The 112,322-nt window shown below is 66.4% G+C and carries 103 protein-coding genes, 4 tRNA genes and 1 pseudogene (2 of these 108 only partly in view); 38 read left to right on the top strand and 70 right to left on the bottom strand.

Annotation, left to right across the window (positions count from 1 at the left end):
- Positions 1 to 344 carry the start of an acyltransferase gene (locus V6Z91_RS21125; RefSeq protein ID WP_338760746.1) on the bottom strand. Its footprint begins 784 nt before the window's first position, so only the first 344 of its 1,128 coding nucleotides appear in the window; the start codon lies at positions 342 to 344; its stop codon lies beyond the left edge, outside the window.
- 152 nt (positions 345 to 496) lie between these two features.
- On the opposite strand from V6Z91_RS21125, the gene V6Z91_RS21120 reads away from it, so the two are divergent.
- Positions 497 to 1,450 (top strand): succinylglutamate desuccinylase/aspartoacylase family protein, encoded by a 954-nt coding sequence (locus tag V6Z91_RS21120; RefSeq protein ID WP_338760743.1) that lies wholly within the window; start codon positions 497 to 499, stop codon positions 1,448 to 1,450.
- A gap of 313 nt (positions 1,451 to 1,763) precedes the next feature.
- Here V6Z91_RS21120 and sugE read toward each other — a convergent pair whose 3' ends face one another.
- On the bottom strand, positions 1,764 to 2,084 hold the full coding sequence (gene sugE, locus V6Z91_RS21115; RefSeq protein WP_338760740.1) for a quaternary ammonium compound efflux SMR transporter SugE: 321 nt from the start codon (positions 2,082 to 2,084) through the stop codon (positions 1,764 to 1,766).
- Positions 2,085 to 2,337: 253 nt separating this feature from the next.
- Here sugE and V6Z91_RS21110 point away from each other — a divergent pair, with 253 nt between their 5' ends.
- Together V6Z91_RS21110 and V6Z91_RS21105 are read left to right on the top strand one after the other, a co-directional pair.
- On the top strand, positions 2,338 to 2,643 hold the full coding sequence (locus V6Z91_RS21110) for a helix-turn-helix transcriptional regulator (protein ID WP_338760737.1): 306 nt from the start codon (positions 2,338 to 2,340) through the stop codon (positions 2,641 to 2,643).
- Positions 2,644 to 2,673: 30 nt separating this feature from the next.
- Positions 2,674 to 3,729 carry an alkene reductase gene (locus V6Z91_RS21105; RefSeq protein ID WP_338760734.1) on the top strand — a complete coding sequence of 352 codons (1,056 nt, stop codon included), beginning with the start codon at positions 2,674 to 2,676 and terminating at the stop codon, positions 3,727 to 3,729.
- Between the two features lie 73 nt (positions 3,730 to 3,802).
- On the opposite strand, the gene V6Z91_RS21100 is transcribed toward V6Z91_RS21105, so the two are convergent.
- The 7 genes and pseudogenes from V6Z91_RS21100 to V6Z91_RS21070 form a co-directional block, all read right to left on the bottom strand.
- Positions 3,803 to 4,750, bottom strand: coding sequence for an MBL fold metallo-hydrolase (locus tag V6Z91_RS21100; RefSeq protein WP_338760731.1), 948 nt, complete (start codon positions 4,748 to 4,750; stop codon positions 3,803 to 3,805).
- Positions 4,751 to 4,871: 121 nt separating this feature from the next.
- Complete coding sequence (locus V6Z91_RS21095) at positions 4,872 to 6,488, bottom strand: hypothetical protein (RefSeq protein ID WP_338760728.1); 1,617 nt, start codon at positions 6,486 to 6,488, stop codon at positions 4,872 to 4,874.
- Positions 6,489 to 6,520: 32 nt separating this feature from the next.
- Positions 6,521 to 6,982, bottom strand: a complete 462-nt coding sequence (locus V6Z91_RS21090) for a hypothetical protein (protein ID WP_338760725.1) — start codon at positions 6,980 to 6,982, stop codon at positions 6,521 to 6,523.
- A 13-nt stretch (positions 6,983 to 6,995) separates the two neighbouring features.
- Positions 6,996 to 7,676 carry a C39 family peptidase gene (locus tag V6Z91_RS21085; RefSeq protein ID WP_338771979.1) on the bottom strand — a complete coding sequence of 227 codons (681 nt, stop codon included), beginning with the start codon at positions 7,674 to 7,676 and terminating at the stop codon, positions 6,996 to 6,998.
- 191 nt (positions 7,677 to 7,867) lie between these two features.
- Positions 7,868 to 8,083: pseudogene (locus tag V6Z91_RS21080) on the bottom strand (hypothetical protein); the annotation flags it as partial.
- Positions 8,084 to 8,455: 372 nt separating this feature from the next.
- Positions 8,456 to 10,411 carry a hypothetical protein gene (locus V6Z91_RS21075; protein WP_338760722.1) on the bottom strand — a complete coding sequence of 652 codons (1,956 nt, stop codon included), beginning with the start codon at positions 10,409 to 10,411 and terminating at the stop codon, positions 8,456 to 8,458.
- Between the two features lie 495 nt (positions 10,412 to 10,906).
- Complete coding sequence (locus tag V6Z91_RS21070; RefSeq protein WP_338760719.1) at positions 10,907 to 12,241, bottom strand: sigma-54 dependent transcriptional regulator; 1,335 nt, start codon at positions 12,239 to 12,241, stop codon at positions 10,907 to 10,909.
- A 308-nt stretch (positions 12,242 to 12,549) separates the two neighbouring features.
- On the opposite strand from V6Z91_RS21070, the gene V6Z91_RS21065 reads away from it, so the two are divergent.
- A complete protein-coding gene (locus V6Z91_RS21065) occupies positions 12,550 to 13,182 on the top strand; it encodes a 1-acyl-sn-glycerol-3-phosphate acyltransferase (protein WP_338760716.1) in 633 nt (210 codons plus the stop codon).
- A gap of 129 nt (positions 13,183 to 13,311) precedes the next feature.
- Here V6Z91_RS21065 and V6Z91_RS21060 read toward each other — a convergent pair whose 3' ends face one another.
- From V6Z91_RS21060 to sulP, 12 genes are all read right to left on the bottom strand, one after another.
- Positions 13,312 to 13,878 carry a HupE/UreJ family protein gene (locus V6Z91_RS21060; protein ID WP_338760713.1) on the bottom strand — a complete coding sequence of 189 codons (567 nt, stop codon included), beginning with the start codon at positions 13,876 to 13,878 and terminating at the stop codon, positions 13,312 to 13,314.
- 14 nt (positions 13,879 to 13,892) lie between these two features.
- Positions 13,893 to 14,528 carry an urease accessory protein UreG gene (gene ureG, locus V6Z91_RS21055; RefSeq protein WP_338760710.1) on the bottom strand — a complete coding sequence of 212 codons (636 nt, stop codon included), beginning with the start codon at positions 14,526 to 14,528 and terminating at the stop codon, positions 13,893 to 13,895.
- A 31-nt stretch (positions 14,529 to 14,559) separates the two neighbouring features.
- The gene (locus V6Z91_RS21050) at positions 14,560 to 15,240 is read right to left on the bottom strand and encodes an urease accessory protein UreF (protein ID WP_338771976.1); all 681 of its coding nucleotides are present in this window, start codon (positions 15,238 to 15,240) and stop codon (positions 14,560 to 14,562) included.
- A complete protein-coding gene (gene ureE / locus V6Z91_RS21045) occupies positions 15,240 to 15,770 on the bottom strand; it encodes an urease accessory protein UreE (RefSeq protein WP_338760707.1) in 531 nt (176 codons plus the stop codon). Before ureE ends, V6Z91_RS21050 begins: the two co-directional genes overlap by 1 nt.
- A gap of 15 nt (positions 15,771 to 15,785) precedes the next feature.
- Positions 15,786 to 17,486: an urease subunit alpha gene (gene ureC, locus V6Z91_RS21040; protein ID WP_338760704.1), complete on the bottom strand. Its 1,701-nt coding sequence runs from the start codon at positions 17,484 to 17,486 to the stop codon at positions 15,786 to 15,788.
- A 23-nt stretch (positions 17,487 to 17,509) separates the two neighbouring features.
- Positions 17,510 to 17,839: an urease subunit beta gene (locus V6Z91_RS21035; RefSeq protein WP_338760701.1), complete on the bottom strand. Its 330-nt coding sequence runs from the start codon at positions 17,837 to 17,839 to the stop codon at positions 17,510 to 17,512.
- An 8-nt stretch (positions 17,840 to 17,847) separates the two neighbouring features.
- Positions 17,848 to 18,150: an urease subunit gamma gene (locus V6Z91_RS21030; protein WP_338760698.1), complete on the bottom strand. Its 303-nt coding sequence runs from the start codon at positions 18,148 to 18,150 to the stop codon at positions 17,848 to 17,850.
- A 12-nt stretch (positions 18,151 to 18,162) separates the two neighbouring features.
- Positions 18,163 to 19,026: an urease accessory protein UreD gene (locus V6Z91_RS21025; protein ID WP_338760696.1), complete on the bottom strand. Its 864-nt coding sequence runs from the start codon at positions 19,024 to 19,026 to the stop codon at positions 18,163 to 18,165.
- Between the two features lie 129 nt (positions 19,027 to 19,155).
- Entirely contained in the window at positions 19,156 to 19,386 is a 231-nt protein-coding gene (locus tag V6Z91_RS21020) for a hypothetical protein (protein ID WP_338760694.1), read from the bottom strand.
- Positions 19,387 to 19,572: 186 nt separating this feature from the next.
- Positions 19,573 to 20,631: a hypothetical protein gene (locus V6Z91_RS21015; RefSeq protein ID WP_338760692.1), complete on the bottom strand. Its 1,059-nt coding sequence runs from the start codon at positions 20,629 to 20,631 to the stop codon at positions 19,573 to 19,575.
- Positions 20,632 to 20,707: 76 nt separating this feature from the next.
- Positions 20,708 to 22,456, bottom strand: coding sequence for a DUF885 family protein (locus V6Z91_RS21010; RefSeq protein ID WP_338760690.1), 1,749 nt, complete (start codon positions 22,454 to 22,456; stop codon positions 20,708 to 20,710).
- Positions 22,453 to 24,096: a sulfate permease gene (sulP, locus tag V6Z91_RS21005; RefSeq protein ID WP_338760687.1), complete on the bottom strand. Its 1,644-nt coding sequence runs from the start codon at positions 24,094 to 24,096 to the stop codon at positions 22,453 to 22,455. Before sulP ends, V6Z91_RS21010 begins: the two co-directional genes overlap by 4 nt.
- A gap of 242 nt (positions 24,097 to 24,338) precedes the next feature.
- Between sulP and V6Z91_RS21000 the strand changes: the two genes are divergently transcribed.
- From V6Z91_RS21000 to V6Z91_RS20985, 4 genes are all read left to right on the top strand, one after another.
- Positions 24,339 to 25,331: an SDR family oxidoreductase gene (locus V6Z91_RS21000; protein ID WP_338760684.1), complete on the top strand. Its 993-nt coding sequence runs from the start codon at positions 24,339 to 24,341 to the stop codon at positions 25,329 to 25,331.
- Between the two features lie 10 nt (positions 25,332 to 25,341).
- On the top strand, positions 25,342 to 26,424 hold the full coding sequence (locus V6Z91_RS20995) for a Ku protein (RefSeq protein WP_338760681.1): 1,083 nt from the start codon (positions 25,342 to 25,344) through the stop codon (positions 26,422 to 26,424).
- A 239-nt stretch (positions 26,425 to 26,663) separates the two neighbouring features.
- Entirely contained in the window at positions 26,664 to 27,125 is a 462-nt protein-coding gene (locus V6Z91_RS20990; RefSeq protein ID WP_338760678.1) for a carboxymuconolactone decarboxylase family protein, read from the top strand.
- A 72-nt stretch (positions 27,126 to 27,197) separates the two neighbouring features.
- Complete coding sequence (locus V6Z91_RS20985) at positions 27,198 to 28,604, top strand: HD domain-containing phosphohydrolase (protein ID WP_338760675.1); 1,407 nt, start codon at positions 27,198 to 27,200, stop codon at positions 28,602 to 28,604.
- A gap of 67 nt (positions 28,605 to 28,671) precedes the next feature.
- On the opposite strand, the gene V6Z91_RS20980 is transcribed toward V6Z91_RS20985, so the two are convergent.
- Positions 28,672 to 29,490, bottom strand: coding sequence for an aminoglycoside adenylyltransferase family protein (locus V6Z91_RS20980; RefSeq protein ID WP_338760672.1), 819 nt, complete (start codon positions 29,488 to 29,490; stop codon positions 28,672 to 28,674).
- Complete coding sequence (ligD, locus tag V6Z91_RS20975) at positions 29,490 to 32,186, bottom strand: DNA ligase D (protein ID WP_338760669.1); 2,697 nt, start codon at positions 32,184 to 32,186, stop codon at positions 29,490 to 29,492. The genes V6Z91_RS20980 and ligD overlap by 1 nt, the downstream gene beginning before the upstream one ends.
- Before the next feature lie 175 nt (positions 32,187 to 32,361).
- Between ligD and V6Z91_RS20970 the strand changes: the two genes are divergently transcribed.
- A complete protein-coding gene (locus V6Z91_RS20970) occupies positions 32,362 to 32,718 on the top strand; it encodes a hypothetical protein (RefSeq protein WP_338760666.1) in 357 nt (118 codons plus the stop codon).
- Between the two features lie 209 nt (positions 32,719 to 32,927).
- Positions 32,928 to 34,196: an MFS family transporter gene (locus tag V6Z91_RS20965; protein ID WP_338760663.1), complete on the top strand. Its 1,269-nt coding sequence runs from the start codon at positions 32,928 to 32,930 to the stop codon at positions 34,194 to 34,196.
- A 224-nt stretch (positions 34,197 to 34,420) separates the two neighbouring features.
- Here the strand turns inward: V6Z91_RS20965 and bla (V6Z91_RS20960) are convergent, their stop codons facing one another.
- The 7 genes from bla (V6Z91_RS20960) to V6Z91_RS20930 form a co-directional block, all read right to left on the bottom strand.
- Positions 34,421 to 35,278 carry a subclass B3 metallo-beta-lactamase gene (gene bla, locus V6Z91_RS20960; RefSeq protein WP_338760660.1) on the bottom strand — a complete coding sequence of 286 codons (858 nt, stop codon included), beginning with the start codon at positions 35,276 to 35,278 and terminating at the stop codon, positions 34,421 to 34,423.
- A gap of 83 nt (positions 35,279 to 35,361) precedes the next feature.
- Positions 35,362 to 36,018, bottom strand: coding sequence for a polyphenol oxidase family protein (locus tag V6Z91_RS20955; protein WP_338760657.1), 657 nt, complete (start codon positions 36,016 to 36,018; stop codon positions 35,362 to 35,364).
- A 291-nt stretch (positions 36,019 to 36,309) separates the two neighbouring features.
- Positions 36,310 to 37,791 (bottom strand): efflux transporter outer membrane subunit, encoded by a 1,482-nt coding sequence (locus V6Z91_RS20950; protein WP_338760654.1) that lies wholly within the window; start codon positions 37,789 to 37,791, stop codon positions 36,310 to 36,312.
- The gene (locus V6Z91_RS20945) at positions 37,788 to 40,976 is read right to left on the bottom strand and encodes an efflux RND transporter permease subunit (protein ID WP_338760651.1); all 3,189 of its coding nucleotides are present in this window, start codon (positions 40,974 to 40,976) and stop codon (positions 37,788 to 37,790) included. Before V6Z91_RS20945 ends, V6Z91_RS20950 begins: the two co-directional genes overlap by 4 nt.
- A gap of 30 nt (positions 40,977 to 41,006) precedes the next feature.
- Positions 41,007 to 42,233, bottom strand: coding sequence for an efflux RND transporter periplasmic adaptor subunit (locus tag V6Z91_RS20940; protein ID WP_338760648.1), 1,227 nt, complete (start codon positions 42,231 to 42,233; stop codon positions 41,007 to 41,009).
- Between the two features lie 195 nt (positions 42,234 to 42,428).
- Positions 42,429 to 43,301, bottom strand: a complete 873-nt coding sequence (locus tag V6Z91_RS20935; protein WP_338760645.1) for an alpha/beta hydrolase — start codon at positions 43,299 to 43,301, stop codon at positions 42,429 to 42,431.
- A complete protein-coding gene (locus tag V6Z91_RS20930; protein WP_338760642.1) occupies positions 43,298 to 43,471 on the bottom strand; it encodes a hypothetical protein in 174 nt (57 codons plus the stop codon). The genes V6Z91_RS20935 and V6Z91_RS20930 overlap by 4 nt, the downstream gene beginning before the upstream one ends.
- 205 nt (positions 43,472 to 43,676) lie before the next feature.
- On the opposite strand from V6Z91_RS20930, the gene V6Z91_RS20925 reads away from it, so the two are divergent.
- The 3 genes from V6Z91_RS20925 (at position 43,677) to bla (V6Z91_RS20915) (ending at position 46,526) form a co-directional block, all read left to right on the top strand.
- Complete coding sequence (locus tag V6Z91_RS20925) at positions 43,677 to 44,618, top strand: LysR family transcriptional regulator (RefSeq protein WP_338760639.1); 942 nt, start codon at positions 43,677 to 43,679, stop codon at positions 44,616 to 44,618.
- Complete coding sequence (locus tag V6Z91_RS20920; RefSeq protein WP_338760636.1) at positions 44,615 to 45,562, top strand: D-2-hydroxyacid dehydrogenase; 948 nt, start codon at positions 44,615 to 44,617, stop codon at positions 45,560 to 45,562. Before V6Z91_RS20925 ends, V6Z91_RS20920 begins: the two co-directional genes overlap by 4 nt.
- A gap of 112 nt (positions 45,563 to 45,674) precedes the next feature.
- Positions 45,675 to 46,526: a class A beta-lactamase gene (bla, locus tag V6Z91_RS20915; protein WP_338760633.1), complete on the top strand. Its 852-nt coding sequence runs from the start codon at positions 45,675 to 45,677 to the stop codon at positions 46,524 to 46,526.
- A gap of 101 nt (positions 46,527 to 46,627) precedes the next feature.
- On the opposite strand, the gene V6Z91_RS20910 is transcribed toward bla (V6Z91_RS20915), so the two are convergent.
- From V6Z91_RS20910 to V6Z91_RS20895, 4 genes are all read right to left on the bottom strand, one after another.
- Positions 46,628 to 46,704: transfer RNA gene (locus V6Z91_RS20910), tRNA-Arg, on the bottom strand.
- A 71-nt stretch (positions 46,705 to 46,775) separates the two neighbouring features.
- Positions 46,776 to 46,852: transfer RNA gene (locus V6Z91_RS20905), tRNA-Arg, on the bottom strand.
- 72 nt (positions 46,853 to 46,924) lie between these two features.
- A tRNA-Arg gene (locus V6Z91_RS20900) sits at positions 46,925 to 47,001 on the bottom strand.
- 103 nt (positions 47,002 to 47,104) lie between these two features.
- A tRNA-Arg gene (locus V6Z91_RS20895) sits at positions 47,105 to 47,181 on the bottom strand.
- Between the two features lie 243 nt (positions 47,182 to 47,424).
- Between V6Z91_RS20895 and V6Z91_RS20890 the strand changes: the two genes are divergently transcribed.
- From V6Z91_RS20890 to V6Z91_RS20880, 3 genes are all read left to right on the top strand, one after another.
- On the top strand, positions 47,425 to 48,237 hold the full coding sequence (locus V6Z91_RS20890) for a response regulator (protein ID WP_338760630.1): 813 nt from the start codon (positions 47,425 to 47,427) through the stop codon (positions 48,235 to 48,237).
- Positions 48,238 to 48,366: 129 nt separating this feature from the next.
- Positions 48,367 to 51,360: an ATP-binding protein gene (locus V6Z91_RS20885; protein WP_338760627.1), complete on the top strand. Its 2,994-nt coding sequence runs from the start codon at positions 48,367 to 48,369 to the stop codon at positions 51,358 to 51,360.
- 287 nt (positions 51,361 to 51,647) lie between these two features.
- Positions 51,648 to 52,646: a diguanylate cyclase gene (locus tag V6Z91_RS20880; RefSeq protein ID WP_338760624.1), complete on the top strand. Its 999-nt coding sequence runs from the start codon at positions 51,648 to 51,650 to the stop codon at positions 52,644 to 52,646.
- Positions 52,647 to 52,814: 168 nt separating this feature from the next.
- Here V6Z91_RS20880 and V6Z91_RS20875 read toward each other — a convergent pair whose 3' ends face one another.
- A complete protein-coding gene (locus V6Z91_RS20875; protein ID WP_338760621.1) occupies positions 52,815 to 53,234 on the bottom strand; it encodes a hypothetical protein in 420 nt (139 codons plus the stop codon).
- A gap of 205 nt (positions 53,235 to 53,439) precedes the next feature.
- On the opposite strand from V6Z91_RS20875, the gene V6Z91_RS20870 reads away from it, so the two are divergent.
- On the top strand, positions 53,440 to 55,086 hold the full coding sequence (locus V6Z91_RS20870) for a response regulator (RefSeq protein WP_338760618.1): 1,647 nt from the start codon (positions 53,440 to 53,442) through the stop codon (positions 55,084 to 55,086).
- Between the two features lie 16 nt (positions 55,087 to 55,102).
- On the opposite strand, the gene V6Z91_RS20865 is transcribed toward V6Z91_RS20870, so the two are convergent.
- Positions 55,103 to 55,615, bottom strand: coding sequence for a hemerythrin domain-containing protein (locus V6Z91_RS20865; protein WP_338760615.1), 513 nt, complete (start codon positions 55,613 to 55,615; stop codon positions 55,103 to 55,105).
- Between the two features lie 178 nt (positions 55,616 to 55,793).
- Here V6Z91_RS20865 and V6Z91_RS20860 point away from each other — a divergent pair, with 178 nt between their 5' ends.
- A complete protein-coding gene (locus tag V6Z91_RS20860; RefSeq protein WP_338760612.1) occupies positions 55,794 to 56,513 on the top strand; it encodes a histidine kinase in 720 nt (239 codons plus the stop codon).
- A 170-nt stretch (positions 56,514 to 56,683) separates the two neighbouring features.
- On the opposite strand, the gene V6Z91_RS20855 is transcribed toward V6Z91_RS20860, so the two are convergent.
- The 10 genes from V6Z91_RS20855 to V6Z91_RS20810 form a co-directional block, all read right to left on the bottom strand.
- Positions 56,684 to 57,973 (bottom strand): NAD(P)/FAD-dependent oxidoreductase, encoded by a 1,290-nt coding sequence (locus V6Z91_RS20855; protein WP_338760609.1) that lies wholly within the window; start codon positions 57,971 to 57,973, stop codon positions 56,684 to 56,686.
- 42 nt (positions 57,974 to 58,015) lie between these two features.
- Entirely contained in the window at positions 58,016 to 58,486 is a 471-nt protein-coding gene (locus V6Z91_RS20850; RefSeq protein WP_338760606.1) for a hypothetical protein, read from the bottom strand.
- Between the two features lie 1,006 nt (positions 58,487 to 59,492).
- Complete coding sequence (locus V6Z91_RS20845) at positions 59,493 to 60,557, bottom strand: tetratricopeptide repeat protein (RefSeq protein ID WP_338760603.1); 1,065 nt, start codon at positions 60,555 to 60,557, stop codon at positions 59,493 to 59,495.
- Positions 60,554 to 61,033, bottom strand: coding sequence for a hypothetical protein (locus V6Z91_RS20840; protein ID WP_338760600.1), 480 nt, complete (start codon positions 61,031 to 61,033; stop codon positions 60,554 to 60,556). Before V6Z91_RS20840 ends, V6Z91_RS20845 begins: the two co-directional genes overlap by 4 nt.
- Entirely contained in the window at positions 61,026 to 61,901 is an 876-nt protein-coding gene (locus V6Z91_RS20835) for an AAA family ATPase (RefSeq protein ID WP_338771973.1), read from the bottom strand. Before V6Z91_RS20835 ends, V6Z91_RS20840 begins: the two co-directional genes overlap by 8 nt.
- Positions 61,901 to 62,221, bottom strand: coding sequence for a hypothetical protein (locus V6Z91_RS20830; protein ID WP_338760597.1), 321 nt, complete (start codon positions 62,219 to 62,221; stop codon positions 61,901 to 61,903). The genes V6Z91_RS20835 and V6Z91_RS20830 overlap by 1 nt, the downstream gene beginning before the upstream one ends.
- Positions 62,218 to 63,045, bottom strand: coding sequence for a hypothetical protein (locus V6Z91_RS20825; RefSeq protein ID WP_338760594.1), 828 nt, complete (start codon positions 63,043 to 63,045; stop codon positions 62,218 to 62,220). Before V6Z91_RS20825 ends, V6Z91_RS20830 begins: the two co-directional genes overlap by 4 nt.
- Before the next feature lie 209 nt (positions 63,046 to 63,254).
- Positions 63,255 to 64,832, bottom strand: a complete 1,578-nt coding sequence (locus V6Z91_RS20820; RefSeq protein ID WP_338760592.1) for a hypothetical protein — start codon at positions 64,830 to 64,832, stop codon at positions 63,255 to 63,257.
- A 139-nt stretch (positions 64,833 to 64,971) separates the two neighbouring features.
- The gene (locus V6Z91_RS20815) at positions 64,972 to 66,534 is read right to left on the bottom strand and encodes a DUF4214 domain-containing protein (RefSeq protein WP_338760590.1); all 1,563 of its coding nucleotides are present in this window, start codon (positions 66,532 to 66,534) and stop codon (positions 64,972 to 64,974) included.
- A gap of 87 nt (positions 66,535 to 66,621) precedes the next feature.
- Positions 66,622 to 67,113 (bottom strand): Lrp/AsnC ligand binding domain-containing protein, encoded by a 492-nt coding sequence (locus V6Z91_RS20810; protein WP_338760587.1) that lies wholly within the window; start codon positions 67,111 to 67,113, stop codon positions 66,622 to 66,624.
- A gap of 113 nt (positions 67,114 to 67,226) precedes the next feature.
- Here V6Z91_RS20810 and V6Z91_RS20805 point away from each other — a divergent pair, with 113 nt between their 5' ends.
- Both V6Z91_RS20805 and V6Z91_RS20800 read left to right on the top strand, forming a co-directional pair.
- On the top strand, positions 67,227 to 68,510 hold the full coding sequence (locus tag V6Z91_RS20805) for a D-amino acid dehydrogenase (RefSeq protein ID WP_338760584.1): 1,284 nt from the start codon (positions 67,227 to 67,229) through the stop codon (positions 68,508 to 68,510).
- Between the two features lie 61 nt (positions 68,511 to 68,571).
- Complete coding sequence (locus V6Z91_RS20800) at positions 68,572 to 69,405, top strand: HDOD domain-containing protein (protein WP_338760581.1); 834 nt, start codon at positions 68,572 to 68,574, stop codon at positions 69,403 to 69,405.
- 15 nt (positions 69,406 to 69,420) lie between these two features.
- Here V6Z91_RS20800 and hmpA read toward each other — a convergent pair whose 3' ends face one another.
- The 5 genes from hmpA to V6Z91_RS20775 all read right to left on the bottom strand — a co-directional run bounded on the left by hmpA (position 69,421) and on the right by V6Z91_RS20775 (position 75,042).
- Entirely contained in the window at positions 69,421 to 70,608 is a 1,188-nt protein-coding gene (gene hmpA, locus V6Z91_RS20795; RefSeq protein ID WP_338760578.1) for an NO-inducible flavohemoprotein, read from the bottom strand.
- Positions 70,609 to 70,765: 157 nt separating this feature from the next.
- Positions 70,766 to 71,224: an Rrf2 family transcriptional regulator gene (locus tag V6Z91_RS20790; protein ID WP_338760576.1), complete on the bottom strand. Its 459-nt coding sequence runs from the start codon at positions 71,222 to 71,224 to the stop codon at positions 70,766 to 70,768.
- Between the two features lie 61 nt (positions 71,225 to 71,285).
- Positions 71,286 to 71,510 carry a hypothetical protein gene (locus tag V6Z91_RS20785; RefSeq protein ID WP_338760573.1) on the bottom strand — a complete coding sequence of 75 codons (225 nt, stop codon included), beginning with the start codon at positions 71,508 to 71,510 and terminating at the stop codon, positions 71,286 to 71,288.
- A gap of 110 nt (positions 71,511 to 71,620) precedes the next feature.
- Positions 71,621 to 73,840, bottom strand: a complete 2,220-nt coding sequence (locus V6Z91_RS20780; RefSeq protein ID WP_338760571.1) for an ATP-binding protein — start codon at positions 73,838 to 73,840, stop codon at positions 71,621 to 71,623.
- 11 nt (positions 73,841 to 73,851) lie between these two features.
- Positions 73,852 to 75,042, bottom strand: coding sequence for an aminotransferase class I/II-fold pyridoxal phosphate-dependent enzyme (locus tag V6Z91_RS20775; protein ID WP_338760569.1), 1,191 nt, complete (start codon positions 75,040 to 75,042; stop codon positions 73,852 to 73,854).
- 212 nt (positions 75,043 to 75,254) lie between these two features.
- Here V6Z91_RS20775 and V6Z91_RS20770 point away from each other — a divergent pair, with 212 nt between their 5' ends.
- Complete coding sequence (locus tag V6Z91_RS20770) at positions 75,255 to 75,734, top strand: hypothetical protein (RefSeq protein WP_338760567.1); 480 nt, start codon at positions 75,255 to 75,257, stop codon at positions 75,732 to 75,734.
- A gap of 19 nt (positions 75,735 to 75,753) precedes the next feature.
- Here the strand turns inward: V6Z91_RS20770 and V6Z91_RS20765 are convergent, their stop codons facing one another.
- Genes V6Z91_RS20765 through V6Z91_RS20755 form a run of 3 tightly spaced genes read right to left on the bottom strand, consistent with a single transcriptional unit; the run spans position 75,754 to position 80,097 of the window.
- Positions 75,754 to 78,420 (bottom strand): EAL domain-containing protein, encoded by a 2,667-nt coding sequence (locus tag V6Z91_RS20765; RefSeq protein WP_338760565.1) that lies wholly within the window; start codon positions 78,418 to 78,420, stop codon positions 75,754 to 75,756.
- A complete protein-coding gene (locus V6Z91_RS20760; protein WP_338760563.1) occupies positions 78,417 to 78,857 on the bottom strand; it encodes a phosphate ABC transporter substrate-binding protein in 441 nt (146 codons plus the stop codon). Before V6Z91_RS20760 ends, V6Z91_RS20765 begins: the two co-directional genes overlap by 4 nt.
- Before the next feature lie 10 nt (positions 78,858 to 78,867).
- Positions 78,868 to 80,097 carry a hypothetical protein gene (locus V6Z91_RS20755; RefSeq protein ID WP_338760560.1) on the bottom strand — a complete coding sequence of 410 codons (1,230 nt, stop codon included), beginning with the start codon at positions 80,095 to 80,097 and terminating at the stop codon, positions 78,868 to 78,870.
- A 294-nt stretch (positions 80,098 to 80,391) separates the two neighbouring features.
- Between V6Z91_RS20755 and V6Z91_RS20750 the strand changes: the two genes are divergently transcribed.
- The gene (locus V6Z91_RS20750; protein ID WP_338760557.1) at positions 80,392 to 80,808 is read left to right on the top strand and encodes an NUDIX hydrolase; all 417 of its coding nucleotides are present in this window, start codon (positions 80,392 to 80,394) and stop codon (positions 80,806 to 80,808) included.
- Between the two features lie 40 nt (positions 80,809 to 80,848).
- Here the strand turns inward: V6Z91_RS20750 and V6Z91_RS20745 are convergent, their stop codons facing one another.
- From V6Z91_RS20745 to V6Z91_RS20720, 6 genes are all read right to left on the bottom strand, one after another.
- A complete protein-coding gene (locus tag V6Z91_RS20745) occupies positions 80,849 to 82,369 on the bottom strand; it encodes an FAD-dependent oxidoreductase (protein ID WP_338760554.1) in 1,521 nt (506 codons plus the stop codon).
- A gap of 10 nt (positions 82,370 to 82,379) precedes the next feature.
- The gene (locus V6Z91_RS20740; RefSeq protein WP_338760551.1) at positions 82,380 to 82,922 is read right to left on the bottom strand and encodes a hypothetical protein; all 543 of its coding nucleotides are present in this window, start codon (positions 82,920 to 82,922) and stop codon (positions 82,380 to 82,382) included.
- Between the two features lie 10 nt (positions 82,923 to 82,932).
- The gene (locus V6Z91_RS20735; RefSeq protein ID WP_338760548.1) at positions 82,933 to 84,117 is read right to left on the bottom strand and encodes a zinc-dependent alcohol dehydrogenase; all 1,185 of its coding nucleotides are present in this window, start codon (positions 84,115 to 84,117) and stop codon (positions 82,933 to 82,935) included.
- A gap of 127 nt (positions 84,118 to 84,244) precedes the next feature.
- A complete protein-coding gene (locus tag V6Z91_RS20730; RefSeq protein ID WP_338760545.1) occupies positions 84,245 to 84,976 on the bottom strand; it encodes a hypothetical protein in 732 nt (243 codons plus the stop codon).
- Positions 84,977 to 85,125: 149 nt separating this feature from the next.
- The gene (locus V6Z91_RS20725; RefSeq protein WP_338760542.1) at positions 85,126 to 85,326 is read right to left on the bottom strand and encodes a DUF2905 domain-containing protein; all 201 of its coding nucleotides are present in this window, start codon (positions 85,324 to 85,326) and stop codon (positions 85,126 to 85,128) included.
- Positions 85,327 to 85,387: 61 nt separating this feature from the next.
- Positions 85,388 to 86,170, bottom strand: coding sequence for an IclR family transcriptional regulator C-terminal domain-containing protein (locus V6Z91_RS20720; RefSeq protein ID WP_338760540.1), 783 nt, complete (start codon positions 86,168 to 86,170; stop codon positions 85,388 to 85,390).
- Between the two features lie 131 nt (positions 86,171 to 86,301).
- Here V6Z91_RS20720 and V6Z91_RS20715 point away from each other — a divergent pair, with 131 nt between their 5' ends.
- From V6Z91_RS20715 to V6Z91_RS20685, 7 genes are all read left to right on the top strand, one after another.
- Positions 86,302 to 87,165, top strand: a complete 864-nt coding sequence (locus tag V6Z91_RS20715; protein ID WP_338760537.1) for a 4-hydroxyphenylpyruvate dioxygenase — start codon at positions 86,302 to 86,304, stop codon at positions 87,163 to 87,165.
- Positions 87,162 to 88,007, top strand: a complete 846-nt coding sequence (locus V6Z91_RS20710) for a shikimate dehydrogenase (RefSeq protein WP_338760534.1) — start codon at positions 87,162 to 87,164, stop codon at positions 88,005 to 88,007. Before V6Z91_RS20715 ends, V6Z91_RS20710 begins: the two co-directional genes overlap by 4 nt.
- Entirely contained in the window at positions 88,004 to 88,891 is an 888-nt protein-coding gene (locus V6Z91_RS20705) for a sugar phosphate isomerase/epimerase (RefSeq protein WP_338760531.1), read from the top strand. The genes V6Z91_RS20710 and V6Z91_RS20705 overlap by 4 nt, the downstream gene beginning before the upstream one ends.
- A 9-nt stretch (positions 88,892 to 88,900) precedes the next feature.
- The gene (gene aroQ / locus V6Z91_RS20700) at positions 88,901 to 89,353 is read left to right on the top strand and encodes a type II 3-dehydroquinate dehydratase (RefSeq protein WP_338760528.1); all 453 of its coding nucleotides are present in this window, start codon (positions 88,901 to 88,903) and stop codon (positions 89,351 to 89,353) included.
- A 2-nt stretch (positions 89,354 to 89,355) separates the two neighbouring features.
- A complete protein-coding gene (locus tag V6Z91_RS20695) occupies positions 89,356 to 90,546 on the top strand; it encodes an MFS transporter (RefSeq protein ID WP_338760525.1) in 1,191 nt (396 codons plus the stop codon).
- Positions 90,547 to 90,574: 28 nt separating this feature from the next.
- Positions 90,575 to 91,705, top strand: a complete 1,131-nt coding sequence (locus V6Z91_RS20690; RefSeq protein ID WP_338760523.1) for a porin — start codon at positions 90,575 to 90,577, stop codon at positions 91,703 to 91,705.
- Between the two features lie 121 nt (positions 91,706 to 91,826).
- Positions 91,827 to 93,218, top strand: a complete 1,392-nt coding sequence (locus V6Z91_RS20685) for an MFS transporter (protein ID WP_338760520.1) — start codon at positions 91,827 to 91,829, stop codon at positions 93,216 to 93,218.
- Positions 93,219 to 93,325: 107 nt separating this feature from the next.
- Here the strand turns inward: V6Z91_RS20685 and V6Z91_RS20680 are convergent, their stop codons facing one another.
- Both V6Z91_RS20680 and V6Z91_RS20675 read right to left on the bottom strand, forming a co-directional pair.
- Positions 93,326 to 93,673: a metalloregulator ArsR/SmtB family transcription factor gene (locus V6Z91_RS20680; protein ID WP_338760518.1), complete on the bottom strand. Its 348-nt coding sequence runs from the start codon at positions 93,671 to 93,673 to the stop codon at positions 93,326 to 93,328.
- 9 nt (positions 93,674 to 93,682) lie between these two features.
- Positions 93,683 to 93,868 carry an SRPBCC domain-containing protein gene (locus V6Z91_RS20675; protein ID WP_338760515.1) on the bottom strand — a complete coding sequence of 62 codons (186 nt, stop codon included), beginning with the start codon at positions 93,866 to 93,868 and terminating at the stop codon, positions 93,683 to 93,685.
- 641 nt (positions 93,869 to 94,509) lie between these two features.
- Here V6Z91_RS20675 and V6Z91_RS20670 point away from each other — a divergent pair.
- Positions 94,510 to 94,944: a GFA family protein gene (locus tag V6Z91_RS20670; RefSeq protein ID WP_338760512.1), complete on the top strand. Its 435-nt coding sequence runs from the start codon at positions 94,510 to 94,512 to the stop codon at positions 94,942 to 94,944.
- Positions 94,945 to 94,987: 43 nt separating this feature from the next.
- On the opposite strand, the gene V6Z91_RS20665 is transcribed toward V6Z91_RS20670, so the two are convergent.
- Positions 94,988 to 96,154, bottom strand: a complete 1,167-nt coding sequence (locus tag V6Z91_RS20665; protein ID WP_338760509.1) for a 4-hydroxybenzoate 3-monooxygenase — start codon at positions 96,152 to 96,154, stop codon at positions 94,988 to 94,990.
- Between the two features lie 138 nt (positions 96,155 to 96,292).
- On the opposite strand from V6Z91_RS20665, the gene V6Z91_RS20660 reads away from it, so the two are divergent.
- A complete protein-coding gene (locus V6Z91_RS20660) occupies positions 96,293 to 97,195 on the top strand; it encodes a helix-turn-helix domain-containing protein (protein WP_338760506.1) in 903 nt (300 codons plus the stop codon).
- Between the two features lie 46 nt (positions 97,196 to 97,241).
- Here V6Z91_RS20660 and V6Z91_RS20655 read toward each other — a convergent pair whose 3' ends face one another.
- Both V6Z91_RS20655 and V6Z91_RS20650 read right to left on the bottom strand, forming a co-directional pair.
- A complete protein-coding gene (locus tag V6Z91_RS20655; protein WP_338760503.1) occupies positions 97,242 to 98,885 on the bottom strand; it encodes a hypothetical protein in 1,644 nt (547 codons plus the stop codon).
- A gap of 47 nt (positions 98,886 to 98,932) precedes the next feature.
- Positions 98,933 to 99,508: a hypothetical protein gene (locus V6Z91_RS20650; protein ID WP_338760500.1), complete on the bottom strand. Its 576-nt coding sequence runs from the start codon at positions 99,506 to 99,508 to the stop codon at positions 98,933 to 98,935.
- A gap of 894 nt (positions 99,509 to 100,402) precedes the next feature.
- Between V6Z91_RS20650 and V6Z91_RS20645 the strand changes: the two genes are divergently transcribed.
- A complete protein-coding gene (locus tag V6Z91_RS20645; RefSeq protein WP_338760497.1) occupies positions 100,403 to 101,344 on the top strand; it encodes a carbohydrate kinase family protein in 942 nt (313 codons plus the stop codon).
- A gap of 162 nt (positions 101,345 to 101,506) precedes the next feature.
- On the opposite strand, the gene V6Z91_RS20640 is transcribed toward V6Z91_RS20645, so the two are convergent.
- Complete coding sequence (locus V6Z91_RS20640) at positions 101,507 to 102,295, bottom strand: IclR family transcriptional regulator C-terminal domain-containing protein (RefSeq protein ID WP_338760494.1); 789 nt, start codon at positions 102,293 to 102,295, stop codon at positions 101,507 to 101,509.
- Between the two features lie 146 nt (positions 102,296 to 102,441).
- Here V6Z91_RS20640 and pcaH point away from each other — a divergent pair, with 146 nt between their 5' ends.
- The 4 genes from pcaH to V6Z91_RS20620 are packed head-to-tail and all read left to right on the top strand — an operon-like array spanning position 102,442 to position 106,300.
- The gene (gene pcaH / locus V6Z91_RS20635; RefSeq protein WP_338760491.1) at positions 102,442 to 103,137 is read left to right on the top strand and encodes a protocatechuate 3,4-dioxygenase subunit beta; all 696 of its coding nucleotides are present in this window, start codon (positions 102,442 to 102,444) and stop codon (positions 103,135 to 103,137) included.
- 10 nt (positions 103,138 to 103,147) lie between these two features.
- A complete protein-coding gene (locus tag V6Z91_RS20630) occupies positions 103,148 to 103,654 on the top strand; it encodes a protocatechuate 3,4-dioxygenase (RefSeq protein WP_338760488.1) in 507 nt (168 codons plus the stop codon).
- Between the two features lie 19 nt (positions 103,655 to 103,673).
- Positions 103,674 to 105,056, top strand: coding sequence for a 3-carboxy-cis,cis-muconate cycloisomerase (gene pcaB / locus V6Z91_RS20625; protein ID WP_338760485.1), 1,383 nt, complete (start codon positions 103,674 to 103,676; stop codon positions 105,054 to 105,056).
- A 2-nt stretch (positions 105,057 to 105,058) separates the two neighbouring features.
- Positions 105,059 to 106,300: an alpha/beta fold hydrolase gene (locus tag V6Z91_RS20620; protein WP_338760483.1), complete on the top strand. Its 1,242-nt coding sequence runs from the start codon at positions 105,059 to 105,061 to the stop codon at positions 106,298 to 106,300.
- 76 nt (positions 106,301 to 106,376) lie between these two features.
- On the opposite strand, the gene V6Z91_RS20615 is transcribed toward V6Z91_RS20620, so the two are convergent.
- The 3 genes from V6Z91_RS20615 to V6Z91_RS20605 are packed head-to-tail and all read right to left on the bottom strand — an operon-like array spanning position 106,377 to position 109,583.
- The gene (locus tag V6Z91_RS20615; RefSeq protein ID WP_338760480.1) at positions 106,377 to 107,549 is read right to left on the bottom strand and encodes an ABC transporter substrate-binding protein; all 1,173 of its coding nucleotides are present in this window, start codon (positions 107,547 to 107,549) and stop codon (positions 106,377 to 106,379) included.
- A 28-nt stretch (positions 107,550 to 107,577) separates the two neighbouring features.
- Positions 107,578 to 108,543 carry a PDR/VanB family oxidoreductase gene (locus tag V6Z91_RS20610; RefSeq protein WP_338760477.1) on the bottom strand — a complete coding sequence of 322 codons (966 nt, stop codon included), beginning with the start codon at positions 108,541 to 108,543 and terminating at the stop codon, positions 107,578 to 107,580.
- Positions 108,540 to 109,583 (bottom strand): aromatic ring-hydroxylating dioxygenase subunit alpha, encoded by a 1,044-nt coding sequence (locus V6Z91_RS20605; RefSeq protein ID WP_338760474.1) that lies wholly within the window; start codon positions 109,581 to 109,583, stop codon positions 108,540 to 108,542. Before V6Z91_RS20605 ends, V6Z91_RS20610 begins: the two co-directional genes overlap by 4 nt.
- A 108-nt stretch (positions 109,584 to 109,691) precedes the next feature.
- On the opposite strand from V6Z91_RS20605, the gene V6Z91_RS20600 reads away from it, so the two are divergent.
- Together V6Z91_RS20600 and V6Z91_RS20595 are read left to right on the top strand one after the other, a co-directional pair.
- Positions 109,692 to 110,228 carry a MarR family transcriptional regulator gene (locus V6Z91_RS20600; RefSeq protein WP_338760471.1) on the top strand — a complete coding sequence of 179 codons (537 nt, stop codon included), beginning with the start codon at positions 109,692 to 109,694 and terminating at the stop codon, positions 110,226 to 110,228.
- Between the two features lie 180 nt (positions 110,229 to 110,408).
- Positions 110,409 to 111,434, top strand: coding sequence for an IS110 family transposase (locus tag V6Z91_RS20595; RefSeq protein ID WP_338760468.1), 1,026 nt, complete (start codon positions 110,409 to 110,411; stop codon positions 111,432 to 111,434).
- A gap of 412 nt (positions 111,435 to 111,846) precedes the next feature.
- Here the strand turns inward: V6Z91_RS20595 and V6Z91_RS20590 are convergent, their stop codons facing one another.
- Positions 111,847 to 112,322, bottom strand: partial view of an ABC transporter ATP-binding protein gene (locus tag V6Z91_RS20590; protein ID WP_338760465.1) — the 3' portion only. 226 nt of this gene lie beyond the right edge of the window; 476 of the gene's 702 nt are visible here — the last part of the coding sequence; the start codon falls outside the window, past its right edge; the stop codon is at positions 111,847 to 111,849.

Below are 112,322 nucleotides of genomic sequence, written 5' to 3'. Positions count from 1 at the left end.
GTGAGGTATTGCCACCAGGGGGCATGGCGCGTGCCATCGATGAACGGCGGCCAGAACGCATACAGGGCCAGCACCACATAATAGTTGGGCAGCGTGCGCAGGAGCCGCCGTGCCGCAAACTTTCCTGGCGAGAACGCGCCGGCGCGCAGGGCTGCCAGGATCTGATTGCCGATCAGGTAGCCGGACAGCGTGAAGAACAGGTCGACGCCCGTCCAGCCGACCTTGCTGACGAAGCCGAACGTGTCCTCGTGCGTGACGAAGCTCATGTAATGGTTGGCGAACACCAGCACGATCGCGAGGGCGCGCAGCGTGTCCAGGCCGTCCAGGCGGGGGGAGGATGACATGGCCGGCATTGTACCGCCCGCGCGCCGCCGGGCAGGGCCAGGCGCGGGGAACGTCCCCTTCGATCATTGTGCTGTTGAGACCCTGAAGCAACGCCTGCCCTGCGCGAACTTTCGCCGGCTACAATGGCGGCATCTCTCGACCGAGGACCCGCATGAGCCGCGCACCGCACTTTCGTTCCATCCAGTACACGGGCCAGGGCCCCGGGCCCCGCGTCGTGATCATGGGCGCCGTGCACGGCAATGAAACGGCCGGCACGCAGGCCATCGGCCGCGTAATGGCCCAGCTCGACAGCGGCGAACTCGCCATCGTGAACGGCAGCGTCACCTTCGTGCCCGTCGCTAACCCGCTGGCTTACGCGAAGGGCGAGCGGGCTGGCGAACGCAACCTGAACCGCAGCCTGTTTCCGAAACCCCATCCCCAGGATTTCGAGGACCGCGTCGCCAATTGGCTATGCCCTCTGCTGGCAGCCCATGACGTGCTGCTGGACCTGCATTCGTTCAACTCGCCCGGCGAACCATTCGTGATGGTGGGCCCGCGCGACAACGACGGCCCGCTGGAACCTTTCCGCCATGAACGGGAAGAACGGGCGCTGGCCCGCGTGCTGGGCGTGCGCCGGTTCGTCGATGGCTGGCTGCGTACCTATGGTGCCGGCGTGCAGCGCCGCCTGCGCGACGATGCGCAACTGGACACGGTGCTGCGCTACGGCGTCGGCACGACCGAATTCATGCGCACGACGGGCGGCTATGCGTTGACGCTGGAATGCGGCCAGCACGACGACCCGCGGGCGCCCGACGTGGCGTGGCGCGCCATCATGAACACGCTGGCGCACCTGGGCTGCATCGATGCGCCGCGTCCGGAACCGATCGCGCGCGACCGCATGGAAATTCTGTCGATGTGCGAGGTGCACGACAAGGCCGACGATGCGGATGCCTTCAGCCGGCCCTGGTCCAGTTTCGACCGCGTGCGGCAAGGCGAGGAAATCGGCCGCCGGGCCGACGGCACCCCCGTGCTGGCCGAGACGGACGGGGTGATCCTGTTCCCGGACAGCGGGGCGAAGGCCAACCACGAGTGGTATTACCTGGCGCGGGTGAACTCGGAATTCTAGTGTGGTGAGTCAGAAATTCGTTGATTATAAATTTGACGAAATCGTCTCAAGAGCCGAGGCACTGCGTCGGCGCTGGAAATGCACGGTAAGGCCGGGGCCTTTCCGTGCATTTTCAACGCAGTATTGGGGCGATTTTCGTCGGATTTATTCATCGAATTTTTGACTCGCCACACTAGGCAGGCTTCCGGGCAACGCGTCCCTGCCGCAGCGCGCGCCGGTCGCCATGCCCGACCGCGCGGCCCGCTGCGCCACCTGCGGCGACATCGCGGGCGGTGCACCGCCAGGCCACGGTGACGTGCGGCGGGCCCGTCGCTTATTGCGGCGACAGCAGCTTCAGGCCGAGAATGCCCGACACGATGAGGGCGATGCACACGAGCCGTGCAGCCTCGGAGGGCTCGCCCAGCACCGCGATGCCGTAGATGGCCGTGCCCACGGTGCCGATGCCGGTCCATACGGCATACGCCGTGCCCAGCGGCAGGTCACGCAGGGCCAGGCCCAGCAGCCCCACGCTGCCGGCCATCGCGGCCAGCGTCAGCACGCTCGGTACGAGCTTGGTAAATCCGGCGGTGTACTTGAGGCCGACGGCCCAGCCGACCTCGAGCAGGCCAGCCACGAACAGGACGATCCAGGACATGCATTCTCCAGAGCTTGGTAAGGGAGGGTCGTCCCACCGATGAAGAAACCCGCCACCGCCGGCAGTGCATGAACGGGGGTGGAAAGGGGTCGTCCCCTCAGGCAGGCCTGGAGTATATCATTTCGTTTTTTATATTGCAGTCGGGCATCCCGCCCTCCCCGTTTTGCACGCTTCCTGCAAGGGTTGAACTTATATCGTAAAATCCCGATATGCGTATCGGATTCAAACGATATATGCATCGAGAAATACAGATATGACGGACATCGACATCGACGCCATCCACAAGGCACTGGCCAATCCGGTTCGCCGCGACATCCTCGCGTGGCTGAAGGAACCGGAAGCGCACTTTGCCGACCAGCTCCACCCGCTCAGCCTGGGCGTGTGCGCGAGCATGATCGACACGCGCTGCGGCCTGTCGCAATCGACGGTGTCGGGCCACCTGGCGATCCTGCAAAAGGCGGGACTCGTCACGGTGACGCGGCTGGGACAATGGAATATGTTCAAGCGCAACGAAGAAGTCATCGCTGCTTTCCTCGATCACATCAACACCGGCCTGTGATTGCCAGGCCCTTACATGACAGGAAACGATATGACCACTCTGTTCGACCCCATCACGATCGGCGACCTGACGCTGAAAAACCGCGTCGTCATGGCGCCACTGACCCGTGCCCGTGCCGTGGGCGAAGGCCGCGTTCCCAATGCCTTGATGGCCGAGTACTATGCGCAGCGCGCCAGCGCCGGCCTGATCCTGTCGGAAGCGACGTCGGTCACGCCGCAGGGAGTGGGTTATGAAAACACGCCGGGCATCTGGTCCGACGAGCAGGTGGCGGGCTGGAAGCTCGTCACCGAGGCCGTGCACGCGAAAGGCGGCAAGATCTTCCTGCAACTGTGGCACGTGGGCCGCATCTCGGACCCGAGCCTCCTGAACGGCGAGGCACCAGTGGCACCGAGCGCCATCGCGCCGGCCGGCCATGTCAGCCTGCTGCGTCCGATGCGCCCCTACGTGGTACCGCGCGCGCTCGAGACGGACGAAATCCTGGGCGTGATCGCCGCGTATCGCCTGGGTGCGGAAAACGCGAAGAAAGCAGGCTTCGATGGCGTGGAGATTCATGGCGCCAACGGTTACCTGCTCGACCAGTTCCTGCAGGACAGCACGAACCAGCGTACCGATGCCTACGGCGGCCCGGTCGAGAACCGCGCCCGCCTGCTGCTGGAAGCGACCGATGCCGCGATCGACGTCTGGGGGGCCGACCGCGTGGGCGTGCACCTGGCGCCGCGCCGCGACAGCCACGACATGGGCGACTCGAATCCGGCCGGCACGTTCGGTTACGTGGCGCGCGAACTGGGCAAGCGCAAGATCGCATTCATCTGCGCGCGCGAAGCGGTCGGGGAAGACAGCCTGGGGCCGCTGCTGAAGAAGGAATTCGGCGGGGTGTACATCGCCAACGAGAAATTCAGTCTGGAAGCCGCCCAGGAAGTGCTGAACAACGGCACGGCCGACGCGATCGCCTGGGGCAAGGACTTCATCGCCAACCCCGACCTGCCGGAACGCCTGCGCACGGGCGCCCCGCTGAACCCGCAGCGCCCGGAGCTGTTCTACGCGCCGGGCCCGGAGGGTTACATCGACTACCCGGCGCTCGCCTGAGCGCACCAGGGAAGACGCGCGTGACCGACAGCACTTCCGATCGAAAGGCTGCCGGCCAAGGGCTCTTCCCGGCTCAGCGCGGCACGGTGTAGTTCACCGGCACGAATTCATAGCCCTTGCCGGCGCTGCGCAAATGCCCCATGCCCGGGAAAGGCAAGTGGGCGGCGCCGATCAGGTATCCGCCCTTCGCGGCGTCGGCGAACGCCGCCTTACGCGAGGCCAGCGCGGCCTTCGTGTCGCTGTCGAAGGCGATCGTGACCGACGGGTCGTCGAACTGGATGAACTTGGCGTGCATGACGTCGCCGATCAGCACCAGCTTCTCGCCGCGGCTTTCCACCACATAACTCGTATGCCCCGGCGTGTGGCCGTAGCTGGACGTGGCACGGATGCCCGGCACCAGTTCCGTATTGCCTTCGAAGGGCTTGAAGCGGTTGGCACCGGCATAGGCGGCCAGCGCGCCCTGGGCGTTCTCGAAATACGCCTTCTTGTCCGCCGGTGCCGCTTCCCCCTTTTCCTTGCTCAGCCAGAAATCCGCGTCGTGCTTGTCGGCGCGCACCACGGCGTTGGGGAACGCCGCCTTGTCCGCACTGCCCAGGCCGCCGATATGGTCGGGGTGCAAGTGCGTGATATAGATTTCGTCCACCTGTTCCGGCTGGTACCCGGCCGCCTTCAGGCTTGCCAGCAGCTTGCCCAGGGTCGGGCCGAACAGGCCGCCGGCGCCGGTGTCCACCAGTACCAGCTTGCTTCCCGTATTGATCAGGAAGGTGTTAACCGACGTTTCCACCGGCGCCTTCAGAAAATGCTTCGCCAGCGCGCCTTGCAGCCTGGCCGGTTTTTCATTGAGCAGCTTGTCCATCGGCAGGTCGACCGTGCCATCGGACAGTACCGTGACTTCGAAGTCGCCTACCATCGTGCGATAAAAGCCGGGCGCCTGCGTCTTCACCATGGGGGCGGCGGCAAAGGTGGTGCCGGCAGCGGCGAGCAGCGCGGCGGCAAACAGCGAGCGGGAGAGCTGGTTCATATCGATGATGTTCTTATATGTTACGGGACCGCCAGATTACTCCAAACGCGGCTTTCATGCTGGCATCCCCATCGTCAGGCAGGGAGTGCCATCCGACGATAGTCGGATCTGGACAGTCATTTCAAAACGTTACCGGTACGCGCACCGACAGAGATACGTCCGGCGTATCGCGCGTCAGCCCGGCGCCGACGGTGACATTGACGGTGCGGCGGTTGTCCAGCCGATAGGAATAGCCCATCAGCAAGGTACCCAACTGCGCGCGCACCGATCCCGGTACGTTGACACCATTCTGCTTGGTGCGCCCCATCGAACTGTGGTCATAGCCGAAGCTGAGCGACGCCTTGTCGTTCAGGGCCAGGCCCATGCCGAAATTGAAGCCGATCACGGCACCCGGTGCCACCTCGCCCAGCGGTTCCGTCTCGCCGTTCACCACGCGGCGCGTGACATTGCTGCGCTTGAAGTTGTGCAGGTAGCTGATGCTGCCGAAGAAGATCGCCGGGTCGCTGGGGAACAGCCACGTGAGGCTGGGCTGCACGCCGTAGAAGCCGGAACCGGTGGGCAGGTCGAGCGGCAAGCCCGTGCCGGTGACGTTTTCGCCGACGCAGCGCCGCGTGCAATCGGTGACGACCTCGAACGGGTCGCGGCCCGTGCGTGTCTTGACGCGCAAGCCCGCCACGTAATACGGCTTGTCGATGCCACCCGCGTTCAACTGATGGCGCAGCGACAGTTCCACGTCGCCGATCGCCCGGCCGCTCGTCTCGAACACGCGCTCGACGGCTGTGCCCGTGAACAGCTCGCGGCTGACGGTGGAGTCGGACCGGTAGACATAGGGAACGCGCACCTCGACCTCGGTTCGGTTGGTCAGGCCGCGCCGCACCGCCAGCGACGCCGTGAACGTATTGCGCTTCACTTCGCGCACATCGATGAGGCCGATCAGCAGCGCCGGGATGATCGTGTAGCCGACCAGCGCCACGCGGTTGCTGGACGAATAGCCGAATTGGAAGGAAGGCTCCAGCACGGTACTGCCGCGCGCCGTCAGCACGCCGGGCGCCTCGAATAGCGGGGCCACCTCGGGCGGCCGGGCGTCGCGCGCCGGCGCCTGGCCGACCGCCGGCGCCGCGCCAGCGGGGCCAGTGTTCCCCGAGCCTTGCGGGGCGGGCTGCAGGGCAGCCGACTGTGCCTGCCGCTGCGCCTGCGCCTCGGGCTGCGGCGGTGCTTTCGGCTGGGATTGCGGATGGGCTTGCGACTGCGCTTGTAGCTGCGGCTGCGGCCGCGCCTGTGCTTGCGACTGCGCTTGCAACTGTCCTTGCAGCTGCGCTTGCGGCTGAGCTTGCGGCTGAGCTTGCGGCTGTCCTTGCAGTTGCGCTTGCGGCTGCGGCAGCGGCAGCGGCGGCTGCGGCTGCCCTTGCAGCGCGGGGCCGCCGCCGCGCATCGCCGCCAGCACCGCCGGGTGCAGCGGCCGCGGCATCGGCGCGCCGCCGCCTGCCGACGCCAGCTCCCACCCCTCGACGTCGGGCGCATGCGGCGTGCCCGCCTGCCGCATCGCCATCGTCTCGCGCAGTTCGCGCAACAAGGCGCTCTGCTCGGCCAGCTCCTGGCGTAAGCGGTGCAGTTCGGCGGACAGCTCCGCCACCGTGGGACCGTCGCCCGGCCGGGGCATCTGCTGCTGCGCCAGCGCGCTCAGCATGAACATGGACAGGCCGGCCGAACCGGCGCGCAAGCTCTGGGCGAACCGCATGCGTGACTCCTTCGATGGGTGGTGAATGCCGCTCAGCGCGGCCCGACGGCGCTCGACAGCGACTGGCGCAGGCTGTCGCCGAAATGCATGTCCTTCAGGATCGACAGGCTGTTCACCGTGGCCGCGATCGTCGTCTGGCCGCGGATCAGCTGGTCATTCGCGCTGTTCTGCAACAGCAGACCCGCCAGCGGTTGCGCCGCCTGTACCAACGCGGCGCCTTCGCCGATACGCGCCACCTGGAACGACGACAGCGCCGGGCCGTCGGTGGACAGTTGCCCGCTCGCGATGACATTGCCATTCAGGCTCAGCACCCGACCCACCGACAGCGACACGAGCAGCCCATTGCCGGTATCGAAGCCGCCCCTGGAGTCGTCCAGCACGCGCTCGGCGACCGGCACCCATCCAGCCGGTGCCTCCACCGCGCGCGCGGGAACCGCCAGCGCGATGCCTGCCGCCAGGCAGGCCGGGAACCACGGCAACCACGGCCTCTTCATCTCCCCTCTCCTTTCAGAAATCGCCTGCGTCGAATTTGGGCAGCGTCACGCGCTGCAGGCTGTCGCGCATCAGCGCTTCACCGGGCTGCATGCGCGGTGCGGCCGCCCAGTCGGATTTGTCATTGAAGCGCGGTTTCCCCGCATGGGCATGGATCACGAACAAGAGTTGGTTCAGCCAGATCGCTTCGAATGCGGCACGCGACAGTGCCCGCGTGCCGCCTGCCGGGTCGCCGAACAGCACGCGGCCATCCTGTATCCCTTTCACCACGACAAAATGGCGATAGCCGTGCTCGGAAACGAGCACGATCGCCGGGAACCCCGCCTTTGCGAGGTTCTCCAGTGGCTGCTGGAAACCGTCGGCGGTGAAACCATGCGCGGCCAGGAAACGCTTCATGTCCAGCAGGGAAAAACCTTCCTGCCGGATGCGCTGCTGGTCACCCCGGGCGAACATTTGGGCGAACGCCTGCTGCTCGCTTAGCGGATACCCGTAGTGGTGCGTCAGCAAGGTGGCCAGCGCCGCCGAACCGCAACTGAAGTCGTATTGCTGGCGCACCGTGGACAGGTAGCGCGCTTCCTTCAGGCTCGTGACGCGCAGCGAGACGGGGCCGCTACCGGCGAACGGCAGATCGGCCGCGGCCGCCGCGGCCGGCAACCATGGCAGCAACAACATCAGCGGCAATAGCAGCGGCCGCATCAGCGGCAATCGCAGCGGCCACATCAGCGGCAATAGCAGCCGCCACATCGGCGGCCACATCGGCAGGAACGGCACCAACCGGGCGCGCCGGAGGGAGGCGGTGCGTGCCGGCGATGGCGCGGGTGCCGGCGATGGCGCGCGCCCGTCGCGGCCCCGTCCTTTCCGCCGGGCGGGGTCGGCGAAGGCCGCTTTCATCGCACCTGCACATTGACGATGGTGGCGTTCTGGATCAGCACGTTGGCGCCCGAATTCTGGATCACCATCGGCAGGCCCGATGCATTGCTGAACGCTCCATCGGTGATCTGGTTCGTGCCGGTAACGACATTGACCGCCGTATTGCCGCCCACCGTGCCGCCCAGGCTCATGTCGCTCCATGGCGTCGCGGCGCCGCCGCGCAGCGCATCCAGGCTGGCATCGCCCAGCGCGCCCAGCGCGCCCGGCGTGCGGCCGGCGCCTTGCGCCAGCGCCGCGGGCAAGCGACGCACCGCCTCCGGCAGCGCCAGGGTTTCTGCCTCTACCGTGAACGGCGGCACCGCCCGCGCCGGCTCGGATCGTGCTGGAAATGCCGCGACCAGGCATGCGGCGCCCAGCAAGGGTAGCCAGCAGCCCCGGGTCCAGGTTGTCGGTGTTGCCCGCCGTTCCCTGCCGGGCCGGCTCGCCCATCGCCCGCTTCCTTCTGCTCGGATTCGTTTCATTCGATCGTGCATGTCGCCTCCATTCGACCACTTCGAAGACCAGGCGGACGGCCGGCCGCACCGGCCGCCCGCATGCACTGCCGCCTAGCGGCCGAGGTTCAGGTTCGCCTGGACGTTCACGCCCTGCTGCACGAGCGAGCTGATGCCGCTGTTCTGGCTGATCACGGAAATGCCCGCCGCCGATTGCGCCACGCCGCTCATCGTGTTGGACATATTGAAGGTGCCGGCATTGACCGTGTTGCTGCCACCGGCGCCACCCGTTCCGCCGGCACCGGCACCTCCCGTGCCCGCACCGGCGGTGGTTGCGCCGGTAGAGCCGCCCGCGCCACCCGAGCCCGCGCCACCGGCTCCACCAGCCCCGCCGTCACCGGCCGTGGCGTTGCCATTCGTTGCGCTGCCGCCCGTTCCCGCGCCGCCCGTACCCGCGCCTGCCGTTGCCGTGCCGCCCGTGCCGGCGCCGCCTGCCGCGCCGGCGCCGGCCGTGTTCGTTGCGTCACCGCTGGCGGCACCCGCACCGCCGGCCCCGCCTGCGGCACCGGCACCCGCCGTGCTGCTGCCGCTGCCGCCGGCCGCGCCATTGCCGCCCGCGCCCCCGGTGCCCGCCGCACCGGCACCGCTGCTCGTGCTGGCCGTTGCCCCCGCGCCGCCGGCACCGGACGTGTTGGTGCCGCCCGCCGCGCCGTTACCCGCCGTGTTGGTGCCGGCCGCGCCGGAGCCGCCCGCGCCGCCAGCGCCGCCGGCCGCACCGGCACCACCGGCCGCACCGGCACCGCCCGCGCCGCCCGTGGTCGTGCCCGCATTCGCCGTGCCGGCACCGGTGCTCGACGCACCACCGCTGCCGTCGCCGCCGCCGCCGGCACCTCCAGTCCCGGCTCCACCGCTGCCGGCGCCCGCCGTGGCCCCGCCCGCGTTGCCGTTGGCTGTCTGGTTACCCGTGCTGGGCGGCGGTTCGCCGGATGGCGTGCCGCTCGAGTTGGTACCGGTGGCGCCGCCCGTGGTGGCATAGCCGCCGGTGCCCGCGCCACCGCTGCCCATGCCGCCGGGGCCGTTGCCGCCGGTGCCATTGCCCGATGTCGACGTGCTGGTCACCACGGCGCCGCCGGAATGCGCATAGCCGCCGGCCGCACCGCCACCACCCGTGCCGCCGGCACCACCCACGCCGCCCAGGCCGCCGCTGCCGCCCGCACCGCCGCTTGCGGCGCCCGTGGCACCGCCATTGCCGCCGGCGCCGCCGGTTGCATTGCCGCTGCTGCCGCCGGCGCCACCGGTGGCCGCGCCGGCCAACCCACCGGCCCCGCCGTTACCGGTGCCACCCGCCGCGCCGGCGCCGCCCGCGCCACCATAGCCATCGGAGCTGGCGCCGCCGGCGCCGCCATAGCCGCCCGCGCCACCCGCGCCACCGGCACCCGTGGTGGCGCCCGAAGCGTAGCCGCCGCCCCCGCCGGCGCCACCGTTGACGGCGCCATTCGTGGCATTGCCTCCGTAGGCCTGGCCACCCGTGCCCGCCCCACCCGCGGCGTTGCCGATGGTGGCGACACCGCCGGCACCGCCGCTCGCGCCGGCCGCGCCGTTGCCGGCGCCGCCGGCACCTGCCGTGGCGGCACCATTGCCGCCGTTGCCAGCGCCGCCGACGCCGCCGGTGCCATTGGCGCCGTTGGCGCCACCGTTGTTGGTGGCGACATTACCGATGTTTTGCACGGTATTGCCGCTGACGGTGCCCGTCAGCGTGCTGTTCGCGGTGGCGGTCGAAGTATTGAAGGCGTTGTCGAGGTTGGCGGTGGCGGTGGCGCCGTTGTTGGCGGAAGCGGCGCCGGTGGCAAGGGCGCTCGCGTAGCCGGTGCTGTTGTTATTGTTGTTGGCCTGCGTGTTGTCACGGTTGGAGCTGGTGTCGCGGTAGCTGTTGTCGATGGTCGCCGTGGAACCGTCGTTGGCGTGGGCTCCCGCGCCGCTTTGCGTTACGGCCGACGCGGGGTCGGTCGCCTGGGCATACGCCCCGCCGCAGGCTAGCGTGATCGCCGTGGCAAGCATGGTTTTCTTCATTTGAATATCCTCGCTGAAAGGGTTGGGCCATCTGGGCTTGTCTATCGGGTCGACCCGATACGCGCGGGTTCGCCGCGCCAGCGACTTATCGCAAGCTTGGTGCCATGAGCCTGCGATCGTGCTAAATGGTTGAAATCGTTGGACTTCCACGGCGAGGGCTGGGCGCCGCGGACGCCCTGTGTCACTCAGGAGTAACAAGCGAACGCGGCGCTGGAACTGCCGGGCTGCCGTCCGCCCCTTTCAGTACAGCTGGCGAATCGTCTGTCACATTCGCGTGACAGCCCACAGTGCGGCGAACGCGGCCGCTGCTCCGGCGCCTAGGGAAGCGCTGATTTATTGCTGGTGGATGAGATTGGTCCTGAAAAGCGTGTCCAGCAAGACGCAAATGGCCCGTCATACTGGGGGGTGCGGCCGCCGGTATGGCGGGCCATTTGTGCCGCAGCTGGGCGCGTTTTTCAGGGCCAAGATCGCCGCCATGAATAAATCAGCGCTTCCCTAGGGCTCGCGCTTGCGCGCCGGCGGAGCGATGCGGTGCTTGGCCATCAGCCGGTACACGGTCATGCGCGAGACGCCCAGCTCGCGCGCCACGTGGGTGATGCTCTTGCCGGCACCGAGGCCGGCCTCGATGACGCGCCGTTCGGCCTGCACTCGGGCGCCATGCAGGGGCAGCGGGGGCATGGCCGCGGTGTCCAGCCCCAGGTCGTGGGGTTGAATCAGCCTGCCTTCCGCCATCACGGCGGCGCGCCGCACGCGGTTATGCAGTTCGCGCACATTGCCGGGCCAGTGATGGGCGCGCATCGCTTCCAGCGCGCCGTGCGAAAAGCCGCGCACGTGCGCCGAGCGCTCGCGCGCATGGTCGCGGAAAAAGGTTTCGGCGAGCGCGGGCACGTCCTCGCGCCGCTCGCGCAGCGCCGGCATTTCCAGCGCCAGCACGTTGAGGCGGTAGTACAGGTCTTCGCGGAATGTGCCGCGCGCCACCGCTTCTTCCAGCCGCACGTGGGACGCCGCGATCACGCGCACGTCGACCGGCAGCGGCCGGGTGCCGCCCAGGCGGTAGATGGTCTTTTCCTGCAGGAAGCGCAGCAGGTTGGCCTGCATGTCGAGCGGCAGGTCGCCGATCTCGTCGAGGAAGACCGAGCCGCCGGCGGCCGACTCGATCAACCCGGGGCGTGCCCGCCCGGCACCGGTGAACGCGCCCCGCTCGTGGCCGAACAGCTCGGACTGCACCAGGTTGGCGGGGATCGCGCCGCAATTGATCGGCACGAAGGGGCCCGCCGCGCGCGCCGACCCTTCATGCACGGAGCGGGCGGCCAGCTCCTTGCCGGTGCCGCTTTCGCCCCAGATGAGCACTGGCGCATCGGCGGCCGCCACCTTGCGCAACTGCCGCCGCAGCCGCGCGATCGCTTCGCTGTTGCCCGTCAGGCGGGCGAACTGCGACTCGGCCGCCGGCGGCTCCGCTGCGCGGGGCTGCGTGGCAAGCGCGGCCTCCAGCCTCGCCATGCCATGGGCGTGGCCCAGTGTCTGCCTCAGCCGCGCCGCCTCGACGGGGGCGGTGTGAAAATCGATGCAATGCTCGGCAACCAGGCGGCGGCACGCGGCGTCGTCCAGCGCGGCGGGGCTGCACAGCGCGACCCACCGGGTGCGCGGATGTTCGCGCAACAGTTCCTCCAGTGCCCTTGTCCCCACTGGTCTGCCGAGCACGACGATGGCGACGGGCACCGGGTGCGCGCGGAGAAACTCGCGTGCCTGGGCAGGGTCGCGCGCCGTGCGCACGTCGAAATCGGCGGCCGCGCGCAGCATTACCCCGGTTGCGGGGTCGGGCGCGGGCATGCAGAGTAGTTTTCTCGTCAACATGTGGCACACGGTGGTTGTGGGGAGACAAAGCCGCGCTGGTCGCCGCCGGTCACGGCGCTTCGCATCGATCCGTCCTGCAGTCTTGTCCGCCGGCGCCACGCCTGCGCGGCGATCGGCGCATCCTTGCAGTTCGCGCAATACCGCCCGCGGGCGCCTTGCCGCACCGGATCGGCAGGGATAGAATGCCGTCCGCGGTTTTCACGAAGTGAAAAGCCGGCATGGCGCGGCACCGCAATTCCAGGCTGGGCAACGCGGTGCCCCGCGCCAACACGTCAGGACACGAAATGAACGACCAGGGAATCAACGACCACCGGCTGCGGGCAACCCAGCTGCCTACCTTTGGACAGCGGCTGTCCTTGCGAGTTCTGCATTTCTTCGGCTGGAAGATGCTGTACCGGCCCCTGCCCGGCCCGCGCGGCATCGTGGTCGTCTATCCGCACACGTCGAACTGGGATTTCCTCGTTGGACTGTTCGGCAAGTGGGCGCTGGACTTGCCGTTCCGCTGGCTGGCCAAGGATTCGCTGTTCCGCATCCCCGTGCTCGGCCGCTGGTTCCGCTGGCTCAACGGCCAGCCGGTGGACCGCACCGCGCCGCAGGGGATGATCCGCGCCCAGGCCGAGCGCATGCTGGCCGCCGACTGGTACTGGCTCGCCATCACGCCCGAAGGCACGCGCGGCTACCGGCCGAACTGGAAGAGCGGCTTTTATCACCTGGCGCTGGAAGCAAAGGTGCCGCTGGTGCTCGTCTACCTGGACTACCCGAACAAGGTGCTGCGCGTGACGGACCAGCTATGGATGACGGGCGACCCGGAGCGCGACATGGCCGCGATCCGTGCCGTGTATGAGGGGCACCAGGGCAAGCATCCCGAGAACGCCGCGCCCATCGTGCTTGGCGAGCGGCGCAAGGAGCCGCGTTAACGGCACGGTTTCAGGCAACTCTGTTGTTTTGCGACCAGCTCAGCAATTGCAGCTCAAACCATAACTCTCTGATTTTGCTGGCTGTTCCCCAAAGTCGGGGACAGTCCCTGTTTTTTGGGCAACTATTGCTCAGGCCAGCGCCAGCATGCCCAGGCCCGCGGCGGCGATGGCGCCGCCGGCGAGGCGGGCCAGCGGCAGGGTGCCGATTGCCCGGCCGGCGCCCAGCAGCAGCGCGCTCATGCCGAGGTAGCCGGCGGCGCTGGCCGCGTGCGGCAATTCCAGGCCGTGGGCGTTGCCGTGCAGGACGGCGAAGCTGCCCAGCAGTGCGGCACCGGTCCAGGCCGGCAGCTTGACGGCGGCGGCGACCAGCGCCCCCGTCAGCATCACGGTCAACGCGATGCCGCTTTCCAGCCCGGGAATGTGCAGCCCCGCCATGCCGGCCGCGGCGCCGGCTCCCATCATCGCCAGGAAGACGGCCGGCAGCGCCAGCGATTGCCGCCGGGCGCGCAAGTTCAGGCCTTCGGCACGCTGCTGGCGCACGCTCCAGATGCCGGCTGCGAGCAGCGCCAGCAGGTGGTCGATGCCGGTGAGCGGGTGCAGCACGCCCTCGGCAAACCCCAATTCGGCATGGCCCGGGTGGGCCAGCGCGGGCACGCTGGCGGCCAGCAGGACGGCGGTGGCGAACAGTTTTTTCATATCTCTCCTCGTGATTATCGTGCGTGGACCGCGCCCTGCCCCAGCAGGCCCTGTTCGCGGATGAATGCAATGACCTTGTCCACCCCCTCGCCGCTGCGCAGGTTGGTGAACACGAACGGCCGCTCGCCGCGCATGCGTTTCGCATCGGCCGCCATGATGTCCAGGTTGGCGCCCACGTGCGGTGCCAGGTCGGTCTTGTTGATGATGAGCAGGTCCGAGCGTGTGATGCCGGGCCCGCCCTTGCGCGGGATCTTTTCGCCGCCGGCCACGTCGATCACGTAGATCGTCAGGTCCGACAGTTCCGGGCTGAAGGTGGCGGCCAGGTTGTCGCCGCCGGATTCGACCAGGATCAGCTCCAGGTCGGGGAAATCGGCCTGCATGCGCGCGATGGCTTCCAGGTTGATCGACGCATCCTCGCGGATCGCCGTATGCGGGCAGCCGCCCGTCTCGACTCCCATCAGCCGCTCGGCCGGCAGCGCTTCGGCGCGCAGCAGGATTTCCATGTCCTCGCGGGTATAGATATCGTTCGTGATGACGGCCATGTCGACCGAGTCGCGCATGCGCTTGCACAGCATTTCGCACAGCGCGGTCTTGCCCGAGCCGACCGGCCCGCCGATGCCCACGCGCAGTGGATTGGATTGAACCACCATTGAAATCTCCATAAAATTCCAGGACCGGTAATCAGGAACGATAAACCCGGCTGTACTGCACTTCGTGGCGCATCGACAGCAGCGACAGCCCCGGCGTCCAGTTCGACAATTCATGTTCGGCCAGCGATTGCGCGCACAGCGCCGCCGCCTCGATCTCGGGCCGCAGCGACAGCAGCAGCCTTTGCCCGGCCACCTGCCCCAGCGGCACCGACTTCACGCACACCAGCACCTGGTTCTCGACCCACGAGAACAACAGCGCCAGCAAGGCTTCCTCGTGCGGGATGCCCAGCGCGGCCACGGCGCACGCGTATGCCGACACCAGGGGCACCTCGCCGGCATCCTTCAGCATGGCCAGCGCGCCTTCGTCGGCAATGCCCAGCTCCTCGATCAGCCGCGCCAGCGAATAGCCCATCTGCACGGTCTCGGCGCGAAATTCCGCCGTGTCGCGCGAAGCGATGGCCTGTTCCGTCAGCTCGGCCACGCGCTGCGCGTCGCGCTGCGTGAACGCCTGCATCAGGCGCCAGCACAGCGGCGCTTCCCAGCGCGCCACGACCTCGTGCAACTGCCGGGCGATCCACGCATGCGCCCCGGCCGCATCCTTGACGAGCCCCTGCTCCAGCGCCGCCTCCAGCCCCTGCGAGTAGCTATAGGCACCGATCGGCAGTTGCGGGCTGGCGAACTGCAGCAGGTGCAACAGCTGGGCGGCGGCGATCATGACGCGCCCTCCTTCGGATCGCCCGGCCGGTGGATCTTCTGCCGCAGCGGGATCGGCGCCAGAGGACCGGCACCGTGGTCGTGGTGATGGTGGCCGCCGCCGAATCCAGCTGAATAAGCACCGGATTCGGGTTCGAACGGCGCCTGCTCCGCGATCACCGTGGCGCCCAGGCCGTACAGCATCTCGCGCAGCACGGCATCGGCGCGGATGCGCAGGTAGCCCGCTTCCACCTGCGCCTGCGTGTGGCGGTTCCCCAGGTGGAAGGCGCAGCGCAGCAGCGCCTGGGCGTCCGGCGCGGTCACGCGGTAGGTCGCCTCCGGTGCCGCTACCACCTTCACCACGCGGCCATCCTCGCCCGTCAACAGGTCGCCGCCGCGCAGCACGGTGCCGCGCACGGTGAAGATCGCCACCTCCTCGCCCGTGTCGAGGGTGGCGCGCAGCCGGCATTTTTCACGCAGTTCATAGGGCAGCACGAGCGAGGCGTCGATACGCTCGGCGTTCGTCAATTTGGTGTGAAGAGTGAGCATAGGTTCGGCTGTGATTTAGAACAGGAAATAACGTTGCGCCATGGGGAGGACGGCGGCGGGCTCGCACACCAGCAGCCGCCCGTCGGCGCGTACTTCATAGGTTTCGGGATCGACTTCCATCACCGGCGCCAGGCCGTTGTGGATCATGTCGCGCTTGCGGATATTGCGGGTGTTCTTCACGGCGATCACCGGCTTGGCGAGGCCGAGCCGCTCGCCGATGCCGGCATCGAAGGCCGCTTGCGATACGAAGGTGAACGACTTCTTCAGGCCGCCGCCAAAGGCGCCGAACATCATGCGGTAGTGCACGGGCTGCGGCGTGGGAATCGAGGCGTTCGGATCGCCCATCTGCGCCGCCGCGATCATGCCGCCCTTCAGGATCATCGACGGCTTCACGCCGAAGAAGGCCGGCTTCCACAGCACGATGTCGGCGATCTTGCCGGCTTCCAGCGAGCCGACGACGTGCGAGATGCCGTGCGTGATGGCCGGATTGATCGTGTACTTGGCGATGTAGCGCTTGACGCGGAAGTTGTCGTTGCGCGCCGAATCCTCGGGGAGCGCGCCGCGCTGCACCTTCATCTTGTGCGCCGTCTGCCAGGTGCGCAGCACCACCTCGCCCACCCGGCCCATGGCCTGCGAGTCGGACGACATCATCGATATCGCTCCGATATCGTGCAGGATATCCTCGGCGGCGATCGTCTCGCGCCGGATGCGCGATTCGGCGAACGCCACGTCCTCGGCGATGGCCGGATCGAGGTGGTGGCACACCATCAGCATGTCGAGGTGCTCATCCAGCGTATTGACCGTGTAGGGCCGCGTGGGATTGGTCGACGACGGCAGCACGTTCGATTCGCCCACGGCGGCAATGATGTCCGGCGCATGGCCGCCGCCGGCACCTTCGGTATGGAAGGTGTGGATGGTGCGGTCCTTGAACGCGGCCAGCGTCTCTTCGAGGAAGCCGCCCTCGTTCAGCGTGTCGCTGTGCAGGGCCACCTGCACGTCCATCCGCTCGGCCACGGACAGGCAATTGTCGATCGCCGCCGGCGTGCTGCCCCAGTCCTCGTGCAGCTTCATGCCGATGGCGCCCGCCTCCACCTGCTCCTCGAGGGGGCGGGGCAGCGAGACATTGCCCTTGCCGAGAAAACCCAGGTTCATCGGGAACGCGTCGGCCGCCTGCAGCATCGAATGGATGTGCCAGGGACCCGGCGTGCAGGTCGTCGCCGCCGTGCCGACGGCCGGGCCGGTGCCGCCGCCCAGCATCGTCGTTACGCCGCTCATGAGCGCTTCCTCGATCTGCTGCGGGCAGATGAAGTGGATGTGGCTGTCGATGCCGCCCGCCGTCACGATCATGCCCTCGCCGGCGATGATTTCGGTGGCGCCGCCGATCGCCATCGTCACACCCGGCTGGATATCCGGGTTGCCGGCCTTGCCGATGCCGGCGATCCGGCCATCCTTCAGGCCGATGTCGGCCTTCACGATGCCCCAATGGTCGACGATCACGGCATTGGTAATCACCGTGTCCATCACGTCGGCATGCACGCGCTGCGACTGGCCCATGCCGTCGCGGATCACCTTGCCGCCGCCGAATTTCACTTCCTCGCCGTAGATGGCGTAGTCCTTCTCGATCTCGATGAACAGCTCCGTGTCCGCGAGGCGGATGCGGTCACCCGTGGTGGGCCCGTACATCTCCGCGTAGGCGCGGCGGGAAATGGTTGCCATCTGATCTCCTTATTCTGCTGTTTTTATTCCGACTGATCGGGGTTGTCCTTCAGCTTGCCCATGACCTGGCCGGCAAAGCCATAGACTTCGCGGTCGCCCTGCACCGCGATCAGTTCCACGGTGCGTTGCTGGCCCGGCTCGAAGCGCACGGCCGTGCCGGCCGGGATGTTGAGCCGCTTGCCGTAGGCCTTCCAGCGTTCGAACGACAGCGCGTTGTTCGCCTCGAAGAAGTGAAAATGCGAGCCGACCTGGATCGGGCGGTCGCCCACGTTGGCGACGACGATGGTCACGGTCTCGCGGCCATCGTTGATCGGCAGCTCGCCGTCGTTCAGTTTGTATTCACCCGGGATCATGTTTCACCTCACGGTATCGGGTTGTGGACGGTCACCAGCTTGCTCCCGTCCGGGAAAGTCGCTTCGACCTGGATATCGGGGATCATCTCGGGGATGCCCTCCATTACCTGGTCGCGGGTCAGGATTTGCGTGCCCTCGGACATCAGCTGCGCGACGCTTTTGCCGTCGCGCGCGCCTTCCATGATGGCGGCCGTGATCAGCGCCACCGCTTCGGGGTAATTCAGTTTCAGGCCGCGTGCCAGGCGGCGTTCGGCCAGCAGGCCGGCCGTAAAAATCAGCAGCTTGTCTTTTTCGCGGGGAGTCAGGTCCATGGGATTCTTTCTTCAGGTGCGCCAGCTGCGCAGGTCGATCGCCTCGCGCCCCAGCACGGCCGGGCGCACGATGCGCCAGGCTGCCAGCATCAGCTCGCGCGCGGCCTCGCTGTCGTGGCCCAGCCAGCGCACGCACAGCACGTTCTTCATCTGCGTCACGCCCCAGCACGGGCCGTCCGCCAGCGCGCGCAGCGCGGCCACGGTGTCGCTCGGGACCGGCCTGCCAACGGCCAGCAGCATGGCGGACACGGTGTGCCCGGCCAGGCCCAGCGGACTGGCGACGGCCGCGGGCGTCAGCGCGCCCTGCTCCCACCACAGCAGGCGGCCACCGCGCCGCACGGACGTGCGCTGGCCGACGCGCCCGGTCGCGAACGATTCGCCGGAGGCGCGGCGCCCCAGGCACAGGATCTCGCAGCCGAGATAGTTCGCGTCGGGCGCCAGCGTCACGTGGTGCTCGAGCTCCACGTGGGCGTCGTCGAAGAAGATGGTTTCCTGCGGCAGCCATTCGAGCACGCCGCCGGCCGCCACCGCCAGATTGACGCGCTGGCGCGACACACGACCGTTGGCGCGGTACCACTTGCCGGCGCCGGGCGTGGTCAGCACGGCCCAGGCATTCGGTTGAAGCACGGCATCGATGGCAAGTTCATCGCCGCCCACGACACCGCCGGGGGGGTGCACGACGATCGCATGGCAAACGGCCGGGTCTTCGGGATACAGCGGCTTTTGCACGCGCAGCGGGCCACGGTGCTCGCGGCGGGTCAGGCGCGTGGTATCGCTATCGCGGGTAAACGCCAGCGTGAGCTTTGCCTGCCACGCGCCATGTTGGGGAGTCGCGTCGGCGGACGGGAGGGGCAGGCGTTCCGTACAGTCGGGCATAAAGGGTAGATCAATGATAACCCTGTACTCCGAGCAAGTTACGTGCCAGCATTTTTGGGGCAGGGACGCCCCGCGATGCACCACGGCAGAGCATGCGCACTGCCGTGGTGCATTGTAGAGGAAAAAAACTTACTTCAGGTCGACCGGCTCGCTTTCGTCGAGCGTGTAACGCACGTTGCGCAGGCCGTTTACGCGAAGGAATTCGCGCACCGTCAGGCCGGCGGGATCGGCGCTCTGGCGGTTCTGGCGGTGTTCATTGCGGACGATTTCGCCGGCGATTTCGATATCGCGCAGGCGGTAGGGCGTGTCGACGACCAGGGGGTTGTCATTGTCGTTGTACCAGATCTGGTAGAGCGGCATGGTGTGGTTCCGTTGTAGTGGAGAAACAATCAATGCGTTGCTCAGTGTCCACTGAGCAATAACACAATCTTTCACAAATATATTATCTTTTCGCACCAATGTGTACGCTTCAGTGGTCGCGCCGCGGTATGGAGTGCCGATATGGTGCGCCGGCACCACACTCCACCCCGCCCCCAGCGCCCGGTATCAATCGAGCCGCGGTGTCGCGGAGCAGCCGGGTTGCTCCAGCAGTTGCGCCGCCACATTCGTTTCGTGCGGCAGGCTCAGCCGTAACGCGCGGCCCGTTCCGCCCTCCTCGATCCCGGCAGCCGGTTCGCTGAACGTGGTGGGAAAGGCGGCGCTGAAGGCGTCGCCATACTGGGCCCGTGGCGCCGCTTCGAAACGCTGCCGCTCCGACGCGCTCAAATTGGCCGGCAGCGAGCGGTCGATCTGGGTCAGGACCAGGACGCCCTTTCCATCCCTGATCGTGGGACGCAGGACGAGCCGGATCGGCTGGCCATCGCTTGCCCTGAGGCGGGCACTGGCGAAGCTCATCGCGCAAATCGTCTTCACGGTGGAAGCGAACTGGCGCAGCAGCTTGCTGTCGACCTCCCCCATGTCGGAAAACGTCACCCGGCCGCCGGCCGGGTCCAGCCCGTAGGCATTGTCATAGCCGGCATGGAAACGGAACTTGACGGTCGGCGGCGGCTGCAGGTCCAGCGCGGCCACCTGCGCCGCGGTCATTCCCAGGCAGGCCCTGGCAAGGCAGAGCTGTCGTCCCGCCGCGCCCTCCGCCGGTGCGGCTGCCGCGGGCATGGTGCCGTCTTGCGGAGCCGCCGCGGTGGCGACGCCGGTCGCGATCTTGCAGAACTGTTCGCGCACGGCGGCCGCCGGCGACTGCACGCCGGGCGGATTGTTGTACATGAGGGCCACGGATACGCCGCCGCCCTGCGCGTCGGCAAACGACAAGCCCAGGGTGCCGGTCTTGCCGCCGGCCGTGCGCTGGCCGTTCCTCGCCAGGACCGCGCGGTTGACCGCATCCTTCGTCGTCACGGACCAGCCCTCGCGCTCCAGTACCGCCTGGACGGCGGCGAAATGGGCCTCGGCACTACCCGGCTGCGAAGAAAATCCGGTGAAGGCCGTGCCGTGGTCGGGCGCCGCGCCGACGCGGAACTCCGTCACGCAATCGGTGGCGAGCACGGGATTCGCGTGAGCGAGCAGAAAGGCCGCGGCGAGGGGGGCGAAGGGAGAGTGCAGCGGAGACATGAACATGAACCTGTGATAAAAATTGCCAATTTATCATTTTTACAGGTCCGGAAAACTCGCCAATTCTCACTCACGCTCAGTACGGTCCCCTGCCCCCTTCGCGGATGAACCGCTCGATCCGCGCCTTCAGCACCGGCAGCGGCACCGAGCCGAGCTCCAGCACCGTGTCGTGGAAGGCGCGGATGTCGAACTGCTCGCCCAGCGCCGCCTCGGCCGATCTGCGCGCCTCGATGATCGCCATCTGCCCCAGGTAATACGACAGCGCCTGCCCCGGCCAGGAAATGTAGCGGTCCACTTCCGTTTCCACCTCGTGCCGGGACAGCGCGGTGTTGTCCATCAGGTAGCGCTGCGCCTGCTCGCGCGTCCAGCCCCTGGCGTGGATGCCCGTATCGACGACGAGGCGGGACGCGCGCCACGCCTGGTAACTGAGCATGCCGAACACTTCGTAGGGCGTCTCGTAGATGCCCATCTCCGTGCCGAGCCGCTCCGAGTACAGCGCCCACCCTTCGCCAAAGGCCGAGATATAGGCGTTGCGGAAGGCCGGGCGGCCGCCCTGCTCCAGCGCCACCGGCATCTGGAACGCGTGGCCGGGGGCCGATTCGTGCAAGGTCAGCGCGGGAAGGCTGTACAGCGCGCGCGATGGCAGATCGTAGGTGTTGACGAGGTAGACACCGGGGCCGCCGCGGCCGGACGTATAGTGCGGCGCCTGGTCCGGCGGCACGGGAATGATGGCGAAGCGGCTACGCGGCAGGCGGCCGAAATACCGCTCGGCCTTGCCATCGAATTTCTTGGCGATCCAGGCGGCGCGCATCAACAGTTCTTCCGGTGTCTTCGCATAGAAGCGCGAGTCGGTGCGCAGGAATGCCAGGAAAGCCGACAGGTCGCCGTCGAACTTCACCTCCTTCATCACCTGGGCCATCTCGGCGCGGATCCTGGCCATCTCGGCAAGGCCGATGCGGTGGATTTCCTCGGCCTTGAGATCGGTCGTCGTGTACTCGGCGATCTTCGACTGGTAATACGCCTTCCCGTCCGGGAGGCTTTCGGCGGCGAGGTTGTCCGTGGCGCGCGGCACATACTCGTCGCGCATGAACTTGCGCAGTTCGGCGTGGGCCGGGGTCACGCGGTCGCGGATGGCCCGCAGGGCGGCGGCGCGCAGCCTGGCCTGCTCGCCGGCCGGAATCGCTGCCGGCATCGTCTTGAACGGCGCATAGAACGGCGTGGCCTCGGGCCTGGCGTCGACCACGGCCGTGATCGTGGCGTCGCGCCCGGCCAGCGTGACCTTCGGCGGCGTGAAGCCGCGCGCCAGGCCCGTGCGCATATTGGCGACCTCCTCGTTGAAGTAGCGCGGCACGTCGTTCAGCTGGGCCACGTAGTTCTCGTAGTCGGCCTTCGTGCGGAACGGCTTGCTCGCTTCGTAAGTCATGTTGAACCAGAACGAGGAATCGGCGTTCAGCGGCTTTTCGTATTCGCGAAAAGCGATGTTCGCCACCAGCGCCGCCACCTGGGCGCGGTACACGGCATAATTGACACGCTCGGCCTGGGACAGCTCGTCCACGGCGATACCGTCGAGCTGCTTCAACACATTTTCCCAGCGGGCGCGGCGGGCCTGCTGCGTGGCCGCGTCCACCTTCGGCAGGCTGGCGCGGATGCCGCTCGTGTCGTCTTCCTCGTTCTCCAGACGCTGCTGCTGGCGCCATTGCCACTCGGTCTCGTAGATCGCGCGCAGGCGCAGGTCGGCATCGGCGGGCGCGCTGCCCGTTGGCGCCGCGTGGGCGGCGGCGGCGAACAGCAGGCACGCGGCAAGGGCCGCGCTGGTCTTCTTCATCGTTTTTCCTTGTTCTCGGCGTTCAGGTGATCGCTGGCCATCGCGGTACTGAGGAACAGCTTGCCGTTCAGCTGGTCCAGCAGGGTGCTGTCGCGCAGGCGGTCCATGACGGGGCCCTTGACTTCGGCCAGGTGCAGGCCGATGCCGCGCGCGCGCAGGCTGGCATTGAGTTCGGCCAGCGCGAACAGCGCCGTGGTGTCGATCGAGCTGACGGCCAGCATCGACAGCACCAGGTGGCGCGTCGCCGGGTGGGCGCGCAACTCATCCTCGATGCGCTCGTTGACCGATTCCACGTTGCCGAAGAACAGATTGGCGTCGATGCGCAGGATCAGCACGGACTCGCAGCGCGTGGCGGCATAGCGGTCGACATTGCGGAAATGCTCGGTGCCGGGAATGCGGCCCAGCACCGCGATGTGCGGGCGGCTGGCGCGCCAGATCAGCGTGCCCATCGACACGACGACACCGACGATCACGCCCGCCTCCACGCCCAGCGCCAGCACGCCAACGCAGGTGACGAGCCAGGCCAGCGCGTCGCCCCGGTCGTAGCGCCAGGCCGTCTTCAGGGTGTCGAGTTCCAGCATGCCGAGCACGGCGACGATGATCGTGGCCGCCAGCGTGGGCAACGGCAGCAGCGCGAGCCAGCCGGTGGGCAGGGTCAGCGCCACGGCCAGCAGCACCGCCGAAATGACGCTGGCCAGCGGCGTGTGGGCGCCGGCGGCGAAATTGACCGCCGAGCGGGACAGGCTGCCCGTGACGGGGAAGCCACCGGACGCCATGCTGGCGACATTGGCGGCGCCCAGCCCGACCAGTTCGCGGTTCGACACGAGCTTTTCGCCGCGCTTCTGCGCCAGCGTTTGCGCGGCGCTCATGCTCATCAGGAAAACCACGAAGCCGATCAAGAGGCCCGGTTGCAGCAGCGCGCGCCAATGCTCCGGGGACGTGGCCAGGTTCAGTCGCGGCAAGCCGCCGGGCACCGGCCCTGTCAGGTGGATGCCATGCGCGCCATACGCCGCCACGAACGCGGTGGCGGCCAACACCACCGCCATCGGTGCGAGCTTGGCCAGCACGTCCGCCGCGGCGGCTTTCATGCCGGTCCGCTTGAGCAAGCCGGCCAGGTGGCTGCGCGCCAGCAGCAGCAAGGCCAGGGATGCGCCGCCAAGGAGCGTGCTGGGCAGATGCGGATGCTGGAGCGGGCCGCCCAGGAGCGGCTTCACCTGCCCCCAGGCGATGACGAGCGATGACCCGACCGTGAAGCCGCTCATCACCGGCCGGGAAAAGAAGTTAGCCAGGAAGCCCAGCCGCAGCAGGCCGCACAGCAGCAGCACGCCGCCCGCCACCAGCGCCAGCTGCGCCGCCAGCACGCCGTGCAAGCCGGGTGCGCCGTGCGACAGCGGCGCGATCGCCGCCCCCGTCATCAGCGACACGATGGCCATCGGTCCCACCGACTGCGTCATGCTGCTGCCGAACAGCGCGTAGACAAGCGGCGGCAGGATGCTCGCGTACAGCCCCGCCACCGGCGGCAGGCCGGCCACCAATGCGTACGCCATTCCCTGCGGCACCAGCATCATCGCCACGACGACACCCGCGCCGATATCCCCGGGCAACGCCGCGCGGCGATAGTGTCTGAGCCAATCCAGCATGCCTTCGAAACCTGTTATGACAATCGAAGGCGCAAGCCTAACACGCCAGCCGCCCTCCCCAAAGGATGAGCTCGTGTCTCCCTGGTGCCAGGCACCAAGGAGACACGAGCTCGGCCGCAGACGGGTCGCATGGGAAAAGTGAAGCCCGCCCCTGGCACGAGCACCGCATCTGTGCGGAACCGCACGGAGCGACAATGCAAGGTTGCCAATACTGTTCGCTCGATCTTTGGGAGAACAGCGAAATGTCCAATTCCGAAAACAAGGCACAAGACGTAGGCAACCTGCAGCGTGAGATCCAGCAGCAGCAGGACCAGAAAGACTCGGCGAAGGCCCAGCAGGGCAACCAGCAGAAGGAAGAGCAGGCGGTGCAGGCCGGCACCCACGAGTTCCCGTCGACCCCGCTGCCCGACCAGCACCTGGACAAGCCCGGCATCGAAGCCGAGATGGAACTGAAACCGCAATTCCTCGCCCCCGGCTATAAAGGCAGCGGCAAGCTCGAAGGCATGTCGGCCATCGTGACGGGCGGCGACTCGGGGATCGGCCGCGCGGTGGCCGTGCTGTATGCGCGGGAAGGCGCCGACGTGGCGCTGATCTACCTGCCCGACGAGCAGCAGGATGCCGAGGAAACGCGACGCCATATCGAGGCGGAAGGCCGCCGCGCCCTGCTGCTGCCCGGCGATGTGCGCGAGCCGGAATTCTGCAAGCGCGCCGTCGAGGAAACCGTCAAGACTTTCGGCAAGCTCGATATCCTCGTCAACAACGCGGCCTTCCAGGAACACGCCGATTCGCTGGAGGACATCACCGAGGAGCGCCTCGACCTGACGATGAAGACGAATATCTACGGCTACTTCTACATGGCCAAGGCGGCGCTGCCGCACCTGAAGAAAGGGTCGGCCATCATCAACTCCGGCTCGGTCGTCGGCCTGCGCGGCTCGGCCAAGTTGCTCGACTACTCGGCCACCAAGGGCGCGATCCACGCGTTCACGATGTCGCTGGCCTCGAGCCTCGTCGAGAAAGGCATCCGCGTCAACGCCGTGGCCCCCGGCCCCGTGTGGACGCCGCTGAACCCGGCCGACCAGACACCGGACAAGATCAAGGAGTTCGGCGCCAGCACCGACATGAAGCGCCCCGCCCAGCCCGAGGAGCTCTCGCCCGCCTATGTGTTCCTGGCCTCCCCCGCGTGCGCCAGCTACATCACGGGCATCGTGCTGCCGGTGACCGGCAGCGTGGGCTAGGAGCGCGACCATGGCCCGCTCGCTCTGGAAAGGCGCCATCAGCTTCGGCCTGGTCCACATTCCGGTCGACCTGTACTCGGCCGTGAAGCAGAACGAGCTGGACCTGACCATGCTCGACAAGCGCGACTTCTCGCCCATCGGCTTCAAGCGCTACAACAAGGGCAACGGCAAGGAAGTCGCCTGGGACAACATCATCAAGGGCTATGAATACACGGCCGGCGAATACGTGGTGCTGTCCGACGAAGACCTGAAGCAGGCCAATGTGAAGGCCACGCAGACGATCGACATCCTCGCCTTCGTCAACGCCGAGGACGTGCCGCTGACCTATTACGAGACGCCGTACTACCTGGCGCCCGGCCGCGGCGGCGCCAAGGTCTACGCCCTGCTGCGCGAGACCCTGCGCCGCGCCGGCCGGGTGGGCATCGCCACGGTGGTGATCCGCACCAAGCAGCACCTGTGCGCGCTGGTGGCCACCGAGGACGGCATCATCATGAACACCCTGCGCTATGCCGACGAGATCCGCGACACCGAGGGCCTCGACCTGCCGGCCAAGGGCATCAAGGCGGCCGGCATCTCGGACAAGGAATTGCAGATGGCCCTCTCGCTGGTGGAAGGCATGAGCGAGGACTGGGACCCCAGCCAGTACCACGACACCTACAAGGAAGACGTGCTGAAGCTGGTGGAAAAGAAGGTCAAGGCGGGCCAGACCAAGTCGATCACCATGCCGTCCAAGGAGGGCGAGGCGGCGCCGTCCTCCAATGTCATCGACCTGGTGGCGCTGCTCAAGCAATCGCTGGGCAACAAGCCGGCCAAGGGCAAGAAGGCTGCGGCGGCCGACGAGGACGAGGACGCCGTCGACGAGGCGGACGAGGACGAGGACAAGGACGGGGAAGAATCCCCGAAGGCGAAGAAGCCGGCGGCCCGCACCTCGGGTAGCCGGACTGGCTCGGCACGCGCCAGCGGCACGGCGCGCACGGCCGCGAAGAGCAGCGCCCCGAAGAGCGGCGCGGCCAAGGCCGCCGCATCGAAGCCGGCCGCGGCGAAGAAGACGGCCAGCAAGACCAGCGCCGCCACGCGCAAGAAGGCCGCGTGAACCGGGCCCACTGCCGCGCGCCTGCACGATCCGCAGGCGCCGGCAGTTTTTCTTTTCAAATCAAGACCTTGATGAGCGAGCTCAGCCGTGATGCACAAGCTTATCCACAGTTTTTGTTAACAAGTCCGGGCAAGTTTCCGAACCATTCGCCATCAGCCTGTCACAACGGCGGGGCGCCCGCCGTCTTAGGGATGGAAGCGGCGCGCGGTGCGCCGCTCGCGAACAACAAGGAAACCATCATGTTCCAAGCCCGCATTCCCCTGTTTAATCTCGCTCCGAAAAGCCTGCAGGCGATGATTGCCCTGTCGCAGGCGGCCAAGGCCAGCTCGCTGGGCGAGCGCATCGTCGAACTGGTGAACCTGCGCGTGTCGCAGGTGAACGGCTGCGGCGTGTGCGTCGACATGCACTGGCGCGACCTGATCCGCCAGGGGGCCGATCCGCGCCACCTCAATACCGTGGCGGCGTGGCGCGAATCGCCGTTCTTCGATGCGAAGGAACGTGCCGCGCTGCGCTGGGCCGACGCCCTGAACGCGCTGCCGCACCGCGACGATACCGATGCCGCCTACGGCGAATTGCGCGAACATTTCAATGAAACCCAGATCGCCGAACTGGGTTACGCCATCGCCGTGATCCGCGGTTGGAACGTGATCAACCTGTCCCTGCGCAATCCGATCCCCGTCAACCCGCCGCCGGGCATGTAAGGCATCTCCTCGCCGCCGCCCGGCGGCGCATCGCCCTTGCCGGCGCGCGGCCGCGCCGCTACAGTACCGGCCATGACGCAAACCGACACCCTGGCCACGGCCGACGCGATCCTTGCGCTGGCCATGGCCGGCGACCTGGCGATGGGCCAACCCGCCGGCCATTCGCGGCGCGTCGCGCAACTGGCCGCGTGCATGGCCGAGGACGCGGGTCCCGAGGCCGTGGCCACGGCCCGGCTGGTGGGCCTGCTGCGCTGGTCCGGCAGCACGGCCAGTGCCGGCGGCTTCGCCCGGCTGCTGGGGGACGACGTGGCGGGCCGGAGCGCGATGCTGGCGCGCACCCTGCCCCGCCCTCACCCGCTCACCTTTTCCCGTGTCGCGCCGCTGGCCCGCACGCAGTGCGAGGTCGCCGTCCTGGTGGCGCGCACACTCGCGCTGCCCGCCGCCGCGCAGGATGGCTTGCGCCACGCGTTCGAGCATGCGAACGGCGGCGGCCTGCCGGACCGGCTGCGCGGCGAACACGTCCCCGCCGCCGTGTACCACGTCGCCCTGGCCGGGGACCTGGACGTGCTCTCGCGCGCCCATGGCGTGGACGAGGCACTGCGGCGGATCGGCCGCCTGGCGGACCGCAAGTATCCGGCGGAGCTGGTACGGTGCCACGCCCCGCACCTGCGCGACTGGCTGGCCATGCCGCCCGACGAGGCGGCGGTGCCGGCAGGCGGCGCAACCCGGCTGACGCTCGTGGCCGACGTGGTGGAGCTGAAGCTGCCGTGGCTGGCCGGGTATGCGCGCCGGGTCGCGGCGGTGGCATGCAAGGCTGCCGCGCTGGCCGGGCTGCCGGAAGCGGAACAGCGTGAGATCGGGCGCGCCGCGCTCCTGCACGGCATCGGACGCGCCGCCGTGCCGAACACGATATGGGAGCGCCCCGACCGCTTGCGCAAGGCGCACTGGGCCGCCGTACGCCGCGCGCCCTACTGGACGGCGCGTCTGGCCACGCAGGTTCCCGCCCTGGCCGAGGAGGCGCACCTGGCGGCCCATGCCTACGAACGTCTCGACGGCAGCGGCTATTTCCGTGGCCTGCGCGGCGACATGCTCGAGCCCGCGCACCGGCTGCTCGCGGCGGCCGCGGCATGGACGGCCTTGTGCGCGCCGCGCCCGTGGCGGGCACCCTATGAACCCGCCGCCGCCGCCGCGCTGCTGGCCGCGCAGGCCGGCCGCTTCGACCGGCGCGCCGTGGAGGCCGTGATCGCGGCCGCCTCCACCCTGCGGCCGGCGCCGCCCCGGCGGGCAGGTCCCTTGTCCGACCGCGAGATCGAAGTGCTGCGGCGGATCGGCCGCGGCGAAGGCACGCCGGCCGTCGCGCGCGCCTTGCGGATCAGTACCGGCGCGGTGCGTACCCACCTGGACAGCATCTTCGGCAAGCTGGAATGTTCGTCGCGGCCGGCGGCCGTCCTGCAGGCGCTGTCAGCCGGGCTTCTGTGAGCAGTGCCCGCCGTGCACCTGCCGGTGCGGTCCACGCCGTGATCAGCCGCGCGGCTCCCTCCAGCATTCAGATTCCCCCACCGCCCTCCCCGGCTGCCACGCGAGTACGCACGTGGGCAACGAGCGCGGCGAGGCGCGCTTCATGCCCGCCAAGGCCGGCGCCGTCCCCGTCGAGGTAAGCCGAGCGCGCGGCGGCCAGCAGCGGGCGCAGCTCGGGCGGCAAGCGCTCCAGTGCCCAGGCCGCGGCCTGTGCCTTGCCCGCGATCCGGCCGGTGCCGGCCGTGTACCAGATGCGCGCCAGCGCCAGCGCGATATGGCACTCGTCGCCACGCCAGTCCGCCTCCTCGTTCCACTGGGCCAGCGTGTCGCCCAGCGCGCGGGCGAGGTCACCCGGCGGCACGGGCTCGAACACGGTAGCGGCGGGCGGCCCGTGCAACGGTATCCCGTGGCCGCGCACTTTCGTCAGCAGGATCGCCAGGTCGTGGTCGCGCACCGGCGGCTCGAAGCGGCCGGCCCGCAAATCGTCGCGCAGCCATTCGCCGAACTGCAGCTCGCGTATCGCCGGGTAGCGCCAAGGTACGACTGCGCCGATGGCGACGACCGTCACCTCCAGCGCGCGCAAGGCGCTGCCCGCGCCCGGCGGCGCGGAGACGTCCAGCAATTCCGTCATGACCCCATGCCGGGTCGGCTCGTCCAGGGGCTCGCCCACCGCCACGAGCAGATCGAGATCGCTGCGCGGCTGCAAGCCGCCCTCGACGGCCGAACCGAACAGGTAGATGGCGACCAGCCGGTCGCCGAGGCGGTGTTCGAGCACCGCGCGCGCGGCCGCCAGCTGCGCGACGGCAGTGGCGGGCAAGGACAATGGCGGGACGGCCTGGCCGGCCATCACTCGCCCGTATAGCCCATCTGCTTCATCGCCTTGGTGATGCTGGTTGCGCTCTTCGCATAGTCGGCCCACGGCGTGTTGCCGTGGTCGAGCCGGGTGTGCACGGTGGCCACGGTCCACTGGTCGCCGCTCTTGAGGTGTTCCAGCTCGCTCCAGTCGACCGGCACGGAAATGCCCATGCCGGGCCGGGCGCGCGCCGACCACGCGGCCGCCGTGGTGGCGCCGCGCCCGTTACGCAGGTAGTCGATGAAGATCTTGCCAACCCGGTTCTTCGGACCGCTCTTGAAGGCGAAGCGATCCGGCAGGGTGCGCGCCATGTGCTCGACGATCAGCTTGGAGAAACCCTTCACCGTATCCCAGCCGTGCTGCGGCTTCAGGGGCACCACCACGTGCAGGCCCTTGCCGCCGCTGGTCTTCAGGAAGGCGGGCAGGCCCAGTTCCTCGAGGAAGGCGCGCATCAACTGCGCCGCTTCCTGGATCTGCTTCCACGTGACGCCCTGGCCGGGGTCCAGGTCGAAGATCATGCGGTTGGGCTTGTCGTAGTTCTTCCCGAACGCGTTCTGCGTGTGGAATTCGACCACGTTCCACTGCGCGCAGGACAGCAGGCCCTGCACGTTGGGCACCTCGAGCATGGTGGGATGGTCGGGATCGAGCTCCTGCGGCAATTGCTTCACGCCGGGCAGCTTGCCGACTTCCGAATGCTTCTGGAAGAACAGCTCCCCGCCGACGCCGGCCGGCGCGCGCACCAGCGCCAGCGGCCGGCCCTTCAGGTGCTCCAGCATCAGCTCGGACACCAGCGCGTAATACCGCACCAGCCCGATCTTGGTCATGCCGCTGGCCGGATCGATGCAGCGGTCGGGGTTCGTCACCTTGAGGGTGGCCGGCAGCTTGCTGCCGACATCCGATTCCGCGACGGGATCGGCCTTGGCTGCCCCCTTCGCGGTAGTTTTCTCGGCGGTTTTCGCGGCGGTTTTCGCCGTGGTCTTCGTTGCCGCCGACGCGCCCTTGCGCGCCGTGCCGGCCTTGGTAGCGGTTTGTGTATGCATCACATCCTCCACGTGAGCGGCCCGCTCGCGGCGGATGCTCGTTGCCTTCTTGTCCGTGCGCAGGCCCTGGAACACCGAATGGCGGATCGAGCCGCTGCCGGTCCATTCGCCGAACGTCACCTCGGCCACCAGCGTGGGCTTGACCCAGTGGGCACGCTTTTCGATCGCCTTGGTGGGCGCGAACGGGTTGGTGTCGCTGGCCAGCTTCCTCAGCTTGGCGATGATGTCGCGCAGCGACGTATCGTTGAAGCCGGCCCCCACGTTGCCGGCGTAGTGCAGCTTGCCCTCGTCGTCGTAATAGCCGAGCAGCAGCGAGCCGATGCCCACGCGCGATCCCTTCGGATCGGTATAACCGCCGATCACGAACTCCTGCCGCTGCGCGCATTTCAGCTTGATCCAGTCGCCCGAGCGCCGCGACGTGTATGGGGCGTCGCGCCGCTTGCCGATGATGCCTTCCAGGCCCATCCGGCAGGCAGCGGCCACGATCTCCTGCGGCGGCGCGGCCAGCTCGGCGGAGAAACGCACCTTGCCGCTGGCGTCCGTTCCCAGCACGGTCTGCAGCAGCTCGCGGCGCTGGGCCAGCGGCACCTCGCGCAGGTCGTGGCCGTCGAGGAATGGCGCATCGAAGATGAAGTACACGATGTTCTTCGTCTTCTCGCCGTCGAACGCCTGCTGCAGCAGGCCGAAGTTCGGGCGGCCGCTCCCGTCGTGGACCACGATCTCGCCGTCGTACCAGCCGTCCGGCAGCTTCATCTTCTCCAGCGTCGCGCGCAACGGTTCGAGCTTGTGCGTCCAGTTGTTGCCGTTGCGCGTCCACAGTTCGATCGACTTCCCTTCGATGCGCGCCAGCAGGCGGTAGCCGTCGAATTTCAGCTCGAAGATCCAGTTCCCGGGGTCCGGGGGCGGCCCGTCGACGAGTGTGGCCAGTTCCGGCGCCAGGATCGCCGGGAGTTTCACGGTGGCGAGCGGATCGGCGGCCTTCGCCTTCTTCCCGCTGCCGGCGGTTTTCCGCGCCGCGGTCTTTTTTGCGGGCTTGCCCTGATGCGCCAGCGCCTTGCTCTGCGCCTCGTCCGCCTCCGGGGTAAGGGGTTCATCGGTCGGCATGCCGAGCGCCTTCACGCTGTCGGGCATCTCGTCGACGACCGAGAATTCGTCCGCCGCGCGCACGTATTCGTCGTTCTCCTTGATCAGCAGCCACGGCTCCTGCTTTTCGCCGGAGCGGCGCATGCGCACCAGCACCCAGCGGCCATGCATCTTGTGGCCGCGCAGCTCGAACTTCAGGTTACCGTCGCGGTAGCCCTTGCGCGGGTCGCCGATCGGGTGCCAGGTGCCCTTGTCCCAGATGATCACCTTGCCGGCGCCGTACTGCTTCTCGGGGATCACGCCCTCGAAATCGTTGTACGAGATCGGGTGGTCTTCCACGTGCACCGCCATGCGCTTGTCGTGGCTGTCATAGCTGGGGCCTTTCGGCACGGCCCAGCTTTTCATGGTGCCGTCCAGTTCCAGGCGGAAGTCGTAGTGCAGGCGCGTGGCCCAGTGCTTCTGGATCACGAACGTGAGCGCCTCCTTGCCTTCTTCGCCGCCTTCGGCGGGTTCGGGCGTGATCGCGAAGTTGCGCTTGGCCTTGTAGAGTTTGAGGGCGTCGGTCATGGTCATACTCTAGGCCGGTGGCATGCCGTGCATCGGTACGTCAGCTAACAGAAGAGTCCTGATTTGTAACAGATGTAAATCCCGTCAACTCTGGCGCGGCGGCTGGCGTTTTCTGCCCAGTGACACAGACAACATGTGTCTCACCTGGAACGACAACTCAATGAGGAACCAAGCCATGAAAAAAGTCATCGCCACCCTGATCGCTGGTCTGTTCGCTGGTGCCGCATTTGCCCAGTCCACCGCTCCCGCCACGGCGCCGGGCGCCGCCGCGCACGCCGAGGCAGCCCATGCGAAGGAAGCCGCGAAGGATCAGAAGGACGTCGCCAAGGCAGAAGCCAAGGAAGCGAAAGAGACCGCGAAGGCCGACGCCAAGGTAGCAAAGGAAAAGGCCGAAGCGAAGAAGGACGTGGCTGAAGCGAAGGCCGACGCAAAGGAGAAAAAGGCGAAAGCCCATGAGAAGGTCGCCAAGGAAAAGGCTGAAGCCAAGCACGACTCGCACGCCAACCTGACCACCGCGCCGCAAACCAAATAAAGCTGACGCTACTCTCGGAGCACACAAGCAGCAAAAAACGAGCACACAACAATACCGGCTCCCTTGCCCGCGCCACGTGCGCGGGTTTTTTTTCTGCCGCCGCCGCTTGCCCCTCCCGTCCGGCCGGTTGCCGGCCTGGTCAATCGGGCACGCCCTCCTCGCCGCCTGCCGCTATGATGAAAGCCGGTTTTTTTCCTTCCGGCTTCCACATGAGCGACCATAAAATCCACAACCCCGTGCTCGCGATCGTCGGCGCCTCGTCCGGCAACCTCGTCGAGTGGTACGACTTCTACGCCTACTCCTTCACCTCCCTGTACTTCGCTGCGGCGTTCTTCCCGAAAGGCGATCCCACTTCACAGCTGCTTAACACGGCCGGCATTTTTGCCGTGGGCTTCTTCATGCGCCCGCTGGGCGGCTGGCTGTTCGGCCGCATCGCCGACCGGCTCGGGCGCCGCACCTCGATGATGATTTCCGTGCTGATGATGTGCTTCGGTTCCCTCATGGTCGGCTTGCTGCCCACCTACGCCAGCATCGGCTTCTGGGCGCCGTTCCTGCTGCTGCTGGCGCGGCTGATCCAGGGCCTGTCCGTCGGCGGGGAATACGGCACCAGCGCGACCTACATGAGCGAAGTCGCCGTGGCGGGCAAACGGGGCTTCTACGCCTCGTTCCAGTACGTGACGCTGATCGGCGGCCAGTTGCTGGCCACCCTGGTGCTGGTGGCGCTGCTGCAGTTCCTCACACCGGACGAGATGCGCGCCTGGGGCTGGCGCATCCCGTTCTTCATCGGGGCGGCGGCTGCGCTGGTGGCGCTGTTCCTGCGCCGCGCGTTGGTGGAAACGGCGACGGAGGCAAGCAAGAGCGAGAAGGCCGGCACCATCCGCGGCATCCTCGAACATCCGCGCGCCCTGCTCACGGTGCTCGGCTACACGGCGGGCGGCTCGCTGGCGTTCTACACGTACACGACTTACATGCAGAAGTACCTCGTCAACACCGCGCACATGAACGCGGAGACGGCCACGCTGGTGATGACGGCCGTGCTGTTCTGCTTCATGATCATCCAGCCGGCGTTCGGCGCGCTGTCCGACCGCATCGGGCGGCGCAACATGATGATCATCTTCGGCACCGTGACGATGGTCGGCACGGTGCCCTTGATGACGGCGATCGGCCGGGTGGCGGCACCGGCCGAAGCGTTCGGCCTCGTGCTCGCGGCGCTGGTGGGCGTGAGCTTCTACACGTCGATCAGCGGCATCGTGAAGGCCGAGATGTTCCCGCCCGAGATTCGGGCGCTGGCCGTCGGGCTCTCCTACGCGATCGGCAACGCGGCCTTCGGCGGCACCGCCGAGTACGTGGCGCTGCTGTTCAAGTCGAACGGCCACGAGAGCGCGTTCTTCTGGTACGTCGCCATCATCTGCGCGATCGCGCTGGCCGCGTCGTGGATCATGCCCGACTCGCGGCGGCATGGGTACCTGAAGGCATAACCACCGTTGCCGGAAACCGGTTATCTAGAATGTTTTTCGAAACCTGGTGACAGGCACCGGTTTTTCTGGAATGTTTCCTGAACCCCGGTGACAGGCACCGGTGTTCCTGAAATGTTTCCTCAAAATCGGTGCCTGTCGCCAGTTTTGCCGCCTCTTCACCGCCGGTCCTGTACTTCCTGGAACTGCTCGAAGGGCGGTGACAGGCACCGGTTTTGTGCCGCGAGTCACCGCGGGTTTTGTTCTTCCTGCAGCTGCCTGGCGAGGCGTTTGCGGCCCAGCTCGGCGTACTTGCGGCACGCGTCGGGGTCGATGAAGGCCGCGTTGCCGAGCTCAGGCTGCTTTTCCTTGCGCTCCCAGAGCCCGGCAAATTCCGGGTGGGCGGAGACCAGCACGTCGCACTTCAGGCCGGCGATCTTGGCGATCGATGCCTCCAGCTGCCGTTTCGCTTCTGGCCACCGACGGTCGCCACCGTAGCGAAAGCCGTGCAGGCCGAAGGCGTTCAGGCTGTCGGCGTACACCATGTTCACGGTGCGCCCTTTCTCGGTCGACTGCCACGTCCACGACAGCCCGCCCGGCGTGTGGCCCGGCGTGTCGTGCGCGGTGATGGCCAGCGGGCCGATGGTGACGACATCACCATCCTTCACGGCGCGCGTGTTCGCGACGGGGACCATGTCGGGCAGGCTGCCCAGTTGCGGGTCGGCCGGATCAGGCTTGCCGCTGGCCAGCACCGGTGCGCTCCTCGTGCTGCCGATCACGGTGGCCCCGGTCATTTTCTGCAATTCGGCGGCGCCACCCACGTGGTCGTAGTGCTCGTGCGAGGTAAGGATGTATTTCACGTCCTCGAGCTTGAAGCCCAGCTTGCGGATGCTGGCAGCGATGGCGGCCGGGGACTTGGGCGTACCCGCGTCGATCAGCACGTGGCCGGCCGGCGACGTGACGAGCACGGCACCGACGCCGTGCGGGCCGACGTAAAACGAATTGCCGTAGATGGCAAAGGGTTCCTGCGGGGCGTCCCACTCGTTGGCGGCATGGGCGCAGGCCACGATGCCCAGGCAGGCGATGGCGGTCAGTGTTTTTTTCATGGCGGCTTCCTTGGATGAACTGGTGTCATTCTAGGAACCGTGGGGTCGGACCGCCATGACGGCCGAACCGCCGAAGCGGCCGTTCATCCCACGATGAAGATGCCGGCGTGCTGCTGCGAGTTGCGGTCGCCGCGGCGGTAGCTACGGAACATGAAGTTGCCGCCCGCATCGCGGGCGCAGCAGGTGCAGCCGCCCACATGCTCGAGTGCCGTCACGCCCGCCTCGCGCAGCTGGTGCTCGGCCACGGCGCGCAGGTCCAGGTGGCGATGGCGCGGCAACAGCACGCCTGTCGGGATCGCGTCGAACTGCCGCGCGAAGCGCTCCGCCAGTTCCTCGGCCACTTCGTAGCATTGCGCGCAGATCGTCGGCCCGATGGCGGCTACCCAATCGTCGCCGGCTTCCAGCTCGGCCAGCACTTTCGGGACGATGCCATCGGCCAGTCCGCGCCAGCCCGCGTGCACCGCCGCGACATGAGCACCATCGCGCCGCGCCAGCAGCAACGGCACGCAATCGGCCGTGATCACGGACACGGGAACGCCCGGCCGGCGCGTATGGAAGGCATCCGCCTCCCCTACCCGCTGGCGCTCTTCGACGATGCGCACGGCCCGCGTGCCGTGCACTTGCTTTTTCTCCGGGCGCAGTTTCCAGACCGGCTGCAACGCTTGCGGCACCAGTTGGGCTTCGCCGCCGAAGCCGTGGACGATGGTCGGAATACTGCTGAGTAAGGCGCTGGTGATCAAGATAGTCCTCGTGAACTTGCGGAGCCAGCATGATAACGAGTGTTGCAAAAAATCGGGGACAGTCCCCATGTTGTTTTGAGACCAGCTGAGCAATATTCGCGGGCCAAAGGGACTGTCCCGGCGTTGTTGCAAAAATTCGGGACAGTCCCCGTGTTGTTTTGAGACCAGCTGAGCGATATTAGGGGACTGTCCCCGGTGTTGTTTGGCAACCAGCTCGGCCGTTGTGGATAAAAAAGCGGCGGCCCGGGGTGGGGCCGCCGCAAGGGCTACGCTAGTCGTTGTGGTTTCTTTTCAGTTGCTCGCCTGGGCCGTGTTGACGGGGGCCTCCCAGCCGCCGCCGAGGGAGCGGATCAGGGCGACCGTGGTGACGGCCCGATCGCCGCGCAGTTGCACCGCGTTGCGCTCGACGGCAGCCAGGTTGCGCTGCGCGTCCAGCAGTTCTAGGTAGCTGGAGCGGCCGGCGTCGTACAGCTTCTGCGCCAGGTCGGCCGAACGGCGGGCCGACACCACCGCGTCCTCGATCTGGGCGCTCTGGCCGGACAGGATGCGCAAGCCGGCCAGGTTGTCCTCGACCTCGGCGAACGCGGTCAGCACCGTCTGGCGATACGTGCCCACCGACTCTTCCAGCGCCGCTTCGCTGCGCGCGATGTTCGCGCGGTTGCGGCCGCCGTCGATGATCGGCATCGACAGCAAGGCGCCCAGCAGCCAGGAGCGGCTGCTCCAGCGGAACACGTCGGAGAACGCCGGGCCCACGCCCCCGCCGTCGGCGCTGATCGTCAGCGCCGGGAACATCGCGGACCGGGCGACGCCGATGCGCTCGTTCGACGCCTGCATGGCGCGCTGGGCGGCGGCGATGTCCGGCCGGCGCTCCAGCAGCGAGGACGGCAAGCCGCCGGGGATCGATGGCAAGGCATTCGCCTCGGCCAGCGGATTCACCGAAGCGGTGAACGACGCGGCAGGACGGCCGAGCAGCACGGCCAGCGCATGCTCGGCCGTCGTGCGCTGCCGCTGCAGGCCGATCGCCTCGGCACGCGAGGTCGCCAGCTCCGTCTTCGCGCGGGACAGGTCGAACTCGCCGATATCGCCCAGGTCGAAGCGCCGCTGGTTCACCTTCACGCTTTCCTCGCGCAGCCGGACCGTCTGCTCCACGGTCGCCAGTTCGGCGTCCGTGGCACGCAGGCGGAACCAGGTCTGGGCCACGTCGGCCTGCAACGCCAGCAGCACGGAGCGGTAGTTCGCCTCCACGGTCGCCGCATCGTTGCGCGCCGCCGCCACGTTGGACGAAACGCGGCCGAACAGGTCCACTTCATAACTTGCCGTCAGCCGCGCCGTGTAGCTGGTGGCGGGCGCCATGCGGGTGCCTTGCGGCAGGCCCGCTTCCTGCGGCGCCTGCTGCCCGCGGTTGGCGCCCACGCCGACGCCGATCTGCGGAATGCGGTCGGCTTCGGCGATGCCGGCGATCGCCCTCGCCTGCTTCACGCGGGCCGCGGCCACCGACAGGTTGGCGTTGTTGCGGATGGCCTCGGCCATCAACTCGTTCAGGCCCGGGTCGTTGAAGGCGAGCCACCACTCGCCGCGCGGCTGCTGCTCGGCCGGCTGGGCTTCCTTCCAGCGCGTGCCGTCGGCCGCCACCTTCACGTCGGCGGGCGTCTGCGTTTCCTTGAAGGCAGTGGGCACATCCACCGCCGGTTGCTTGAACTCCGGCGCGGCGCAGGCGGTCAAGACCAGGGCCGCGACCAGCGGGGCCACGCCCCGCGCAATCAGCTTGTTCATCCGTGGGTTCCTTCCATTTTCACCAGCGACACTTCGTGCGCCGGCTCTTTCTTTTTTTCGAGGCGCTTGGCCAGCGTGCGCAGCAGGACGTAGAACACCGGCGTGAGGAACAGGCCGAAGAACGTCACGCCCAGCATGCCGGCGAACACGGCGACGCCCATCGCGTGGCGCATCTCGGAACCCGCGCCACTGGAGAACACCAGCGGCAGCACGCCCATGATGAATGCGATCGACGTCATGAGGATGGGGCGCAGACGCAGGCGGCAAGCCTCCAGTGCGGCGTCGACGACGCTGCGCCCGTGATCTTCCAGTTCGCGTGCGAATTCGACGATCAGGATCGCGTTCTTCGACGCGAGACCGACCAGCACGAACAGCGCGATCTGGGTAAAGATATTGTTGTCGCCACCGGTCAGCTTCACGCCGATCAGCGCGCACAGGATCGACATCGGCACGATCAGGATGACGGCCAGCGGCAAGGTCCAGCTTTCGTACTGGGCGGCCAGCACCAGGAACACCAGCAGCACGCACAGCGGGAACACATAGATCATCGTGTTGCCGGCCAGGATGTCCTGGTAGGTCAGGTCGGTCCACTCATACGTGATGCCCTTCGGCAGCGTGTCGCGCAGGATCTGGTCCATGATCGCCTGCGCCTGGCCGGACGAGATACCCGGTGCGGGGCCACCGTTCAGGTCTGCCGCCACGTAGTTGTTGTAGCGCTGCACGCGGTCCGGGCCATACGTATCCTTCACGCGCATCAGCGAGGACAGCGGGATCATCTCGCCCTTGTCGTTCTTCACCTTCAGCTGCGCGATCTGCTCGGGGTGCGAGCGGAACTGCGCATCGGCCTGCACGCGCACCTGGTAGGTGCGGCCGAACTGGTTGAAGTCGTTCACGTACAGCGAACCGAGGTTGATCTGCAAGGTCTGGTAGATCGTCTGCAGCGGCACGCCCAGCTGCTTGGCTTTCACGCGGTCCACGTCGGCGAACAGCTGCGGCACGTTGATCTGGTAGCCCGAGAACACGCCCTGCAGCCGCGGTTCCTGCCAGGCCTTGGCCTGCACGGCCTGCACCGCTTTATACAGCTCGTCATAACCCAGGTTGCCCCGGTCTTCGATCATCAGCTTGAAGCCGCCGGTGGTGCCCAGGCCGTTGACGGGCGGCGGCGGCAGCACCATCACGAACGCATCCTGCACGGCGCCCATGCGCTTGTTCATCTCGGCCGCGATGGCTTCCGCCGACATGGATTTATCCTTGCGCTTGTCGAACGGTTCCAGGCCCAGGAACACGATGCCCGCGTTCGGCGCATTGGTGAAGCCGTTGATCGACAGGCCGGGGAACGAGATCGAGTTTTCCACGCCCGGGATATCCTCGGCGATCTTCGACATGCGGCGGATCACTTCATCGGTACGGTCCAGCGAAGCGGCATCCGGGAGCTGCGCGAAGCCGATCAGGTACTGCTTGTCCTGCGCCGGCACGAAGCCCGGCGGCACGGCCTTGAACATGAACAGGCCGGTGGCGCCCAGCAGCGCGTAGACGATCAGCGAAGCACCCTTATGCCGCAGCACGCCCTTCACGCCACTCTCGTACTTGTGGGCCGAGTTGTTGAAGAACTTGTTGAATACGCGGAAGAAGCCGCCGAACACCTTGTCCATGCCGCGCGTCAGCGCGTCCTTCGGCTCGTGGTGGCCCTTCAGCAGCGCGGCGGACAGCGCCGGCGCCAGGGTCAGCGACGAGAACGCCGAGATCACGGTCGAGATGGCGATGGTCAGCGCGAACTGGCGGTAGAACTGGCCAGTCAGGCCGGAAACGAAGGCGATCGGCACGAACACAGCGCACAGCACCAGGGCGATGGCGATGATCGGGCCCGACACTTCCTTCATGGCCTGGATCGTCGCGTCGCGCGGCGAGAGCCCGTTCTCGATATTACGTTCGACGTTTTCCACCACCACGATCGCATCGTCCACGACGATACCGATCGCCAGCACGAGGCCGAACAGCGACAGGGTGTTGATCGAGAAGCCGAACGCCAGCATCACGGCAAAGGTACCCACCACCGACACCGGCACGGCCAGCAGCGGGATGATGGATGCGCGCCAGGTCTGCAGGAAGATGATCACCACCAGGGCCACCAGCACGATGGCCTCAGCCAGCGTATGGATCACGGAGTCGATCGACTCGCGCACGAATTGGGTCGGGTCGTACACGATGCTGTATTCGACGCCTTCCGGGAAATCCTTCGACAGGCGCTCCATCGTTTCGCGCACATCCGCCGACAGTTGCAGCGCGTTGGCGTTGGGTGCCTCGAAGATGGGAATTGCCACCGCCGCTTTATTGTTCAGCAGCGAACGCAGCGCGTAGGTGTTCGAACCCATTTCCAGGCGCGCCAGGTCGCGAAGGCGCGTCACGGCGCCGTCGGCATTCGTCTTCACGACGATGTCGCCGAATTCCTCGACGGTCGAAAGCCGGCCCTGCGTCTTCACCGTGAGCTGGAAGTCGGCGTCCTTGGCCGGGCCCTGGCCGATCACGCCCGCGGCCACCTGCACGTTCTGCTCGCGGATCGCATCGACCACGTCGCCGGCCGTCAGGCCGCGTGCCGCCACCTTCTGCGGGTCGAGCCACACGCGCATCGCATAGTCGCCCGAGCCGAACAGCTGCACGTCGCCCATGCCATGGATACGGGCCAGCTGGTCCTTGATGTTGAGCACCGCGTAATTGCGCAGGTACAGGTCGTCGTAGCGGCCGTCCGGCGAATTCAGGTGCACCACCATCGTCAGGTTGGGCGAGCTCTTCACGGTGGTCACACCGATCTGGCGCACCTCTTCGGGCAGGCGCGGCAGCGCACGCTGCACGCGGTTCTGCACGGCCGTTTCAGCCTGCTCGACATTGGTGCCGATCGCGAACGTGACGGTCAGCTGCAGCGCGCCGTCGGACGTGTTCTGCGACGACATGTACAGCATGTTTTCGACGCCGTTGATCTGCTCTTCCAGCGGCGCGGCCACGGTTTCGGCGATCACCTTCGGATCGGCGCCGGGGTACTGCGCACGCACGACGACCGACGGCGGCACCACGTCCGGGTACTCTGAAATCGGGAGCTTGAAGATCGAGATCAAGCCCGCGACGAACACGATGATCGACAGCACGGCCGCGAAAATCGGTTTGTCGACAAAAAAGCGTGAGAAGTTCATGGTTGTTCCTTATTCTTGTCCGAAGGTGCCTTACAGCGCCGCCACTTCGTTGCCCTTCTTGTTGTCCTTCCTGTTTTCCTGCGCCTTGGCCACCGCGGCGTCCATCGGCACGATCTGCGGGGTCACCGGCGCGCCGGGGCGCACGCGCTGCAGGCCGTTGACGACGATCTTCTCGCCCGGCTTCAGGCCCGCCTTCACCACGCGCAGGCCGTCCACCGTCGGGCCCAGCGTCACGGCGCGGTACTCGGCCTTGTTGTCGGCACCCACCACGAAGACAAACTTGCGGTTCTGGTCCGTGCCCACGGCGCGGTCGTTGATCAGCACCGTGTTCTTCGTCACGTTGCCGCCGCCCAGCTGCACGCGGGCGAACAGGCCCGGCACGAGGGCGCGGTCCTTGTTGTCGAACGTGGCGCGCATGCGCACCGAACCGGTCTGCGTGTCGAGCTGGTTGTCGACGAATTCCAGCTTGCCTTCATGCGGGAAGCCTTCCTCGTTGGCCAGGCCCACCTTCACGACGACCGGCTCGCCCTTGTGGTTCTGCGTGCCCACGCGCAGGTAGGTGTCTTCATCGCCATCGAAACTCGCGTAGATCTTGTCGAGCGAGACGACCGAAGTCAGCACCGCGGAAGCGTCGACCAGGTTGCCCAGCGTGATCTCGGCCTTCGACACGCGGCCGTCGATCGGCGACGTGACGCGGGTGTAGGAGAGGTTCAGCTTCGCGGCTTCGTACTGAGCCTGGGCGGCGCGCGCGGCGGCATCCAGTTCCTTCTGCGCCGAGGCACGTTCGTCGAACTCGCGCTGCGCGATCGCCTTGTCGGCCAGCAGGCGCTCGGCGCGGTTCAGCTCCAGCCGGGCCAGCTCGGCCCTGGCACGCGCCGAGTTGGCGGCCGCTTCGGCGCGGTCGGCTTCGGCCTGGTAGGGGCGAGGGTCGATCACGAACAGCACGTCACCTTTCTTCACTTCGCTGCCCGGCTTGAAGTTCACGGCCGTGATGAAGCCGGAAACACGCGAGCGGATTTCCACGTGGTCGATCGCTTCCAGCCGGCCGGAGAATTCCTGCGTTTCGGCCACCGGCTTTTCGATGACCAGTGCTGCGGAAATGGGCGGGCCGCCGGCAGCGGCGGGCGCTTCGGCGGTCTTGCCGGTGGCGTCCTCGCACCCTGCCAGCGTGATCGCGATGCCGGCTGCCGCGAGGACGGCCACGACTTTGGCCACCGCGGGTCGCGCCAGTGCTGTCAAAGTATTCGTGTTTTTCATTTTTAACCCCTTTTTGTATGAAAAATAGTAATAACCTAGCGTTGCCGTTCTTCGCTCGCCTAGCTCGAGGAAAAAGCGGTCCCACCACACTTCAGTGCAGATCCACTGTGTGCTTTTACTTTTGGTTACAGGAAAATGTTCGTTTAACTATATCGCCAGCCCGAAGATAAGTAAACTTTTTTGTTTATATATCCATCAGGCTGGTGGGGTCTCCGTCCCATCTGCGCCGCGGATGAACGCGGCAATTTCCATCAATGCAAACACGCAGGCACAATCGTTGCGCCCGCCCGGCTGGTCGAGCGGAGGTGGCGGCAGGCGTTTCACCGTGGTGGTGATGCCGCACTTGATCAGTTTTGCGCCGTATTGTTCAGCTTCGTCGCGCAGTGGATCGTCCTCCGCGGACAGGATCAACGCCGGCGGCAGGTTCTTCAGGCGCGACGATTGCAGCGGCGACGCGTAAGGGTGCGTGCGGTCCGCGGCATTTGGCAGGTAGCCGCGGTAGCCGGCCGCGCACTTGCCGGCCACGTTGTCCACCACGGCCGCGCGGTCGCGGCACACGGGTACCTCGCGCATCGAGCAGGTGGACAGCGCCGGATCCAGCATCGGCATGATCAGCACCTGGCCGGCCAGCGCCGGGCCACCCCGGTCGCGCGACATCAGCGACACCACGGCGGCGAGGTTGGCGCCGGCCTCGATGCCGGCCACCACCAGGCGCCTGCCGTTCCACGCCAGTTTCGATTTGTTCTTCTTCGCCCACAGCAGCAAGGCATGCGCATCCTCGACAGCGGCCGGGAACGGCTTCACCGATGCCAGCGTATAGCCGGCCGACAGCGCCACCTGGCTGCGGTCGCCGCTCACGAGCCGCGACAGGAAATCGTCCGCCTCGTCGATCGAGCCGCCCACGAAGCCGCCGCCGTGGAAGAACACCACGAGCGTGTCGCGCTTCGCGGCCGGCGCACCGGCCAGGTACAGCCGCGCCGGCAAAGGGCCTTCGGCCCCCTGCACTTCCAGGTCGCGCAGCACGAGATCGTCGGCCAGCGTGATCGGATGCTGCTGCAAGGCGCTCATCGGGCCACCGCCACCTGGGTGTTCGCGGAACGCACCTCGGCCATCAGCGCGTGCAGCCCGCGCGCTTCGGCGCCCGCCGCATGCGAGTACGCGTCCGTGCTGACGATGCCGGCCATTACCAGCGCATACAGCGCCAGGGCCACGATGATGAGGATGTTCCGCAGTTCCATGATCGACCTTCCGTTGAGCCTTCCTTCTGAGTATTACTTTGATGCAGTGCAGTAATCATAGGCTTGATCTACAATCTGATAAATACGGCAATGACGAATTGATTGTTCATGGATCCGAACAATGACAGATCGATGACGGGGACGCACTCCTGTTGTCACTCCGTTCATTGCCACGGTACGCGACAAGGCTTTCGGGAGGGGAAGGATGAACAAATTACAGGCGATGGAAGTGTTCGTGCAGGTGGTCGATGCCGGCGGTTTTTCCCGTGCTGCCGACCTGATGCAGCTGCCGAAGGCCACCGTGTCGACCCTGATCCAGCAGCTGGAAGCGTCACTTTCAGTTAAGTTGCTGCACCGGACGACACGCCAGGTGACGGTGACGGCCGACGGCGCCGCCTATTACGAGCGCTGCCTGCGCATCCTCTCCGATGTGAAGGATGCCGAGGAATCGCTGTCGCGCACCCGGCTGTCGCCCAGCGGGCGCCTGCGCGTGGAATCGCCGACCGGCCTGGCGGGTGAAATCCTCGTGCCCGCCCTGCCCGACTTCTTCGAACGCTATCCGGACATCCAGCTCGAACTGGGCAGCTCCGATCGCCCGGTGGACCTGATCGAGGAGGGGGTCGACTGCGCGGTGCGTGGTGGCGCGCTGGGCGACTCCACGCTGATCGCGCGGCGCATCGGCATCATCAACTTCGTCACCTGCGCCGCACCGTCGTACATCGCGAGATTCGGCATGCCGGAACATCCGCGCGACCTGGAGCGCCATCGCTGCGTGAACTATTTCTCGGCCAAGACGGGCAAGATCTACGACTGGGATTTCAACAAGGACGGCGAGCGCATCCAGGTGCAGATGCCCGGCGTGATCGCGCTGAACGACGGGAATGCCTATGTGCAGGCCGGGCTGGCGGGCCTGGGCATCGTCCAGATGACCGATTACCTGCTGCTGCAGCACGTGCGCGAAGGCCGCATGGTGCAGGTGCTGCCGGACTGGACCAGCGACCCGCTGCCGATCCACATCGTGTACCCGCAGAACCGCCACCTGTCCGCCAAGGTGCGCGTGTTCGTCGAATGGGTTGCCGAACTGTTTGCCAATCATCCGGGCATGCGCCTGCGCACGCTCCCCCAATCCTTACCGGAGGCCGCTTGAACCACATCGTTTTCCTCGACCGCGACAGCCTGATCGCCAACGTGCGCCGCCCCGCCCTCGAGCACACCTGGGCCGAACATCCCGCCACGAGCGCCGCCGAGGCGGCCGACCGGCTGCGCGGCGCGACGATCGCCATCACCAACAAGGTGCCGCTGCGCGCCGACACGCTGGCCCGGCTGCCGGACCTGAAGATGATCGCGGTGGCAGCCACCGGCACCGACATCATCGACCTGCCGGCCGCGCGCGAGCGCGGCACCGTGGTGTCGAACATCCGCGACTATGCGTATGCGGCGGTGCCCGAGCACACGTTCGCGCTGGTCCTGGCGCTGCGCCGCAACCTGATGGCCTACCGCGCCGATGTCGAGGCAGGCAAGTGGCAGGCGGCGCCGCGCTTCTGCCTGTTCGACCACCCGATCCGCGACTTGCACGGCAGCCGCCTGGGCCTGTTCGGCTACGGCGCACTGGGCAAGCAGGTCGCGCGGATCGGCCGCGCCTTCGGCATGGAAATCGCCGTGCACACGCGCACGCCGGTCCGCGAGGATGGCGTCGTCAACGTGAGCTTCGATGAATTGCTGGCGACGTCGGACGTGCTGTCGCTGCACGCGCCGCTGTCCGACGCGACGCGCAACATGATCGGCGCGGCGGAACTGGCGACGATGAAGCCGACGGCGCTGTTGATCAACACGGCGCGCGGCGGCCTGGTGGACGAGGCGGCGCTGGCCGACGCATTGACGCGCGGCGTGATCGCGGGTGCCGGTTTCGATGTGCTGACACAGGAGCCGCCGGTACCCGACAACCCGCTGCTGACGCTGCGGCTGCCGAACTTCATTCTCACGCCGCACAATGCCTGGGCCAGCATGGAGGCCATGCAGGGACTGGCAAACCAGCTGATCGACAATATCGAGGCGTTCGTGCGCGGGGAGCCGGTGAACCGGGTCGCCTGAGCCAGCGTTTCCCGACGGTGGGATGAAACACCGGGCCGGCGGGACCGCCGCCCATGTGCTCCCGCCGGAGCGGCGCCTACAATTGCCCCGATCAACCACCATCGGGAGCCACATGAACTTCACCCGCCGTACCCTGCTGGCCGCCGCCGCGGCCTTTCCCTTCGCAGCCCTGCCCGTGCGTGCCGCCGGAAAAGGCGACCTCGCGGCCGTCGAGCGCGGCTTCAACGGCCGCCTCGGGGTCGCCGTCATCGACACCGCCACCGGCAAGGCGAGCGGCCGCCGGCTCGATGAACGCTTCCCCATGTGCAGCACCTTCAAGGCGATCCTGGCCGCGCAGGCGCTGGCGCGCGACGCGCGCGAGAGCGGCTTCCTCGACCGCCGCCTGCGCTATGCGAAAACGGACCTGGTCGCGCACTCTCCCGTCACGGGCAAGCACGTCGATACCGGCATGACCGTGGCCGAGCTGTGCGCGGCGACCGTGCAGTACAGCGACAACACGGCCGCCAATGTGCTGATGAAGGAACTGGGCGGCCCGGCCGGCCTCACCGCGTTCACGCGCGAGATCGGCGATACGACTTTCCGGCTGGACCGCTGGGAAACCGAGCTCAATACCGCGATCCCTGGCGACGAACGCGACACCACGACGCCGCTCGCGATGGCGCGCACGCTGCAAAAGCTCGTCGTCGGCGATGCATTGCCCAGGCCGCAACGCGAGCGCCTGAAGGATTGGCTGCTGGGGAATACCACCGGTGGCAAGCGCATCCGCGCCGCCGTGCCGGCCGGCTGGCAAGTGGGAGACAAGACGGGGACCGGCGCCTATGGCGTCACCAACGATATCGGCATCGTCTATCCGCCGGATCGCGCCCCGCTCGTGGTGGTGGTTTTCACGCACGGCGCGGAAAAGGGGGCCGATGCGCGTGAGGACATGGTGGCCGCCGCCGCGCGCGCCGCGCTGGAGGTCTGAGTCATTCCCTGGCGCCAGGCGGCGCCAGGGTGAACCGCGCGTGTCATCACGCAGCCAACGACAAAAAGGGGACCGGATTGCTCCGGTCCCCTTTTCATGTCTGGTGCGGCTGGCAGGAATCGAACCCACGACCCCTTGGTTCGTAGCCAAGTACTCTATCCAGCTGAGCTACAGCCGCAAAACTTTACAACACCGCAAGGCGACCCTCGCGACTACTGCATGCGCCGGACTTGCGTCCAACGGTGAAACTGGTGCGGCTGGCAGGAATCGAACCCACGACCCCTTGGTTCGTAGCCAAGTACTCTATCCAGCTGAGCTACAGCCGCAAAAACTTTACAACACCACGAGGCGACCCTCGCGGCCACTGCATGCGCCGGACTTCCATCCAACGGTGAAACTGGTGCGGCTGGCAGGAATCGAACCCACGACCCCTTGGTTCGTAGCCAAGTACTCTATCCAGCTGAGCTACAGCCGCAAAACTTCAACAATTATAACAACAGCCGCAGCGCCAAGCGCACAACTGTTGCTCACTGCTTTTACTACATCCGACACGCCTTCCGGCATCTCGGCAAAAATCCTGGTGCGGCTGGCAGGAATCGAACCCACGACCCCTTGGTTCGTAGCCAAGTACTCTATCCAGCTGAGCTACAGCCGCATTCAACAGCGTTCGGTATTCTACAGTATTCATTACGGCTTGGAAATGTTGAATTTTCATCTTTCGAATCCATCCAGACTTCCAGGCACGCCGGACACTGCCGCCGCTGCTTTCCTGTCGCAGCATTCGTTGCGAAGGAGGCAGGATTATAGGTAGAACTTTTTCACTTGTCCAGAGCCAAGTGCGTCCACCCATGCCTTTGGTGTACGATTCAGCATCATTAAAACCAAGGGAGACCCCGGCATGACTGCCCCCGCCATGAACAGCCTGTCCACGCTGGAATACGACTGGTCGCGCACCGACGTGGGCCACCCCGACGGCTGGCCGGTGACGCTGCGCGTGGCGACCGACCTCATGCTCAATTCGCCGTTGCCCGCCCTCGTGCTGTGGGGCCGGCGCCAGGTCATGCTGTTCAATGCCTCCTATGCGGCGCTGTCCGGCCTGCCCACGCAACCGCCCGGCGGGCGCATCCCGGCCATGCAGCCATCGGCGTGGAGCTGGAATCCGGCCGCGCTGGAACGGGCCTGGCAGGGCGAATCGCTGGTGTTCCCCGGGCAGGCACTGCAGCTGTGGCGCGCCGACGGCGTCAGCGAACAGCGCTTCGACCTGTACTACACCCCGCTGCGCGATGGCGAGGGCAGTGTGCTCGGCATCCTGTCGACGCTCGGGCCGCCCAGTGCGGCGGCGGCAGCGAGCGCCGCGCGCACCTTGCGCATGCTGGTCGTGGAAGACAATCTCGACGCCCAATACCTCGTCTGCGAAATGCTGCGCGCCCTCGGCCATGAGGTCGATGCGGCAGCCGACGCGGAGCGCGCCCAGCAGCAGCTGGAGGAGAGGCGCTACGACGTGCTGTTTACCGACGTGAGCCTGCCCGGCATCTCCGGCGTCGAGCTGGCCCGGCGCGCCGTCGCGCGCTGGCCGCGGCTGCACGTGATCTTCGCCTCCGGCTACAGCGGCACGCTGACCCAGCAGCTCGACTTCCCGGCCGACGCGATCCAGAAACCCTACGATATCGAGCAGTTGCAGGCGATCCTGGACCGCATTCCGCTCAGCTGAGGCCGCCCTGCCGCTCAGCCAACGGTGCGAACCAAACGCGACGCGCGGCGCTACAATCCGCAGCGTCGCCCGCAGGGAACCGCCCTGCCCGGTGCGGCCGCAACAACCTTCGTCCTTCGAACGCCATCAATGATCCTTTCCAACGGAGCAGCCCCTTCCGAAGCAGACCTGCTGCGCGCCATGATGGAGGCCGAGGAAGCGCTGCGCCGCACGCGCGCATGGACGAGCGACGTGCTGGACAGCATTGCCGACGGGCTGGCCGTGATCGACGGCAACTGGACCATCGCGTGGATCAACGCGCGCGCCGCGGCGTTGCTGGGCGCGCCCGGCAACGATGCGGCCGGGGCGCCGGGCTCCTTCGCCGGCCGTGACATCCGGCAGGCGTTCCCCACCCTCGCCGGCACCGCGCTCGAGGCGCGCCTGCGCCAGGCGCTGGCCGGCGAAGCAGCAGGCGCCTTCGAGCTGTATCACCCGCCCTGCGAGCGCTGGCTCGAGGTGCGCTGCGCGCTGTCGCCGCAAGGCCTGACCTTCACGCTGCACGATATCGACGCGCGCAAGCAGCAAGAGCGCTCCCTGCGCGAAACCAGCAATCGCCTGCAGGTGGCAATGGCCGCCGGGCGACTGGGCGAGTGGACCTGGGACGCCGCCAGCGACATCGTCACACTGGGCCGCCGCGCCGCCGAAATCTTCGGGATGGCGGAAGGCATGCCCGTCACCTGGCACGCCCTGCAGGAACGCATCGCCCCGGAAGACCGCACGGCCGCCCGCCAGGCCTTCGTCGACGCCTACCTGGCGCAGCGCGACTTCCATGTCGAATGCCGCATCGAGGAAGCCGGCGGCGCGCGGCGCTGGCTGTCCGTCGCCGGCCACGGCAATTACGGCGACGGTGACCAGTTGCTCGGCATGACGGGCATGGTGCAGGACGTCACTGCGCGCCGGGCCGCCGAGGAAGCGCTGAAGGACAGCGAGGAACAGCTGCGCGCGCTCGCCGATTCGATCCCGCAGCTCGCATGGATCGCCCACTATGACGGCCTCATGACGTGGTACAACCGCCGCTGGTTCGAATACACCGGATTGACGAGCGACGACCTGCGCGGCGACGCGTGGAACCTGGTCTACGATCCCGAGTGCGTGCCGGCGATGACGCAACGCTGGCAGCGCTCGATTGCAACGGGTCAGCCGTTCGAAATGGAATTTCCCATCCGCGGCGCGGATGGCCAGTACCGCTGGTTCCTCACCCGAGCCAATCCGGTGCGCGCGGCCGATGGCCGCACGCTGCGCTGGTTCGGCACCAGCACCGACGTCGACCAGGTCAAGCGTGCCCAGGAAGCGCTGCGCGACGAGACGGCCGTGCTGGAACTGCTCAACAGCACCGGCAATGCGCTGGCACGCCACCGCGACCTGCAACCGCTGCTGCAGGAAGTGACGGACGCGGCCACGCGCATCAGCGGCGCCCGCTTCGGCGCCTTCTTCTACGACAACACTCCCGATCCCGTGCGCGAACGGGGGCATGGCGCCGAAGCACCCGCGCTGGCGCCGTACACGCTGGCCGGCCGCCCGCCGCCGCTGTTCGACGAACTGGCGCGCGTCGACGCGGTGGCGCTGTTCGGCGACACCTTGCGTGGCGGTGCGATCACGCGGTGCGCCGACCTGCTGGGCCAATCCGACTGCGCACCGGCCCTGCCGCCCGAGCATGCGGCGCAGATGCGCAGCTACCTGGCCGCGCCCGTGATGTCGCGCGACGGCAGCGTGATCGGCACGCTGCTGTTCGGCCACCCCGAGCCGGGCATGTTCAGCGAGCGCACGGAGCGCATCATCGGCGGCATTGCCGCCCAGGCCGGCGTGGCGATCGACAATGCGCGGCTGAACGAGGCCGCGCGCCGCGCCGCCGAGGAACGCATCGCCCTGCTCGACAGCGAACGGAACGCGCGCGCGGAGGCCGAACGCACGAGCCAGATGAAGGATGAATTCCTGGCCACGCTGTCGCACGAACTGCGCACGCCGCTGACGGCGATCCTGGGGTGGTCGCAGGTGCTGCGGCGCGGCGGCCGCGGCGAGGCCGACCTGCAGAAAGGCCTGCAGACGATCGAGCGCAATGCCCGCGCGCAAGCCCAGCTGATCGAGGACCTGCTGGACATGAGCCGCATCATGTCGGGCAAGGTGCTGCTGGACATCCAGGCGGTGGCGCCGGCCGCCGTGACCGACGCAGCGATCGAGACGGTGCGCCCGGCCGCCGCGGCCAGGAATATCCGCATCGAGCGCGACTACCACCGTTGCGGCATGGTGGCGGCCGATCCGGGCCGGCTCCAGCAGGTCGTGTGGAACCTGCTATCGAACGCCATCAAGTTCACCCCGCAGGATGGCAGCGTGCGCATCGCGATCCGCGAAACGGAGGGCAGCGCGGAAATCGTGGTGGCCGACACCGGGATCGGCATCCGCGGCGAGTTCCTGGCCCACGTGTTCGAGCACTTCCGGCAGGCCGACGCCTCCAGCACGCGCCGGCACGGCGGCCTGGGGCTCGGGCTGTCGATCGTCAAGCACCTGGTCGAGCAACACGGCGGCACCGTGGCCGCTGCCAGCCCCGGCGAGGGCCACGGGGCCACCTTCACCGTGCGCCTGCCGCTAGCGGCACGCATTCCCGGCGCCGAGCGCCCCGCCCGCCCGGCGCTGGCCGACAGCGCGCGGCGCGCCGCGGCGTCCGCCGAAAACATGGGCGAACTCGGCGACCTGGGCGGCCTGCGCGTGCTGATCGTGGACGACGAGCCGGACACCCGGGAGCTGATCAAGCGCGTATTGTCGGATTGCAATGCCGACGTCGTCACGGCGGACAGCGCGCCCGCCGCCCTGTTGCTGCTGTCCCGCTGGCAGCCCGACCTGTTGCTGACCGATATCGGCATGCCGGAAATGGATGGCTTCGAACTGCTGGGCCAGGTGCGCGCGCTGGGCGCGGAAGCCGGCGGCAACGTACCGGCCATCGCGCTGACGGCCTTCGCCCGGTCGGAAGACCGCCTGCGCACGCTGGCGGCCGGGTTCACCGACCATATCGCCAAGCCGGTGGAGCCGCCCGAGCTCGTCGCCGCCGTCGCCCTCGCGGCCGCACGCCGCCGCGGCCAACCGTCCTGATATCTGTTTTCCGCATGACTCAGTGCGAATCGTGCGCGTTTCACACGTTTGCGCAAGAAAATAGTCGATGCTTATTAAGTAATTTATAATGCTGAAAAAGTGTCCTACTGCACGACGCGGCAATGTCCTACAAGAAACTTGTCGGCAGTTTGATACACTCCTAGGTCTGAAAATTCTTCCTCAGGATAAGAATTTTTCAATACGTGCGCCGCAGCAAATTCTTCGGCGCTACACTGAGTGTTCCGCTCCGGCCATGAACCCGCCGGAGCCCCGTAAGCGAGACAACTATGCCCAGCCCGGATGAGATCCTGAATGCCAAGATTCTGGTCGTGGACGACTGCGCGGATAACGTCGATCTCATGCTCGAGATCCTCCGCGAAGCCGGCTATACCAATGTGACGGCCACCATGCTGCCCGACCAGGTCTGCGCGCTGCACCGGCAGCATAACTACGATCTGATCCTGCTGGACCTGCAGATGCCGGGCCTGAACGGCTTCCAGGTGATGAAGGGCCTGAAGGAAATCGAACAGGAAGGCTACCTCCCCGTGCTGGCGCTCACGGCCCAGCCGAGCTTCAAAATCGCCGCCCTGGAAGCGGGCGCGCGCGACTTCATCAGTAAGCCCTTCGACTTGCTCGAGGTGCACAAGCGCATCCATAACATGCTCGAAGTGCGCCTGCTCTACAAGGAACTGGCCCAGTACAGCAAGCGGCAGCAGGAACTGGCGCTGCACGACCCGTTGACGGGCCTGCCGAACCGCCGCCTGCTGGAAGACCGCATCGAGACGACGGTGCAGCACGCGCTGCGCAACCAGCGCAAGGCGGCCGTGATGTACCTGGACCTGGATGGCTTCAAGCCCATCAACGATACCCACGGCCATGCCTATGGCGACGAGATCCTGAAGCTGGTCGCGCAGCGGCTGGTGGGCTCTTCCCGCAAGGAAGACACGGTGGCGCGCGTGGGTGGCGACGAATTCGTGATCGTGCTGGGCGATGTGGGCGGCTTGAACGACGCCCGCGAACCCGCCTCGAAGCTGATCGACGTGGTGTCCGAACCCTATGTGGTGAACGGCATCACGCTGCGCCTGTCGACGTCGATCGGCATCGCGCTGTTCCCCGACGACGCCGATTCGGTGGGCGACCTGATTCACGCGGCCGACAATGCCCTGTATGACGCGAAGCGCTCCGGCAAGAACCGCTTCTGCTCGGCGCCGGGCAGTACTGCCCTCGCCGCCGCCGCGGCCGCGGCGATGCCGCACCAACTCAAGAGCGTGGCGACGACGGTTTGATGCTTGCACGTGGCTGGCTCCGGCCAGCAGTGTTTGCAGACGAACACCGGTGTCAGGCACCTTTTCCCGCAGGAAAAAGGTGCCTGACACCGGTTCACTTATGCCAACGGTGTTAGCGGCCGAGCAGACGCGCCGATACTTATGGCCCCTTCCGGGGCCCGCTCCCGCCTACTGGGAAGCCGCCTCCTTCTGCTTGCCCGCCGCGGTGCTGTCCTCGACCTTGTTGGCATGCTGGTGATCGGATTGCGCGTCGACCTTGTCCGGCGAGACCTCGATGCGCGTGATGCCGGCGTCCACCGAGATCGGGTCGCTTGCCGGGAACGTCATCTCGACGGCATCGTCCAGCAGCTCTTCCTGCGCCTTTTCCTTGGGCAGCGGCTGCTCTTCGGAAGCGAGCGTGGCGATGGCGGACGCCCACTTGATGAAATTCAGGTTGGCCAGCTCGCGCACGGTGGTCACGCCGAACGCTTGCTGCAACGCTTGCGCGCCCTCTTCACCGACACCGTTCAGTGCACTGACCGGCGCGTCGGCCAGTTCGCGGAAGCATTTGCCCAGATAATCTTTACCTACGACGGTATCGACATTCATGATCGTATCCTTTCGTTTTAGATTGCTCGTTCAACGCTTTCACTATTGCATGCCAGTTAAAGCATGTATGTGCGCAATCGAACAATTGGAGCCGCGTTCTGTTGCCAGCAGGACTTTTGACAGCACTTAAGCCTGTTGTTATGATCGATCAAATGTTTGTCTATCAGAATTAATTTCAGCAGCGCATCCTCAACGACAAGTGCCCGTGGCCAAAGTAGACAAACCAAAAATCCTCGTCGTGAATGACGATGCGAACAGCCTGTTTGCCCTGACGAGTTTGCTGGCACAATGGGCCGAGCAAGAGTCCTACGAGGTGATTGCCGCCCGCAGCGGCGAAGAGGCGCTGCGGCAAGTCCTGATGCATGACTTCGCCGTGATCCTGCTGGACGTTAACATGCCCGGCATGGACGGCTTCGAGACAGCCGAGGCGATCCACCAGCGCGCCCGCTCCGCGAACATCCCCATCATCTTCATCACGGCCTTCGTGGCCGATGAGCTCGACCGGCTGAAGGCTTACCAGAAAGGCGCGGCCGACTTCCTGTTCACGCCCGTGATCCCGCAAATCCTGCACGCGAAGATTTCCGTGTTCGTGGCGCTGGCGATGAAGAACGAGGAACTCAAGAAGCAGGCCCGCCAGCTGAGCCAGCGTACCACCGATCTCATCAGCAGCAACAAGCGGCTGCTGCAGGAAATCGAGGAACGCAAGGTCGCCGAGCGGCAAAACCATGCGAAGGACGAGTTCCTGGCGATGCTGGGACACGAGCTGCGCAATCCCCTGTCGGCCATCAGCAGTGCCGCTTCGCTGCTCGGATTGCCGGCGGTAACGGTCGACGCGGCCACGCGGGCCAAGAAGATCATCCAGCGGCAGAGCCAGCACCTGGGGCGCATCGTCGACGACCTGCTCGACCTGTCGCGCGCCATGTCCGGCAAGATCCTGCTGAACCGCGCGCCGTGCGACCTGTCGGCGCTGATCCGCAACAGCCTGGAAACCTACCGCACGACCGGCCGTACGGCCGACTACGAGGTGCACGTGGAGCTGGAAAGCGGCTGGGTGGACGGCGACGTGACCCGGCTCGAGCAGATCTTCTCCAACCTGCTCGACAACGCCCTGAAGTACACGCCGCCCGGCGGCGCGATCGACATCCTGCTCGAAGCGGAAGAAGATGACGTCGTGCTGACCGTGCACGACACCGGCGTCGGCATTCCTTCGGAATTGCTGCCGCACGTATTCGACGTGTTCGTGCAGGGCACGAGCACGCTGGACCGGGCCCAGGGCGGGCTCGGCATCGGCCTGGCACTGGTGCGCCGCCTGGCCGAACTGCATGGCGGCGGCGTGGAAGCCGCCAGCGCCGGTCCCGGCGAAGGCAGCACCTTCCTGATCCGCCTCCCGCGCATCGAACGAATCACCGAACCGAACCCCCACACCATGGAAACAAACGAACAGGCCAAGCCCAATGTGCTGCTGATCGAAGACAACGACGACGGCCGCGAAATGATGGCGATGATGCTCTCCTGCTACGGCTACGAGGTAAAGCATGCGGCGGACGGCCTGCAGGGCCTGGCCGTCGCACGCGAGTACCGGCCGGGCGTGGCGCTCGTCGATATCGGCTTGCCGGGCATCGACGGCTACGAAGTGGCGCGCCGCCTGCGTGCCGATCCCGACACCAGCGGTATCCGGCTCATCGCGCTCACGGGCTACGGACTGGCCGAAGACCAGCGCCGCGTGCTGGAAGCCGGCTTCGACATGCACCTCGTGAAACCGGTCGACATCGACAGCCTGATGAAGGCGATCGCCAGCCTGACCAGCAGCGCGCCGGCACCGGCGCCCGCCACGGCCGCGCTGCGGCCGTGACCGGGCATATCCGAGGTCAGGCGGAAGGCTGGTTGGAATAGACCACCTTGCCGGGGACGGGCATCGGCGGAATTTCGTCGATCTCGTCCTTGCGGGCCTGGATCTGCTCGCCCAGGGCGACGAGATCGATGCCCGCCTCCTTCGCTTTCGGGAACATTTCCTCCTCTTCTTCCTTCACGTGGTGGTCGATGTACTCGCCCAGCACCTTCACCTTTGCATCGTACAGGTCGTCGTGCGGGTCCATCGCATGGATCTGCGCGATCAGGTCCTTCGCGGATGCGTGCTCGACGGTAGCCTCGTCGACGAGGTCGTCCGCTTCCTCGGCGTCGGCGCGCACGGCCGGGTAGAAGATTTCTTCCTCGGCGATGGCGTGCTTGGTCAGCTCCAGGCAGATCTTCTCGGCCAGCTTCTGCTTGCTGGTGAAGGCGCGGTCGCCCAGCTCTTCATATTGCTTGAACATCGCTTTCACTTCGTCGTGGTCCTGCTTCAGCAGGGCAACGGCATCACGCGGCTTGGCTGTAGCACTCATGGCTGCTCCTTGTAATGTTTGACAACGTGGAGGCAGTGTGCGCCCGCCCGGCTGCGCTGACTGTGCGGCAACACACGATAGTGCCGGTGCGACATTTCCATAAAACCTCAGGTATCATCCGTCGCTCAGGCCAATATCAATACCAATCATGCCCGACGAAACCGATAAGACAGACATTATGGAGACAAACGCGGCCGGCACGGCGTCGGCCGACGCCCGGCGCGGCGCCGAACTGTCCGACCTGCTGGGTCACGTGGTCACCAGCTGGGACAACGACCGCCGCGCGCTGGCGCGGCAGCTGCACGACAGCCTGGGCTCGTCGCTCACGGCGCTGACCATGCACCTGGGCCTGCTGACGGCCAAGCTGCCCGCCGACCAGCAGCCCCTGCGCGACCGCGCCACGCAGATGAAGAACCTGCTGCATACGATCATCGAAAACAACCGGCAGATGCAGCACAAGCTGTGGAACGACAAGCTCGAGTTCCTCGGTATCAAGGTCGCGTTTTCCGAGCTCGTCACGCAGTTTTCCCAGCACTATGCGATTACCGCGCGCAGCAGCCTGCCCGACGAGGAGCCCGTATGCCCGCGCGAGCAGGCCGTGGTGCTGCTGCGCGTGCTGGAACAGGGGCTGTCGAATGTCACCGCCCATTCCGGCGCAACCGAGGTCGACGTCATCGTGGACGATAACGACGACGAGATCATGCTCACCGTGCGCGATAACGGCAAGGGCGTGCTCGAGGGGCGCGGCATTCCGCCGGAAGGCGCGGGCGTTGGGCAATACGGCCTGCGGCTGCTGCGCGAGCGGGCGCGACTGCTGGGTGGGTTGCTGACCCTGGCCACGCACCCGGAGGGTGGTGCCGTGCTGTCGGTCGTTCTACCGAAGCCCGCCACGCAGTAGCATGGCCCGGCGCCCCGGCGGCGCGACACCTGCACTGTTGGCCGCAGAACACCGGTGTCGTACACCATTTTCCAAAGGAAATGGTGTACGACACCGGTTCTCGCATGCCGGCAACCAGGGGCTGCGGAACAGCCTTTCACGCGCAGGTTTTGCCAGGCCAGCCGTTCCAGTCAATGCAGCTTCACCATCGGCGTGGTCCGCTTGATCAGGAACCGCGCCAGCGCCAGCACGCCCGTGCGCAGCGTGCCCATGATGGCCTTGTGGTGCATCAGGTGCAGGCTGGCATACATCATGCGCGCGAAAAAGCCCTCGACGAACCAGTTCTTGCCCTGCAGTGAGCCCATCAGGCTGCCGACCGAGGTTTGCTGGCCGAACGACACCAGCGAGCCGTAGTCGCGGTATTCGTACGGCTTCTTCTGCGGCCCCTGGCCGCGCTCGCGCCGCAGCAGCGACTCGAGCAGGTAGTCGGCCTGCTGGTGGGCGGCCTGGGCACGCGGGGGCACGGGCTTGCCGTCGGCGCCGATGCACAGCGCGCAATCGCCCAGCGCGTAGATGTCGGGGAAGCCCTTCACCACCAGCTCGCCCGTCACCTCGAGCTGGCCGCCCTTCGCGGTCGGCAGGCCCAGGTTCTTCAGGAAGTCGGGCGCCTTGATGCCGGCCGCCCACACGACGATATCGGCAGGGTAGACATCGCCCTTCTGCACGGTGACCTTGTCGGCGTCGATCTGCGTCACGCGCGTATCGGTCAGCACCTTCACGCCGCGCTCGGCCAGCAGGCCGGCCGCCGTGCCCGACACGCGCTCGGGCAGCGGGGCCAGGATGCGCGGCGCGCCTTCGATGATCGTGATGCGCACGTCGCGCATGGGCTGCAGGTCGCCGAAGCCGTAGGCGGCGTAGACGCCGCTGGCCTCGCGCAGTTCGGCCGCCAGTTCCACGCCGGTGGCACCGCCGCCGATGATGACGATATCGACCCCCTGCCCGGACTTTTCCGTGGCCGCCCGGGCCAGCAGTTTCAGCAGCGTGAGGCGGAAGCGTTCCGCATCCTCGGTGCCGTTCAGTGAAATGGTATGCTCGGCGGCGCCGGGCACGCCGAAGTAATTGGACGTGCTGCCCACCGCCATGACCAGGGCTTCATAGGCGATCGTGCGGCGCGGCAGCACCATTTCGCCCGCCTGCGTTTCGATCGGGCTGACGGTGATCGCGCGCCCCGCCGCGTCCAGGCCTTCCAGGGCCCCATACACATAGGTGAAATGGTTGTCGTGCGCAAGCATCTGGTAGGACAGGCCTTCGGCGTGGATGTCCAGCGTGCCGGCCGCCACCTCGTGCAGCGACGGCTTCCAGATGTGGTACAGCCGGCTGTCCACCAGCATCACCTTGCCCGGCCCGAGCTTGCGGCCCAGTTTGCAGGCCAGCTCCAGGCCGCCCGCCCCTCCTCCCACGATCACGTACTTGCTTTGCAAACGGTTCTCCTTGAAATGATTGGCGCCGGCCGGAGATGTGGATCAGTCGCGGCCGTGCCCCTTGCCGTGGCCGTTGCCATGGCCGTGTCCGTTACCGTGGCCCTTGCCATGACCGCGGTCGTCGCGGCCGTCGCGATGGTCGCGGTCGTCGCGACGCTCATGGTAATCGTTGCGGTCGCGGTGTTCGGTGCGGTAGCGCGGCGCGTAATCGTTCAGGTACCAGTCGTCGCGCACGAACAGCACGCGGCGGCCGCAGGCGCGGTACTTGGCGCAGTGCTTGCGCCAGTTCTTCGCATGGCCGGGCGGCACGCGCAGGTACAGCGGCTCGCTGATCACGCGGGCGGGCCGCTCGACGATGATGGGTTCCCGGTAGATCACCGGCGGCGCCATGTCGCCGATGTCGAGCCGGCCGTAGAAGCCGGGTTGCCCGACGGTGATGGACACCTGGGCGGAAGCGGAACAGCACAGGGCCAGCAGGCTGGCAGCGAACAGCAGGGTTTTCTTGGTAGTCATCGGGTGCTTCAACAGAATGTTACGCGCCGCACGAGAGACCCCAACAGGGCCGCGGCCGTTCCATTTTACCGGGCGCGGAGACGCCCGGCATGTTCGCCAGCGAACGGAACTGGAGCTAGCCCGTGCTGGCCCCCTCTGCGTATGCGTTAGGCCATACTCTTGCAAGTGCACTGCTGTGAATTTTGGTGGAGCAAGGCGATGCTCGATCTCCATGCCAGCTGAGACGTTGTCGGAGGCTAGCTTGCAGCTCGGCTTCTTGTCTGTCGCGAAGAAGCGGGCAGAAAATAGCTAGCTGCTGTCGGTCAATATTTTGAAGATCTTGATCAGCGACGCGACCTTGAGACGGCGCAGGAAACCAACGCTGCTGCGTTCAGCCATTTAAATATAGTTGTGCACGAAGGCCCAGAGTCTAGCACGGCCAATGGGACAGAAAGGTAGCGGCGTGACATGTCGTGAGGCAGATACTGATATCGACATAAGGAAACCTGCCTCGTAGTTGTTGAAGGTCTTCTTGGGCTTGATCGTTCGTCTTCAGCTTGAGGGATAACGCCGCCAGTTGTGCCATGGCTTCGCGTTGAGTAGTCGCTCGATGTCCAACTATGACATGAGAATTGATGTATTGCCGGGTGGTCTATAGCACATCATCAAGCGAGGCGGCCTCGCGAGCGGAAAGGCCGGAATCCTTGATCTCCCGAAGGATTTTTGGCCTGGCGCAGCCTTACGACTAAACACGCGAACTCGTGCTCAACCTTGTGACGCGCTATCAAAGGCTGACGAGCGCGCTGCTACGATGAACATCATTGTACGAAACTAACACTTACCTCCACCTCTTGCCGAAAGCAGAACTAGAGCGCTTAGCCAATGGAAGAGGGCAGAAACGACGATTAAGTTCAGCGCTACATATCAACTGTTTCTTCCCGGCTTAGATGGAGGCTCATCAATTGTTAAAGACTGAAAAGGCACCGACCAGCCTTTTAGCAGGATCGGAGCTATGCCACCGACGCGCCTACTGACTAAGATATGAAACCGCTGCATAGACTAACAGCAGAAGTCCGAAGAAACAAACAAAAACAAAAAAGATAGGAAGCCACACCCATAGAGGCGTTCTAATAGTTATGGAAGTGTGCTCGGCTCGTACGTTATCGGCCATCTCTTTGCAATCACATCGATTTCGAAAAAGGTCTTCAGCCTCCAAGAACACTTTACTTGCTTCTTTCTCTTGCCCCATCCGCCGGAGCTGCCTTGCTAAAGTGCGCTTCGCCATTGCGGAATTGTAATAATCACGTAACTCTTGGAATAGTTCCGATGCCTGACGAGCAAAGTCAACCGCTTCGGTGCGACGTCCTAATTCCTCCAAAAGCGCGACCATATTGGTCATGGTCATGGCTTTCCCACACGTATCATTTGCCGCAATCTTGAGCTCTAGACTCTTAGAGAAATATGCTAAGCTTCCCTCTAAGTCACGCGACCTCTGCGCGGCCAAGCCTAGATTATTATAAATAGGAGCTAACGCAAAATTTTTACTATCTTCCCCTAATGAGTCGATTGCCGTCTCAAAAGCTCTTATCGCCGCGTCGAAATCGCCCCTTTTCATACATGTGGTACCCAGCCCATTGTAGCTCATAGCGATCCCTCTTCGCCAAGCTATCTGCCCTGCATATGATATTCCTTTATCAAATTGCTGCTCTGCCTCTTCCAAACAGCCGGCCTCACGATACGCTACCGCTAGCATATGCCCTAGAAGAAAAAGCTCTTTGTGCCTAGACGGGTCGCCACTCAAAAGAGCAGATTTGAGATAGTGTATTTCAGCTTGCCAATTCCCACGCTTCGATTCTATACGTGCTCTGCACTTGAATGCCTCGACGACCAATGCGCGCTCACCTGTTTTTTGGCATTCTTCAATTAATCCTTTACTGAGCGCATCCGCTAGATCAAGGTTATTCTCATCAATTTGATTTGATGCCTCAAAAGCGCGGATCCAGAGCTTGTGCTGTACGCACAAGATCGAATCATACTCGTGAATCAGATTAACCAATGCTGCGCATATATTCTTTCTTCCTTGCGAACTCACCTCATACCAGAGCTCTTTCCATTTTCGAAACCAGTGTCAAGATTTTCGCCCAGCAGATGAAAAACATAATCCAACTCCCAAATATGTTTTAGACTTCCCTTTTCCTCATCCATGCGAGCTTTGAAGTATTGAGCGAGTCTGCAACTTGCTGAAGAGAATTCATCCAACTCAGGACCGGCTAGCCATTGCTTAAAGAGATATGATCGTGCATCGTCTCGAACAGCATACTCACCATCGGCTATGACGATAATCGGGAGTAGCGAGAGCTCTTCAAGAAGGAACGATGCTACGTCCCCGTTCAATCCAGGCTCTAAGACGCGTAAAATAAAGATGTCAAACTGATGAGGAATCGCCACTAAGCGAAGCGATTTGACGCTTGAGGGAGACATGCCAGCCAACAGGCTCTCGACACCGCCGCTCGGTGCACTCTGCCCGAGACCCACCAGATCACTGATCTCAGCAATTAGGTTATTCATTTGGCGGCATTAAACTGCCTAATCGAGCCATCACCGCCTCAACAAGGTTGGCCATTTCGCACGGATTACCGTGACTTGCCACAAGGATAATTCCAGCAGCAACGCCTCGAACCTCCTCGGGAACTCCACGCTTCGCCATGTACTCAACAATATGCTGTTCGCTTATCGGTTGTAGCTGAGCCTCTTCAATAAATTGCCTCGAGGAGGGGAGCTTCGGCTTGCGTTGACCAAAGGCCAACAATTTGACGTTATTCAGTTCGCCCTCGTGGATTCGTCGAACAAATTCATCGCAGATCCATCGCTCGGTATCGGCCGTCATCTTTTCAACGGCATCTAAGAACACTACAACTTGGTTATTTCTACTCAAAGCCTCTAACTCATCGAAAAACCGGTCGGTTAACCGGATCATTCGCTCGTTCTCAGGGACTGCCATATCGTCCCTGGGTATATTAAGCATACAGTCTTTTATCAAAATACCGGCAACTTCGCCAATATGGCCGCGGTTCACGAGACTATCGCCTACTCTTATTGATGAGTCGACCGTTAAGTGATAATGAGGAACCGTAAAAAAATTCACGAGATCAGTGAATTTGTGAAAATGCTCGACTCCGAGATCGTCTCGAACCTTACGCATAAGAGCGAGATAGTCGTGATTGCGCGTATCCGTCCATAGGACCTCGGCCTTATAAATTTTACTCGATGCGCACTCATGCACCATTCTGGCGAGCAGTGATGACTTTCCCAGTCCGCTATCGCCAGAAACTATCATGATAGGTTTACCGTTCGGCTTGAGCAAGTCTCGAAACCGCTGCATTTCTGAATCTCTGTCCACAAACAACGCTAGGCGGCGCTCTAGAACTGAACGCATCACGTTGGTTTCCTACCAATATCTACACCGGTTATATTTGCAACTTTCCCTTCGATTACCGTGCCATTTCCCACTTCGACACTGCCATTTGCTAAATCGGTGGCGTTTTTGACTCCACTGATATCCGCCACTTCGGCCCCAGAGGAAACCTTGCTATCATTAAATATCCTAATTTTTTTGTGCTTCCCATCTTTACCCTCAACATTTACCTCCACATCCCCATAGGTGATACCGAACTTCCCGCCTCTCCACAACGCATATACCGCAACCAATGAGACAAATACAATAATCAACACCCATAACATTCCGTTCTCGCTCATAATGTCACCTCATATCGTTTAACCTCTTCAACAAGTGCACTTGCGTCATACGCTTCCTTCCGCCCTCTAAAGTCATAATACAACAGCACCACCGAGACGTACACTAATGGCGAAACGATCGACGCGAGCACGATTGCGACGAACTCAGCGGCGATCGTTGCCAGATGCCCCTCGCCCACTCCCATTAAGAGCAAACCGGAGACTGCGCCGACAATCGTCATCAGCCCCAGGTAACTTGTGACCACAAATAGGACGATGCGAAAAGCGCGCCAATTCCCGCCCTTTCCGAGACGCCAACTGCGTAAAATTGCAGCAACCCCGGACTTATTCTCCAAGATCACAATGATTGGACTATAAATAGTCCAGAGCGCAACCAAGACAATCGCGACAATGCTCAATGCGCCCGCCAGCATTTCAGTTATTACTAGAGGCGCACCCAAAAAGCCCAACAAAAAATACACCGGGAAGAATATGCATACCCCTGAAGCTCCGATTAAAAGCGTCTGCAAAAGCCCGACAGATACCAATTTCGCTGACTTCCTCAAGCAATTTTTATATGATCGTTTGAAACTTGGACGATTCCCAATGCATATATCAGAGATAGTAACAACGTTTGCACCGTATATGAACAGATTAACGGTCATCGCTATTACGAATGAAAGTAGCAACATGTCCTGCTTTCCGCCGATAGCTGATTGCAGGTATAGAATAGGAATTGTCGGAAGGGCAAACGATATGAACAACACGCCGAAGCCATTGCGATAGATCGAGAACGTACATCTGACCAGACTTCCGAATGAATGCTCTCTGATGTAGTTTGGCATGTTAGTCCCTCCTAACAAGCGAGCGTATTGCAAATACTATAGACCTCTTTAAGTTTGGGGGAGCAAGCCGATGAAAAAAAATTGGGATCTGTTGTTGACACGCGAAGGGGCGATTCGATCCACTGCAGGGCGAGACATGGTGAACCAGCCAACATTCGGAGCGAGCGTTTCCCTGCGGAAGCAGGACCTACAAGGAGGCTAAGGACTTATCACGCGGCCGTTAACGCGTTCTGCAGCTGGGCGATCGCCCCCTGGGCCTGCGCGATCACCTTGTCGGCGATGCGCTTGCGCACGGCCTGGATGCGGCCGGCCGCCTCGGCTTCCAGCATCAGCGGCGTCAGGAGCGCACTGGCCGAGTCGTAGAAGGCGCTGCCGATACGGTCGAGCTGCACCACGAAGCCCGCCTCGGCCTCCTTCAGGCGGCGGCGCAACTCGTCTTCGAACACGCGGCGCTTGTCGCGGATTTCCTCGCGCTTTCTCTTGTTGGTATCGGTGGCCCACTTGAAGGCCGAGGCCAGCAGCACGGCGCCGCCCACGAACGGCACCACTGGTGCCACCACCGGCACCACCACGGCCACGCCGAACAGGTAAGCGGCGGTACTGGTCCCCGCGGCGGCAACCGCGCTGCCCATCAGCGTCAGGTTGGCGGCCGTGTCGACGCTGTTGACGAGCCGCGTGCCGATGCGCAGCCGCGGCATCAGCCGCGCCAGCGCCGCGTGGTGCTGGCGCTTGAACGCATCGCCCTGCGTGATCCGCATGTCGGACTGGAACAGCTTCAGGTCGTTGTGCAGCAGGTCCAGCGCCTCCTGCTTGCGGCGCGCCACGCGGTCGAGCCGGCGCTCCATCTCGCGGGCGAACTGGTCGCGGGCGATGCCGGACCAGACCTGCTCGTCCTTCCACTGTTCGCTGTCGAGCCGTTCGGCGATCGCCACCTCGACCGCGTTGCCGGCATCGTGCACGGCATCGTCGATGTCCTGCCACAGCACGCGCCGCTCGTAGGCGATGCGCGCATCGATGAGCGCGAGCCGTTGCAGCACCTGCTGGCGCAATTGCTCGGCGGTGGCCGACAGGCCGGCGCCTTCCGCCTCCGCCGGCAGCGGGGCCGCGGCGTTCTCCTGGTAGGTGGCGATGCCCTGCGCGATCGTGTCGACCGACTGCTGCACGGCGTCGCGCAGCTGCTCTTGCGTCATCATGCCGCCGTTGAAGCCGCGCGCGTGGTCGAGCAGCTCGACCTGGCCCGTGCTGCGGCCGAAATCGGCCACCGCGTCGACCAGTCCCCTGCCCTTGACCAGCTTGCGCGCCTGCGTACCCAGGTTGTTCAGCAGCCGGCGCTCTTCCTCGGGCGGCAAGCCATAGTAGTGGTCCGGCGTGAGGCGGATGCCCAGCGCGCGCGCGGTGCGCACGGCCAGCGGGCGGGCGCGCCGCCCCTGCAGCGCCAGCAGCGGTTTCATCATGGCGAATGCCGCCTCGCGGGCCGAAGGCTCGGCCGAGCCGCTGCTGCGCGACAGGGAGTTCAAGGCCCAGTCCACGGTCACGCCGGATTCGATTGCATTGAGCACCAGGGCCGTGAACACGGCCGACGCCTTGCCGTCGCCGGAAAGGTCGGTGACGGCGGCGAATTGCGCCAGCGTCATCGAGCCATCCTCGTTCACGGCCAGCGCGCCGAGCAGCCGCGCCAGCGCGGAGGCAAAGCTCTGGTCGCTGCACAGGTGCTCGTCGAGTGTGCGCAATTTCAGCGTGTGCTCCGGCGCGGCGGGCGTGACTTGCGGTTCGGCGGCTTGGTTCACGGCGGTCCCCTGGATCGTTAAAGATGCCTTGACGGCATTTTAACGGAAAGCACGGGGCTGCCGGCGCCGTTCCCGGCAGTCGTGCAGGGAGCGGCGCAACAGAAGGATGCATCGGCCGCGGCAGGCAGATGGCGGTGGGTCAGACCAGCGTGATCGTGCTGTCGATGACGCCCACGAGCTGCACGGCGTCGTGCGACTCGGAAATCTGCAGCAGGATCTGGCCGCGGTCGAGGCCACCTTCGAACAGCGACATCAGGTACGATTTTTCCGTGGTCGTCGGATCGCGATGCAGGCCGGCGTCGTAGATCCGGTCGATGAACGCGCTGTCGCTCAGGTTGCCCGCTTCGGTTGCGTGGGCAAAGCTGTCGGCGATGCTGCGCATCGACGCGCCGTTGGCGCGCTGTTCGAGCCAGAAGTTCAGCCCTGCCTCGTCCGGCGCGCGGTTCATCATCGTATAGTAGAGGCGGAGCAGCATGCCCACGTCGCTGCTGCCCAGGTCCACCTCGACCGCTTGCCCGAGGTATTCGGCCGAGTTGACGAACTGCAGGGCCAGGTCGGCACGGTCGAGTCCCTGGCCGATCCCGCCCACCCAGTACTCCACCTCGCTGGCCGCCGGCGTGCGGCCCAGCACGCTTTCATACAGCCCCGTGACGAAACCGGCCGAACCGCTCGTGCGGAACAGGTCCGCCGCCTCCGCCGAGTTGACGAACGAGGTGGCCACGTCCTTCGCGGAATACCCGGACTGGAGCACGCCTGCCCAGTAGTCGAGCTCGAAACCGTTGCCCTCGCGGCCCAGAATACCCTTGTACAGGCGGGCGGCGACTTCGGTGGGCGAGCTGCCCTGGCCGCCGGCGTAGCTCAGCGTCTCGATGTCGCTCATCGCATAGCTGTCGGCGCCGCCAGACAGCACGAGGTTGCCGTTCACCACTTGCATCTTGTAGGCGGACGCCTTGCCGCTCAATTGCACGGTATCATGTCCGGCGCCGCCGACGATCGTGTCATGGCCGAGGCCGGGGATGAAGAGGTCGTCGCCGCCGCCGCCCACCAGTGGGTCGTTGCCCGACGAACCCAGCAACATTTCGCCGACATTCGTGTCGCCCTCCGCCGCGCCGGTCGGTGGCGGCGGTGCCGTCTCCGCGGGCGGCACCTGCGGTTGCGGTTCCGTACCGGTCGACTCGTCCGGCAGCGGCGTGACAGGCACGGGGGGCGCGGCGTCGGAGAATGAAACGACGGCCGAGCCGGTCAACCCGGCATCGCGGCCGCCCAGCACGAGCACGTACTTCACGCCGGCGTGCAGCGAGACGCCACCGAGCTTCGATAGCAGGTTGCCGAACAGGCCCTCATCGGTATAGGTATCGATATCCTCGTTGGCGGCGACCAGGTTGACCAGGGGGTGGGTCGGGTCGAACGATCCCTCGTACAGCCAGAGCTGCGTATCGGCATCGCCGGGATTGCCGGTGTAACTGAATCCGGTCGCGCTCTGGACCGTGAAGTCGTAGTCGCCGTCGGCCGGCGGGGTGATGGTCACGGTCGAGTAGAAGTACGCGCCGGCGTAGCCGCCGTAAGCGTTCGCCTCGGCCACTTCAGCGCCCGACCAGGTTGCAATATAAGCATCTTCCGTGAACAACATGTCCGACGGCAGCAGCGGCCGCTCGAAGACGTAATTACCGTTCACAACCAGCGTATAGTTTTCCGTGATCATCGCGAATTTCTCCAAGGCAATGCAAAGGATTCTAACAGAGGAGTTTCCTTGCACCGTTGCGCAAATGCCTCACGGCAACATTTTTTTCTACGCCGATTCCGTGGCCAGCGCCAGCGTCTCCTTGATCTCCTCCATGACGACATAGCTTTTCGACTGGGCCGCTCCTGGCAGGTTCAGCAACATATCCCCCAGCAGCTTGCGGTACTCGGCCATTTCGTGGATGCGTGCCTTGATCAGGTAGTCGAAATCCCCCGATACGAGGTGGCATTCCTGCACCTCGGGAATGCGCAGCACTTCCCGCCTGAACTGGTCGAAATGGCTGGCCGATTTCTGGTTCAGCGTGATTTCCACGAAAACGAGGAGCGTGGCGCCCACCGCAGCCGGATTGAGTCGCGCGTGGTAGCCGGTGATGACGCCGTCGCGCTCCATGCGCTTGACTCTTTCGATCGCGGGGGTGACGGACAAGCCCACCTGCTCGGCCAGGTCTTTCATGGAGATGCGCCCGTCGCCCTGCAGAATGCGCAGGATCTTGCGATCCAGCTTGTCCAGCGCGCGCACGGACTCCTTTTGTGTTCGCATGATTTTTTCCTGTTTTTTCGCTCATATATAGTAACAACCACTACGCGACTAAACTTACCATAGGCGAATTACCCAGGCAATTCTCCATAACCATACTTATACAAGAGGCAACCATGCGCGTAGTCATCCTCGGCAGCGGCGTCATCGGCGTCACCACGGCGTATTACCTGGCCCGGGCCGGCCACGAGGTGACGGTGCTGGACCGCCAGGGCGGGCCCGCGCTGGAAACGAGTTTCGCCAATGCCGGCCAGATCTCGCCCGGCTATGCCTCGCCGTGGGCCGCGCCCGGCATTCCGCTGAAAGCCATGAAGTGGATGGTGCAGCGCCACGCGCCCCTGTCGATCCGTCCGGACGGCACCCTGTTCCAGCTGCAGTGGATGTGGCAGATGCTGAAGAACTGCAATGCCGACAGCTATGCGGTGAACAAGGAGCGCATGGTGCGCCTGGCCGAATACAGCCGCGACTGCTTCAAGACCCTGCGCGCCGCCACCGGCATCGCCTACGAAGGCCGCCAGCAAGGCACCACGCAGCTGTTCCGCACGCAGCAGCAGATGGATGACGCGGCCAAGGATATCGCCGTGCTGGAGGAAACCGGCGTGCCGTACGAACTACTCGACGCGCGCGGCCTGCTGTCGGCCGAGCCCGGCATCGCCAGCGAGCGCCTCGTGGGCGGCCTGCGCCTGCCGAACGATGAAACCGGCGACTGCCAGCTGTTTACCACGCGCCTGTCGGCACTGGCGGCCGAACTGGGCGTGCGGTTCCGCTACAACGTCGACATCGAAGGGCTGGACGTAGCAGGCGGCAAGATCCAGGGCGTGCGCTGCGGCGGCGAAGTGGTGACGGCGGACTCCTATGTGGTAGCCCTGGGCGCGTACTCGACGCCGCTGCTGCGCGGCATCCTCGACATTCCCGTCTATCCCCTGAAGGGTTACTCGATCACGGTGCCGATCGTGAACGCCGACCGCGCGCCCGCCTCCACGATCCTCGACGAGACCTACAAGATCGCCGTTACCCGTTTCGACGACCGCATCCGCGTGGGCGGCATGGCCGAGATCGCGGGCTACGACAAGCGCCTGAATCCGCGCCGCCGCGCCACGCTGGAAATGGTGGTGAACGACCTGTTCCCCGGCGCCGGCGACACGGCGCAGGCCGCGTTCTGGACCGGCTTGCGGCCGATGACGCCGGACGGCACGCCGGTCGTGGGCCGCACCCCGCTGGCCAACCTGTTCGTCAACACGGGCCACGGCACGCTGGGCTGGACGATGTCCTGCGGGTCGGCGCAGCTGCTGGCCGACATCATGTCGGCTCGCCGCCCCGCCATTTATGCGGACGACCTGTCGGTGGAACGCTACGGCCGCCACGCGGGTGCGCGCCAGCCCCAGCTCGCGGGCGCCTGAACCGGGCGCGGCGCACCCGGGCTCAATTGTGCGGCCAGTGGCGGGTGCGTATAATCCCGCCATGAACAAACTGGAAGCATTCGGCCACATTGCCGCACTGGCGATCCGGGGCGACCTGGTGTTCCCCACCAGCGTCAATGCCGCGTTGCGCGTACAGCTCGCGCTCGAGAACCCCGACACCCCCCTCGAGGAAGCGATCCGCCTCGTGCTGGCCGAGCCGCAGCTGGCGGCGCGCACCGTGGCGCTCGCCAATTCGGCGATGTTCAACCGCGGCGCCAACAGCGTCACCAACGTGCGCGCGGCGATCCAGCGCGTGGGTTACCACAACCTGTATGCGCTGGCTGCCGCGATGGTGGTGCGCCAGTTCGGCAGCAAGATCGCCGACCCCAACGTGCGCGCCATGGCCGAACAGCTGTGGCAGCACACCGTGTACGTGGCGTGCCTGGCCCGCATCATTGCCCGCGAGGTAACCGAGATAAACGGCGATACCGCCCTGTTCGCCGGCATCGTGCACGAGGTGGGCGGCTTCTACCTGCTGTCGCGCGCCGACGAATTCCCGGGCCTGCTCGACCCCGATCCCGACAACTGGCAGCCGGCCAGCGAGGAAATCATCACGCGCGAAGTGATGAAGAAGCTGGCCATCCCCGAAGAGGTGTCCACCGCCATCGAGGGCCTGCGCGACGGCTTCCTGGGCGTGCCGCCCGAAAGCCTGCTCGACACGCTGCTGCTGGCGAATCATTTCGCCCCGGTCGACTCGCCGCTGGCGCAGCCCCGCGAAGAGCTGCCGCAATCCGAATCCGTGGTCGACCTGTTCGTCGACGAGGAAATGGCCGCGCGCCTGCTGGACGAGGCGGAACGCGATGCCACCTCGATGAACACGGCCCTCCTCGTCTGACCATTTCCCCGCGGGTCACTCCAGCGCGGCGGCCGGTCCGAAGAACTCGTAGCGGGTCTGGCTTTCCGGCACGCCCAGCTCGCGCAGCGAACGCTTCACCACCTTCATGAACGGCTGCGGGCCAAGGAAGTACGCATCGACGTCGCGCGATGCCGGCAGCAGTGCCGCCAGCCGGGCGCTGTCCAGCAGGCCCACCGCGTCGGGCGCCGGGTGGCCGGCGCCACGGTCTTCCGCGTACACATAGTGGCGGCGCAGCTGCGGATGGCGGCTGGCCAGTTCGTCGACATGGGTGCGGAAGGCGTGCACGCCGCCGTGGCGCGCCGCATGGATGAAGTGCACGTCGCGCCCGCTGGCCAGCGCGCCCGGCAGCATCGCCAGCGTGGGCGTGATGCCGACGCCACCGGTAATGAAGACGATCGGCCGGCCCGCATGCGGCGCCAGCGTGAACACGCCGGAAGGCGGCAGCAGCTCGACCACATCGCCCTCGCCCACCGAATCGTGCAGGTGATTCGACATTGCCCCGCCCGGCTCGCGCTTGACGCTGATCTGGTACGTTTCGCCGTTGGGCGCCGCCGACAGCGAATAGTTGCGGCGCTGGTCCACGCCGTCGATGACGGCGCGGATGCCGATGTACTGGCCCGGCGCGAAATCGATGACGGCGCCGCCGTCCTCGGGGCGGAACACGAAGCTCGTGATCTCCTCGCTCTCGCGCCGCTTCGCGGCCACCACGAAGCGGCGCAGGCCGTTCCAGCCGCCCGGCGCGGCCGCCTGCGCGTCATACGCCTGGCCTTCCGCGCCGATCAGGATCTGGGCCAGCTGGCCATAGGCCGCGCCCCACGCCTCGATCACGGCATCGGTGGCCACTTCCTCGCCCAGCACCTCGCGGATCGCCTTCAGCAGGCTGGCGCCCACCATCGGGTAATGCTCGGGCCGGATATCGAGGGCCACGTGCTTGGCCACGATCTGGCCCACCAGCGGGCCCAGGGCCTGGAGCCGGTCGATGTTCTTCGCGTACATCAGCACCGCGTGCGCCAGGGCGCGCGGCTGGGCGCCGTCGGCCTGGTGAGTCTGGTTGAAATAGGGCTTCACCTGCGGATAGTCGCGGAACAGGATCGGGTAAAAGTGGCGGGTCAGCGCCTCGCCGCCCGTTTCCAGGATGGGGACGGTGGCGGCAACGATGGCGCGGTGTTCGGCGGACAGCATGGTGTTCTCCCTTGGCTTACTGTGCTCGTTAAAGATGCATTTAGTTTGCATCTTTAATCCGGGGGGAGGAATTGGACAAAATGTCCCAGCAGTTCGCCGTGGAGGATGGTTACGTCGGTTGGGGTGGAAGCATGCGCGGCGGAGCGCCGGCCGGGGATCAGGACCCCGGCCGGCGCTCCGGCATGTGCAGCAGGATCGCGTGCTCCTGGCGCCGCGCGCCGGGCAGCAGGTCGGCCAGGGTCACGCCATCGAGCACGGCGAGGAAGGCTTCGGTGGCTTCGCGCAGCTTGCCCTGCAGGGCGCAGGCACCGGCGAAGGCGCAGCCGGCGCTGTCGGGGTCGAAGCACTCGGCCATGTGGAAATCGGATTCGCTGGCGCGCACGACCGCGCCGATATTGATGTCGGCCGGGTCGCGTGCCAGGCGCAGGCCGCCGTGGCGCCCCCGCACGGTCTCGACCATGCCCGAGATGCCCAGCTGGTGGATCACCTTGGTGAGATGGTTCTTCGAGATGCCGTGCAGGTCCGCGATATCCTGGATCGTGGCGAGGCGGTCGCGGTGCATGCCCAGGTACATCAGGGAGCGCAGCGTGTAATCGGTGAAAGTGGTGAGTCTCATGGTCGGCAGGCAGGCGGCAGCGCCATTATAGCGGCGCGGCGCCGGCGCCGCCGGCGGCCGGCTAGTGCTTGCGTTCGTAGTCGTCGCGCACGTAGCGCGAGATGAACGTCGACAACCCCCTGCCCGCCTCGGCCAGCGCCTTCATCGTTTCCACGCGCGCCCGGCCGGTGCTGCGGTACGTGTAGTCGTACACGTCCCCGCCGGAGAACTTGACGGCGATCGCTTCGGGCAGGATGTCGTAGGCGACGACGCCGGAGTGGCCTTCGAGGTTGCGATAGCGTTTCATGGCTGACAGTCTAGCGCCGCGGCCCGCACCGGCGCGCACCGGTGCACACGACTCGCGGCGGCTTGCCAGGCCGCTTATTGGATCGCTTATTGCGTCGCTTATTGCATCGCTTATTGCATCGTCTCCGGCTTCATCGCGGCCAGCAGCTGCACCAGCTTGGCCGTGTCCATCGGCTTCACGAAGTATTGATCGAAGCCGGCGGCGATCGATTTTTCCTGGTCTTCCTTGCGGCCGTAGCCGGTCACGGCGACCAGCTGGGCGCCGGCCGTCTGCGGCAGGCGCCGCAGCTCCCGCGCCAGCTCGTTGCCGTCGATGTCGGGCAGGCCGATATCGAGGAAGCACAGCTGCGGCGCATGCGCGCGCGCCAGTTCCAGCGCCTCGGCGGCCCGGTGCGCCACGTGGACTTCGTGACCGGCCGCCTCGAGGAACAGGGCCAGCGTCTGCGCCGCGTCGACGTTGTCGTCCACCACCAGGCAGCGCAGCCGGGCGGACCGGTCCGCCCGGCTGCCATGGCCCGCATGGCCGTCCAGCCCTTCCTGCGCCGGCAGTTCGACATACGGCAGCTCCACGGTGAACGCGCTGCCCTGATCCAGGCCGGGGCTCTCCGCCCTCACCGTGCCGCCGTGCAGCGAGACCAGCGTGCGCGCCAGCGCCAGGCCCAGCCCCAGGCCGCCCTGCGAGCGGTCCGAGGTGCGCTCGGCCTGCGTGAACAGCTCGAAGACGCGGGCGACCAGCTCGGGCGTCATGCCGATGCCGTCGTCGGCCACCACCAGCCGGACCACGCCGGCCTCGCGCTCCAGCGTGACGCGGATGCGGCCATATTCGGGCGTGTACTTGGCTGCATTGTTGAGCAGGTTCGCCACGACCTGCACCATGCGCTTGTGGTCGGCGTTGATGCCCATCGGCACGTGCGGGATGTCGAGCGCCAGCTGCTGGCGCTTCGACTTGAACAGCGGGTACGCCTGTTCCACCGCGTCCTCGACCACGGTGCGCAGGTCGAGCGGCTGGCGGTTCAGCTTGACCAGCCCGCGCGTGACGCGCGAGACGTCGAGCAGGTCGTCGATCAGCCGCGTCATGTGCTCGACCTGGCGCGCGATGATTTCCGCCGTGCGCGCCACGGCCGGATTGTCCGCGTGCGCCATCTTCAGCACCTGGGCTCCCGAGCTGATCGGCGCCAGCGGGTTGCGCAGCTCGTGGGCCAGCATCGCCAGGAACTCATCCTTGCGGCGGTCCGCCGCCTGCAGCGAGGCGGCCGCCGCGTCGCGCTCCAGTTCCTTCTTGTGCAGCGCCTGGGCCATCTCGTCCAGCGAGCGGGCCAGTCGGCCGATCTCCTCGTCCTCGTAGGCGAGGCCGGTGCGCGAATCGAGCGAGCCGCCGGCGATGCGGTTCGCCGTGCGCGCCAGCGTCTGCACGCGCCGCACGATCAGGATGTCGCCGCCGAACCAGGCCGCCAGCAGGGCCAGCGTGATCGTCGCCGCCAGGCCGACGATCGCGATCAGCTGGTCGCGTGTGGCGGCGCCCACGATCTCGTCGTAAGGCACGCCGATGATCACGGTGTATTCGGAAATATCCTGCTTGCCCACGGGAGCGAACACGTACAGCCGCTGCACGCCGTCGTCGTCGGTCAGCAGCAGCGGCGTGCGCGGCCGCGTTGCCAGCGCCTGGCGCAGGTGCGGCGCGATCGGCTTGCCGAACCACTCCGCGGGGTCGGGCCGGCGCGAGATGATCGTGCCCCGGCCGTCGACCGTCCACAGCACCGAACCGGGCGACAGGTGCACGTCGAGCACGAACTTGTCCAGCTCGGCCAGGTCCATCGCCGCGAACAGCACGGCCTTCACCTCGCCGCCCTTGATGACGGGGAACGTCAGGTTGATCGTGTGCTTGCCGATCACGCGGCCGAACACGTAGTTGCCGGCGATGAAGCGGCGCTCGGCGATCGCGCGCCGGAAGTGCGGCCGGTCGGCCAGGTTGACGAGGCCGACCGAAGCGACGGCGCTGCATGTGACGTCGCCGTTCAACTGGATCAGGCCGAAGTTCACGTAGTTGGTGTTCTTGGCCAGGATATCCGACAGCAGCACGCTGCAATCGTCCTGGTCGTCCAGCAGGTCGGGAATGCTCGACAGGTCGCGCAGGATCTGGCGGGCGCCCTCGATGGACTGCGCTTCGTTTGCCGCCGCCAGGTTGGCCACCCGCTGCAGGTTTTCGCGGGCCACGTCGATTGCGTGCTCGCGCTCGCGCACGCCGGTGAGCACCGTCATCGCCGCCATCGGCGTGATGGCAAGCGCGACGAGCAGTATCAAACGGGCGCGCAGGCTGTTAAGGCGCGGCACGTAGCGGCTCCTCAGCGGGAGGGGCCACCGGCCGCCAGTCGGTCGCCGAGGGCGATGATGGCCGCCACGCCGCGCCGCAGCGTGGCTTCGTCATCGGCGATGTAGCCGATGCGGATGAAGCCGGGGCAGCCCAGCGCCTCGCCGGGCATGATCGCCACGCCGTATTCCTCGATCAGGGTCTCGGCGAATGCCACCGTGTCGAGCGTGAGCGCCGTCACGTCGCCCCACAGGTAGGGGCCGGAAGCGGGCGCCGGCAGCGCGATCCACGGCACCGGGGCGAACAGGTCGACCACCAGGTCGCGCCGGGCGCGATAGTCCGCCAGCAGCTCGGGCACGGCGCCGATGGCGAACGCCGCGTCGGCCGCGACCTGCGTCAGCGCCGGCACCGCCGCCGTGATCGGCCCCTGCAGTGCTTCCATCGCCTTGACCCACCGGGCCGGCGCGCAGGCGAAGCCGGCGCGCCAGCCCATCATCGCATAGCTCTGCGACGCGGAATAGATGGTAGCGATGCCCACCTCTTCCCAGTCCGGGCATGCGGCCAGGCTGTGGTGCGCTCCCTCGAAGATCAGCTTTTCATAGCTTTCGTCGACGATGCAGGCCGTGCTCCGCGCGCGCAGCCAGGCGCGGATGCACTCGAGTTCGGCCGCGGTGTACACCTTGCCGGTCGGGTTGTGCGGATTGTTCACGATCAGGACGGCCGCCTGCGGCAATGCGTGGAGGAAGGCGGCGTCGAGCACGTCCGGCTGGTCCACCAGCACGGTGTGCAAGCCCAGCAACTGCGCCGTGGCCACATAGGCGGGCCAGTGGGGGCGCATGACGATGACGGTGTCGCCGGGATCGGTCATCACGTACAGCGCCTGGTACAGCGCCTGCTTCGCGCCATTGGTGGCGATCACGTGCCGCGCTTCGGCGGCGATGCCGTTCTCGGCGCGCAGCTTGGCGGCCAGGCGCGAGCGCAGCCCCGGCGCCCCGCCGACCGCCGTGTAGGGGAGCAGCGGCTCGTCGAGCGCGGCGCGTACCGCCTCGCGCACCACGGCCGGTGCGGGGAAATGCGAGATCGCGATCGAAAAGTCGATCACGGATTCGCCCCGCGACTTCAGGAGGTCCACACGCTCGTGCATGGCGGTGGTGGCCAGCGGCCGGGCGGCCGCGATGCGCCGCGACACAGCGCGCGCCCGCGCACTCTGCGATTCAGGTTTCATGTCTCGCCATCTTTCTTATAGTTGCAATCGTTGCACGATCACTTGAACGAATAGACATTTTACCAAGATGCAATATTTAGAGTATCACCCTTTCGTATTGTGCGCGATTCCCGTGCTGCACGGCACGCCATACCAGGGGTCGCGCCTGACCGGGCAAGCGGCGGGCGGTCCGCTACAATGGCGCCCATGAGGACACCCGAAGGACAGGAAGCATGAACCGCTCAGCCAGACCGTGGCTCCTGGGCAGCGCCGCCGCGGCCGCCGTCGTGATCGCGGCACTGGCCGGCTGGGCGCTGTTCGGTCCCAAGGCCCCGCCGGCCGTGCCGGACGCCCAGGCATCGCCGACGGCCGGGCGCATCGCGCAGCACGCGCGCGCGGTGGCCGGGCATGGTGCCGGCATCCGCTATGTCGGGATGGCGCCGTCGCTGCCGCAGCCGCGCGAGGGCTACCAGGTCACATTCGTTACCGAAGACCCCGCTCTGGCCAGGGCGCGGGACGATGCCGCCAACGCGGCACGCCAGGCGGCCTGGCAGCAGCGCTTCTGCACCGGGCAATTGCAGCAGGAGATGGCCGCGCGCCAGGTGAACGTGGTATCCGGCCGGCTCGTCGACGGCAGCGGGCGCACGCAGCACGTAGCCGATTGCCGCGGCGATGGGCAGGTGCAGACGGGACCCGGCGGCCCGCTGCTGTAGGCGGGCGCCCGGCCCGCCGTCAGGCGGCGGCCTCCCCCTCCGCCAGCATGGCGCCGATGTCGGCCGGCGGCACCGGCCTGCTGAAGAGATAGCCCTGCATTTCGTCGCAGCCGTATTGCGTGAGGAAGGCGCGCTGCTGCTCGGTTTCCACCCCCTCCGCGATCACGCGCATCTGCAACTGGTGCGACAGCGAGATGATAGCGCGGGCGATGGCCTGGTCGTCGGCACTGTGCGCCAGGTCGCGCACGAAGGACTTGTCGATCTTCAGGCGCGAGATCGGGAAGGACTTCAATGCCGCCAGGCTCGAGTAGCCGGTGCCGAAATCGTCGATCGACAGGGCGATGCCCATCGCCTCCAGCTCGCGCATCTTGTCCACCGCCCCCTGCACGTCGCGCATGATCAGGCTTTCCGTCACTTCCAGCTCCAGCCAGCACGGGTCGAGGCCGGCCTCGGCCAACGCTGCCGCCACGCGCGCCACCAGCCGGCGGTCGTCGAACTGCCGCGGCGACACGTTGACCGACATGCTGATCGGCCCCAGGCCGGCGTCCTGCCAGCGGCGCGCCTGGCGGCACGCCTCGCGCAGCACCCATTCGCCGATCGCCACGATCATGCCGCTCTCCTCGGCCAGCGGAATGAACAGGTCCGGCCGCACCATGCCCCGCTCCGGGTGCTGCCAGCGCACCAGCGCTTCCACGCCGAACACGCGGCCGCTCGCCAGGTCCACCTTCGGCTGGTACAGCAGGCGCAGCTGGTTGTCGTCGACGGCGCGGCGCAAGCCTTCCATCAGCGCCAGCTTTTCCTCCAGCGAGGCATTCATCTCGTGCGCATAGAACTGGCAATTGTTCTTGCCCATTTCCTTGGCACGGTACATGGCCGCGTCGGCGTTCATCATCAGCGTGTCGCGGCTGCCGCCGTCGCGGGGGTAGACCGCCGCGCCGATCGAGCAGCTGACCTGCACTTCCTGGCCGTCCAGCATCACGGGGCGCACCACGGCGGCGAGGATCTTTTCCAGCAGTCCCGCGCGGTCGGTCTCGCCCCCATCGGCCTGCGGCAGCACCAGCACGAATTCGTCGCCGCCGAAGCGGCCCACGGTATCGGTCTTGCGCACGCACTCGACCATGCGGCTGGCCACGGTCTTGAGCAATTCGTCGCCGGCCGTGTGGCCCAGCGTGTCGTTGACGAGCTTGAAGCTGTCCAGGTCCACGAAGGCCACCATCACCTCGTGCCCCTCGCGCTGGGCCAGCAGGATCGCCTGCTCCAGCCGGTCGCCGATCAGGCTGCGGTTCGGCAAACCCGTGAGCGCGTCGTGGTGCGCCATGTGGAAGATGCGTGCGGCGTCGCGCTTGCTCTCGGTGATGTCGCGCAGGATCGCCACCACGCCGCCCTCCACGCCCACGACCTGCCAGTGCATCCACTCGGCCTTGAACTCGGGCATGTCGTTGCGCCACTCTTCCTGGTACACGCCCCCCTCGGTGGTGATGCGGCAGAGCCGGTCGAACATGCCGCTCGCGCGCGCCCTGGGCAGCCATTGCAGCAGGGTGTTGTTGCGCATCTCATCCTTGCTGTGGCCCGTGATCTGCTCGGCGCGCGAGTTGGCCGAGACGATGCGGAAGTCGCTGATGCGCCGGTCCTTGCCCTTGCCGTCGGTCCAGACCGCGCGCAGCACGAAGAAGGCGTCCAGGTTCGCCTCGGACGCGGCGGCATAGGTTTCCTGGGCCATGCGGATGTGGCGCCGCGCCTTGGCGCCCTGCCACGACCAGGCCCACACGAGCGCGATGACGAGGAACAGCACGGCCGACGCCACCGACGCCTCCCACAGATGCGTGCGGCGCTGCTGTTCGAACGGCGCCATCTGCTCCGCCTCGGCCAGGCCGACCACGGCCACCAGGCCATAGGCGCGCATGGCGCGCGCGGCGGTATAGCGCGGCACCCCGTCGAGCGACGAAATCCACGGCTCGCTGCGCGCCCGTTCCCAGGCCGCGGTGTCGACCTGCTGGCCCCAGGACGTCTGGTCGCCGATGCGCACCGTGCGCATCACGCCGTCGCCGCCGGCAATCGCCAGCAGGCCCAGGTCGCCCTGGCGTGAGCGCTCGTAGCCGATGGTGAAATACGAGGGATCCACTTCCAGGACCACGGCGCCCGCGAAGGAGCCGTCCGGCGCGTTCAGGCGGCGCGAGAAGTGGATGTGCCAGTCGGCCCGCGCACTGTCGCGCGCCACCCGCGCCACGAAAGGCTGGTTGGTGTCGCGCAGCCTGTGCACGTCGAAATAGCCCTCGCCGGCCACCAGCTGGTCGACGGCCTGCGGGCTGCTCGAGACGATGCGGCCCGTCGCATCGGCGATGCTGACGGCGAACACCACGCCGGGCGGCAGCAGCCCTTCCTGGGCCAGTTCCGGCAGCGCTGCGTCGAGCCCCTTGCGCTCGGCGGCATACTTGATCAGCTTGAGCGTCTGGTCGATGCCGTTCAGGTTGCGCGCCACCTGCGCCTCGTAGGTTTCGAGGAGTTCGGCCACCGAGCTGCGCGCGGCTTCCTGCGCCGCCACCCTTTCGTTGCCGATGAAGTGCAGCGTGGCGGCCCAGATCACGCCGAGCAGCACCAGCGTGAACAGCGGCAGCGAAACATAGGTTTCGAGGCCGAGCCGCAACCAGCGGTTGCCCTGCGATTCGATGCGGAGCGCGGCCATCATCGCACCACCAGGACCGGGCGCACGCTCGGATCGAGCGCCGAGCGCTCGATGTAGCCGATCATGCCAGGGTTGTCGGCCACCAGCTTGCGCACGGCGGCGTTGCCGCCCGCCTCGCGCGGCGGCTGGCCGCGGCCGGTGAAGATCATCTTGGTCCAGTAAGCCTTCATCAGGGCCGGCGAGCGGTGTGCGATCCTTTCGTAGAACTCGTCGCGCACGGGCGTGCCGATGCTCTGGTCGACCGCGATCGCCTCGCTGCCGTCGGGGAATCGGTTGGCTTCGGACAGGAAGATGTCGGCCACCTGGTCGGTGCGCAGGGCCATCACCGGCGCGCGTGCCGACACGATGACGACCAGGTCGGCCGCCTGCGCGCTGCCAAGCGTCAGACAGAGCGCCAGGAGCCATCGCAGCTTCTTTGATCGGAGGTTCTTTCGTGGCATATCGGCTCCGTCAAAACACGAAATCCACGCCGACGCTGATGACGCCGAACGCGCGGCCGGACTGGAAGCCCGGCTGCACATTGTTCAGCGTGCCCTCGGAGCCGCGCTGCGGCTTCACGCGGTCCAGCTGCACCTTGAGCGCATAGTTCGGCGCGAAGTCCCAGCGCGCGCCGATACTGGCGGTATTCTGGCTGGCGACGCGGCGCAGGCGGTAGTTCAGTTCCTCGTTCAGCACCGTCGCGAGTGCCGCCGCGGGCGGCGGGAGGCCCGCCACCGGCAGGCCGGCCTCCCGCCGTGCCATGTTCGAGCGCACGAAGGCGTACGTGAAGTATGGCGCCACGGTACCGAAACGGTACCCACCCGACAGATAGGAAGCGGTCTGGTCGCCCAGCAGCGAGCGCGTGTTCACCCGGCCCAGCTCGCCCATCAGGAACCAGTCGCCCGGATCATAGTTGAATCCCACGCTCGCCACGCGCACGTCGCGGCTGGCGATGTCGTAGCGGTCCGCCAGCGCCTGGCCGGGCGGACCGAAGCTGCGGAAGGCATCGAAGTATGGCTCGGCCCCGGTCACCTTGAATCCCGCATGCGCCAGCGTCGCGCGCAAGGTCAGCGCGCCGGACGTGGCATTGTGCGTGAGGCCGACGACAGTGTTCGACTCCCCCTTAACGCCGCGGGCCAGGCGCACCGTCGCGTGCCCCACCGACAGCTGGGTCTCGTGCTTGAAACCGGCCGCGCTCCAGCGGTAGCTGGCATCGATGCCGTCGCTGTTCGTGATCGGCATGAGGCTGTACAGCTCGACGGGCGGGCGCAGCCACGGCAGCGCGTAGGTGGCCTTGCGGTAGTCGGCCGCCAGGAACAGCGGCAAGGCGATGCGGCCGGCGCGCAGCGACAGTTCCGGCGTGACCTGGAACTTCACATTCGCCCACTCGAGCCGAGGCTCATACCCGTCGCTGATGGTCTGCTCCTGCACGACCTGCACGACGGCCGACCAGCGCCGGTCGAATTGCACGCCGAGCTGGGCGCCGACGCGGCTGTCCACGTCGAAGGCCACGTCCTTGCTGTAGCCGGCCTTGCCCGGCGAGAGGGGACTGGCCATGTAATCGGCCTGATGCTCGCTCGAATGCACGGCAGCCAGCGTGCCGAAGCCGCCGAATGTCCATTTCGCCTGTGCCTGGGCGCCCGTCTGGGCGAACGCCAGCACGATTGCCAGCGCGGCAGCGCGGCGCGGGACGTGCAGCATCGGTATGATGTTTTCTCGGACCATGAGCGTTACGCGCCTCTCGAGCGCCATGTTTGAGAGTCAACGTTAAATGGGTCTTCGCCGATGAACGGGCGGGACGGCTTGCGCCCCCGCGGCCGATGGCCGTTGGCGCCTGGTCGAATGGCGGTACGGGACAGGGGACCGCGCGACCGTCACACTGTAGTGCAGCAACTAGTGCCTGTCGATAAGTTTCCTCAAGGAACTACGCCTGGGCGGCGATGCAATCTTGAAATACAACAGTAAAATAAACGTTTCGATAAGGAGTTCGCGCAATTGGACACGTCATGCGGCACCTTGATCGTCGATGCGGCCGGGCGGCTGCTGTTGTGCCACGTGACCGGCACGAAACACTGGGACATTCCGAAAGGCTTGCGCGATGCCGGCGAGACGGCGCTGCAGGCGGCGCGGCGCGAACTGTTCGAGGAAGCGGGGCTGGACATTCCCGCCGACCGCTTTACCGAGCTGGGGGAATTCGACTATCGCCGCGACAAGCGGCTGCACCTGTTCCGCGTGGACGCCGGAGAGGACCTGTGCACGCTCGACCACCTGGCTTGCACGAGCTTCTTCCCGCATCATGTAACGGGCGTGGCGACGCCGGAAGTCGATGGCTTTCGCTGGGCCACGCGGGATGAGGTGCGCACGCTGTGCTGGCCGAGGATGGCGCAGCGCCTGCTGGCGCTGGAGTGGTGATCGCGCGCGGACCGACGCATCCGCGCGCAGCCGCGCCGCGTTATTCCCGTTTCGGCCCCGCCGGCCCCAGCGGCGCGTTCGACGGTCCGTGCAGCACGTTGCCGGCAACGTCGAATCGCGAGCCGTGGCACGGGCAATCCCACGATTTCTCGGCCGTGTTCCAGTGCACGGCGCAACCCATGTGCGGGCAGGCGGCGGACAGGAACGTGAGCTTGCCATCCTCGGCCCGGTGCACGGCCACCAGCTTCAGGCCTTCGCGGATCAGGGCGCCCTCGCCGGGCGGGATGCGGTCCGGCGACGTCACCTCGCCGCCCTGCAGCCAGTCCGTGTACTGCGCCGCCACGTTGGCCTGCTCCTTGGCGAACTCGCCCAGCCCGCGCAGCGGCGTGCGGCCCGGATCGTAGAGCGACACCCAGGGATTTGCGCGCCCCACGATCAGGTCGGTGACCAGCATGGCGCCGGCCGTGCAATGCGTCATGCCGGTGCCCGAATCGCCGGTGATGACGAATACATTGCCGCGGTCGGCCGGATTGCGGCCCATGTAGGCCACGCCGTCGGCCGGTTCCATCACCTCGCCGGACCAGCGGTACATCACTTCCTCGGCCTGCGGGAAGCGCGCGCGCGTCCACGCCTCGATCTCGTCCCAGCGGTGCTGCGGGGTGCTTTCCTGGCCCGTCTTGTGGTCTTGCCCGCCGACCACGAGGATGTCGAACGGCCGCGGCGCGCGCTGGTTGTCCAGGCGCACGTAGTAGTAGGGGTCGCCCGTGTCCCACAGCAGGAACGGTTCGAGCGCCCCGCGCGGCACCTTCAGGCCCACCACGTAGCTGTGGTAGGGAGCCACCTTCGTGTGCAGCACGAAGCGGTTGTTGAACGGCGTATTGGTCGCCACCACCACGGCCGAGGCGGACACCCGTCCCTTCTCGGTGATGACATCCGCCCCTTCCACGTCGCGCGCCCGCGTGTCGCCGTAGATCCGGCCGCCCAGGCGTCCGATCGCCCGCACCAGGCCGGCGAGGTATTTCACCGGATGGAACTGGGCCTGGTTGTGGAAGCACAGCGCGGGCCCGGTGTCCCAGTCCAGGCCCGGCACGCGCAGCAGGCGCGTGACGGCGGCGCCCAGGCGCTGCGTGCAGGCGTGCTCGCGGTCGATGATTTCGCTGTCGCCCGGGGCCGCGGGCACCAGGTAACCGTCGAGCCGGCTGAAATCGCACTCGATCCGCTCGGTTTCCACGATCGACTCGACGAGCGCCGTGGCGCGTTCGAAGCTGTCGCGCATCTGCGCCGCGCCGGCGTCCCCGAAGCGTTTGGCAACCTCGAAATAGCGTTCATCCGGCGGCATGAAGTGGGCGGTGGTGCGCCCGGTTTCGCCGGCGCCCGGCTGCAGCGCCTCGACGAGCACCACCGACTTGCCTTCCTTGAGCAGCAGGTAGGCCGACGTCAGCCCGGCGATGCCGCCGCCGACCACGCAGACATCGGCCGACGTGTCGCCGTCGAGCGGCGGGAAGGACGGCACCTGCGCGGTATCCGTCCACAGTGAAACGGTAGCGGCGTTGCTCAGCATGGATCCCTCCTCAATAACGGTCTTTGCGTCGTTGATACAGGTAATAGGCGATGCCGGCGACGGCGGCGCCGATCGCCACCTTTTGCGCCAGGCCCTGCTTGTTGTGCTGCCACTCGGCCTTGATGCCCATCTCGCCCAGGATATTGGGCACGTGGCCGCGTGCCAGGTCCTCGACCAGGCCCTCGACGACGTCGATGCGGTCGGCCAGCATCAGCATCAGCCAGTGGCGGATGTCGTTCTCGGTTTCCTTGAAGGCGGCGCGGCGCACCATGCCGGACACGCCGCGCGGCGGGTTCGGGCTGCCGAACAGCGGCGTCATGTGCGGCCGCTCGGGCGAGAGCAGCACTTCCACGTGTTCCGGCTGCTGCTCGGGTTGGGTCAGCGGCGCGTCGATGCGCGGCGGGGTGCGCTCCATCGGCACGCCGGGGCGGTTCTTGCGGTCCAGGTCGGCGCCCCAGCCCTGGATCGCCGAGCGGTCCACCGGGGGGCGGCCGTGCTGGAACACGGCGAGGTCGCCGCTGTGATCGTGTTCATGCTTGTGTTCGTGGGCCATGGCTCGCTCCTCAATGGTTCGCGGTGGCGGCAATCGCGCGCACCTGGTTGGCCGAAGGCGGGATCAGCACGGTCTTGATGCAGTTGTCCAGCTTCGACGAGAAGATGTGGTAGGCGTCGGACACCTCTTCCAGCGGCACGCGGTGCGTGATGATCTGCTTCGGATCGATGCGCCCGGCCTGGATATGCTCGATCAGCCGCGGCAGGTGCCGCTTCACGCTCGCCTGGTTCATGCGCAGGGTAAGGCCCTTGTTCAGCGCATTGCCGATCGGGACCGCGTTGAACGTGGGGCCGTACACACCCACGATCGACACATTGCCGCCCTTGCGCACCGAGTTGATGCACCAGTGCAGCGCGGTGGCCGAGCCGGCCTGCATCATCGTGTACACGCCGGTCAGCGTCTGCGCCGCGCTGCCGGCGGCCTCGCAACCCACCGCGTCGATGCACACGTCCGCCCCCAGCCAGTCGGTCATCTTCTTGATGTGCAGGGCCATGTCGTCCACTTCGCGGAAGTTGACGACCTCGCACTGCGCATAGCGGCGCACGAAGTCGAGGCGGTATTCCACATGGTCGACCACGATCACGCGGCCGGCGCCGAACAGCCAGGCCGACTTGGCGGCGAAGATGCCCACCGGGCCCGCGCCGAACACCACCACGGTGTCGCCCTCGGAGATGTCGCCCATCTCGGCGGCCTGGTAGCCGGTCGGCAGCGCGTCGGTCAGCAGTACGGCGTCGTCCTCGTCCATGTCCGGCGGGATGACGGTCGGGCCCACGTCGGCCATCGGCACGCGCACGAACTCGGCCTGGCCGCCGTCGTAGCCACCCGCCGTGTGCGAATAGCCGTAGATGCCCCCCACGGCCGAGGCCTGGGGATTCGTGTTGTGGCAATTACCGTAGAGCTCCTTCTGGCAGAAGAAGCAGGAACCGCAGAACACATTGAACGGCACCAGCACATGGTCGCCGACCTTCAGGTTCTTCACCTGCGAACCCACCTCCTCGACGATGCCGACGAATTCGTGGCCGAACGTGGTGCCCACGCGGGTATCGGGCACGAGGCCGTGGTACAGGTGCAGGTCGGACCCGCAGATGCAGGACCGGGTGACGCGCACGATGGCGTCGCCGGGGTGCTCGATGACGGGGTCGGGCTTGTGGTCGGCGCGGACGCGGAACGGCCCGCGGTAGTTCATTGCCAGCATGGTTTCTCCTGTTATTGTTGGTTGCGGCGCGCCGGGAGCGGCGGCCTGTGATCGTGCCAACGCCCGCCGCACGCGGAGCATGAGGCGGGAACGTAAAAAAGCCGCCTTGCCGGCGGCTCGCAGTGGATCAGCGGGTCGGCAGCGGCGGCGTGGTCGTGCCCGTGGTGCCCGCACCCGTGGTGCCGGTGGTGCCGGTGCCGGTCGAGCCGGCGCCCGAGCGCGTGGTGCCCGTGCCCGAGGTGCCGGTGGTGCCGGTCATGCCCGAGCCCGACGTGCCGGTGGCGCTGCTGCCGGACGTGCCGGAGCCGCTCATGCCCGAGCTGTCGAGGCTGCTGCCCGAGGTGCCGGATGAGCCCGAAGTGCCGGACGAGCCCGAGGTGCCGGATGAGCCCGAGGTGCCGGACGAGCCCGAGGTACCCGAGCTGCCGCCGGACGTCGACGAGCCGGAGCCCGAGGTGCCCGAGCCGCTGGAACCCGAGGTGCCCGAGGTCGAGGACGGCGGCGTGCTGTTCATGCCGCTGGTGCCGCTCGCGCCGCGCCATGAATCGGTGCTGCCGGTGCTGCCGGCCCCACTCGTGCCGCTCGTGGCCGAGCCACTGCCCGTGCCCATTTCGGTCGAGCTCGATCCCGCCGAGGTGCCGGTGCCGGATGACGAGCGGTCCTGGCTGCCGGTGCTCTGCTGCTGGGTTTTCTTCGATTTCTGTTTCTTCGTGTCCTGGCTGCCGCCCGTGCCTTGCGCGCCGGTGGCCGAACTGCCGGAACCGGAGCCGGCCGAGGTGCCCGACGAGCTGCCGGATTGTGCTGCCACACCTGCGCTAACGAACAGTGCTGCGAGGACTACTGCGAGTTTCGTCTTCATCACATATCTCCTTTTGCTTGTGGGTGCATACGGCGAATTGACATTCTGGCACCGTCACTCGGCATCGCGCGTAGGAGAACACGCCGTCCGGCAGTCGGAACTGCCCCAAGCAAATTGAAAATATTTCCAGTTTTTACGTGACCGCGCCGTCAGCGGCGGAACCACCAGATCAGCAGCGACACCACGATCGATACGACCAGGCAGGTGACGATCGGGAAGTGGAAGCTGAACCCTTCGCGCACGACGTTCACGTCGCCGGGCAGCCGGCCGAACGGCAGCTTGCTCAGCCATGGCCAGGCAAGCCCGGCAGCCAGCAGCAGGACGCCGAGGATGATGAGCAGCTGTCGCATGAGGCCTTCGGGACGAGTGGATATGCGCGCAGTGTAGCGCGCCGCCGGCCCGCGTGGCGCGCTACACCCACAGCATGAGTGTGTTCGCGCTGGCCTGGAGCGCCGGCACGCAGCGCGCCGCTGCCTCGGCCTTCGAGGCGCTGGCAATCATCATCGATACCGACAGCGCGCCGATCACCGTGCCGTGCCGGTTCTTCAGCGGCACGGAAATGCCGCGCATGCCGATCTCGTACTGGTTCTCGGTGACGCCGAAACCCTGCTCGCGGATCGCGCGCAATTCGCGCCGCAGCTCGTCCTTGTCCTGCACCGTCATGTGCGTGTACGGCACCAGCTCAACGTGGGCCAGGTAGTTATCCAGCTCCTCTTCCGGCAGCCCGGCCAGCAGCACGCGCCCCGCCGTGGAGGTGTAGGCCGGCAGCCGCGTGCCCGGCTCGAAGCCCGGCGTGAGGTGGCGCGGCGCATTCACGCGGCTGACGTATACCACGTCGTCGCCGTCGAGCACCGAATAGTTGGTCGACTCCTGCAACTGTGCCGTCAGGTGCTGCAGGTAGGGCACGATGGCGCGCGGCATGCGCGCCGAGTCCAGGTAGGAATGGCCCAGCGTGAGCACCTTCGGCGTGAGCCAGAACTGCCGCCCGTCGCTGGCCGCCATGCCTGTGTGCACAAGCGTGAGCAGGTAGCGGCGCGCGGCGCTGCGGCTGATGCCGATGCGTTCGGCCAGAAGGCTGGGCGTCAGGCGCGCTGTCTCGTCGTTGAAAGCCGTGATCACGGCGAGGCCTGTCACGAGGCCTTCGATGATGTCGCGCGGCGCGACGGTGATATCGGTAAGCGGCGGCTTTTTCATGCGCAGAAAATCGTGATTTTGTGCGCTAATCGCGCAACCTGAGCGATTATCGCATTTCCGCTGGTTTCACGGTGTTTTTTTGCGCATGGCGCCTTCCTATACTCAGTGCACTGATTCACACCGGGGAACACATGAACGGGACACCAGAGCAGGCCGAGGCGCTCGGCATCGACGGCATCGAATTCATCGAATACGCGACCACGCAGCCCCAGGCACTGGGCGCGCTGCTGGAATCACTCGGCTTCGCCGCGGTGGCACGCCATCGCTCGCGCGAGGTGACGCTGTACCGCCAGGGCGGCATGAACGTCATCGTCAACGCCGATCCGCGCACCCTGCCCCTTTCCGACACGGAGCCGCAAGCCACCGTCATCGGCGCCATCGCGCTGCGCGTGCGCGATGCCGACGTGGCCTACCGCCGCGCCGTCGCCATGGGCGCGTGGCCCATCCCGACCCGCGCGGGCGTGATGGAACTGAACATCCCCGGCGTGCACTGCGCCGGCGATTCGATCCTCTATTTCGTCGACCGCGTGGGCGACTTTTCGATCTACGACGTGGACTTCAAGCCGATTCCCGGCGCCCCGCAGCAGCCACCGGCCATCGCCGGCCTGCATTTCTTCGGCGTCGTGCAGGCGATCGGTGCCGGCCGGGCGCCGGAATGGACCGACTTCTACCGCCAGATGCTAGGTTTCCAGCCGCTGCCGGAAGGGCGCTGGTTCGGCGTCGTACCGAAAGGCACGCTGCTGGAGAGCCCGTGCCGCCGCTTCTACCTGCAACTGGTCGAACCGCCGGAAGGCGCTGGCGGGCTGCAATGGGAAGAACAGCTGATCCGCGTGGGCCTGGGCACGCCCGACGTGGCCGCGGCCGTGCTGGCCCTGAAGGAGCGCGGCATCGTGTTCCAGGACCGCGAACCGGCGCAGCGCGGCGCCCTCACCCAACTTTACAAGGGCGGCGTGAGCTTCGAGCTCGTCGCCAGCGAACTGGAGAAACAAGCATGACCGAGATTTCCGGCACCACCCGCATCTTTCCCGTGATCGGCTGGCCGGTCGAGCAGGTGAAGGCGCCCACGCTGTTCAACGCCTTCTTCCGCCAGCACGGCATCGATGCGCGCGTGATCCCCCTGAAGGTGCCGCCCGCGCACTACACGTACGCGGTGCGCACCCTGATGGCGATGGAGAACGTGGGCGGCATCTTCGTGTCGATCCCGCACAAGCCGATGAGCGTGGCGGCGGTCGACGAGGCCAGCCCCCGCGCCCGCCTGGCCGGCGCCTGCAATGCGATCTACAGGGGTGCCGACGGCCGCATCCTGGGCGACCTGATCGATGGCGAAGGCTTCATCCGCGCCTTCGACCGCACCTGTGCCGGCACACCGTTCCCGTGGCGCAGCGCCAGCGCACTGGTGGTCGGCAGCGGCGGCGTCGGCTGCGCCGTGGCCGAGGCGCTGGCCGCGCGCGGCATCGCCCGGCTGGCCATCTGCGATACGCGGCCGGAACAGGCCGAGGCGCTGCGCGAACGCCTCCAGGCCGCCTTCCCCGCCGTGCGGGTGGCGGTCGGCACGCCCCACGCGGCAGGGCACGATCTCGTCGTCAACTGCACGCCGCTCGGCATGCACGTGGACGATCCGCTGCCCGTCGACCTCGCCGGTATCGCGCCGGGCGCCATCGTGGCCGATTGCGGCATGAAGATCGAGATGACCCGGCTGCTGCACACGGCGCAGGAACTGGGCTGCCGCATCCAGAAAGGCAAGGAAATGATGATCGAACAATCGCCGCTGTACCTGGAACTGTTCGGCTGGCACGGCATCTCGGCGGACTCCTTCCGCGCACTGGAGGCATTATGAATCTCGCCAACTTCGGCATGGACACGATCACGCTGGGCGGCTCGCTCGAATCGAAACTGGCCGCGTCGCGCGCCGGCGGCTTTACACAGATCATGCTGTGGGCCTGCGACCTCACCGGCTATCCCGGCGGCCTCGAAGCGGCCGTCGCGCTGGTGAAGGGCAGCGGCCTGGCCGTCACCGGCATCCAGGTGATGCGTGACTACGAGGGCCTGTCCGACGACCTGCACGAATACAAGCTCGATATCGCCAGGCAGATGCTGCTGGTGGCGCGCGCGGTGGGCGCACCGCTCTTGATGGTGTGCTCCAGCACGTCGAAGCACGCCAGCGGCGACATGGCGCACATCGCCCGCGACCTGGCCAAGCTGGCCACGCTGGCCGTGCCGCTGGGCGTGCGCATCGGCTACGAAGCGCTGTCGTGGGGCCGCCACGTCAACGGCTACACGCAGTCGTGGGAAGCGGTGGCGCTGGCCGACCACGCCAACCTGGGTGTCATCCTCGACTCGTACCACATGCTGGCCAACGGTGCCGACCTCGATGGGCTGGAGGAAATCCCCAGCGAGAAGATTGCGCTGGTGCAGCTGTCCGACTACATGTGGCGCGAGCTGCGCAATGCCGAGGAAAGGCTGGAAACGGCGCGCCACCTGCGCGTGTTCCCCGGCGAGGGCGCGCACTCGAAGGAGCTGTCCGACATGCTGCGCCGCCTCGACCGCGCCGGCTACCGGGGCGACTTCAGCTTCGAGGTGTTCAACGACGACTACGTGCAGCTGCCGCAAGTCTATGTGGCGCGACGCGCGCACGCCGGCGCGAAATGGGTGACCGACCAGGTGCTGCGGCGCAGCCTGCCCGTGCTGCGCGCCACGCCGTTCCACCCGGCGATGGCGTAAGGAGCAGCCATGCAGACCATCATGATCCTGAACGGGCCGAACCTGAACCTGCTCGGCAAGCGCGAACCCGGCATCTACGGCGCGCACACACTGGCCGACGTGGAAAGCCTGTGCCGCGATGCCTGCGCGCGGCACGGCCACGCGCTCGACTTCCGCCAGTCGAACCACGAGGGCGTGCTGATCGACGCCCTGCACGAGGCGGGCACCCGGCAAGCCGCCGGGCTGCTGGCAGGCGTGGTGTTCAATGCCGGCGCCTATACCCACACCTCGGTGGCGCTGCACGACGCCATCAAGGGCGCCTCGGTGCGGGTGATCGAGCTGCACATCTCCAATGTGCATGCGCGCGAACCGTTCCGGCACCATTCCTTCATCGCGCCGGCCGCCATCGGCGTGATCGCCGGGCTCGGCGTGCAGGGCTATGCGCTGGCCATCGCGGCGCTGGCCGGCGGCAAGGAAGCCTGACCATGCCCGGCGCGCCGCTGCCCCTCATGCTGACCTTGCTGCTTGCGGCGCAACCGGTGGCCACCGACCTGTATGTTCCGGCCCTGCCGCACATCGCCGCCGACCTGGGCGCCGCGGCCGGCCACGCGCAGGGCACTCTGACGGTCTTCATCCTGGCGTTCGGCATCGCGCAGCTGGCGGCCGGCCCGCTCGTCGACGATCACGGCCGCCGGCGGGTGCTGCTGTGGGGCCTGGCGCTGTACGTGCTTGCAGCCGTGGCCGCCGCGCTGGCGCCCTCGCTGCCCCTGCTGCTGGCCGCCCGCGCCGTGCAGGGAGTGGCCACGGCGGCAGCCGTGGTCGGTGCCCGGGCCATCATCCGCGACGGCAACGCGGGCGCGGCAAGCCTGCGCGTGATGGCTCGCAGCCTGGCGGGCCAGAGCGCGATCGGCGTGGCCTGCCCGCTGGCCGGCGGGCTCGCCGCCCAGTACCTGGGCTGGCACGCCACCCTCGGCATGGTGGCCGGCTTCGGCGTGCTGGCCTGGCTGGCCGTCTACACGGGCTACCGGGAAACCTGGCGCAAGCCGGTGGTCGGCAGCGGCGCGGGCGTACTGGCTTTCCTGGCCAATCCCCAGTTCGTGGCCTGCGCGCTGCTGGCCGGCCTGTCCTTTTCCGGCGCGCTGTGCTTCCTGGTGCTGTCGCCCTTTGTCTTCATCGGCGAGTTCGGCATGTCGCGCGCGGCCTTCGGCGCGATGCCTGCCCTATGCTCGCTGGCCTTCCTGCTCGGCACGCTGCTGTGCGGCCGGCTGCTGCGGCGCTGGAGCATGCCGCGTGTGGTGCGGCTGGGCGCCTGCCTGTCGCTGGCGGGCGGTGCCGGCCAGGTGCTGCTGTGGCATGGCGGCGTGCACACGGTGTGGGCGCTGGCCGTGCCGCAGTGCGTCTACATGCTGGGCCACGGCTTCCACAATCCCTGCGGGCAGGCCGGTGCCGTGGCGCCCTTCCCGGCCCAGGCCGGGCGTGCCGCGGCCGTGTCCGGCTTCGTGCTGACGGCCACCGGCTTCACCAGCGCCCAGCTGGCCACGGCCAGCACGGCCAGCGCGTCGGCCACGCTGGTGGCGGCCATGGGCTGCATCAGCGCCGCACTCGGCGTGGTGGCGCTCGTCTGCGTACCGCTCGCCTGCCGCGACGGGCCGCTGCCCCGGCCCGCCGCCAACTGAAAACAATACAACAACCAACGGAGACTCGATGAAAGCGAAAATCCTTTTCGCCCTGGGCGCCCTTTGCCCGTTCATCACCCACGGCGCGGCGCATGCGCAGGGTGTGACGCTGTATGGCAACTTCGACGAATACATCGGCCATGTGCGCAGCAGCAGCGGCGCCAGCATCACCGGCTTGAACGATGGCGCGATCCTGCGCAGCCGCCTGGGCGTACGCGGCCTCGAGGACCTGGGCGACGGCCTGCAACTGAAGTACGTGCTGGAGATGGGCGTGAACGCCGACACCGGCACGGGCGCCGACAGCAGCCGGCTGTTCGACCGGCAGGCCTGGGTCGGCCTCGCCACGAAAGCCGGGGAATTGCGCGCGGGCCGCCAGAATACGGAAATCTTCATGATCGGCGGCGCCATCGACTATACCGATCGCACCACGTTCGGCTCCGTGATCAATTCCTTCGGCATCCCTTCGCGCTACGACAACGACCTGTCGTACCGTTCGCCGCGCGTGGACGGCTTCGAGGCGACCGTCCATTACGCGCTGCCGGAAAACGGCGGCGCCGCGCGTGGCAACCACCCGATCTGGCAGCTGGCGCTGGACTTTACGCGCGCGCCATTCCGCTTCGGCTACGTGGGCCTGCAGGCCAGCCCGAACGATGCCACGGCCACCGTGCGCGAGAAAGTGCGCTACCACAACGTCTATGCCAACTACCGGTATGGCCGGGGCACGCTGTACGCGGCGTTTGTGCGCAGCAATAACTCGACGGGCAGCGCCAACGGCAACAATGCCGCCGCCATCCTCAATAACGTGTCGATCCCCAACAACTACTTCGCCGGAACCGACCGCAACGCGGAGCGCTACTACAACATCTGGCAGCTGTCCGCCGACTACCGCGTCGACACGCGCCTGCGCGTGGGCGCGTTGTACGGCAGGATCCGCGATACCTCCGGTGGCAACGCCGGCGCGCGCGGCGCCAGCGTGGGCGGCTACTACGACCTGTCGAAGCGCACGTCGCTGTTTGCGTTCGGCGCCTGGCTGAAGAACGAAGCCAACGGCGGGTTCCGCTTTTCCAGCTCGGCCGGGCCTTCGGCCAACCTGGCCGGCGACGATGTCAACGGCAGGCGGCTGACGGGTGTGCAGCTCGGGATACTGCACAAGTTCTGAATCCCACTTTCCAGTTCCATCAAGAGAACGTTTTAAATCGGTGCCCCAGGGCACGCACTATACTTGGAGGAGTCATGAGCATGTCGAAACAGGAAACGGTCGCCGCATCCGGGGGGCGCCCATGAAGAACCAGGCGAAAAAAGCCACGCTGAGCGGCTGGATCGGCTCGGTGCTGGAGTACTACGATTTCTTCATCTACGCCACCGCGGCCACGCTGGTGTTCCCGCAGATCTTCTTCCCGTCCACCGACCCGAAGACCGCGATCGTCGCTTCGCTGGCCACCTATGGCGTGGGCTACATCGCCCGCCCGATCGGCGCCCTGATGCTGGGCCACTGGGGCGACACGCGCGGCCGCAAGTACGTGCTGCTGATGTGCATGTTCCTGATGGGGGTCTCCACGATGGCGGTCGGCCTGTTGCCCACCTATGAGCAGGTGGGCGTGCTGGCGCCGCTGATGCTCGTCGTGCTGCGCCTCGTGCAGGGCTTCGCCGTGGCCGGCGAGATTTCCGGCGCCAGCTCGATGATCCTCGAACACGCGCCGTTCGGCCGCCGCGGCTTCTTCGCCAGCTTCACGCTACAGGGCGTGCAGGCGGGCCAGATCCTGGCCGCCGCCGTGTTCCTGCCGCTGGCCCACTTCATGCCCGAGGCGCAGTTCAATTCCTGGGGCTGGCGCATTCCCTTCCTGCTGAGCGCGGGCGTGATCCTGGCCGGCTACCTGATCCGCCGCAACGTGCACGAGACGCCCGCCTTCACGCAGGAAGGCAAGCGCGCCAAGGCGCCGATGCTCGAAGCGGTGCAGCAAAGCTGGCGCGACATGCTCCGCGTGGTGTGCATGGCCTTCATGAACGTGATTCCGGTGGTGACGTCGATCTTCGGCGCCGCCTACGCGGTGCAGCCCGGCTACGGCATCGGCTTCTCGAAGGATGTCTACCTGTGGATTCCCGTGCTGGGCAATTGCCTGGCCGTGCTGGTGATCCCGATGGTCGGCAACCTGGCCGACCGCGTCGGCCGCAAGCCGCCCATCATCGCCGGCGCCCTGCTCTCGGGCCTGTTGTCCTTCGCCTACCTGTACGCGATCAGCATCCACAACGTGCCGCTGGCGATCGCGATGTCGCTGCTGATGTGGGGCGTGGTCTACCAGGGCTACAACGCGGTGTTCCCGAGCTTCTTCCCCGAGCTGTTCCCGACGCGCACCCGCGTGTCGGCCATGGCGATCTCGCAGAACCTGGGCACCGTGGTGGCGGCGCTGCTGCCGGCCGTCTTCGCGTTCGTGGCGCCGCCCGGTGCCGACGACATTCCGCTGAAGGTGGGCGCGATCACGTTCGCCGTGACCGTCATCGCCGCGGTGGCATGCATGTCGTCGCGCGAGACGTATCGGATCCGCATGGAAGACCTGGGCGATCCGGATGCGGTGCCGGTGCCGGAGGCGGAGTACCGGCGGCTGCGCAGCGAGAGCGTGGCGACGTCGAAGAAGAAAAGCTTTACGGGATCGGCACGCGGGTTCGGTACCTGATGGCGCCGGGCGTTACCGGTCCGTATGGGCGGTGACACGCCCCGCGCCGGGACCACGGTCTTCGGACCGGAGCCCGGCGCTTCGGCCATGTGGCCCGCGAAGCCGCTTCACTTCCCGTCAGCATCCTCGTGCAGCATGGCGTCCAGGGTATCGAAACGCCGCTCCCATGCCTGGCGGTTGAAGGCGACCCACCGGCCCAGGACATCGAGCCCGGCGGTATCGAGCTCGCACATGCGCACCCGGCCGACCTTGCGCGTCTTCAGCAGTCCGCAGCCCTGCAGGACGTGCAGATGCTGGGTGATGGCGGTCAGCGTCACGCCCAGCGCCCCGGCCAGCGAACTCACCGTTTGCGGCCCCTGTGTTACCAGCCTGACGATCGCGCGGCGGGTGGCGTCGCCCAGCGCGGCGAACACCTGGTCCGCCGCGTCCGCCCGCATTGCCGTGACTTCCTGCATGCGGGCTCCTTACCCGACCGTCAGGGTGGCTTGCAACTGGTCCAGCAACTGCTGCCAGCCGGCCCGCCGCAGTTCGGGACCGTCCGCGCCGTCGCCATACATCGCATGGTGGGTGAAGACCAGGCGCGTCGTGTCCGCGCCATCGCTGAAGAATTCGAAGGTGTGGAGCGAGGCGGAAAAACGCCGCCCGGCCATGGCCATCGTGGCCGCGATAACGATGCGCTGCTCCGGCAGGATGTCGTTTTGCGAGTTCGGCTAGAAGACCTGCGGCGCGCCCGCGCTATCGCGCCAGCGCATTATCCGTCGGTGCGAAGGACGGCCAAAAAGGACTCTTTGTATAACGGCTGCAGGTACGGTTCCGGCTTCCAAAAGTGCCTCGGCGTACGAGTATCCGAATACCTCTTTAAGAATCAGGGCGGCATCGACGAGTGCGGCAACTTCGGAATTCTGTCGGTTCATTTCAGCTCCCGGTGACTTGACCGCGTGCTAAAACCGCCGGCTATGGGCTTCAAACGTGCCAGGAACAATCGCGTTGACATTTTTTTAATTTTCGCTCGAAATGTCGCGAAAAGCGCAAGCGCAGCTTGCCGTATCCGTATGTCGCGGTCACTCTTCTATAGTATCGATTGCAGTTGCTGCTCAGCCGCAACGCACCTGGATCAGAATTTCATTGATTCATCGATTTGACGAAATCTTCTCGAGGCAGGGCGGAAATGCCCGGTAAGGCCGGAATCGAGGCCACGAGCCAGCCGCATGGCGGAAATCAGGCGCCGTAGTGTGCCGCGCGCCTGCGACGCCGACGATCTCTCCCCGTCGTGCGAAGATCGCGGTTGGCAATGATCATTCTGCGCGACGATGGAGGAACCATGGTGACAAGAACAGCATCCTGCACCTGCGGCCAGTTGCAGATCGAAGTGGCGGCCGAGCCGAACGGCGTCGGCATTTGCCACTGCCTGGCCTGCCAGCGGCGTACCGGCAGTGTGTTCGCCCCGGTGGCCGGCTTTCCCCTGCCCTACATGGTGAGTGGCCACTCCACCGCCTATGCGCGCACGGGCGACGCCGGCTGTGGCTTCGTCTACCATTTCTGCCCAGTGTGTGGCACGACAGTGTTTCATACCGAAGACGATGTGAAAGACGAGGTCTTCGTGGCGGTGGGCGCCTTTGCCGATCCGGGCTTTCCTCCGCCACAACTGTCCGTATACGACTGCCGCCGCCATCCGTGGGTGCAGCTGCCGCCCGGAACCCGGGCGTTCGAGCGGGATCCGCACTGAGCACCACGCGCAACGGGCGCACGCCCGCCGCGCGCGGGACGCATTAGAACGCGCCGACGTAATTCTCCGCAAGCGCCTGCGCCAGCGCCCGCGATCCCACCACGTTCTCCAGCTCCGCGCGCTGCATCTCCCGCTCGAACGGCGTGGCGTCGGCGAAGGTATGCAGCATGCGCGTCATCCACCACGAGAAGTACTCGGCGCGCCAGATGCGTTTGAGTGCGCGTTCGCCGTAGCCGTCCAGCAGCTCGCTGCTGCCCTTCCCGTAGAACGCGGCTAGCCCTTCGGCCAGGAACTTCACGTCCGACACCGCCAGGTTCATGCCCTTGGCGCCGGTGGGCGGTACGATGTGCGAAGCGTCGCCGGCCAGGAACAGGCGGCCGTGGCGCATCGTCGTGCACACGAAGCTGCGCATGCCGATGATCCCCTTCTGGAAGATGCGCCCCTCGTTGACCTTCCAGCCGTCGTTCGTTTCCACGCGAGCGTGCAGCTCGGCCCAGATGCGGTCGTCGGACCAGTTGTCCACGTGGTCGGCGGGATCGCACTGGAAGTACAGCCGCTGCACGGTCGGCGTGCGCGTGCTGATCAGCGCGAAGCCGCGCTCGTGCTGCGCGTAGATCAGCTCTTCCGACGACGGTGCCGACTCGACGAGGATGCCGAACCAGCCGAACGGATAGGTGCGCTGGAATTCCTGGCGCGCGGCTTCGGGCAGCGTCTTGCGCGACACGCCGTGGAAGCCGTCGCAGCCGATCACGAAGTCGGCATCGATGCGGCCGCGCTCGCCGCGGTGCGTGAACGCGACGGAAGGCGCCTCTCCGTCGATGCCGTCGATGGACACCTCCGACACCTCGAACAGGATCTGGCCCTCGGCTGCCATGCGCGCGGCGACCAGGTCGCGGATGACTTCGTGTTGCGGGTAGACCGTGATGGCCTTGCCCGTCAGTTCGGTCAGGTCGATACGGTGGCGGCGGCCACCGAACGCCAGTTCGATGCCGTGGTGCAGCGCGCCGATCTCGTGCATCCGCTGACCGACGCCGGCATTGTCGAGAATGTCCATCGTGCCCTGTTCGAGCACGCCTGCCCGGATCGTGGATTCGATGTCCTCGCGGCTGCGGCTCTCGAGCACGACCGATTCGATGCCCTGCAGGTGCAGGAGGTGGGACAGCAGCAGGCCCGCGGGGCCGGCGCCGATGATGACTGCCTGGGTACGCATGGTAAGTCTCCGTCTGGTATTAATTTTTTCCGCTCGGTTGAACGATATGGCGATCCTAACGCTGCGATAGCGATAAAAAAATGGATGAAGCGTGAAAAAACTTGTACTATTTTGCACATGCATTTTGTCCCGGACGCCATGAAGATCCTGCCCAACGAGATCCCCCAGTTCGCCCTGTACGGCGAGAATACGCCGATCGACAACGCCGAATTCGTGCACATCGAGCTGATCGAGACGCGCAGCCGCCTGCACGACTGGCATATCGGGCCGCACACGCACCGGGGCCTGTTCCAGGTGCTGTTCCTGATGGGCGGCCACGTCAGCGCCCAGGTGGAGAACATGCTGTGGGAATGCGATGGGCCGACCGTGATCACGATCCACCCGAGCGTGGTGCACGCCTTCGATTTCTCCACGGAGGCGCAGGGCTATGTGCTGACGATGGACCAGAACGTGGTGCTGTCGGTGGACCTGTTCGCGCCGCTGTTCCTGCGCCCGCAGGCGCTGCGGCTGCACGAGAATCCGGTGGTCCAGGAACGCCTGGGCGCCCTGCTGCACCAGCTGCTGCAGGAAGCGGCCGGGCCGCGCTATGGACAGGCGCTGATGGTCGAGTGGCTGGCGCGCAGCGTGCTCCTGCTGCTGGTGCGGCTGGAAACGGAACGGCGCATGGCCGACCAGTCCGGGCATGTCGAGTTCGAACTGTTCAGCCGCTTCCGCGCCCTCGTGGAAGAGCACTTCCGCGAGCAATGGCTGGTGGGCCGCTATGCCGAGGAACTGCGCGTGACGCCCGTGCGGCTGAACCGGCTGTGCACGAAGCTGGCCGGCAAGTCGGCCTTCGAGATGGCGCAGGACCGCCTGATGCTGGAAGCGTGCCGCAAGCTCACCTACGTGCCGGCCTCCGTGGCCAGCATCGGCTATGAACTGGGTTTCCAGGACCCGGCCTACTTCAGCCGCCTGTTCCGCAAGCGCATCGGCGTGACGCCGAAGCAGTATCGGGAGCAGTCGCGCAACAGTACGGAGCAGCGCGCCGCCGTGGCGGCCTGAGTGCCGGCGGCGGATGCCGTCGGCACTCGGACGGGTCGCTACCCCGTCACCGGGTCTGGCCGTGCTCGGCCTTCATCCGGTAATACTCCTTCTGCCCCCGTGCCCGCACGGTCTTCGCCAGTTCCACCGCTTCCGCCGCCGCCAGGTTCACCGACGCGAAGGCGGCGTCGTGGCTCCTGAGCCGGCCAAGCAGCCCTTCCGCTTCCGCCTGGCCGGCCAGCGCCAGCCCGAACGTGGCCGACACGGCCAGTTCCGCGCCCAGCGCCTCGACGGTCGGCACCGCCACGCCGGCCACGGTGGCTTCCACGGCCGCCATCGAAGCCTGCGGCGAGGCCAGCGCCCTGGCCTTTTCCATGTCGCTTGCGACGGCGGCAAGGAACTCGACGGCCGCCTTGCTGCCGGACGCGTTCGCCAGGTCGCCCAGGTGGATCAGCGCGGCATTCTTCGCATTGAACACGGACTGGCCGGCGCGGCGGCTTTCGACGAAGTCGATCAGCGGCTGCACGGCGATCTCGCTGCCGATGTAGCACAGCGTGGTGACGATTTCGGGCAGGAACTCCTCGTGCTTCTCGGGCTCGTTCACCAGCCATTCCAGCAGCCGGCGCGCATCCTCTTCCCCGTACTGCGACGCGACCGCATACGGGATGCCTTCGATCCAGTGCTGCGATACGAACGCGCGCACGTCGGCCGGCCGCTGCACCGCCTGACCCTGGCACGAGCAGCCGCCCGAGGCCATCAGCGCGCCGGTGCCCGCCAGCGGTCCGGCCAGGTAGCGGCCCGATTCGGTGGCATCCACGACATTATGGTCGGCGCCAATGCTCGGGAACATGACTGCCCTCGTGTCATCCGTGCGGTGGCCGTTGCCCGCGTTGTGGCCGTATTCGTGCACCCATAATATGCCTTCCATGTTGGCGGTGAAGCGCACCACGGCCAGGTTGGTGACGGGATTGCCGACCGGCGCGCAGCCGATGATGGAGCCGCCCGGCCCGCCGCACCAGCGGATGGCCTGCACCACCTTCACGCCCGTGCCGGCACCCATCAGCGTGTTCCAGTCGGCCTGGGTCTGGATCGTCCCGGGCACGGTCGCCGGCAGCACGCGCACCGCCCCATTGCGCACGAACTGCACGCGGGTGGCGATGTCGCCGCCCGAGTCCGCGCCTTGCAGCACCGTTCCCATGTCGGCCAGGATGCGGTCCGCATCGGCGTCGGTCAGCGTTACCGCATTGTGGCGGTGCACCGTGACGCTCACCGTGCGCGTGCCGAGGACCGGTGGATTGACGACCAGGTAGTCGACATAGAGGGGAATGTCCGAGCCCCATTCGATGTCGACCCAGATGTCGACGCCGCCGGGACGCGGCGCCACATTGTGCAGCGTGTAGCGCGCCGACCCGACGAACTTGCCGGCGTCCGGTCCGCCCGCGGCGCCTTCGCCGATCGACACGAAGACATGGGATTGCGGCCCGACGGCCGTCCAGTTCAGGCTCAGCCGCCACTGGCCGCGGCGCGGGCCCCAGTCGTGGCGGTAGGTGAAGCCCGTGCCACTGAGCGCGGGCTCGGGCGCGGCGGCGCCCTGCCGGACTTCGACGGTTTCATGCCCGGCACCCCGTTCCGTGTGAAACGCCGTGCCTTCGCTGCGCAACCCGGCGCCGCTCGCCACCGGGTCGTTTTCGATAACGTTATCTGACGACATTGACTGACTCCTTTGCACGCTCGTGCTTGATCATTGAGGCGACGCGCCTACGGATTGACCACCATGTAGTCGACGTACAGCAGGATGTCGGAACTCCATTCGATGTTCACCCAGATGTCCACGCCGCCCGCGCGCGGGGCCACGTTGTGCAGCGTGTAGCGGGCGGAGCCGAGGAACTTGCCGGCATCGGGCCCGGCGGCGGCGCCCTCGCCGATCGACACGAGAATGCGCGAGGTGGGGCTGACCGCGCCCCAGTTCAGCCGCAGCGTCCATTGGCCGCGGCGGGCGCCCCAGTTGTGGCGGTAGGTGAACCCGGTGCCGGAGAGTTCCGGCTGCGGCGCGCCGGCGCCCTGCGGCGCGCTGGACGCCATGATCTGCCGCACCGCGCTCTTGTCCGCGTCCTGTTCGCTGATGGCGAATTGCCCGCTGCGGCCACTGCCCGAGCCGCCTTCCTGCCCCGGCTTGCCGTCGTCGGCGCCGCCGAACAGCTTGCGCACGGAACGCTGGTCGGCCTCCTGCATCGCCTCGGCGTAGTAGCCGGACCGCCCGCCGGAGGCAAGCACGGTGTCGCCATCCTGGCTCGAACCGGCCGTGCCGGACCTGTGAATGAGATTACTGGTCATCGATCATCTCCCTTAACACCCCTGGAAAAACCCGGCGCGCGAACGCGCCGGGGCTAAAAAAGCTTGCGACGGCTGGCAGGAGATATTGTTGAAGCCGCGATTCGGTGCAGCGGCCGTTTCAATCCACGATAGCGAAAGCGCGGGCGAATACAAGCGGCCGCTTACGCGCCTGGATCACGCTGCGCGCCGGGGAATGGCTGGCGGCCGGCGATGGCCCATGACACGGGAGAAACCAGGTGCAACAGGCTGTATCGAAAGTGCGCGGAGGTTTCGCCAAATTTGCAAGACACGTCACGCGCGGTGAATACTTCTTACAAAGCGATGGCGGGGCAATGCAATCGCACGAAGATCCGATGATATTTTCCCGCTAGTGACCCGTTCGGATTCGCCTATACAGGCGGCTGCATCGATACGAAGATTCAATGTCTCGTCCATTTGGCCCGCTACAACAGTAGCGGTGGTTCCACCCCATTTTCCGCCATCGCAGCGCCTTGCGACAGCTCGGCCCCGGTCACGGCGCCAGGCGCATCTTCAGCCAAACCGCGACATCGCGGGCGCCGGCAACGATCGGCAGCTGCTGATGCGAGGTGTTACCAAGCCCGCTGTAGGAAAGATACGAACTCGCCTGCGTGCACCGCGATCCAGATGCGGAGGCGGGGCCGCACCACTGGAACGTTCGACAGCGCGACTCGGGGATATCTTCCCCAGATCGGCATATGGATGACGTAGTTTTCCTACATCTTGTCGCCGTTCGGCGCTACACTTGAAACACGCGAACAGCGCTCGTCGAAGATGGCACGGCGATCGGGCCAGCCGTCCTGTCCGCCTCCGGAGCACCACGCCGACAGGTCGTTGTTCCGCTACCTTCGCCATCCATCACTTTTCGGGAGACTCATGCAAACATCCAAGGCAGCAAGCGCCAGCGCGCCGCACGGCAGGCGCGTGCTGGTTGCAGGCGGCGTCGGCATCGACACGATCGTGCGGGTTCCCGCGCTGCCGTTGGCGATGGCCGATTCGATCCACGTTCCGCCCGTGGCCGATTACGTTGCGCACACCGGCAACGGCGTGGCCCTGGGCCTGCTCGCGCTGGGCCATCGGCCCGTGCTGGTCGACATCGTCGGCGACGACCCGCAGGCCGCGCTGATCCATGCGCGCTACCGCGAACGGGGGCTGGAGTTCGATTACCTCGTGCACGAAAGCGGCACGCGGCGCAGCGTGAACCTCGTTGCGCCGGACGGCCGCCGGCTGTCGCTGTACGACGGCCGGCATCCCGACACGCTGCGCGTGCCGCGCGACCGTTACCTGCCCCACATCCGCTCGTCGGACCACGTGCACGTCAGCATCATGCCGTGGGCCGCCGCGCTGTTCGACGATACCGAAGCGCTCGGCGTGCCGACGTCCACCGACCTGCACGACTGGGACGGCCGCAACCCGTACTACCACCCGTTCGCATACCGCGCCGACCTGGTCTTCCTGAGCGCAGCGGCACTGGGCAAAGGCGTGTTCGACGCGATGCGCGCGATCCTGCGCGAAGGACGGGCACGGATCGTGGTCGCGACCGATGGCGCGCGGGGCAGCCATGCCCTGGAACGCGGCGATGGCACGGTGCACCACATGCCGTGCGCGCACCTCGACGGCCCGGTCGTCGACAGCAACGGCGCGGGCGACGCGTATGCATCGGCATTCCTGCATGCGTGGTTCGGCGGCGCGCCGTTGGAGGAGTGCATGCGCGTCGGCGCGATCGGCGGGGCGTTCGCGTGCCTGACGCATGGCACCGCGGAACGCTCGCTGGAACTGGAGGAACTGGGGCGGTACCGGGACCGGTGGCATGCCTGAGAAAAGGCGCCGCCGACCGAACCCGCCGGGCCTGCGGCCCGCGCCCGCCGGTGGAACGGGCGCATGCAACGGGCTGGCCCGGGCTCGCGCGTCCATTTCACCGGATTGCCGATAGCCGCCGGCTCGCGAGAGGGCTTCCTGCAGTCCGGTGGCATGAGGCGGTTACAACAGCGCCGACAGTTCGGCCTGGATCTTCACCATCGCCGGCAGGCAGCGCTCGACCATCGCCTCCATCGGCATGCGCCCTTCGTGCACGCTGACGTTCAGCGCGGCGACGACCTCGCCGCGGAAATTGCGCAGGGGGACGGCGATCGCCCGCAAGCCCAGCTCCAGTTCCTGGTCGACGACGGCATAGCCCTGCTCGCGCGCCCGGGCGATCTCCAGCGCCAGCCGCTCGCGGTGCACGATCGTGTGCGCCGTGATCCGCTCAGGCTCCACGGTGCCCAGGTAGCGCTGCACCTCGTCCGGCGGCAGGTGCGCGAGCAGCACCCGGCCGTTCGCGGTGCAGTAGGCCGGCACCCGGGTGCCCGGTTGCAGCGTGGTCGACACTAGCCGGCCGGCGCTCACCGCCGCCACGCAGACGAGTTCCCGGTCGTCCAGCACGCCGCACGATGCCGCCTCGCCCAGCGAGTACGCGAGGCGGTACAGCAGCGGTTGCGCGATGCGCGGCAGGCGCGCCGAGTGCAGGTAGGATTGGCCAAGGCGCAGCACGGCCGGCGTCAGCGAGAACAGCTTGTTCTCGTGCCGCATATAGCCGAGGTGGGTGAGCGTGATCAGGTAGCGGCGCGCCGCCGCCCGCGTCAGGCCGGTCCGTTCGGCCACCTCGGCAATCGTCAGGCGCGCACGTTCCTGGTCGAACGCTTCGATCACCTGCAACCCTTTTTCGAGGCCAGCCACGAGGTCGCGCGGGTGCGGTGCTTCGTGCTTGCCTGCCTTGCCTGCTGCTTCCATCAAAAACCCCCCTGTTTGTGCGAGTATCGCACAAAATGTGCGTATTGCGGATACACCCCGACATTGGCCCGTTGCCGCGGCCGGCCGCGAGCCCCTAACATGACCCGCATCCCATAACACTGCGAATTGCGCACGAGGAGACCCCAGTGAAATTCGATTCCGTCCCATCCGGCGTGTATCCGGAACTCGTCTATCCCGAATATAAATCGACCGTCAAGCGCGGCCCCCGGCAGCCGCTGCTGCGCCTGGATGCCGCGCTGCCCGTCACCGGCAACATCGCGACCCCGAGCATCGTCCTGCCGGGCGAGATCGACCTGACCCGGCCGGAAGGCTGTGCCGGCGAGGCAATCGGCGAGCGCATCGTCGTGACCGGCCGCGTGACCGACGAAGACGGCAAGCCCGTGCGCAACTCGCTGGTCGAAGTGTGGCAATGCAATGCCGCCGGCCGTTACCGCCACAAGAAGGACCAGCACAACGCGCCGCTGGACCCGAACTTCAACGGCTGGGGCAAGATGCTGACCGACGACGACGGCCGCTACCGCTTCGTCACCGTCCGCCCGGGCCCCTACCCGTGGGGCAACCACCACAAGGCGTTCCGCCCGGCGCACATTCACTTCTCGCTGTTCGGCAACGTCTATGCGCAGCGGCTGGTCACGCAGATGTACTTCCCGAACGATCCGCTGTTCGAATACGATCCCATCTTCAACAGCGTGCCGGACGAAGCTGCCCGCCAGCGCCTGGTCTCCCGCTTCTCCATGGAGGAGACCATGCACGAGCACTTGCTCGGCTATGAATTCGACATCGTCCTGCGCGGACGCGATGCCACCCCGATGGGCCTTTGAGGAGACACACATGAAGAAGATCACCACTTCGCAAACCATCGGCCCGTTCTCGCACGAAGCCTGGCAATGGGCCGTGGACGCGACCGCCAATGTCGAGACATCGGCGCCTACCGTGACCGTGCGCGGCGTCATCTACGACGGCGACGGCGCGCCGATCAACGACGCGCAGATCGAAGCGTGGAACCCGCACGGCGAACAAGCCGAAGCGCAGCAGGCCATCCCTGGCTTCCGGCGCATTCCGAGCGGCGAAGGCGGCGAATTCCAGTTCCGCCTGTCCCGCCCCGCCGACGCGCCGGCCGACGCGCCAGCCGCCTTCGTGACGGTGTTTGCCCGCGGTCTGGTGAAGCACCAGTTCACCGCCGTGTTCCTGGACGACGCGCCCCTGTCCCCCATCCTGGCGCAGGTGCCGGAAGCGCGCCGCGGCACGCTGCTGGCGCGCCGCCAGCCGGACGGCAGCTACCGCTGGGACATCCGCATGCAGGGCGATGACGAAACCGTCTTCTTCGATTACACGTGAGGAACGGGAGAAAAAACGGATGAGCGTATCGATCTTCGACAGCTTCCTGACGACGACCGAGATGATCGCGGTGTTCGACGATGCCGCGATCGTCCAGGGCATGTTCCGCTTCGAGCAGGCCCTGGCCGCCGCGCAGGCGGCCGAGGGCATGATCCCCGCGGCCGCCGCGCGCGCCATCGCCGGCGTCTGCAACGCCCAGCTGTACGACATCCCGGCGCTGATCGCGGCCAGCCGCCGCGCCGGCAGCCTGGCCATCCCCCTCGTCAAGGAACTCACCAAGACGGTCGCGCTGTACGACAAGGACAGTGCGGCCTTCGTCCATTGGGGCAGCACCAGCCAGGACGTGGTGGACACGGCCATGGTGCTGGCCACGCGGGATGCGCTGCGGCTGGTCGACGCCGGCCTGGACCAGCTGACCGGCACGCTGCTGGCGCTGGCCGATGCGCACATCGACACGCCGGTGCTGGCGCGCACGCTGATGCAGCCGGCCCAGGTGACCAGCTTCGGCTGGAAGGTGCTGGGCTGGGCGGCGCCGCTGCTGCGCGCCCGCGAGCGGCTGCGCGAGGCGGCCCGCCGCGCGCTGCAATTGCAGCTGGGCGGCGCCGTGGGCACGCTGGCCGTGATGGGTGAACAGGCCGGCGCGGTGGCGCGGCGCCTGGCCGATGACCTGGGCTTGAAGGTGGCCGAGGCACCGTGGCATACGCAGCGCGACGACTGGGTGCGCCTGGGGCTGGAAGTGGCCGTGCTGACGGGCAGCCTGGGCAAGATCGCCACCGACCTGTCGCTGATGGCGCAGGGCGAGATCGGCGAGCTGGCCGAACCGTCCGGCAATGGCCGCGGCGGTTCCTCGGCCATGCCGCACAAGCGCAATCCCGTCTCCGCGATGATCGCGCTGGCAGCCGCCGGCCGCACGCCGCAGCATGCCGCCGCACTGCTGGCGATGATGGGCCAGCAGCACGAGCGCGGCCTGGGCAACTGGCAGGCCGAGCTTGCCGAATGGCCGCAATTGTTCATCAGCGCGCACGGCGCCTTGCAGGCGCTGAACGACGCCTTCGGCGGCCTCGCCGTCGATACCGCCCGCATGCGCCGCAATATCGATGGCCTGCAAGGCTTGATCTTTGCCGAGGCGCTGTCGATCGGCCTGGCGGAAACCATCGGCCGCCCGGCCGCGCACGAATTCGTCGAGGGCCTGACGCGCCGCGCGGTGGCCGAGGGCCGCCACCTGGCCGAGCTGCTGCCGGATGCGGTGCAGTCGAACGAAGCGCTGCGCGGCCGCTGCGATGTCGATGCCCTGCTGGCGCTGTTCGACCCCGTTGCCGCCGCTTCGGCCGCGCGCCGTCTCGCCGCGCGACAACTGGCTGCTTTGCGCGCGCAGGCGGCCTCCTTCAACACGGAACCCTGACGATGACCATCGACCCTTTCGATCACGACTTCGAACGCGGCCTGCAGAACCGCCGCACCATCCTCGGCGACGAGTGGGTGGACCGTTCACTGAACAACGCCAATGCGTTCAATGCCGACTTCCAGAACCTGATCACGCGCTTCGCCTGGAACGAGATCTGGGGCCGTCCCGGTCTCGAATTCAAGACGCGCCGCGCCATCGTGCTGTCGATCACCATCGCCCTGGGGCGCTGGGAAGAGTTCGAGCTGCACGTGCGCGCCGCGCTGCGCCCGGGCGCCGAGGGCGGCATGAGCCCGGATGAACTGAAGGAAGTGCTGATGCAGTCGGCCATCTACGCCGGCGTGCCGGCCGCCAACACGGCGTTCGCGCACACGCAGCAGATCCTGCGCGAGGCCGGCCACTCGCTGGCACCCACGCAGCCGGGATCCGTGCCTCATCCGGGCGTGGGCCGCGCCGGCCGCACCGCCAGCCGCCCCGCCCTGCACTACACGGTCCGCGAACCGCGCAACGGCCAGCTGCCGCGCCGCACGATCGTCCTGTCCCACGCCCTGGGCATGGACCTGGCGATGTGGGACGGGCTGGCCAACCTGCTGGCCGAGGACAGCCGCGTGATCGCCTACGACCACCGCGGCCACGGCGGTTCCGAGGCGCCGGAAGGCGCCTACGACATGGCCGCGCTGGCCGACGACGCGGCCCGGCTGCTGCTGGAGCTGGGCACCGGCCCGGTGACGTGGATCGGCCTGTCGATGGGCGGCATGGTGGGGCAGGAGCTGGCGCTGCGGCATCCTTCGCTGGTGCAGGCGCTCGTGATCGCCAATTCGTCGTCCGGCTACCCGGAAGCGGCGCGCGACGGGTGGAAACAGCGCATCGCCACCGTCCGCGAAGGAGGCATCGAGGCGATCGCCGACACGGTGATGGGCCGCTACTTCCACGAAGCCTTCCGCGCCACGCACGCCGGCACCGTCGCCCGCTGGCGGCGGCGGCTCACCAGCACCGACCCGGTCGGCTACGTGGGGTGCTGCCATGCGGTAGGCAATGTGGACACGACGTCGCGCCTGCCTTCGATCTCCGTGCCAACGCTGGTGATCGCCGGCGAACTCGACCAGGGCGCGCCGGTGGCGATGTCGCAAACGATCGCCGACGCGATCCCCGGTGCCCGGCTGGTCGTGCTGGCGGATGCGTCGCACATCGCCGCAATCGAACAGCCCGCCGCGTTCGCCCGCGCGGTGCAACTGTTTCTCTGAAAATGGGGACAGACCCCATTTTTCGAGCAACTGTTTCCTGAAAAATGGGGTCTGTCCCCATTTTTCAGGAAACTTTTTACACGCCGGGGTCGGCGAAGTTGTCGACCTTGTCGAACTCCACGTTGAACATGGCGCCGTCGACCTGCGCCGCCTTGCGGATATACACGGTTTGCACGATGTCCCGGCTGCCGGCATCGATGCGCACGGGGCCGCGCACGCTGTTCCACGCCATGCCCTTCATCGCCGCGACGAGCCTGGCGCCATCGGCGTCGCCGCCGGCCTTGGCCAGCGCCTGGTACAGCAGGTGCATGCCGTCGTAGGCGCCGACCGAGTGGAAGTTCGGCCGCATGCCCTTGTTCGCGGCCATGAAGGCATTCACATAGGCCTTGTTCTCGGCGGACGGATGCGCGGCCGAATAATGGTGGCTGCTGACGACGCCGTTGGCGGCAGCGCCGATCCCGGTCATCAGGTCGTCATCGAGCACGTCGCCCGTGCAGATCAGGCGGATGCCGGCCGTGCCCAGGCCGCGGTCGTTGAACTGCTTCAGCACGGCCGCGCCCTCGCCGGACGGCACGAAGACGAACAGCGCGTCTGGCTTCGCATCCTTCACCCGTGCGAGAAATGGCGCGTAGTCCGGATTGCGCAGCGGCGAACGCAGCGAATCGAGCACCTTGCCGCCGCCGGCCGTGAAGCGCTTCACGAACACTTTCTCGGCGTCCAGCCCGGGTCCGTAGTCGGCCACGAAGGTCATCACGCGGCCGATGCGGTTCTTCGCCGCCCAGTCGGCCAGCGGCGCGGTCACCTGGGCCAGGGTGAAGCCGGTGCGCACGATGAAGGGCGAGCGCTGCGGAATGATCGAGGTGGCGGCCGCCATCACGATCATCGGCACCTTCGCCTGCGTGGCGACGGGCGCCGCGGCCAGCGCCAGCGGCGTGAGGCCGAAGCCGGCCAGCACGCGCACCTTGTCGCGTGCCACCAGTTCCTGGGCCAGGCGCTTCGTCACGTCCGGCGACACGCCGCCGTCATCCTTCAGCACGATCTCGATCTTCCTGCCGGCCACGCTGTCGCCGTTCTTCTGCTGGTACAGCTTCACGGCCGCTTCGATCTGCCGGCCGGTCGAGGCGAACGGGCCGGACATCGGCACGATCAGCCCAACCTTCAGCGGCTCGGCCGCGAAGGCGAACGAGGGCAGCAGGCCGGCCGCGGCGGCGCCCTTGAGCAGGATACGGCGCTTCAATTGGTATGTCATGTCTCCTCCTTGTTTTTAGTGGTATGAACTACAGGTCGAGCACCAGCAGCGCGCTCTTCGCGCGCGAACAGCAGGGGGTGAAATGGTCGTTCGCGGCCTGCTCCTCTTCCGTCTGATACAGGTCGCGGTGCTCCGGCACGCCATCGAGCACGCGCGTCAGGCAGGTGCCGCACACGCCCTGCTCGCAGGACACCGGCACGTCCACGCCATGCTCGGCCAGTACCTGGATCACGGTGCGCCCGGCCGGAATCGTGTAGGTCGCGCCGCTGCTGGCGATGCGCACGTCGAACGGGCGCTCGCCCTCCCCGGCCACGACGGGCGCGGCGCCGAAGTACTCGCGGTGCAGGCGGTCGTCGGCCCAGCCCAGCGCACGCGCCGCAGCCAGCACGTGGTCGATGTAGCCGGCCGGACCGCAGACGTACAGGTGGGTGCCCGGGGGGCAATCGGCCAGCGCGGCGGCGACGTCGAGCCCGGTGCCCTCCTCGTCCACGTGCAGGCGCACGCGCCCGGCGAACGGCGCTTCCAGCAAGCGGCCGCGGAAGGCGGCCCGCATCGCCGAGCGCACGCTGTAGTGCAGCGTGAACGATCGCCCGCCAGCATGCAGGTGCTCGGCCATCGCCAGCAGCGGCGTGATGCCGATGCCGCCCGCGAACAGCACGCTGTGATGTCCGCCCTCCGCGAGCGCGAACAGGTTGCGCGGCGCGCTCACTTCCAGCTCGGCGCCTTCGACGATGCGCTCATGCATCGCACGGGAGCCGCCACGCGAAGCCGGCTCGCGCAGCACGCCGATCACGTAGCGGTGCGTTTCATGGGGCGCATTGCACAGCGAATACTGCCGCACGATGCCGTCGCCCACGTGCACGTCGATGTGGGCACCCGCCGTGAAGGGCGGCAGCGGCGCCCCGTCCAGCGGCACGAGTTCGAAGCTGCAGATATCGTCGGCCTCGACGGCGCGCCGGGCTACCTTCATGCCGATCTTGCCCACGGTGCTCATGCCGCCACCTGCGTGGTGTCCTGTTCGCGGGCGAGCCAGCGGTCGATCACCTTGCGCGACTGCACACCGCCGGCATCGATGTTCAGCGCCAGCAGCTTGCGCTCCGGGTGCCGCAGGATATTGGCCTGCTGCTGTTCCAGCATCGCGCGATCTTCGCTGAAGATCTTGCCCTGGCCGGTGCGGATCGTATCGGTGAGCACCCGGTCGCCGGCCTTGAAGTTGCGGGCCATGCCCCAGAAGTACCAGTGCGTCGTCTCCGTTTCCGGCGTGATGAAGTCGACCACGATCGACGATGCCTTGAACTCGGCCGGCGCGTCGTAGCCGCCCTTGCCCGCCAGCGCCACGCCCACCTCGATCATCACGTGGCTGGGCGGCGTGAAGTGGCAGATCTGCCAGCGGTCCACCGGCATGTTGTCGGGCAGGCCGTTGCCGCGCAGGGCCGCCTGCCAGAACGGCGGCGGCATCACGTTTTCCATGAAGCGGCTGGTGATCACCTCGTCGCCCGAGGTCTTCGTGTTGACTGGCGCTTCGTCGATTTCCTTCTGCCCGATCGACGACGCGTGCACATAGGTCTCGTGCGTCAGGTCCATCAGGTTGTCGATCATGAGCCGGTATTCGCAGCCGATGTGATACAGGCCGCCGCCGTAGGCCCAGCCGTCATCCACGGCCCAGTGCAGGTGCGGAATCGTGCCGGCGTCGGCCAGTGCCGCCTCGCCGGGCCAGACCCAGATGAAGCCGTAGCGCTCCACCACCGGATAGCTGCGGATGCATGGGAAGCCGCGCACGCGCTGGCCGGGCATCGCCACCGGCTTGCCGTCGCAACCCATCTGCAAGCCATGGTAGCCGCACACCAGCGTGCCGTCGCGCACGAAGCCCAGCGACAGCGGCGCGCCCCGGTGCGGGCAAAAATCCTCGACGGCGGCCACGCCTTGTGCGGCGCGGTAGAACACGATCTTTTCGCCGCAGACCTGGCGGCCCAGCGGCTTGTCCACGATTTCGTCGGGCGTGGCCGCGACGTACCAGGCGTTTTTCGGGTACATGGAGTCTCCTTTGTTGTACTTGTGTAGAATCGATATTCAGTACACTGAATATACGCCCGGACTTCACCCGAAGTAAACTGTGCGCGACAAATTTTTATCGGCTGCGCCATGGACAACGAAAGCGACAAAGTCAGCGAAGAAGTCGACAACAAGGTCGGCGAGAACGTTCGCGAAAAAAGCAGCGACCTGCTGGACCTGCACGAACACCCGGGCCACCTGCTGCGCCGCGCACAGCAGATCTCAGTGTCGATCTTCCACGATGAAATCGGCGGCGAGCTCACGCCCGTGCAATACGCGCTGCTGCGCACCCTCGCCGCCAGCCCCGGCATCGACCAGGTGACGCTGGCCGGGCTGGTGGCGATCGACACCTCCACCGGCGCTTCGGTCTGCGCGCGCCTGGAGGAAAAGGGGCTACTGGAACGCAAGGTCATCCCGACCAACCGCCGCCAGCGCGCGCTGACGATCACGGAGGAAGGCGCGGCGCTATTGAAGCGGCTCGACCCTGCCGTGCATCGGCTACGCGAACGGCTGCTCGCGCCGCTGACGGAGCGCGAGCAGGAGACGTTCATGCGGCTGCTCGACAAGCTGGTCATCGAGAACAATGAGCAGAGCCGGGCGCCGCTGGCGAGGCCGGAGGTGGCGTAGGTTTGCCTCTGCCTGGTGTCGGACATTTTTTCGCACAGCGAAAAAGTGTGCGACACCGGTTTTCTTTGGCGCTGGCTTCGGCGCGGAAAACCAATGGGATGGACGCCCCCACCCTGAGACGGCATCGATGTGCCAAAGTGGAGCTGTCGAAGTTTCACTTAACCAGAGAGGGGCGTCACCATGAAGATTACGACATGCAGTATGGATCTGGCAAAGGAAGTTTTCCAATTCCATGGCGTTAATGCGAGCGGCAAGGTCGAGATGCGATGCCAGCTCCGGCGTGGCAAGGTGATGAGGTTTTTCTCTAACATGCCGCCGTGTCTAATTGGGATGGAGGCGTGTGGCAGCGCGCATTACTGGGCACGGCAGTTGCAGAGCCTGGGCCACACGGTCAAGCTGATAGCTCCGCAGTTCGTCAAGCCATACGTGAAGACCAACAAGCACGATGCAGCCGATGCCGAGGCAATCTGCGAGGCAGTGCAAAGGCCAAACATGCGCTTTGTGCCGATCAAGACTATTGAGCAGCAGGCGATTATCGCTGTTCACACGGCGCGTAGTGGGTTCGTCAAGCAGCGTACTGCTCAGGCCAACCAGATTCGCGGCTTGCTGGCGGAGTTTGGCCTCGTTGTCCCGAAGGGTTTGGCCGTGCTCAGGGAGCGAGTACCGGCACTGCTCGACGAAGCGAAGGATGAGTTGCCCGGCATTTTTCGCCAGACCATTCTGGAACTTCTCGATCACTTGAAGGTGCTGGATAGAAGAGTCAACGAATTCGAGCTGGAAATTCTGAAATGGCACCGCTCGAACCCGATGTCCAAACGGTTGGAGAAGATACCCGGCATAGGACCGATCACAGCCAGCGCTTTGGTCGCGGCGATCGGTAACGCGAGGAACTTCGCCAATGGCAGGCAACTCGCAGCGTGGATCGGCCTAGTACCCAAGCAGCATTCGACAGGCGGTCGCACGAATCTTCTGGGCATCAGCAAAAGGGGCGATACGTACCTGCGTACTTTGCTCATTCATGGAGCCCGAGCGGTGATCCAGCATGCAGTCAAAAAGGATCCAAGCAAGAGCGGCTGGCTTCACTCACTGCTTGGGCGACGGCACAAGAACGTTGCGGCAGTAGCATTGGCCAACAAGAATGCAAGGACTGTCTGGGCCCTATTGGCTCATGACAGAGAGTTCCGAGCCGATTACGCTGCCGCGTAATCGGCTCGGCTGAGGGCCTTCGCGGAGGGTAGCGGACAGTTTTTTGGAAGCGGAGCAGTACATTCCACCGATTGCACAAGCGATCAAGAAGTGATGGCAAACCAGGTAAGACCGTGGTCGGCTTAGCCCGCGCGACACCAAGCACCTTGAGTGCGTTAAACCGAGGGGGCGTCGACCAGCAAATCCCATCAGGGACAGTGGCATCAGCCACATCAAAGTCCGAATGTACGGGTGCAATCTTTACCTACAAACCATCACGAAAAGAAAGCTTGGCATACCGGGGGCGTCCATGTACGGTGTCGCACACCTTTTCCGGATAACGCCCCGGAAAAGGTGTCCGACACCAAGGCTCCTCCGGATGAAGCGCCCGGAAAAGGTGTCCGACACCAAGGCTCTCCAGGCTGTGCCGCCGCTAGGCCACCGCCACCAGCCGATCCAGCGTCGCCCCATCATCGAGCAACTCCCGGCTGTCCGAGTCATGCACGATGCACCCCCGATCCAGCACGATGGCACGCTGCGTGAGCGACAGGGCGAGCCGCGCATGCTGCTCGACGACGATGACGGACAGCCCCTCGTCCCGCACCAGCTTGCGGATCACGCCCAGCAGCTCCTGCACGATGATCGGCGCCAGCCCTTCCATCGGTTCATCGAGCAGCAGCATGCGCGGGTTCGTCATCAGCGCGCGGGCGATCGCCACCATCTGCTGTTCGCCGCCGGAGAGCTGGTTGCCCATATTGGTGCGGCGCTCCTGCAGGCGGGGGAATACCTCGTAGATCTTCTTCACATCCCAGCGCCCCGGCCGTGCCACGACCGTCAAGTGTTCCTCGACGGTAAGCGACGGGTACATGTGCCGCTCCTGCGGCACCCAGCCCAGCCCGGCGCGCGCCC

Origin of the sequence: Massilia sp. METH4 (genome assembly GCF_037094685.1) — a bacterium.
Classification (GTDB): Bacteria; Pseudomonadota; Gammaproteobacteria; order Burkholderiales; family Burkholderiaceae_D; genus Rugamonas.
Note: the sequence above shows the minus strand (reverse complement) of the source record. Positions and strands in the feature narration are given on the sequence as shown.

Coding starts and splice junctions, on each gene's coding strand:
- V6Z91_RS21120 (WP_338760743.1), top strand. CDS start 497: ATGAGCCGCGCACCGCACTTTCGTTCCATCCAGTACACGGGCCAGGGC.
- sugE (WP_338760740.1), bottom strand. CDS start 2,084: ATGTCCTGGATCGTCCTGTTCGTGGCTGGCCTGCTCGAGGTCGGCTGG.
- V6Z91_RS21110 (WP_338760737.1), top strand. CDS start 2,338: ATGACGGACATCGACATCGACGCCATCCACAAGGCACTGGCCAATCCG.
- V6Z91_RS21105 (WP_338760734.1), top strand. CDS start 2,674: ATGACCACTCTGTTCGACCCCATCACGATCGGCGACCTGACGCTGAAA.
- V6Z91_RS21100 (WP_338760731.1), bottom strand. CDS start 4,750: ATGAACCAGCTCTCCCGCTCGCTGTTTGCCGCCGCGCTGCTCGCCGCT.
- V6Z91_RS21095 (WP_338760728.1), bottom strand. CDS start 6,488: ATGCGGTTCGCCCAGAGCTTGCGCGCCGGTTCGGCCGGCCTGTCCATG.
- V6Z91_RS21090 (WP_338760725.1), bottom strand. CDS start 6,982: ATGAAGAGGCCGTGGTTGCCGTGGTTCCCGGCCTGCCTGGCGGCAGGC.
- V6Z91_RS21085 (WP_338771979.1), bottom strand. CDS start 7,676: ATGCGGCCGCTGCTATTGCCGCTGATGTTGTTGCTGCCATGGTTGCCG.
- V6Z91_RS21075 (WP_338760722.1), bottom strand. CDS start 10,411: ATGAAGAAAACCATGCTTGCCACGGCGATCACGCTAGCCTGCGGCGGG.
- V6Z91_RS21070 (WP_338760719.1), bottom strand. CDS start 12,241: ATGCCCGCGCCCGACCCCGCAACCGGGGTAATGCTGCGCGCGGCCGCC.
- V6Z91_RS21065 (WP_338760716.1), top strand. CDS start 12,550: ATGAACGACCAGGGAATCAACGACCACCGGCTGCGGGCAACCCAGCTG.
- V6Z91_RS21060 (WP_338760713.1), bottom strand. CDS start 13,878: ATGAAAAAACTGTTCGCCACCGCCGTCCTGCTGGCCGCCAGCGTGCCC.
- ureG (WP_338760710.1), bottom strand. CDS start 14,528: ATGGTGGTTCAATCCAATCCACTGCGCGTGGGCATCGGCGGGCCGGTC.
- ureE (WP_338760707.1), bottom strand. CDS start 15,770: ATGCTCACTCTTCACACCAAATTGACGAACGCCGAGCGTATCGACGCC.
- ureC (WP_338760704.1), bottom strand. CDS start 17,486: ATGGCAACCATTTCCCGCCGCGCCTACGCGGAGATGTACGGGCCCACC.
- V6Z91_RS21035 (WP_338760701.1), bottom strand. CDS start 17,839: ATGATCCCGGGTGAATACAAACTGAACGACGGCGAGCTGCCGATCAAC.
- V6Z91_RS21030 (WP_338760698.1), bottom strand. CDS start 18,150: ATGGACCTGACTCCCCGCGAAAAAGACAAGCTGCTGATTTTTACGGCC.
- V6Z91_RS21025 (WP_338760696.1), bottom strand. CDS start 19,026: ATGCCCGACTGTACGGAACGCCTGCCCCTCCCGTCCGCCGACGCGACT.
- V6Z91_RS21020 (WP_338760694.1), bottom strand. CDS start 19,386: ATGCCGCTCTACCAGATCTGGTACAACGACAATGACAACCCCCTGGTC.
- V6Z91_RS21015 (WP_338760692.1), bottom strand. CDS start 20,631: ATGTCTCCGCTGCACTCTCCCTTCGCCCCCCTCGCCGCGGCCTTTCTG.
- V6Z91_RS21010 (WP_338760690.1), bottom strand. CDS start 22,456: ATGAAGAAGACCAGCGCGGCCCTTGCCGCGTGCCTGCTGTTCGCCGCC.
- sulP (WP_338760687.1), bottom strand. CDS start 24,096: ATGCTGGATTGGCTCAGACACTATCGCCGCGCGGCGTTGCCCGGGGAT.
- V6Z91_RS21000 (WP_338760684.1), top strand. CDS start 24,339: ATGTCCAATTCCGAAAACAAGGCACAAGACGTAGGCAACCTGCAGCGT.
- V6Z91_RS20995 (WP_338760681.1), top strand. CDS start 25,342: ATGGCCCGCTCGCTCTGGAAAGGCGCCATCAGCTTCGGCCTGGTCCAC.
- V6Z91_RS20990 (WP_338760678.1), top strand. CDS start 26,664: ATGTTCCAAGCCCGCATTCCCCTGTTTAATCTCGCTCCGAAAAGCCTG.
- V6Z91_RS20985 (WP_338760675.1), top strand. CDS start 27,198: ATGACGCAAACCGACACCCTGGCCACGGCCGACGCGATCCTTGCGCTG.
- V6Z91_RS20980 (WP_338760672.1), bottom strand. CDS start 29,490: ATGGCCGGCCAGGCCGTCCCGCCATTGTCCTTGCCCGCCACTGCCGTC.
- ligD (WP_338760669.1), bottom strand. CDS start 32,186: ATGACCGACGCCCTCAAACTCTACAAGGCCAAGCGCAACTTCGCGATC.
- V6Z91_RS20970 (WP_338760666.1), top strand. CDS start 32,362: ATGAAAAAAGTCATCGCCACCCTGATCGCTGGTCTGTTCGCTGGTGCC.
- V6Z91_RS20965 (WP_338760663.1), top strand. CDS start 32,928: ATGAGCGACCATAAAATCCACAACCCCGTGCTCGCGATCGTCGGCGCC.
- bla (WP_338760660.1), bottom strand. CDS start 35,278: ATGAAAAAAACACTGACCGCCATCGCCTGCCTGGGCATCGTGGCCTGC.
- V6Z91_RS20950 (WP_338760654.1), bottom strand. CDS start 37,791: ATGAACAAGCTGATTGCGCGGGGCGTGGCCCCGCTGGTCGCGGCCCTG.
- V6Z91_RS20945 (WP_338760651.1), bottom strand. CDS start 40,976: ATGAACTTCTCACGCTTTTTTGTCGACAAACCGATTTTCGCGGCCGTG.
- V6Z91_RS20940 (WP_338760648.1), bottom strand. CDS start 42,233: ATGAAAAACACGAATACTTTGACAGCACTGGCGCGACCCGCGGTGGCC.
- V6Z91_RS20935 (WP_338760645.1), bottom strand. CDS start 43,301: ATGAGCGCCTTGCAGCAGCATCCGATCACGCTGGCCGACGATCTCGTG.
- V6Z91_RS20930 (WP_338760642.1), bottom strand. CDS start 43,471: ATGGAACTGCGGAACATCCTCATCATCGTGGCCCTGGCGCTGTATGCG.
- V6Z91_RS20925 (WP_338760639.1), top strand. CDS start 43,677: ATGAACAAATTACAGGCGATGGAAGTGTTCGTGCAGGTGGTCGATGCC.
- bla (WP_338760633.1), top strand. CDS start 45,675: ATGAACTTCACCCGCCGTACCCTGCTGGCCGCCGCCGCGGCCTTTCCC.
- V6Z91_RS20890 (WP_338760630.1), top strand. CDS start 47,425: ATGACTGCCCCCGCCATGAACAGCCTGTCCACGCTGGAATACGACTGG.
- V6Z91_RS20885 (WP_338760627.1), top strand. CDS start 48,367: ATGATCCTTTCCAACGGAGCAGCCCCTTCCGAAGCAGACCTGCTGCGC.
- V6Z91_RS20880 (WP_338760624.1), top strand. CDS start 51,648: ATGCCCAGCCCGGATGAGATCCTGAATGCCAAGATTCTGGTCGTGGAC.
- V6Z91_RS20875 (WP_338760621.1), bottom strand. CDS start 53,234: ATGAATGTCGATACCGTCGTAGGTAAAGATTATCTGGGCAAATGCTTC.
- V6Z91_RS20865 (WP_338760615.1), bottom strand. CDS start 55,615: ATGAGTGCTACAGCCAAGCCGCGTGATGCCGTTGCCCTGCTGAAGCAG.
- V6Z91_RS20860 (WP_338760612.1), top strand. CDS start 55,794: ATGGAGACAAACGCGGCCGGCACGGCGTCGGCCGACGCCCGGCGCGGC.
- V6Z91_RS20850 (WP_338760606.1), bottom strand. CDS start 58,486: ATGACTACCAAGAAAACCCTGCTGTTCGCTGCCAGCCTGCTGGCCCTG.
- V6Z91_RS20840 (WP_338760600.1), bottom strand. CDS start 61,033: ATGAATAACCTAATTGCTGAGATCAGTGATCTGGTGGGTCTCGGGCAG.
- V6Z91_RS20835 (WP_338771973.1), bottom strand. CDS start 61,901: ATGCGTTCAGTTCTAGAGCGCCGCCTAGCGTTGTTTGTGGACAGAGAT.
- V6Z91_RS20830 (WP_338760597.1), bottom strand. CDS start 62,221: ATGAGCGAGAACGGAATGTTATGGGTGTTGATTATTGTATTTGTCTCA.
- V6Z91_RS20825 (WP_338760594.1), bottom strand. CDS start 63,045: ATGCCAAACTACATCAGAGAGCATTCATTCGGAAGTCTGGTCAGATGT.
- V6Z91_RS20815 (WP_338760590.1), bottom strand. CDS start 66,534: ATGATCACGGAAAACTATACGCTGGTTGTGAACGGTAATTACGTCTTC.
- V6Z91_RS20810 (WP_338760587.1), bottom strand. CDS start 67,113: ATGCGAACACAAAAGGAGTCCGTGCGCGCGCTGGACAAGCTGGATCGC.
- V6Z91_RS20805 (WP_338760584.1), top strand. CDS start 67,227: ATGCGCGTAGTCATCCTCGGCAGCGGCGTCATCGGCGTCACCACGGCG.
- V6Z91_RS20800 (WP_338760581.1), top strand. CDS start 68,572: ATGAACAAACTGGAAGCATTCGGCCACATTGCCGCACTGGCGATCCGG.
- hmpA (WP_338760578.1), bottom strand. CDS start 70,608: ATGCTGTCCGCCGAACACCGCGCCATCGTTGCCGCCACCGTCCCCATC.
- V6Z91_RS20790 (WP_338760576.1), bottom strand. CDS start 71,224: ATGAGACTCACCACTTTCACCGATTACACGCTGCGCTCCCTGATGTAC.
- V6Z91_RS20785 (WP_338760573.1), bottom strand. CDS start 71,510: ATGAAACGCTATCGCAACCTCGAAGGCCACTCCGGCGTCGTCGCCTAC.
- V6Z91_RS20775 (WP_338760569.1), bottom strand. CDS start 75,042: ATGAAACCTGAATCGCAGAGTGCGCGGGCGCGCGCTGTGTCGCGGCGC.
- V6Z91_RS20770 (WP_338760567.1), top strand. CDS start 75,255: ATGAACCGCTCAGCCAGACCGTGGCTCCTGGGCAGCGCCGCCGCGGCC.
- V6Z91_RS20765 (WP_338760565.1), bottom strand. CDS start 78,420: ATGATGGCCGCGCTCCGCATCGAATCGCAGGGCAACCGCTGGTTGCGG.
- V6Z91_RS20760 (WP_338760563.1), bottom strand. CDS start 78,857: ATGCCACGAAAGAACCTCCGATCAAAGAAGCTGCGATGGCTCCTGGCG.
- V6Z91_RS20755 (WP_338760560.1), bottom strand. CDS start 80,097: ATGCTGCACGTCCCGCGCCGCGCTGCCGCGCTGGCAATCGTGCTGGCG.
- V6Z91_RS20745 (WP_338760554.1), bottom strand. CDS start 82,369: ATGCTGAGCAACGCCGCTACCGTTTCACTGTGGACGGATACCGCGCAG.
- V6Z91_RS20740 (WP_338760551.1), bottom strand. CDS start 82,922: ATGGCCCACGAACACAAGCATGAACACGATCACAGCGGCGACCTCGCC.
- V6Z91_RS20735 (WP_338760548.1), bottom strand. CDS start 84,117: ATGCTGGCAATGAACTACCGCGGGCCGTTCCGCGTCCGCGCCGACCAC.
- V6Z91_RS20730 (WP_338760545.1), bottom strand. CDS start 84,976: ATGAAGACGAAACTCGCAGTAGTCCTCGCAGCACTGTTCGTTAGCGCA.
- V6Z91_RS20725 (WP_338760542.1), bottom strand. CDS start 85,326: ATGCGACAGCTGCTCATCATCCTCGGCGTCCTGCTGCTGGCTGCCGGG.
- V6Z91_RS20720 (WP_338760540.1), bottom strand. CDS start 86,170: ATGAAAAAGCCGCCGCTTACCGATATCACCGTCGCGCCGCGCGACATC.
- V6Z91_RS20715 (WP_338760537.1), top strand. CDS start 86,302: ATGAACGGGACACCAGAGCAGGCCGAGGCGCTCGGCATCGACGGCATC.
- V6Z91_RS20710 (WP_338760534.1), top strand. CDS start 87,162: ATGACCGAGATTTCCGGCACCACCCGCATCTTTCCCGTGATCGGCTGG.
- V6Z91_RS20705 (WP_338760531.1), top strand. CDS start 88,004: ATGAATCTCGCCAACTTCGGCATGGACACGATCACGCTGGGCGGCTCG.
- aroQ (WP_338760528.1), top strand. CDS start 88,901: ATGCAGACCATCATGATCCTGAACGGGCCGAACCTGAACCTGCTCGGC.
- V6Z91_RS20695 (WP_338760525.1), top strand. CDS start 89,356: ATGCCCGGCGCGCCGCTGCCCCTCATGCTGACCTTGCTGCTTGCGGCG.
- V6Z91_RS20690 (WP_338760523.1), top strand. CDS start 90,575: ATGAAAGCGAAAATCCTTTTCGCCCTGGGCGCCCTTTGCCCGTTCATC.
- V6Z91_RS20685 (WP_338760520.1), top strand. CDS start 91,827: ATGAAGAACCAGGCGAAAAAAGCCACGCTGAGCGGCTGGATCGGCTCG.
- V6Z91_RS20680 (WP_338760518.1), bottom strand. CDS start 93,673: ATGCAGGAAGTCACGGCAATGCGGGCGGACGCGGCGGACCAGGTGTTC.
- V6Z91_RS20675 (WP_338760515.1), bottom strand. CDS start 93,868: ATGGCCGGGCGGCGTTTTTCCGCCTCGCTCCACACCTTCGAATTCTTC.
- V6Z91_RS20670 (WP_338760512.1), top strand. CDS start 94,510: ATGATCATTCTGCGCGACGATGGAGGAACCATGGTGACAAGAACAGCA.
- V6Z91_RS20665 (WP_338760509.1), bottom strand. CDS start 96,154: ATGCGTACCCAGGCAGTCATCATCGGCGCCGGCCCCGCGGGCCTGCTG.
- V6Z91_RS20660 (WP_338760506.1), top strand. CDS start 96,293: ATGAAGATCCTGCCCAACGAGATCCCCCAGTTCGCCCTGTACGGCGAG.
- V6Z91_RS20655 (WP_338760503.1), bottom strand. CDS start 98,885: ATGTCGTCAGATAACGTTATCGAAAACGACCCGGTGGCGAGCGGCGCC.
- V6Z91_RS20650 (WP_338760500.1), bottom strand. CDS start 99,508: ATGACCAGTAATCTCATTCACAGGTCCGGCACGGCCGGTTCGAGCCAG.
- V6Z91_RS20645 (WP_338760497.1), top strand. CDS start 100,403: ATGCAAACATCCAAGGCAGCAAGCGCCAGCGCGCCGCACGGCAGGCGC.
- V6Z91_RS20640 (WP_338760494.1), bottom strand. CDS start 102,295: ATGGAAGCAGCAGGCAAGGCAGGCAAGCACGAAGCACCGCACCCGCGC.
- V6Z91_RS20630 (WP_338760488.1), top strand. CDS start 103,148: ATGAAGAAGATCACCACTTCGCAAACCATCGGCCCGTTCTCGCACGAA.
- pcaB (WP_338760485.1), top strand. CDS start 103,674: ATGAGCGTATCGATCTTCGACAGCTTCCTGACGACGACCGAGATGATC.
- V6Z91_RS20620 (WP_338760483.1), top strand. CDS start 105,059: ATGACCATCGACCCTTTCGATCACGACTTCGAACGCGGCCTGCAGAAC.
- V6Z91_RS20615 (WP_338760480.1), bottom strand. CDS start 107,549: ATGACATACCAATTGAAGCGCCGTATCCTGCTCAAGGGCGCCGCCGCG.
- V6Z91_RS20610 (WP_338760477.1), bottom strand. CDS start 108,543: ATGAGCACCGTGGGCAAGATCGGCATGAAGGTAGCCCGGCGCGCCGTC.
- V6Z91_RS20605 (WP_338760474.1), bottom strand. CDS start 109,583: ATGTACCCGAAAAACGCCTGGTACGTCGCGGCCACGCCCGACGAAATC.
- V6Z91_RS20600 (WP_338760471.1), top strand. CDS start 109,692: ATGGACAACGAAAGCGACAAAGTCAGCGAAGAAGTCGACAACAAGGTC.
- V6Z91_RS20595 (WP_338760468.1), top strand. CDS start 110,409: ATGAAGATTACGACATGCAGTATGGATCTGGCAAAGGAAGTTTTCCAA.